The following is a 112,332-nucleotide window of genomic DNA, read 5'->3' on the forward strand; positions in this document are numbered from 1 at the left end:
CGGTTGTTCACAGCTTGTACGTAGTTCGCAAACATTGGCACCAGTGCGCCGCCTTCTGTGCTTAGGATTTGCTGCATTTCGCCGTACTGATCACGACGTTTGTCGCTATCAAGTTCAGCGCGAGCTGTGATCAACAGTTCTTGGAAGCGTGCGTTTTCCCACTTGGTGTCGTTCCAAGGTGCGCCAGCCTCGTAAGCGGATGAGAACATCCAATCTTCGGTCGCGCGACCGGACCAGTAACATGCACAGAATGGTTTCTTCAGCCAAACGTTGGACCAGTAACCGTCAGCAGGTTCCTGCACCACGTTAATATTGATGCCGCCAGCAGCTGCAGACGCTTGGAACAACTGTGCGGCGTCAACCGCACCTTCAAACGCTGCGTTGGATGCAGACAAATCAACGCTAAGGCTATCAAGCCCAGCTTGCTGCAGGTGGAATTTTGCTTTGTCTGGATCGTAAGCCAACTGCTCCATATCAGCGTTGTAATACTGGTTTGCTGGACCAATTGGGCTGTCGTTACCAACCTGACCGTGACCAAGAAGGATCTTGTCGACCATTTCCTGACGGTTGATGCCGTACTTCAGCGCCTGACGCACGTGCACATCATCAAATGGCGCGGTGTTCGTGTGCATTGGGAACGTATAGTGCTGGTTGCCAGTCACTTCTTGTACGCGCACAGCTGGGTTCGCGTTCAGCAGAGCTTCGCCCTTAAAGTCGATCCGGTTGATCGCATCTACCTGACCAGTCAGCAGTGCGTTCATACGTGCAGTGTTGTCGTTGATCGCGATGTATTCGATTTCATCGAAGAAACCAGCGCTGTCACCTTTGTAGTGGTTTTCATAACGCTTGCCGACAAAACGTACGCCGGGATCAAATGCGACGACTTCGTAGAGCCCCGTACCGATACCTTTTGCAATCGCCTCTTCGATCTGACCTGCAGGGTAGATCAACAGGTGATAGTCAGACATCAAATATGGGAAATCCGCGTTGCCAGAGGCAAGCGTGAACTGAACCTGATGCTCAGTGATTTTCTTCATCTCGGTGATCGCAGACACGATTGGCTGCGCGCCAGATTTCGAACCTTCGGCCACGTGTAGCTGAAGGGATTCAATCACGTCGTCAGCGCCAAAAGATTTGCCGTTGTGGAATGTCACGCCCTGACGCAGGTTGAATGTCCAGACTTTGGCGTCTGGGCTTGCTTCCCAGCTTTCTGCCAATTCGCCTTTGAGCGAACCGTCAGCACCGTTTTCGGTCAGACAGTCAAAGACAGCGCCCATACCGGCACCGATCATAAACATATCGGCGTGTGTACGCCCGTCCCAGCTATCGGATGTGTTTGCACCGTTTAGGCCAGCGGTGAATTTACCGCCACGTGTTTGCGCGCGCAGCGGCATACCGGACAGACCCAATACGCCAGCGGCAACACCCGTTTTCAACAGACCGCGTCTACTAATTCCATTCATTGATCGTACTCCCAGTTATCTTATTCGAGCGATATTTTGCCCGCTTATCCCATCTTAAAATGAGTGATTCGTGTTACATCTTATCAACTGCTGCATCGCCGACGTTATCAACTCCGCGTTCTTTCAACAGATTAGTTAGCCAATCCGGATCCATTTCGGGCACGGAGCTCAGCAATAGATCTGTGTAGGCGTGATGTGGCGGCGTAAACATGTCCACCTTCGGCCCCTGCTCTACCACGCGACCATCCTTCATCACGACGACCTCATCCGCAATTGCGCGCACAGTCGCGAGGTCATGTGTGATGAACATATAAGAAAGTGACAAGTCATCCTGCAATTTCGCCAACAAACGCAGGATGCCTTCGGCAACGAGTTGATCCAACGCCGATGTGACCTCATCACAGATGATGAACTTTGGCTCGGCCGCTAAGGCACGCGCGATTCCAACCCGTTGTTTTTGACCACCCGACAGTTCTGATGGCAGGCGGTTATAGTATTCTGATGGCTCTAGCTCGATCTGTTCAAGTAACTGATCAACGCGTTTGCGTTTCGCAGCACCCGTCAGCCCCAGATAAAACTGGACCGGGCGCGCAATGATCTGACCGATCGACATACGCGGGTTTAGCGCGGTGTCAGCCATCTGATAGATCATCTGCACCTGACGCAACTGGTCCTTACTACGCTTTTTGTAACTCGCTGGCAGGGCCTCTCCGTCTAGCAAAATCTGCCCTGACTTCGGTGGCAACAACCCAGTGATGCACCGTGCAGTCGTGGATTTACCTGACCCAGATTCACCAACCACAGCGACGGTGCGGCCTTCGTGCATGTCAAAGCTAACGTCGTGCAGAACAGGAGTCGTCCCATATGCGGCATCGACATTCTGCACACTGACAACAGGCACAGCGCCAGTCGCAATTGCAGGTTTGGCGGGGCGTTCAAAGCTGCGCACAGCCCAAAGCGATTTCGTGTATTCTTGCGTTGGCGCGTCGAGCATGGTGCGAGTATCGGCGGTTTCGACCTCATCACCCTTGAGCAGCACCTTAATCCGGTCAGCCATTTGCGCCACAACGGCCAGATCATGCGTGATATAGATCGCAGCGGTGCCAAACTGATCTACGATATCGCGGATCGCCGATAACACTTCGATCTGGGTGGTCACATCCAGCGCAGTTGTGGGTTCGTCGAAAACGATCAGATCAGGACGGCATGACATCGCCATCGCGGTCATCGCGCGCTGCAACTGCCCACCAGACACCTGATGCGGATAACGAAAACCAATCTCGTCCGGGTTTGGCAACCGCAGCTTGCGGTACAACTCCATCCCGTCTGCTTCGCTTTCGGCGCGGCTCATCACGCCATGTTGCGAAGGGCCTTCGACATGCTGGTCGATCAGACGGTGTGCGGGGTTAAAGCTGGCGGCGGCGGACTGCGCAACATAGGCAATCCGCTTACCTAGCAATTCACGTTTGACCGCAGCAGAGGCCGTCAGCAAATCAATCCCGTCGAATTCAATCGTACCGTCGCTAATCCGAACGCCGTCTCGGGTATAACCCATCGCGGCCAGACCCAGCGTGGATTTCCCCGCACCGGATTCACCGATCAGACCGAGGACCTCTCCACGAGCTAGCGTTAGATCGACACCATTGATGATCGGGTTCCACGTTTCGTCACTGCGGCCTTCGATCTTGACGCCGCGCATTTTCAATAGCGGTTCGGTCATTCTTTTAGCCCCGATGATTTATGCAGCATCCAGTCGACAACAAAGTTCACAGCGACTGTAAGCAGCGCAATCGCACCCGCCGCCAACAATGGCGCAGTCGCAGCCATTGGCGCAAATTGTGCGTAGTTCACAAAACCACTTAGATCGCGAACCATCGTGCCCCAGTCGGCCAATGGCGGCTGGATACCCACACCAAGGAACGACAGCGCGGCAATGGTCAAAAACACAAAGCAAAAGCGCAAGCCAAATTCAGCAAGAAGAGGTGCAGTCGCGTTAGGCAGAATTTCTTTGAAAATGATGTAGCCAAAGCCCTCGCCGCGCAGCTTTGCAGCCTCGATATAGTCCATCACAACGATATTTTGCCCAACTGCACGCGAAAGGCGGAAAACACGCGTACTGTCGATTACCGCGATGATAATCACCATGAATACCGTGAGAGGGATACCCAGACGCGGCGCCCAAACGCTTGCGATTGTCATCAACAACAACGCAAAGATCAGTGAGGGGATCGCCATCAGCACATCGACCATGCGCGATAGCACTTGATCCAACCAACCGCCGAATGTCGCGGCCAAGAACCCGAACGTGCCGCCCAAGAAGAACGCCAGAAGCGTCGTCGCAAAAGCAATCCCAACAGTGTTCTGCGCACCGTAAATCAAGCGGCTCAGAATATCGCGACCAATCTGGTCTGTGCCCAATGGGAAATCAGGGTTACCACCCAACGCAGGGTCCCCACCTGGGGTGATGTTGGCGGCTACGCCCGGAATGATTTGTTCTTGGCCATATGGTGCCAGCAGGCCCGCAAAGATTGCCAAGATCGCGTATATCAAAATGATCATGACGCCAAAGGCCGCGGTCAAAGGCATGGCGCGGAACATCTTGCGGCTCCACGCGGTGCCGACCCGACGGCCAGCAAGGCGGAACAGCCATGCAGCGATCGCAAAGATAATGAAACCTTCGATGCCTATGCGCAGAAAGAAGAATTTGTTGGCGATGGCAGTGTCACTGCTGCGGCCCTGAAAATAGGCCCAGATCAGCCAGCCAACGACCAACACCGCCAAAATATAGCCATAGGCGACACCAAACGGCATATCGCGAAACTTGGGCGCATTCCCTGTCGCGGCCTGCCCGGCAAAACGAAACACCCACGCCAAAGCGCCCATGCCAATCAACACTGCTGCGATCCATAGTATCATTTCGGATGCCTCAGACGTGGATTGGACAGGATCGACATAATGTCTGCCGTCAGGTTCAGCAAAATATAAGCGGCGGCAAAGATCAGGCAGCAGGCCTGAACAACTGGGATATCGCGGGTCTTAACGCTATCAACGAACAGCTGACCGATACCGGGGTAAACAAACACCACCTCGACCACGACAACGCCGGTGATCAGATAGGCCAAGTTCAATGCGACCACGTTGATAATCGGCGCGAGCGCATTCGGCAGCGCATGTTTGACAATCACCCGCATCGGCGACAGGCCCTTAAGGCGCGCCATTTCGATATATGGGCTAGCCAGCAGGTTGATGATCGCCGCGCGCGTCATACGCATCATGTGCGCCGTCACAACAAGGGTCAGCACCAGCGCGGGCAACATGGATTTGTTCAGCCGTTCGCTAAACGCCATCCCGTCATAGATATTCGACAAAGACGGAAAGATTGGGTTCAGCACCGCAAGAAACAGGATCAAGACATAGGCCAGAAAGAATTCAGGGCTAGAGATCGACGTAAGCGTGAAAATGTTAGCAGCACGATCAAACACCGAATTGCGATAAAGCGCGGCCAGAATACCCAACGTCACTGACAACGGGACGGCAATGACCGCGGTTACCGCCGCAAGGAACATCGTATTGGCGAAACGTGGCCCGATCTGTTGCGCTACGGTTTTTACGCCAGATGTTGTTCCACTAAAGCTGGCGGCATTTGCGCTAGCAAAACTCGCACCAAAATCACCCTGAACAACACCACCGAGCCAATCAAAATACCGCGTAATCATCGGCTGATCTAAACCAAGATCACGGCGAATAGCTGCGACAGATTCTTCGGTGGCGCCTTGCCCTAAAATCGCTTGCGCGAAATCGCCGGGCAGCATGTTCACTGCGACAAAGATCACCACTGATACGATAAGCAAAGTAAGCAAGCCCAGCGCAAGACGCTGCATGATAATCTTTAGGACATTGTCCAAAATAACGTGTTCCCAGTTAGTTAGACGTAACAGTAACGGCTAGAATTGGGCTGTAAACCCTAAAGACCCAAGAAGTCCCGCTGAGTGCTGAACACATCCATGCTGCGGACGAGCTCTGCGCTGATACCTGGTTCGGACAATGCGTGACCCGCACGACCCACCATGGTCAACCGGGAATTCTGCCATAGTTTCGATAACTTATGCGCAGATGTCGGTGGACAAATCATGTCGTAACGACCCTGCACAATGACCCCCGGAATATGCGCAATTTTCGCCATCTGATCGGGGTGCAAAATTTGTTGGTTTTCCGCCAAAAATCCGCCGTTGACGAAATAATGGTTCTCTAGTCGTGCAAACGCCCGAGCATATTCAGCTGGCGCTTCGCCAGTCGCGCCATCACTATCAATCGCAGCCAACGCATTTTCCCAAGCCGCCCAAGCACGGGCATGTTTGACTTCTTCAGAACGATCACCACCAAATAGACGACGGTGATATGCGGCAATAAGATCGTCGTGTTCATCTTCGGGGATCAAAGATGTGAAGCGGTCCCATAGATCTGGCCAGAACTTGCCAGCCCCGCCGCCATAGAACCAGTCTAGCTCTGGCTGTGTCATCAAGAAAACACCACGCAGGGCCAAACCCAAGACATGGTCAGGATGCGCTTGGGCATAAATCAAAGATAGCGTCGCGCCCCAGCTTCCGCCGAAAACCACCCATGATTCAATTTCAAGAACATCTCGGATTTGCTCAATATCAGCAACCAGATGCCACGTCGTGTTGGCAATGACACTTGCATGCGGGCGTGAACGACCACAGCCGCGCTGATCGAACAACACAATGCGGTAAATCTCTGGATCAAAATAGCGACGCATTGCTGGGCTACAGCCGCCGCCTGGACCACCGTGAAGCACGACAACAGGTATACCATTCGGGTTGCCGCATTGTTCAACATAGATCTGATGCCCGTCACCCACGTCCAGCATCCGCCGATCAAATGGGTCGATGGGTGGGTAAAGATATGCGTATGCGCTCTTTTGTCCTACGACTTTGTCCATAATCATCCTATATCGCGTCTAATAAGCACTGACCATCCGGAGCAAGCGCATGTCTGCCACTAACACCGTCGACCCATCTGAAATCGCCAAGTTCGAAGCCATGGCAGCAGAATGGTGGGACCTGAACGGAAAGTTCAAGCCATTACATATGATGAATCCGGTGCGACTGGACTATATCACGCGCCAAATCGCCGCTGAATTCGGGCGTGATCTAACTGAACCAAAGCCATTCGAAGGCTTGCGCATTCTGGATATCGGCTGTGGTGGTGGGTTACTTTGCGAACCGATGGCACGGTTGGGCGCAACTGTCGTAGGCGCTGACGCAGCTGCGGGAAACATTCCGGTCGCTATGGTGCACGCCGAACAATCTGGGCTGGATATCGATTATCGTCACGTGACCGCCGAAGCGTTGGCAGATGCCGGTGAACAATTTGATGCAGTACTAAATATGGAAGTGGTCGAACATGTTGCAGATCCGCTTGGCTATCTAACCGCCTGTCAACAACTGCTCAAACCCGGCGGTATCCACATCTGTTCAACCATCAATCGAAACCCAAAATCGTTTGCTATGGCGATTGTCGGGGCAGAGTGGGTCATGCGTTGGCTACCCAAAGGCACCCACGAATGGGCGAAATTCATTACACCTGATGAGCTTTTCACGCTGATTGAAAAGGCCGGGATGACACCTGTTGATCGCAAGGGTTTTGTGTTTAATTTTGCGAAATTCACTTGGTCGATCTCTGACCGAGATTTGTCAGTGAACTATGTCACGGCAGCGACAAAGCCTGTGGCATAACGCTAGGCTATTCTAGCTCGCTTAGCTTTAGCCGTAATTCACGCAAAACTGGCAGCGCTATGCGTACCTTGTCTGCGCCGACTTCCTTCACGACCTCGGCGATCACGGGGGCAATCGCGGCTAGCGCTGCGTCGCGGGCCGCTTGGCCTGCCGGGCTAATTGATACCATCTTGCGGCGGGCGTCGTCCCAATCAGGACGAATGTGGACCCAACCGGCGCGCTCGAGCTTATTGACGGTATTCGTCATGGCACCGCGCGTCAGATGGAACGTCTTTGCCAATTGCGCAGGGGTTCTCTCCATCCCGGCATGACCAAGCTGGTTCAAAACCGAAAAATGCGACAGCTCCATCCCTTTGGGCAGCACACGTGCAACACTTGCCCGCGCCAATTGGTCGACAACAAGAATCTCACTAAACAGTGAAACAGCAAGATTGTTCGTTGTTTCGGACATTAAGGGCCTTCGAAAGCGCGATCCTGTGAAAGGGCCGCAATACGTTTCCGGCTTTCTGCCACTTCTGCTAGGTCAATATCAACCATTGCGATGCCGGGTGCTGAGCCTGAATCCGCCAAGACCTCTCCCCAAGGCGAAATCGCGAGCGAATGACCATAGGTTCTGCGCGGCTTTCCGTTTGATGATGCGTGTTCACCGGTTTGTGCAGCTGCTAAGACATATGACCCTGTTTCAATCGCGCGTGCACGCAGCAAAGATTCCCAATGAACAGCCCCCGTCACGGGAGAAAAGGCCGAAGGCACTAGGATAATTTCAGCCCCGCCTTGGGCCAACGCACGGTAAAGATATGGGAACCGCACATCAAAACAGATGCTAAGCCCAAGTTTTCCAAACGGCGTTTCAGCGACCACCGCCCGCGACCCAGGCCGATAACCAGCAGATTCATTATATGTCTCTGTTTCGGAGACGGCGACGTCGAACATGTGAATCTTGTCGTAATGGGCTACGATTTCGCCGTTAGGATCAATTAGGAACGATCGGTTTGTAAATCGCCCATCCGGATCATCAGTTTTCAACGCCAAAGACCCGATGGATAGCCACACGCCATTATCTTTTGCCGCCGCGCGAAGCCCGGCGAGCGTTATGTCGTCTTCTTGATGCTGCAATACATTCTGCTGATGCTTGCGATTTTGCGAAACGCAGTTTGTGACTTCCGGGGTCAACACAAATCCCGCGCCCAGCGCAGCGGCGCGTGCGATCTGATCAACCGTTCCGGGCAGGTTCGATTCCGGAGAATCGCTGACGTTGAGTTGTAAGAGTGCAGCCTTCATCAGGCCAACATAGCATCCAACTTACCACTTCGATCAAGTCCCATCAGATCATCACAGCCACCTATATGATTTCCTTCGATAAAAATCTGCGGAACCGTGCTACCGCCATTCGCACGCTGGATCATTTCCGCACGGCGATCAGGTTGAACCAAAATATCGACCTCAGAAAAGCTAACGCCTTTGGCCTTCAGCAGCCGTTTGGCCATGTGGCAAAATCCGCAGGTGGATTTTGTGTAGATCTCAACAGTTTTCATCGTTTCTTCCTTAGATTAGTTACCCTGCATCTAAGCGTCTTTGACCACCCGTGCCAGTGTAACAATTGACACATGTGTGGCACCCCCGGTCTTTGCAGCCTCTGCGCTGGCGGCCAAGGTTGCGCCTGACGTCATCACATCGTCCACAAGCAATACTGACTTTCCTGCGATTACATTTATCCGCTTTGGGTTTGGAACAATCGCCCCAGCAAGCGCGGCAAATCGCGCGTCACGGCTATGCCCTTCAAGCGGTTTTGTCTTTTTCGACCGTAACAAAGCATCAGCACAAACAGGCACACCCAATTCCCGGCCTAAGGCATGCGCCAGCAAAGCGGCCTGATTGTAACGGCGCTGAACGCGACGCACCCAATGGAGCGGTACCGGTACTAAAACTGTATCATCAAGCAAAAGCGGGCGAGCCATCCGCGCAAGCCATATCGCGGCGGGTCGCGCCAAATCTGTACGATCCCCGTGCTTGAAACCCAGCACCAACTTGCGACCAATCCCTGTGTATATCAGCCCTGCCCGCCCATGATCCCATGGCCGGGCGATGGTCATACAGTCATCACATTGTTCGACTGTGCCTGTATCTTCGCCCGGGAGCGGCGCGCCACAGGTGTCGCAAATCAGCCCCCCAATAAACTTTGTTTCGCGCCAACAAGCACCGCAAAGGCCGAATTCAGATTCTGTCTGCGCATCACATGCAACACATTGTGCAGGGTAGATTGCTCTGATCACGCTTTGCATTCGCATGTTTGCACCCTAGATGGGGGGCATGGAAAATATGCCCGTACTTGTTGACCGCCTCGCCCTGCAACGTAATCGCGCCCGCGCTGAAGCGGATGCGCTGTTTCTGCACGAAACATTAGCCGCTGAGCTGCAAGAAAGACTGAACGAGGTTAACAGAACCTTTACGTCAGTTGCCGTGGTGACGGGATTTCCGGATTTTTGGGCGCAAGCGTTTCCTGACGCAACAATTGTCGCTGACGATGATATGCTCGCGCTTGAACCTGAAGCGCACGATCTGGTGCTGCATGTTATGGCGCTGCACTGGGCAAACGATCCGGTTGGGCAACTTGTTCAATGCCGGCACGCGCTCAAACCCGATGGTCTGTTGTTGTGTGGTTTCTTGGGTGGTCAAACCCTTCATGAATTGCGTGCATCTTTGGCAGAAGCAGAAGCGATCGTCGCTGGCGGGCTATCGCCGCGCATTGCGCCTATGGGCGAAATACGTGATCTTGGCGCGCTACTTCAGCGGGCGGGCTTTGCGTTACCGGTTGCAGACGCGACGCCGTTGACCGCAAGTTATGCCAACGCGTTCCATTTAATGCATGACCTTCGCAAAATGGGCGAAGCCAATGCGCTTGATGCGCGGATCAAGCACATGACGCGTCGCAACGTGATGACCGAAACCGCAAGTATTTATGCTGAACACTTTGGCAATGACGATGGCCGGGTTGATGCGACCTTTGAACTGATCACGCTAACCGGCTGGTCACCCGGCGAAGGGCAACAACAACCACTACGTCCCGGCAGCGCGACGACCCGACTTGCCGATGCGTTAGGCGCGACAGAAACGCCCTTAGATCAATCCAAAGATTGACCTCGGACGTAAACTATTTAACTCCGTTCTAAACATTCGTTCCAAAAGGCCACGCAAATGTCTGATAAATCGCAGCCTGCAACCTGCCCTGCCCATGCTCCAGCTGATCACCCAAAGATCAAACCAGCAAAGGTTGGGATCCTTCTAGCGAACCTTGGAACACCTGACTCGACTGATTATTGGCCGATGCGGCGCTACCTTAGCGAATTCCTGTCCGACAAGCGGGTGGTCGATTATCCGTCCTGGAAATGGCAGCCAATCCTCCAGCTGATCATTTTAACCAGCCGGCCGTTTAAATCAGGTGCTGCGTATAAATCCATCTGGAACAATGAAGCAAACGAAAGCCCGCTGCTGACGATCACTAAACAGCAGACCTCTGCCATCAAGGCAAAAATGCAGGAACGCTATGGCGACAACGTTATGGTCGATTTCTGTATGCGTTACGGCAACCCTTCGACCAAATCCAAGGTCCGTGAGATGACCGAGGCAGGCTGCACCAAAATCCTGTTCTTCCCGCTCTACCCTCACTATGCGGGCGCAACGTCAGCTACGGCGAACGATCAGTTCTTTCGCGCATTGATGGATGAAAAGTGGCAGCCAATCGCGCGGGTGGTCGAACCTTACTTTGAAGACCCTGCATATATTGATGCGCTCGCGCAATCTGTTGAAAAGGCCTATGCCGATGCGGACAAAAAGCCAGAAAAGCTAATCTGTTCCTATCACGGTGTTCCTGAACGCTATCTGCACGAAGGCGACCCCTATCACTGCCAGTGCCAGAAAACGACACGCCTGTTGAAGGAACGGCTGGGTTGGGACGACACGCAAATCGTCACAACATTCCAATCCAAATTTGGCCCAGAGGAATGGCTAAAGCCGTACACGGTCGAAGAAGTCGCCCGCCTCGCGAGCGAAGAAGGGGCCAAAAACATCGCCGTTTGTGCGCCCGCATTCTCGGCTGATTGCATCGAAACGCTTGAAGAGATCAACGAAGAGATCAAAGAGAGCTTTGAACATGCAGGCGGCGAAGACTTTACCTATGTACCCTGCCTAAATGACAGCCCAGCACATATCGACGCATTGTCAGGCGTAATCGAACGCAATTTGCAGGGTTGGCTGGAATAGAATCGTTCACGCCAATTTTTGCCAAATTCGACGAACACCACGATTTTTGTAGCGCAAATGGATACAAAAGCTATCCAATTGGATAAATTGTTTTCTTAAGCTGTTGACGATAAGCGATTTTTTGCTTGTTGGCCGTATTACGACCACATTTATACGGCAGTTATTGACTTGTATTTTTTAGGACAGCGCCTGTTTTTTGGCGCGCGTATTTGGTGAGACATGACAACAACGGCGCCATCAAAGCAAACGACGAACACTTCGCAAAAGGGCGAGGCGCTCCCGAACGGGACCCCGCTATTAGGCGATCAGTTCACGATCAAAAGACGCCTCGGGAATGGCGGCTTTGGCATTACCTACCTTGCACAAGACAATTACTTAGAACGCAGCGTAGTTATCAAAGAATGCTACCCAGAGGTATTCTGTCGCCGTGACGGCAAAAACGTCTTTGTCCGCTCTGATGGGCATTACGAAAAATATCGTTCGATCGTTTCTATGTTCATGCGCGAAGCACGCACAATCGCAAAAATGCGGCACCCTAATGTGGTCGGCGTTCACCGGATTTTTGAAGACAACGAAACCGCATACATGGTTCTTGACCTGATCGACGGGCGCGACCTGTTAGACATCATCAAAGATGAAGAGCAGGAACTGAAGCCCAAGCAGATCAAGAACATTCTGATCAAGCTTTTGGATGCTGTTGACCTAGTACACCGCCAGGATCTGCTTCACCGCGATATTTCACCCGACAATATCCTGTTGGATAAATGGGGTAGCCCGGTTCTGATCGACTTTGGCGCCGCCCGCGAAGAAGCAAGCCGCGAAACACGTGAATTGTCTGCGGTACTCGTGGTGAAAGACGGATACTCGCCCCAAGAATTCTACTTTGCTGGTGGCAAACAAGGGCCCAGCAGCGACCTATACGCGCTTGGTGCATCATTCTATCACCTGATTTCAGGCGAGGCCCCACCGAACAGCCAAACCCGCATGGCAGAGTTCGCAGGCCAGAATCCAGACCCTTGCAAACCGCTTGCCGGGCGCTTTGATGAATATGAACCAGCCTTCCTTGAGGCGATCGATAAGGCAATGGCCATCTTGCCCAAAGACCGGATTCAGTCCGCACGCGAATGGTCTGACATTATCGACGGGGACAAACGGAATCGGATTAAACCGCTACTGCTGAAACCAAGTGATAACCTTGGGCAGACGTTGACCCGGTTGGTCTCTGAAACCAACGAATATGTGCTGAACTCTCAGCCGCGTGAAAACAAGGCTAAGGAGCGCCCTGTCGAAGCGCCGAAAAAGCAAATTCCGGCATGGGTGCGCGAGTTTAACGAAGAAACATCCAAATCAATCGAGCGCAGCAAATCGCCGATCAGAAGGCGGACAAGCGAAGTACCAAGGTACATTTCGCCGAAACCGACGCGCGAGCCAAACAGATCGTGGATCTTTGGTTGGCTCACCCGTCGCTTTAGTTCGTAACTTAAATCAGCAGGACCTGCGTGCCCACTTTGGCATAGCCGAACAGTTCTGCGATTTGTTCGTTGTACAGACCAATACATCCATTTGAAGAACGGCGGCCAATCTTGCGCGTGTCGTGGGTTCCGTGAATCCGGTAGTACTGCCAAGACAGGTAAAGTGCGTGTGAACCCAATGGGTTATCGGGACCGGGGCCAATGAACTCGGGCCATTCTGGGTTGCGAATACGCATAGCTGGCGTCGGTGCCCAGCTGGGACCTTCGACCTTGCGCGTCACCTCTGTGCGGCCTGTGCGCGTCAGGTCATCTGTCAGCGGCACACTGGTCGGAAACAGTTTGTAAATCGCTTGATCCTCGGACCAATAGTGCAGCGCACGCGACTGAATATCGACCAAGATAGCGCCGTTATTCAGGTTGCTGAAATACGGCTGCCAATCAAGTGATCGGAAGCTAGAAATATTGCGCTGAACACGACTTGAAATATCGCTTTCCATCTCAGTCGAGTTCGCAGTCTGCGCAGCGGCGCCAGTACCAATCATAGCAGCCGTCGCGGCCAAAAATCCGCGGCGTGACAGGTCATTCTTCATTGCAGTCTCCGGTCCAGTCTGAACATCTTTCAGATTTGCAATCTAATGTGTCTGGTCTGTCACTGCAATTCAAACAAATGTCAGAATGACATATCTATCGCGATGCGGGTTTGAAGTGTCGTTCTGATGTCGATAAAGATAGAAAACACAAACGAATTAGGTGACCGATGTACCGACGTGAAATGATCTTGGGGCTTGCCGCTACTGCATTGGCCGCATGTGAACCGCAGCGCCAACTTGGCCCCGACGGATTGCCGGTCGCTTCAGTTTACCGGATTACGGATAACGACAAAGCGGCTGTCCAGTTCCGGATGCTCGACAGTGTGAATGCACTCCGTAGCAAAGCCGGCGTTGCACCTGTTCAATTAAACGCACAATTGAACGCTGCCGCAGCAACGCATGCCCGTGACATGTCGATCCAAAACCGGCCTTGGTTATTCGGATCAGATGGTTCTAGCCCGCTAGACCGCGCCCGGCGCGCAGGTTTCCCTGGCCGCCTGCTAGGTGAAAACATTTCGGAATCTTACGAAACCGAATTGCAGACGCTTGCCGCATGGATGAGCCAACCCGACACGCGCGCCGTGATCCTTGATCCGAACGCGCGCTCTATGGGTTTTGCCTGGTATCAAGAACCAGCAGGAAAACTGTGGTGGTGCATGAATATGGGTAGCGACCCAATGGTATCGCAACCCATCGCTTCGGTCGCCTTTTAAGCGTAGATCGTCACCAAAGTTCCAGTGTTGACCATGGCGTATACGTCGTCCATTTCCTTGTTCGAAATGGCGATGCAGCCCCATGTCCAATCAGCTTTGCCAACCCACGGATCAGGTGTGCCGTGGATAAAAATGTCGCCGCCCGGATCAAGGCCCTGGCTACGCGCATTCGCAACGTCATTCGCATTAGGATACGAGATACCCAACGATAGGTGATATTTGCTGTTAGGGTTACGACGATCGATCAAATACGCACCTTCTGGCGTACGTCCGTCACCTTCGTGAACTTTGTGCCCTTCTGGAGTAAAACCCAGCTGGAATTGGTATTCATTCAACAGCTTGTTGTGATGCAGCAACTGCATCCTACGCTGACCTTTAAATACCTGAATACGGGTCACTTCCGGCCCTGTGTAAACTTGTGGTGCTGCCGCACAGCCAGCCAACCCAGCTGCCGCACCGACCATCATAGATCGTCTTGAAATCATATCACTGCCTACTTGTACCGGTCTTCGCCGTTTTTAAGCAATTTAACCCTACATTGTGGCAAAAGGTAGGAAATTCTAGCAGTTTACCCTCATTTTCGTGTGAATGGGGCGACGACCTCTACGTGGGGGGACCAGCGGAACTGATCGACTGTTTGCACCCAAGGCATGCTAAACCCAACATCTGTCAGCATATTTGCATCGCGGGCAAATGTGATCGGGTTACACGACACCATCGCAATTGTTTTGATCTCGGAACGGGCCAATGCCTCGATTTGGGCTTCAGCACCGGCACGCGGGGGATCAATCACGGCAGCATCAAAGTGGCGCAGCTCGTCTGGTTCTAACGGACGGCGGAATAGATCGCGCGTTTCAGTTGTCACTTTGCGCAGCTGATGACCTTCGCGCCAACCACGATCAAGCGCGTTCAGCATTTCAGCCTCGCCCTCAACGGAGTGAACCTCGGCTCGTTTAGCGATGGGCAATGTGAACGTGCCGCATCCTGCAAATAGATCAACGACGCGGTTCGCCTTGGCCGTAATTTCTTCGACGGCTTGCAGCAGCGTGGTTTCACCGTGCTTTGTTGCCTGCAAAAACGCGCCCGGAGGAGGCGTCACCTTTGTGCCGCCAAAATCTTGCGTTGGAGGATTGATGGTAACGACGGGTTCGTCGTTCCAGACCAGACGCGACAAACCGTGCTGGTTTGCAAATGCCGCCAATTCTACACGCAACTGCGGTGTCAGTTCTTTGTCTGTGGCAACAAATACATCCGGACCAAGTGCGGCATCGGTTACGGTCAGGTCGATTTCGCCTTTGCGCGAACATGCCAAGACGGTCAACGCCTCTAGCGCGGGCTGAATGGCCAACAACGCTGGTGTAAGTAGTTGGCAGTCAGGCACAGCGACCAACGTGTGGGACGCGCGACCGTGAAACCCGACCATCGCGCCCTTTTTGGTACGGCGCCCAGAAAGCTTTGCACGACGACGAGACCGCGCTGGCGAAGTCGCCACTGCGCGAAAATCAGGGGCGAGCCCGTGCGCCTGCACCGCCTTTTGAACGATGCCCAGCTTCCAGTCGGCGACGAATTCATCTGTGGCGTGTTGCATCGCGCATCCACCGCAAGATTTGTAATGCCGACAAGATGCCGCAACGCGGTCGGTCGACGGTGTAACGATCCGCACTGTGCCGTCTTGGGCAACTTCAACTTCTTCACCGGGAAGAACACGGGGTAGCAAAGACCGCCCATCAGATGCGCGCCCCATGCCAAGGTGAGTCAGGCTTTCAATCGTTAACATTATTCCGCCGCATCTTTCGCATCTATGAAACCACCAGACTGCCTATTCCAGTAACGGGCATAAAGCCCACCTTTGGCCAGCAAGTCGTCGTGCGTTCCTTGTTCAACAACGCGGCCCGCGTCAAGCACGATGATGCGATCCATTTGCGCCAAAGTAGACAAGCGATGGGCAATGGCGATCACTGTCTTTCCGTCCATAATAGAATCTAATGCACCTTGAATCGATGCTTCCACTTCGGAATCGAGAGCACTTGTAGCCTCATCCAGCACCAAAATCGGGGCGTCTTTTAGAATGGCACGGGCTATCGCGATCCGTTGCCGTTGGCCACCAGACAGCTTTACCCCACGTTCACCCAGATGCGCGTCATAGCCTTTGCGCCCCTTGTGATCGACCAACTGAAGAATAAAATCATGCGCCTCTGCCTGTTTGGCTGCTGCTTCGATTTCGTCTTGGGTCGCGTCTGGTTTGCCATAGCGAATGTTATCAATCGCTGACCGGTTAAACATTGCGGTTTCCTGGGTGACCATCGCGATCTGGCGACGCAGGCTTTCTTGGGTGACGTCCCGGATATCTTGGCCGTCAATCGAAACAACGCCTTCTTCGGTGTCGTAAAGACGCAGTAGCAAAGCCACCAATGTCGATTTCCCAGCGCCAGACGCGCCAACCAAACCCAGCTTTTCGCCCGGTTCAACGGAGAGGTTCACACCATCTAGCCCACCGGGACCGCCACCATACCGAAAACTGACGTCTTGCAAGGCAATCGCACCTTGATCCGCATTCAGCTCCGCAGCGTCAGAAGCATCGGTCAAAGAATGCGCAGGGCTAAGGGTATGCATCGCATCTTCAAGCTCGCCCACGTTGGCGTACATGCCCATCAACGTAAAGCTGACCCAGCCCGTCATTTGCGACAGCCGCAAGGAAATCGCACCTGCTGCTGCAATGTCACCCGCCGTTGCTGAACCCAAACTCCAGAAATAGAGCGTCGCGCCGACCAAAATGATTGGAAGTAACCCGCCCAGCGCCATTAGCCAGAACCGAAACGCCGCAGACAACCAGCCATAATTTATCGCCCTATCGCGATAGTTTTCCATGGATTCGATCGCGGCACGGTCTTCGAAATCATCGTGGGCGAACAGCTTTACGGTCTTAATATTCGTGATGGTATCAACCACCTGCCCTGTGACCATCGCACGTGTTGCAGCACGTGCCTTTGCGCGTTTACGGATACGAGGCATGAAGTATTTAATCATACCGATATAGGCGACCACCCATAGCGTCAGCAGCGCAGCAGACCGCAGATCCATCGTCAGCAACAAAATGATCGACCCAACAAGCGAAGCTAACGCAAAGGCCACAGTGTGGATCATATCGACCACCAAATCTGTTGCCGCTCTGGCCGCTTGCATCTGCTTTTGCGCAATACGGCCAGCAAAATCATCGTCAAAGAATGTAACCGACTGCCCAATCGAATGCCGATGCAATCGCGACAAGATGAGGTTGCTTAAAGACGGTGCAATGACCACGTTTTGAAGAAGCCCAGACACACCTAGGAAAATCGGGCGTACGACTACGAAAAATAGGGTTACGCCAAGCAACAACATCATGTTTTGCGAGAAATAAGAACCAGCATCGGACGCTAGCGCCGCGTCGATAACCCACCCCAGCATCAGGGCGGTGGCGACTTCTAGTGTTCCCGCCAAAGCAGACACTATTCCAGCCAAAAATACTACTTTTATGCTGCCTTGCACGCACCATTTTAGGAACGCCAACAAGGTCTGCGGGGGCGGCCCATCGGCGCGTTCGAACGGGTCGATCCAGTTCTCTGGTTTCATTCTATGTCCTGCTCAAATTATCCTAGAAACCCACCAGATTGACGGGCCCAGAACCGCATGTATTGCCCATTCGCTGCTAACAAATCGTGGTGACTGCCGTCCTCGATGATACGGCCCTGGTCCATAACGATTATGCGATCCATCTGCGCGATGGTCGAAAGTCGGTGAGCGATGGCAATAACCGTTTTACCTTGCATCATCCCGTAAAGGGTCTGCTGGATCGCGGCTTCGACCTCACTATCTAGCGCGCTTGTCGCTTCGTCCAGTAACAAGATCGGCGCGTCTTTCAGAATAACCCGCGCGAGCGCGATACGCTGCCGTTGACCACCCGAAAGCTTAACACCGCGTTCACCAACGCGTGCATCATAACCCTTGTTACCTTCAGCGTCCTCAAGCCCCTGAATGAATTCGTGGGCTTCGGCCTTTTGCGCGGCAGCGATCATCTGCTCTCCGGTGGCATCTGGACGTCCATACAAGATGTTTTCACGTACCGATCGATGCAACAGCGATGAATCCTGCTGTACCATACCGATAACGCGCCGCAGGCTTTCTTGGCTAACAGACGCAATATCCTGTCCGTCAATGACAATCCGCCCCTCTTCCGCGTCGTAAAAGCGCAGCAATAACTTAACCAGCGTCGACTTGCCCGCACCCGATTGCCCAACAAGGCCCACCTTTTCACCCGGTGCAATCGTCAGATTGATATTATCTAAACCGCCGCTTTCTTTGCCATAGTGATGGGACAGGCCGGAAACCTCGACCTTGCCTGCACCCATTTTAAGTGCGCCCGCGGCATCGTCGTCCAACAGCCGAATAGGCTGCGCGATGGTTTTCATCCCTTCAGCAACGACACCCAGTTCACGGAAAAAGTTGCTGATTGCCCACATGATCCAGCCGGACATCGCATTCAGACGCAGCGCCAACGACGTCGCAACAGCAACAACCCCAACCGAGGCAACGCCCTGCATCCACAGATAGATCGCCCAACCAACGACCCCAACGATGAGCAGACCGTTCAAGATCATCAATGCCACGTCCATAATCGTGTACAGGCGCATCTCTGCTTGGAAGGTACTGCGCGCCTTTTCAATTGCGTCTTTGGCATAGGCAACTTCGCGGTCGTGATGCGCGAACATCTTGACCGAGTGAATGTTGGTATAGCTATCGACAACGCGTCCGGTAATCGCACTGCGCGCGTTTGATGAAGCCTCTGACGCGGGGCCAATCCGTTTCACGACCCAGCGCAGAAGAAACGCGTAGGGTATGAACCAAAGCGCAAGCGGCAAAATAAGCCACGCGTCAGCCTGCCCGAGCAAAATGGCAGCACCGATAACATAGGCAATCGCAAATGTTATCGCGTCGAATAACTGAAACACGACCTCGCCCGCAGCTGGGGGTGTTTGCATGATCCGGTTGGCAATACGGCCGGCAAAGTCATCCTCGAACCATCCGACGGATTGCCGCAGCACGTGCTTATGTGCTCGCCATCGCACCAATGTCCCAAAGTTGGGTAGGATCGTGTTATTTAGCAGTAAAACTTGGAAAATATGGATGGCCGGTCGCAATGTTAATATGAACACCGCAACCAGGATGAGCTCTAGCCCGCTTTGCATCCAGACCTGTTCTGGGGTGCCGCCCGACAAGATGTCGACAAGCCGGCCAAGATAACCAAGCAACCAAATCTCGACCGCAGCAATGACCACAGACGCGATTGCCGTAATGGCAAAAACGCCAATGAATGGCTCTGCGTATTGCCGCAAAAATGGATAGAGCCGCGTGGGCGGCGCATCGGTCTCTTGATAGGTGGTATAAGGATCGACCAGACCTTCGAAATAACGAAACATGGACCTGCCTTTCGGATACGCGAAAGACATAGCAAGGTTTCAATCAGAGGAAAACCAGCACCGAAAAACCGACCAGCGCCACAGCCATAATCCGCATAAATATGCGCCAAGCGGCCTGATTGGTCAGAAGATAGGCAAGCAAGCTGCCCGCAGTCGCCCAAAACAAACAAACCCCAAGGTTCAAACCCGAAAACGTTAAGCCAAGCGTCACCGCTTGATCCGTCGGCGATGCGCCAGCGACATATGCGGTTGCGCTCAGTGCCACGGCCCAAACCTTTGGATTTACCCATTGAAACAAAACAGCCTCAAGGAATGTAAACGGTCGATCCCCACCCTGGTTTTTCGCCGGATCAGCGCGCCATAGGTTGAAAGCCATCCATAGTATCCACGCACTGGCGGCTATTTTTAGGACGATCTCAAGCGTTGGGTGCGCCTTAAGCAGTGCGCCAATACCGAACCCTGTAACGCCAGCGGTAATCCCAACGCCCAGCGCCACACCCAGAATATGCGGGACGGTGCGCCGAAACCCAAAGCGCGCGCCAGATGCTGTCAGCAAAATGACATTCGGGCCCGGTGAAAACAGACCAAAGAACACAAACCCAAACAGCGGAAGTAAGTCAGTCAAGTAAGTCAGCCTTTGTCAGTGTAAAACCCGATGCAATCCACCGCGCCTCTGCGTCTTTCAACGCCATGCCAAGGGCAGGGCCTTGGAGCTTTGGCATTAAATCAGCAGCCTTAAGGGGGAACACTTGCGCCGCGCCGTTTTTTGCTTTTTGTGCTAAGTTAGAGTCTATTTCTTGACCAAGGCTTGCCGCCCTAACAGCCATATTATCCAACGCGGCCTGCGCGCCAAACCAATACCCAAGTTCACTGGGATCAAGATCGCTGCGCATCTGTTTTAGCCGCTTGCTTTCATCTTTCGACAACCGCAGGCCGCCGGTATCACCACCCAAAATCGCCAATCGGCGGATTGGGTCAGGCGACATTCCCGCCTGCCCTTCGACATGCACCAAAACGGCAAGCATCCCCGCATTCGCACCGGGAAGCACCTGCGCCAATGCACCCGTCGAAGCCATAGAAGCAACTGATGGCGCGGGGTCAGGTGCGGCTAACAATTTCAACAGCTCGCTTGTGACCCGTTCAGCTGAAAGCGTTTGTAAACCTTCAATATTTTCGGCGCAGGCCGCCAGCGCATCAGGGTCGGGTCCTTCATCTGTTGCACCATACCACGCGTGGAACCGGAAATACCGCAAGATACGTAGGTAATCCTCTTTGATCCGCTGATCGGCATCTTCGATAAACCGGATCCGGCGGGCGTAGAGGTCAGGCAAACCGCCTAGTGGATCGGCGACAACACCGTCAGGGCCGACATACAGAGCGTTCATCGTGAAATCGCGACGCCTTGCGTCATCAACCATATTGTCAGCGAAAGCCACGGTCGCCCGACGCCCATCCGTCGCAACATCCCGGCGAAAGGTTGTCACCTCAAAAGGGACACTTTCAGCAAGAATAGTGACTGTTCCATGCTCGATTCCAGTTGGAATTACGCTGAGCCCGGCAGCCTTGGCCAAGGTCGTTACAACATTCGGATGCGCGTCTGTCGACAGGTCCAAATCGGCGACGGGCGCACCCAAAAGCGCGTTACGCACGCAGCCACCCACGAACCAAGCCTGATAGCCAGCGTCGGTCAGCAAGCCACAGACTTGTTGGGCCGCTTTATCGTCTAGCCAAGGTGCATCAATTCTTGTCATGACAACCGATCAGCAAAGCCACGCAAAATGCGGGCTGTAGCGCCCCAGACGTAATACGGGCCGTATGGAACCGCATAATATTCACGCCTTTGACCTCGCCAATAACGGCCTTCAATCCGATAATTCGCGGGATTGGCCAGATGTGACAGTGGAATTTCAAAAACTTCGCTGACTTCGCCCTCTTCAGGAACAGGATCGTAGTCTGCAGTCAGCACGCCAACGATGGGCGTCATCTGATAGCCCGTCACCGTTTGATGCGTTGGTAAAGCCCCAAGAACATCGACAATACCATATGGCAGGCCAATTTCTTCGTGTGCTTCGCGTAGCGCTGCATCGGTTAGCGTTGCATCGGTTGGGTCTTGTTTGCCGCCGGGAAACGCAATCTGGCCCGGATGATGCTTTAGCCTTGCAGACCGTTTAGTCAGAATTACACTCTCTAACACAGGGTGAATTGCCAATAAAACCGCCGCAGGGGTCTGCGTCAGTTTTGCCGGCATAATAGATTTGTTCAGGTCAAAGTCAGACGACGCACTGCCCGAATTGGACAGCGCGTCAACAATACGTGTGCGTAGATCAGGCACCGCCATCCTTGGCCTCAAAACCCAGTGTGGCTGGATCAAAAACATAATGCGCACCGCAGAACTGGCAGTCAGCGGTCACTGTGCCTTCTTCAGTCGTCATCGTCGCGATGTCTTTGGCCGAATAGATGGACAGGCTTTGACGAACACGGTCATCCGAACATGTACAGCCAAACGCAACAGGCTGTGCATCGAAGACGCGTGGCTGTTCTTCGTGGAACAAACGCACCAATAGATCGGTTGGTGTCACTGTCGGCCCGATCAGTTCGATCTCGTCCACAGTATCCAGCAACGCGTTTGCGCGGTTCCAGTTCTCACCTTCATTTTCGTCCAGAATATCGGCCGCATCCAGCAAACCTTCCTCGCCTGACCCGCCTTCGCCGGACACAGAGGGGGATGCTTTTGGCATATGCTGTAGCATTACACCGCCCGCGCGCCAGTGCGCTGCTTCGCCGGGCAACTGCGACTGGCCATGCGTCAGAGAGAACCGAGTTGGCAGTTGCTCTGATTGTGCGAAATATGTCTCAGCGCATTTTGAAAGCGACCCACCAGCAATGGGTGTAATCCCCTGATAGGGTGTCATACCTTCGCCTTGGTCGATCAAGATTGCGAAATAGCCGTTACCGATCTGTGAAAATGGTTCTGCATTATGATCCAGACGTTCGTCATCATAGGATGCATACGCACGGATGCGCGCAGGCTTACCATCCGCAGTCGGCGCATAGTAATCAGTCGCGATCAGGCGCGCAGCACCCGAACCACGAACCTGCAAAGATAGCTTCCAGCGTAATTTCATCGTCTGACCGATCAAGGCGGTCAGCAGGGACATCTCAGCGACAAGCGCTTCGATCGACGCTGGATAGTCATGCTGCGAAAGCACTTGTTCCAGCACGCCATCAAGCCGCGCCACCCGCCCACGGATGTCGGATGCATCAAGTTGAAAAGGCAGGACGGTATCGTCCCAAGCGATTTTGGCGCTGAGGCTCATAGGGTTTCCTTACATGTCAGGAATTGGCATACCGCGCCTATATAGTCAGGACAAGCCACGGTCCAAGGGGTAAGTGATGATCAAACGCTATGGAAACAGCCCAAAACCGGGTCAAAACTATGTTTTGCGCTCCGGAGCCTATGCGATTTTGCCGCGCGAAGGGCAATTGCTGCTAACTTACCAAGGCGATCCACACTTTGAATTTCAGCTTCCCGGTGGCGGTATCGACCCCGGAGAAAGCCCCATTCAGGCGCTACACCGCGAAGTATTCGAAGAAACTGGCTGGCGCATTGGCAAACCCATGCGCCTAGGCGTTTTCCGTCGGTTCACCTACATGCCCGAATACGGGATTAACGCCGAAAAGATCTGCCACATTTATCTAGCCCGCCCCGTACGGCCCCATGGCCCCCCATCAGAGGCAGGCCATGAAGCCGTGTGGATGAACCCACGCGACGCCGTTCAAGAAATCGCAAACGATGGCGATGCCGCGTTTATCGCTGGTTTAATCGATTAGCGGGCGGCCTTCGATTAGGTGGCCATATAGCGTTGTCAGAACACTGACGCCGACCATTAAAGTCACCCATTGAACAAAGATGTCCACAACCATGCCAAGGATTGGGCTAAGACCGTATAGACCTTGTGTTGCGACACCCGCAATCGCGCTGGCAAAGGCAATGATAAAGACGATACCGAAAATCGTGCTACTCATTTCTGAGGTGGCACGCCATGCATCACCCATACTGATTGGCTTTCCTACCGCGACTGCTGGCAACGCCACCCCAATCCGAAACCAGACATAAGATACCACGGCAACCATAACGATGCCGAAGATCGCGATTCCAATGAACAAAGAACCCTCACCTGCAGCCGCAAACTGCATCATGAACGCCGATGACACCATGCCTACAGCGAAAGCGACCAGTGCAATCAAAAGACCATAAAGAAGGCTGCGTCCCACATATGGCCAGATTGGACGGCCAGACACGGCAGGAAGCATGCCGCTGTATTCTTCAAGCAAGATAAACCGATGCCATGATACAGCGACCCACGCAGCCACAAATACGATAAACACCAACACGACTAATGCGAACAGAAGAATGCCACCTCCGCCTTGCCCCATAAAATGCTCTGGTGGCACTTCACCTGTCATAACACGAAGCAGCTGACCATTATTCCCCACCAACGCAGCGCCCGCGCCAACTATTACAAGGATTAATATCAGATAGGGCCCAACCGACACCCGAAGTGCCTGCCCCAAATTGCCGAAAATCATAGCAAACGCATGCCGTATTATTTGAAAAGCCATCAACAAATTCCCTTTTTTGGCGAATGGGGACTTCGTTACATGCGGCAAAGCATGCGTCAACGGTGCAATCCTTGCTCTATCGGCGGAAAACCGTTATCGCGCGAAGCTAATTACATCTGACATAAAGGCCCCTCGTATGACTGCCCCTAAAAAAGTTGTTCTCGCCTATTCCGGTGGCCTCGATACATCGATCATTCTGAAGTGGCTTCAGACGGAATACGGGTGCGAGGTTGTTACCTTTACTGCTGATCTTGGCCAAGGCGAAGAGCTGGAACCAGCCCGCGCTAAGGCTGAAATGATGGGCGCAAGCGCCATCTACATCGAAGATCTGCGCGAAGAATTCGTTCGTGACTTTGTGTTCCCGATGTTCCGCGCAAACGCCGTTTACGAAGGCGTTTACCTGCTGGGTACATCCATTGCCCGCCCACTGATTTCCAAGCGTTTGGTTGAAATCGCCGCTGCCGAAGGTGCAGACGCGGTTGCCCACGGCGCGACAGGTAAGGGCAACGATCAGGTTCGTTTCGAACTGGCGGCTTACGCGCTGAACCCAGATATCCAAGTGATCGCACCTTGGCGCGAATGGGATCTGTCCAGCCGGACCAAACTGCTTGAGTTCGCTGAAAAGAACCAAATCCCAGTTGCCAAAGACAAACGCGGCGAAGCGCCGTTCAGTGTTGACGCAAACCTGCTGCACACGTCTTCCGAAGGCAAAGTGCTGGAAGATCCGGCCGAAGAAGCACCAGAATACGTCTATCAGCGCACAGTGAACCCAGAAGACGCGCCCGATACACCAGAAATGGTCGAAATCACTTTTGAAAAAGGTGACGCGGTTGCGATCAACGGCGAAGCAATGTCGCCTGCGACTATCCTGACCAAGCTGAACGAACTTGGTGGCAAGCACGGCGTCGGTCGCCTTGACCTCGTTGAAAACCGTTTCGTCGGTATGAAGTCACGCGGCATCTACGAAACGCCTGGCGGCACTGTCCTTCTCGAAGCCCACCGTGGGATCGAACAGATCACGTTGGATTCCGGTGCAGGTCACCTCAAGGACAGCATCATGCCCCGCTACGCAGAGCTGATCTACAACGGCTTCTGGTTCTCACCAGAGCGTGAAATGCTGCAAGCCTTGATCGACAAATCCCAAGAGCACGTCAGCGGTACCGTTCGCGTGAAACTTTACAAAGGTTCTGCGACAACCGTTGCGCGCTGGTCCGATCATTCCCTGTATTCAGAGGCCCACGTGACCTTTGAAGAAGACGCAGGCGCATATGATCAAACAGACGCCCAAGGCTTTATCCAGCTGAACGCGTTGCGCTTGAAACTGCTTGCAGCACGGGATCGCCGCACAAAATGACGCTTGATGAAATCACGGCCCTGCTGCAACGCGGGGTCGATCATGCGCCTTTGAAGGGCAGCCTAAAATTTGACTGCGGGGACGACGGTGTTGTTGTTCTCGAAGACAAAACAGCCAACAACACTGATCGCGCGGCTGATTGCACGATCAAAATCACGCTGCCCAACATGGCGAAACTTGTCAAAGGCAAGCTGAACCCAATGACTGGCGTGATGACCGGCAAGCTTAAGGTCTCAGGCGATGCGCGTATCGCAATGAAACTAGGCGAGTTGCTGAAGTCATAGCTTTCGCGCCGCAAGCCTTTCGTAATACGGTAAGGCTTGCGCGCATAATTCAGCCGCCTCACCCTCTAGTTCTGGTAGCGGCCCTTCGGCCCCGGCAAACCCCGTGCTTTGATGCACAGCGTTGTACCAATGCGCCGCCCATACGCCATCTTCGGCGCGAGGCCCCGCTCTCCAGTTCAGCATTGCGGGTTCAAATGGCAGGTCAATTGCTTCGCACAGCTTGCGCAACATCTTTTCCGGGTTCGTACGGATGTCGGCGCTATCGATGACATGTCCGCCAATTTTGTCGAACAAGGCTGCCTGGTGCGCGTACCCAATATCGTCGAAAGTCATCTCGGAACGTTTCTCACCGTAGGACGCAATAACACGCGCCGGATGCCGGATCAGATGTACGTTCACACAGTCATTCGTCCAATCCAAAGGCATCCCGTCAATCATATGATGCGGCATGTGCTTCATATAAAAATGTGCCTTTTGAGCGGGAATAGAGTCTATGCAACGCGCCGCTACCTTTTCTGGATCCGCCTCATGCGCCGCCAAGATTTCGTCGCGCATCGGATGATCCAAACCAGTCGCTGCCAGATAGGGCGCATAGAAAGGTTCATCCCAAACGGCAAACTCCGCGCGGTTTCCAAAGCTATACATCATCGCCGTCGAAAGATTTCGAGGGCCGGACCACATTGCTATTCTCATGATCGATCAACCAATTCCTTGTAAAGCTCGCGCAAGCGCACCGTCATTGGGCCAAGTTCACCCGTACCAATGGTACGACCATCAATGCTGCTGACTGGGGTTTGTGCACCGAACGTCCCCGTCAAAAACGCCTCGTCGGCGGAATAGGTATCGACCAGACTAAAATTGCGTTCAAATACGGGGATATCGTTCGCGCGACATAGGTCGATCACCTTTTGCCGGGTGATGCCGTTCATGCAATAATCGCCCGTGCTTGTCCAAACAGCGCCCTTTTTCACAATGAAAAAGTTACAGGCGTTCGTCGTATTCACAAAACCATGCAAGTCGAGCATCAGCGCCTCGTCCGCGCCGGCCTTTTGGGCTGCGATGCAAGCTAGGATGCAATTCAGTTTGGAATGGCTGTTCAATTTGGGGTCTTGCGTCATTGGCAAACCGCGCAAATGTGGAACCGTCGAAAGCGTGATTGGACGCGGGATCTTTGGCTTTGAATGCTCCATGATTATCACGAACGTAGGGCCGGTTTGCGACAGGCTTGGGTGTTGGAATGGACGCACCTTTGTGCCGCGTGTGATCATCAGACGCGCATGGGCGTCTGTGGTCATACCATTCGCATTTTGTGTCTCTAACAAGGCTAAAATGACGCCTTTTCTGTCCAAACCGATATCCAGATCAACCGCTTTTGCGGCTTCGAACAAGCGGTCCATATGCTCGTCTAGAAACGCCCATTTTCCATCGTACAGACGTAGCCCTTCCCACACACCGTCGCCCAACATGAAACCACTATCGTATACGCTAACCGTGGCCTGCGCCTTGGGCACGATTTGCCCATTCAGATAGATTAGGATGTCTTCGTTCCGGGCATCTTCTTCGGCTTGGTGGGTGGTCACTTCGGTCATAGCGGGCTCCTTTGTTTGGACGCTAGGACAGGCCGCCAAATGTTCCAAGCGATAAACACCGCGTGAGATCACGTCGCCGTGCATTGCACCAAAACCGCCAACAAAACAGGATAGAGCAAAGAGGAGACGCCCATGTTCAGAGCAATGATTGCCGCTGTTTTAATTGCACCAACCGCGCAAGTGGTTGCCGCAGAAGATATTCAAACCGCCACAGTAGCTGGGGGCTGTTTTTGGTGCGTCGAAAGCGACTTTGAAAAGGTCAACGGCGTGATCGGTGCGGTGTCCGGCTATACCGGTGGGACCACCGCAAACCCGACCTATGAAACCATCAAAGGATCAGGGCACTATGAGGCGGTCCAAATCACGTATGACGCGGACGTTGTCAGCTATGATCAGTTGCTGCATTTGTTTTTTCGATCAGTCGACCCAACTGATGCGGGCGGTCAATTCTGCGACCGAGGTGAAAGCTATCGCACGGCAATTTTCGTGTCTAACACTGCCCAAAATGCATCAGCTGAGGCTGCCAAGGCTGCTGCCCAACGCGATTTGGGACAACGAGTTGTTACCCCAATTCTACAAGCTGCCCGGTTCTACGAAGCCGAAGCCGTCCACCAAGATTATTACAAAGGTAGCTCAATTGTTTTGACCCGGCGTGGCCCAAAACGCCAAAGCGAAGCGTATGCGTTTTACCGCGATGCATGCGGGCGTGATCAACGTGTGTCAGAGCTATGGGGCGATGCTGCGCCGTTTGTGCACTAGGACTGGAAAGCAAGAACCTCGGAAAGATCCGGGATTACGTCGGCAGTGCCGTGACGGGTGACCATTAGCGCGCTTGCTTTGGTCGCCTGCTCAATTGATTGTTCCATCGTCATTCCACGATCAAGCCCAGCAAGCACATAACCAGTGAACGTGTCGCCCGCCCCGGTCGTATCCACGGGTTCAACCTTTATCGCGTCAAAATGCTGCTTGCCGCTTGTACCATACCAGTCTGCGCCATCTGCACCCAATGTCACGATGACATCACGCACGGGCAGGTCGTCGGGCGACTGACCGGTTGCCTCGCGCAGTTGCTCGGCCTCGACAGCGTTCAGGATCAGAAAATCAAGATAAGGCAAAACCGCCATCACGCGATCCGCATCAAAGGGAGCCGCGGCATAGGCGACGTTCAAGCCCATCTGCTTACCCATGCTTGCTGCGGTGCGTTGTAGGTTTGTTTCGTTCTGCAGAACCAACCAATCGCCAGTTTGTGCCTCAGCCATTGCCGTTTGCAAAACAGTCTGCGGAATTTCCACGTTCGCGCCCGGATGAAGCACGATCGCGTTTTCGCCATGCGGATCGACCATAATGATCGCTTGCGCAGTATCAGTTTCTAACACAGCGATATTTCGTGTATCCACACCATATTCAAGTAGCCGATCAGCCGCCCATTCACCGTCTTTTCCGACGGCACCAATATGGTTTACACGCGCGGCAGCACGGGCGGCGGCGACCGACATGTTGGCCCCTTTGCCGCCCAAAAAGATCTCTCGGCCCGTGGAAGAAAGCGTCTCGCCCGGCTCCAAAATGTGTGGAACAGAGAAAACGATATCTACGTTGATTGAGCCAAGATTCCAAATTGCCATTAATCGATCCTACATGCCGCGATAACTGCCATGTTCAAGATGTCGTTTACCGTCGACACTGTCGAGCAGATTTGAACAGGCTTACCGACACCTGACAAAATCGGCCCGATTACCGTTGCGCCAGCCATCTCTTGCATCAGCTTAACAGAAATCGACGCCGAGTGTCGCGCCGGTACGACCAACACGTTAGCCGGACCTGTCAGCCGTGAAAACGGATAGTTTTCTTGCGCTTGGACATTCAACGCGACGTCGACCGTCATTTCGCCTTCGTATTCGAAATCGACGTTGCGCCCGTCAAGAACACTTGCCGCCACATGCATTTTTTCGGCTCGTTCTGAAACAGGATAGCCAAAAGTCGAAAACGAAACGAAAGCCACACGTGGATCAAGGCCAAGGTCGCGGGCAACGGATGCACCACGCTCTGCGATATCGCCCAAGTCTTGCTCGTCTGGCCATTCATGCACCAACGTATCGGTGATCAAGACGATCCGGCCTTTATGCAGCACTGCCGTGACGCCAACCGCCCCATCATGCGGCTGTGCGTCAAAAACGTGGTTGATCAGTTCAAGCACATGCGCAGATTTCCGCGTCGCGCCCGTGATCATCCCGTCGGCATGCCCATGAGCAACCATCAAAGATGCGAACACATGGCGGTCGCGCGCCGCCAAACGGTGGATATCTTGTCTATCAAACCCTTTGCGCTGAAGGCGATGGTTCAAGAATTCTTTGTAAGTTTCAAGATGTTCGGTGTTCGCTGCGTTCACCACGGTCAGTTCAGCCACTGCATCGCCCAACCCTTCGGCGGTCAGCTTTTCTGCGACGTCGCTTGCGCGTCCAACAACCAGCGCTTTGCCAAGCCCAGAACGCTGATACAGAACAGCGGCCCGCAAAACGCGTGGGTCATCACCTTCGGCAAATACCACAGTTGACTGGTTTGACCGCGCACGTGCGTTCAGGCTGCGCAAGATCGAAGCTGTAGGATCCATCCGCCCCATCAAGGTGGCCTCGTAAGCATCCATATCGACAATCGGACGCCGCGCGACACCCGTCCGCATACCTGCACGCGCAACGGCGGTTGGAATACGGTGGATTAAACGTGGATCGAAAGGCGTTGGAATGATGTAGTCACGCCCAAAAGTCAGCTTTTTGCCATATGCCATTGCCACTTCGTCAGGAACGTCTTCGCGGGCAAGTGCAGCAAGCGCTTCAGCGCAGGCGATTTTCATTTCATCGTTGATCGCACGGGCATGAATATCAAGCGCACCACGGAACAGGTAAGGAAATCCAAGGACGTTGTTCACCTGGTTCGGGTAATCCGAACGGCCAGTCGCAACGATGGCATCCTCGCGGACGGCATGCGCGTCTTCTGGTGTAATTTCTGGATCAGGGTTTGCCATCGCGAAGATTACGGGGTTTGGTGCCATGCTGGCGACCATATCTTGGGTAACGGCGCCCTTGGCGCTAACCCCAAGAAACACATCACAGCCCTTCATCGCGTCATCTAGGCTACGAGCATCAGTGTTCGCGGCATGTGCCGACTTCCACTGGTTCATCCCTTCAGTCCGGCCCTGGTAAATCACGCCTTTGGTATCGCACATAATGCAGTTATCGTGCTGGGCACCCATCGCCTTGAGCAGCTCAAGACATGCGATGCCGGCGGCACCTGCCCCATTCAGCACGATTTTAACGTCTTCGATCTTTTTACCCGACAAATGCAGCGCGTTCAAAAGACCGGCCGCACAAATCACCGCCGTCCCGTGCTGATCATCGTGGAAAACGGGGATATCCATTTCCTCTTTGAGGCGCTGTTCGATGATAAAACATTCAGGCGCTTTGATATCTTCAAGGTTAATTCCACCAAACGTCGGCCCCATTAGCCGCACCGCATTGCAAAACGCATCGGGGTCTTCGGTATCAAGTTCGATGTCGATCGAGTTCACATCGGCGAACCGTTTAAATAGAACGGATTTACCTTCCATCACTGGCTTACTGCCCAGTGCGCCAAGGTTACCAAGGCCCAAAACAGCAGTACCGTTTGAAATCACGGCAACCAAATTGCCCTTGTTTGTATAGTCATACGCAGTCGAAGGGTCAGCGGCGATTTCCTCGCAGGGGATGGCGACACCGGGGGAATACGCCAGCGAAAGATCGCGTTGCGTCGTCATTGGCACAGTCGCCTGAATTTCCCATTTGCCCGGGTTTGGCTGCATGTGGAATTGCAGCGCGTCTTCGCGGGTCATCTTCGTTTTGGCCATTATCGTCCCCCTCGTTGGTCCGACAGTCATAGCTGTTTACCGATTGGAGCCGCAACGGGTTGATTTCGGGGTTTCGTCGCTAACATTGGCTAGGTAATGTCGGCCCGATGATCCGGGGGCATGAATGAGCACGAAGAAATCCACTGTCACGCCAATGATGGCACAGTTTCTAGAAATCAAAGCGGCGTACCCTGATGCGCTGCTGTTTTACCGTATGGGTGATTTCTACGAGATGTTCTTTGATGACGCCATTGCAGCAGCCGAAGCATTGGACATCGCGTTAACAAAGCGTGGTAAACACGATGATCAAGATATCCCCATGTGCGGCGTACCCCACCATGCAGCCGAAGGATATTTTCTGACGCTAATCCGCAAGGGGTTTCGTGTCGCAGTTTGCGAACAAATGGAAAGCCCCGCCGAAGCGAAAAAGCGCGGATATAAGGCGGTGGTCAAACGCGAGGTCGTGCGCCTTGTGACCCCCGGTACGCTGACAGAAGATTCCTTGCTTGATGCCCGTCGCCACAACTTTCTTGCTGCATATGCCGTGATCCGTGATGAGGCCGCCCTTGCATGGGTCGATATTTCAACCGGCGCGTTTCATGTGATGCCATGTAGCGGTGTGAATTTGGGCCCCGAACTTGCCCGCCTGACCCCACGCGAGGTGATCGTCGCAGATGGATCAGAGGCGGATTGGGCTGGAATAGTGTCTGATAATGGCGCGACCCTGACAACTTTGGGTGCCGCTGCCTTTGACAGCACGGCAGGTGAAAAGCGTCTGTGCGCCCTGTACAAAGTCGGGTCGCTAGATGCCTTTGGTGGTTTTTCACGGGTCGAGATTTCAGCCATGTCTGCCGTGGCCGAATACCTCGACATCACGCAAAAAGGTAACTTGCCCCTGCTGCGCCCCCCCGTTCAGGAAGGCCAGTCCGCAGCGATGCAAATCGACGCTGCGACCCGTCGTTCACTGGAACTGACCCACGCAATGAATGGCGGTAAGCAAGGGTCGCTTTTGCATTGCATTGACCGCACCATCACTGCTGGTGGTGCACGGATGCTGGAACGGCGGTTATCATCGCCATCGTGTACCCTGCCCGTCATTCATGCGCGTCAGGACTGTGTTGAGCATCTGGTAAACAACACGCGACTGACCGAAGATATCCGTGATCAGCTACGTGGCGTTCATGACCTTGATCGCGCGCTTTCGCGTTTGGCGCTGGACCGTGGCGGCCCACGCGATATGGCAGCCATTCGCAACACGCTCGGTCAAGCCCAAGCACTTGCGGAATGCGTCACCGGTGATCTGCCATCGCTTTTGGCTGATGCAGCAAAAGACCTAACCGGGCATGATGAACTGCTCGCGCTTCTCGATGATGCGCTGGTCGCTGAACCCCCACTGTTATCCCGCGATGGCGGGTTTATCGCACCGGGTTATGACGAAGAACTGGATGAAGTACGCAAACTGCGCGACGAAGGCCGTTCAGTTATCGCAGCAATGCAAGCCGAGTTCATCGAACTATCAGGTATTCCGTCGCTTAAGATTAAGCACAACAACGTGCTGGGCTATTTCATCGAAACAACGGCAACCCACGCCGACAAGATGATGGCCGCGCCACTGAATGAAAACTTCATTCACCGCCAGACGACCGCAAATCAGGTGCGCTTTACGACCGTCGAACTGTCCGAGATTGAAACACGCATTCTGAATGCTGGCGGTCGAGCGCTTGAGATTGAAAAAAGGCTCTATTCCAGCCTAACTCAGTCAATTGTTGCGCTCTCTGGACAACTAGGTGCATTGGCACGGGCGCTTGCAGAATTCGATTTGGCGACGTCACTTGCACATCTGTCTGTGGCTGAAAACTGGACCCGTCCGTTGGTGGACGACAGTCGCGCGTTTGAAATAGCCGGTGGCCGCCACCCGGTGGTCGAGGCCGCACTTCAAAAGGCTGGTGAGCCATTCATTGCCAACGATTGCGGGCTAACTGGCGCGCCTATTTGGTTGCTGACCGGTCCGAACATGGCTGGTAAATCGACCTTCCTTCGCCAAAACGCGTTGCTGGCAATCTTGGCGCAGATGGGCGGTTACGTTCCGGCTGCAAAGGCGCATATCGGCATCGTCAGCCAAATATTCAGCCGCGTTGGTGCATCCGACGATCTGGCCCGCGGCCGATCAACGTTTATGGTTGAAATGGTCGAAACTGCCGCGATCCTAAACCAAGCGGACGACCGTGCGCTGGTGATTTTGGATGAAATCGGACGCGGAACGGCGACCTATGACGGCTTGTCCATCGCGTGGGCCACCCTAGAGCACCTACATGACGTAAACCGCTGTCGTGCCCTGTTCGCCACCCACTACCACGAAATGTCGGCGCTTTCGAACAAGCTCGTCGGTGTGGAAAACGCCACGGTGACCGTCAAGGAATGGGAAGGCGACGTGATTTTCCTTCACGAGGTCAAACGCGGGACTGCGGACCGCAGCTATGGGGTACAGGTCGCACGACTCGCCGGCCTGCCTCCCGTTGTGGTCGAACGCGCCAAGGTCGTGTTGGAGGCGTTGGAAAAGGGCGAACGCGAGGGCGGAAGTGCACAAAAGGCTATCATCGACGATTTGCCACTGTTTTCCGCGACACCAGCACCTAGTCCCCAAAAACCGAAGGATTCTGAAGTCGAAACGCGGTTGAAAAGCATCCTGCCGGATGAGCTTACCCCGAAAGAGGCGCTTTCGCTGATTTACCAACTGCGTGATTTGATCTGATGAACAGCGCCCGGTTTGCAAGTGTGGGCGCGGTTTTACTAGCCGCCTGCCTATGGGGAACGACCGGGACAGTTCAAACCCTATTGCCTAGCAACCGCGAGCCGCTTGCCGTGGGTGCATTGCGGTTGGCATTCGGCGCATTGTTTTTGCTGGGGTTGGCTTTCTCAAAGCGTGAAAGCCGCAACGCATTTCACAAACTGCCACTACGCGCGCTGTTGACCGCTGGTGTTGCTATCGGTTGCTACAATCTTTTGTTCTTCTACGCCGTTTCCGTGGCGGGCGTCGGCATAGGAACGGCCGTAACGATTGGCAGTGCGCCACTTTGGACCACGCTTTGGGAAATCGTCGTGGGCCGTCAGTTGCCGGACAGGATACGCATTCTTGGCCAATGCTTGTCCATCATCGGCGTTGGGATGTTGGGATTGGTTGGGGCAAGCTCTGATGGGTCGATGTTTGGCATCATACTCGCGCTAGGTGCCGGGGCTTGTTACGCGTGCTATTCGCTTGCGACTAGCCGTATGACGCAACATGCACCCACGACAACAATTGCTGCCGCTACCTTTTGCATTGCGACGCTGGTCACACTTCCCGCGCTTATTTTCGTGCCCCTAAGTTGGCTGGCAGATCCAACAGCGTGGTTTGGGCTGGTTTTCTTGGGCTTTGTCGCCACTGGATTGGCCTATGCGCTTTATACATGGGGGCTAATGCGCATAGCTGCGTCTACAGCCGTGACCCTAGCGTTAGCCGAACCTGTTACCGCGTGGCTTCTTGCCACGTTCCTAATCGGAGAAGAAGTAACAGTTCAAAGCACTATTGGCGCGCTGCTTGTACTACTTGGCCTGATTGTCGTTACCTGCATCCCGACTGCTTCACGTGAAACATAGATTACCAGCTACCGCTTGCACCGCCGCCGCTTGAACGGCCTCCGCCCCCTGAGCGAGAAGACGAGCTGCTAGACCGTGTTTTCCGTGGGATTGTGCTTATCACTGAATATTCTGCTTTACAGTGATGGCATGAATAATCTGTTTCCCGTTGGCCTGAGGACGAATAGGTGGCGGGCTGAATAATGCGGCTTTGGCCTTCTACAGTTCTGAACCCACATTCGCGGCACGCTCCATACGAACTGAACCAGAACTTATAGGATTCTATAGTAATGTGATCGCAAGTTGGGCAAAACCAAACGTCGTGGTCGACGCTATTCAGACGTTCTTCGGTTATTTGGCCGGCACTGAGTTCTTCATCCTCGGTTTCTTCTAGAAACATCCGCATCTGAGAGCCATCTACGGGGCACTGGCGCGGTCGATAGCGTCGCCAACGACGTATTGCCTTTCCACCCAATGGAATTGCTGGAACGAGAAGCAGCCAAATCCATCCGCCTATCCATTGTAGCGTTCGCTTAACGGCCCCATAGGCACGCCCAAACCAAGAGCTATTCTGTTCTCCGGGATATCGACCAGTTACCTGCAAAATCGTTTCTGTAACGCCAGCCTCTATGCCGCGCCCATAGTTATCCTGTCTAAAATGAGGAACGATTGTCTCATCAATAACGGTCTTCATGGTGGGATCTAGGTTTTGTTCGTAACCTGCCCCGACCTCTATTCGTAAAACGCGATCATCTTTAGAGACAAGCAACAACAAGCCGTCGTTACGCTGTGCGTTCCCGATACCCCATGCGTTAAATAGTCCTGTCGCAAACGGTTCGATTTTTCCACCGTGCCCATAATCCGTCATCGATTGGATTGTAAGAACGGTAAATTCGATCCCCTCAGTGGCAAACAAACTGAGTAGTTTCGAACGTACTCTGTCTTCTTGCTCAGGGCTCAGCAGATCAGCGTAATCGTTAACAAATTGATCTTGGCTCGCCGGGTAGCTTTGCGCAGCAGCCTGCACAGAAGAAAAAAGCAGGACCAACAGTCCTGCTTTTATTAGCTTAGCGATCATGCCGGTGTCGAAGACACGCCCACTTGGGCTGCGCGCAACAAGCGATCATGAAGCATAAATCCTTCGGCAGCGACCTGAATAATCTCACCAGCTTTGGTGCCGGGCACTGGGGCCTCAAACATCGCCTGGTGCAGCTTTGGATCGAATTTATCGCCAACTTCTGGAACGATTGGATCAATGCCGTGTTTCTTAAACACGCTGATCAGTTCGCGCATCGTTAGCTCAACGCCTTCTAGCAAAGCGGCGTTTGCTTCTTTGTCTGAATCTTCGACTGACTGCAGTGCGCGGCGCATGTTGTCGTAAACTGGCAGCATGTCGCGGGCTAGTTTTGAACCACCATAGTTTTCAGCCTCGCGACGGTCGCGATCTGAACGCTTGCGCATGTTTTCAGCATCAGCCAAGGCGCGCATGAACTTGTCTTTAAGTTCATCCCGCTCTGCACGTAGCGCCTCGATCTCTTCAAAGCCAGCTTCAGCAGCGAGATCCATTTCATCGCCTTCAGCAGCGAGTTCATCAAGGCTTTGCAGTTGGTCTTCGTTGTCAGCCATCAATTTTTCCCTTTAGGAGCGGTCAGCAATCAATTTGCCCACCAGCTGTGCAGTATAGTTCACGATTGGTACGATCCGCCCATAGTTCAGACGTGTCGGCCCAATGACGCCCACGGCGCCAATTATCTTACGGTCGGCGTTCATATAAGGAGAAACCACCAGAGAGGAACCCGAAAGTGAGAACAATTTGTTCTCAGACCCAATAAAAATGCGCACACCGTCGCCTTCTTCGGCCAAATCGAGGAATTGTGCGATGTCACGCTTGCGTTCTAGGTCATCAAACAGCGTTCGAATACGCGCCAAATCAATTTCGTTTTCGCCATCAGTCAGCAGATTTCCCCGCCCACGAACGATCAAACGCTCGGTGGATTCGCCTTCGTTTTCCCAAAGCGCGTACCCGTTTTCGACAAGATCAGCGGCAAGGCTGTCGATCTCTTGGCGACGCGCTGCAATCTCTCGCGATATGACTTTGCCCAGTTCGGAAAGCGTATGCCCTTCGGCAATTGCATTCAGGAAATTTGCAGCCTCGCGCATGGATGACGGCGTTTGTCCTGCGGGCGGCGTAAAGATACGGTTTTCAACGTGGCCATCAGCAAACACCAAGACAACAAGCGCCCGTTCCCGCGAGAGGCTGACGAAATCAATGTGCTTGATCGGCGCTTCATGTTTCGGCGTCAAAACAAGGCTTGCGCCTTGCGTCACGCCAGATAGCGCCTGACCGACCTGATCCAAAACAGACGCAACATCCCGATCATTATCGCCAAGGGTGCGATCAATGGTTTGGCGATCTTTACCATCTAGGTCACCGACCTCTAGCAGACCGTCGACAAACATACGCAGCCCCAACTGCGTTGGAATACGCCCTGCACTCACATGGGGGCTATCCAGCAATCCAAGGTATTCAAGATCCTGCATCACGTTGCGGATAGTCGCAGCGCTGACCTGTTCCGAAAAGTCGCGCGTCAAAGTCCGAGACCCAACCGGCGCGCCGCTTTCCAGATAGCCTTCGACGACACGACGAAAAACTTCGCGCGAACGATCGTTCATATCTGAAATATTAGGCGTCTGATCAGGCATTTGGTTCTCGAATAAAGGCTGGGCAATTAAAACGAAGTATGCCCGGGCGTCAATCGGGGTTGGATTTCATATGTGGGCAGCGTATCTGAGCGTTACAATCAAAAGGAGTGACCCCATGCGCCCATCAGGCCGTCAAACGAACGAAATGCGTGAAGTTTCCATTGAAACCGATGTGACCATGCATGCGGAAGGGTCCTGCCTTATCAAATGCGGTAACACTCACGTCTTGTGCACAGCGACAATCGATGAACGCGTTCCCCCATTCTTGAAAAACTCTGGCCTTGGCTGGGTGACTGCCGAATATGGTATGCTGCCACGTGCAACAAACACACGAATGCGTCGTGAGTCCAAGAACGGTCAGTCTGGCCGTACCCAAGAAATTCAACGGCTTATCGGTCGTTCACTACGCGCTGGCGTTGATCGTGTTGCTCTGGGAGAACGTCAGATCGTTGTTGATTGCGATGTTATCCAAGCTGACGGCGGAACACGCTGTGCGTCAATTACAGGTGGTTGGGTTGCTCTGAAACTGGCCGTTCAAAAACTGATGAAAGCTGGTGATGTCATATCTGATCCGCTAGTCGATCCAGTTGCTGCGATTTCTTGCGGTATTTACGCTGGCCAAGAGGTTCTTGATCTGGATTACCCCGAAGACAGCGAAGCCGGCGTCGATGGCAACTTTGTCATGACTGGCGGAAAATTGATCGAAGTACAGATGTCTGCCGAAGGTTCGACATACAGCCGTCCACAAATGGACGCGCTTTTAGATCTTGCTGAAAAAGGCGTGTCGGAACTGACAGCAGCACAATTGGCGGCGGTAAGCTAATGCGCAAGTTTGATGGCAAAGAACTGGTCATCGCGACCCACAACAAAGGTAAGCTCGCCGAAATGGTCGAGCTTCTCTCGCCGTTTGGCGTGACTTTGACGTCAAACGATGACCACGGTCTGCCAGAGCCTGAAGAAACCGAAACTACCTTTGTTGGTAACGCGCGCATCAAAGCACATGCCGCTGCAAAGGCGACCGGCCTTCCGGCGCTTGCCGATGACAGCGGGATCGAAATTGACGGGCTGAATGGAGCCCCCGGTGTATATACTGCGGACTGGGCCGAAACACCCAATGGGCGCGATTTCAAAATGGCAATGGAGCGGAGTTGGGCAGAGTTAGAGTCTGTTTCTGCCCCATACCCACGTACCGCGCGGTTCTGCTGTACGCTTGTTTTAGCCTGGCCAGATGGCCATGATGAGGTCTTTCCTGGGGTAATGCCAGGACAGGTGGTTTGGCCCATGCGTGGCGATCAAGGCCACGGGTACGACCCTATTTTCCAACCGGACGGTTATGACATCACGTTTGGTGAAATGGACAGCCAAGAAAAAAACAAGATCAGCCACCGGGCTGATGCTTTCCAAAAACTCGTCGCAGGTTGCTTTGCCTGAGGATTGGGAATACGGGGGCTTTGGCCTATATATCCATTGGCCGTTCTGTCAGGCTAAATGCCCCTATTGTGATTTCAACAGTCATGTCGTTTCCAAGATTGATCAGAAGGCTTGGCAAACTGCATACCTAAGCGAAATCGAACGCGTCGGTGCCGAAACCCAAGGGCGCATTTTGCGTTCCGTTTTTTTTGGTGGCGGCACACCTAGCATGATGGACCCAGATTTGGTTGACGCGATCCTGACAAAGGTACGCGCGACGTGGTCCATGGCCAACGATATTGAAATTACGCTTGAGGCGAACCCAACTTCAGTCGAGGCTGGACGCTTTGTCGGATACCGTCAGGCTGGCGTTAACCGTGTTTCGATGGGAATTCAGGCCCTAAATGACAAAGATCTGCGTGCCCTAGGGCGCCTTCACACCGCTCAGGAGGCTCTGACGGCCTTCAGCACGGCCAGAGAGACGTTCGATCGGGTCAGTTTTGACCTAATTTATGCCCGTCAGGGGCAAACTTTGACGGATTGGCGCGACGAATTAACCCAAGCATTGGGTTTGGCGATTGATCACCTATCGCTATATCAACTGACAATCGAAGACGGCACTGCATTTGGCGACCGATATGCCGCCGGAAAACTTCGCGGATTGCCGGATGATGATGTTGCCGCTGATATGTACGCCCTAACCCAAGATGTTTGCGGTGCTGCAAATTTTGAAGGCTACGAAGTTTCCAACCACGCGCGGCCCGGATGTGAAAGCATTCACAATAAAATCTATTGGAGCTACGGCGACTACGCAGGAATTGGTCCTGGCGCGCACGGTCGACTAACCTTGGGCGGAACACGTTTCGCGACCGAAGCACCATCAGCACCGATGAATTGGCTATCGCAAGTTAATCGAACGGGGAATGGCGATTCCGAACGTGCCGCGCTGTCATCGGAAGATCAGCAGTCAGAAATGCTGTTGATGGGCATGCGATTACGCGAAGGTGTTGATCTGAAACGCGTTTCTGCAGCCAATACTGACTTATTTCAAAATAAAATCAATAATTTGCGTGAAATAGGAATGGTTGATGTGGCCGAGGGCAGACTTCTGCTAACGCCAGAAGGCCGCCCTGTTCTTAATGCCGTATTACGCGAGCTATTGGGCGCTTAGCCGCCCGACAATGCGCGCAAAAGATCGTCCAATTCGTCCAACGACTTATAACCAATCGTCATTTTACCGCCGTCGTCACCTTCTTTATGATCGATTGTGACTTTCATCCGAAGTGTCGCTGTCAGCTCTTTTTCAATTTGAACTGTATCGGCGTCCTTCTGAGACTTTCCCGAAGACTTGGGCTTTGTCTTTAAAGTCGGCCCCTGCTTGGCAAGTTTCTCGGTTTCGCGAACAGAAAGATTGCGGTGGATAACTTCGCGGGCAATTTCAACGGCCCGTTCATGCCCAACCAATGCACGCGCGTGACCTGCAGAAATTTGGCCCTGAACGAGATAGTCCAACACCTCGTCTGGTAGGTTCAACAAACGCAAAAAGTTCGCGATATGGCTACGGCTTTTGCCAAGGGCAGTCGCGAGCTGTTCCTGCGTATGGCCGAAACGGTCCATAAGCTGACGATAGCCAGCCGCTTCATCAACGGCATTCAGGTCTGCGCGCTGAATATTCTCGATAATTGCGACTTCAAGAACTTCAGTGTCGGTGTATTCACGCAGAAGAACGGGAATTTCGTGCAGTTTGGCGATTTGAGCGGCACGCCAGCGGCGCTCACCAGCAACTATTTCGTAGGTATCATCGCCTTTTGGCGATTTACGAACGATCAAAGGCTGAATAATGCCCTTTTCAGCGATCGAGGATGCCAAATCATTAAGCGCGTCTTCACCAAAGGTACGACGGGGTTGATCAGGGTTAGGAACGATATGCTCGACCGGAACCAACAAATCTGGGCGGCGCGGCGTATCGATGGAAGAATCCTCAGGTGCCACATCCGACATTAAAGCCGACAAACCACGGCCCAAACCACGAGATTTTTTTGCGTTACTTGCCATGCTCTAAGCCCTTTTTTTCTTAGCTTTATTAATGACTTCTTTTGCTAATGCGCGATATGCAATCGCACCCTTCGACGCACTATCGTATTCGATTACCGGCAACGCAAATGATGGTGCCTCACTTAGGCGTACATTGCGTGGAATTACCGTTTTAAACACCATATCGCCCATGTTCTCTCTCGCGTCATCTTCGACCTGAATCGATAGGTTGTTACGGCGATCATACATCGTCAAAACGATTCCTTCGATCCGAAGATCCGGATTCGCAGTTTGGCGAACATCACGGACAGTCAAAATAAGCTGCGAAAGGCCCTCAAGCGCGAAAAACTCACTTTGTAGTGGTACTAGGATCGAATGAGCGGCAACCATTGCGTTGACGGTCAAGATATTGAGTGATGGAGGGCAATCAATCAATATATAGTCGTACTGAGAAACAGATTTACCTGCTTCCTGCAGCACATAACGCAGCAAAAAGCTGCGTTTGTCATTATCAATCAGCTCTAGATCTGCCGAACTCAGATCAGTCGTCGCAGGAATGATCGACAAGTTCTTTACAGAGGTCGGCAACGCCGCTTCTTCGAGGCTCGCGTCGCCCGAAAGAAGGTCATATGTTGTGATATCGCGCTGGTCTTGCTCTATACCCAGCCCAGTTGAGGCGTTTCCTTGCGGATCAAGGTCGATCAACAACACCTTTTTTTTCTGTTCGGCCAATGCAGCGCCCAGATTGATCGTTGTGGTCGTTTTACCAACCCCACCCTTTTGGTTCGCAATAGCGATAATTTTGCAGTCATTCGCCGACACGGGATATCCCTTTTACGATAAGAATTTGACCCCCAAGATCGGTTAAACTGGTGAACTCTTCAAGGTCAAAGCGCCAGTTCTGGCGTGCATCGGCGATTTCTTCCCCAGCTTTTTTGCCTTTGTGAAGAATAGCCTGTCCATCCAAATTTATATGTCTTTCAATCAATGGCAGCAACGTAGATAGGGTACTAAGTGCACGGGCTGACACAACATCTGCCCCTTGTGCCGCAGCATTTTCTATTCGTTCTGCAAGCACAGTAACGCGAAGGTTCAACTCTCGTGCGGCAGTTCTTAGGAATGTAGCCTTACGCTGATCGCTTTCGATAAGAACAAATGAAGCATCTGGCTGCTGAGTTTTCGCGATAATAGCCATTATGATACCAGGAAAGCCCCCACCGCTACCGATATCGACCCATTTTTTGTATGATTCTGGTGTAAATCGGTAAATTTGGGCCGAATCTACGATATGTCTTTCCCACAGTTCCGGGATTGTCGCCGGAGAGATTAAATTTATCTTTGGCGTCCACTTGCGAACTAAATCTGCGAACTGCTGCAACTCTTCAAATGTTTCACGTGAAACATTGACCCCGCCAACTTCGATACTCATTCCTTAACTTCCTGTATCTGCTTGTTGGGTCCGCTTGATCATGCTTACGATCAACATAAGCGCGGCTGGTGTCATACCTTCAATACGCCCAGCTTGAGCAATAGTAACAGGTCGCGCTGCTTTCAGTTTACCAGCTAGCTCGTTAGAGAGCCCGCTAACCAGTGAATAATCGAAGTTTTCTGGTATAACCTGCATTTCATCGCGCTCTAAGGCCGCAATATCGCGTTCTTGCCGCGCTACATAGTGTGCATAAAGGGCATCTTTTTTGATTTGATTCTTAATATCTGGTTCAATCACGCCAATTTCCGGTGCAAGCACCGTTAGATGCGTAAAATCAAAGTCTGTCAGCGCTAAGGCATCAAGAGCAGAACGCCGCGGACCATCCGCATTCAAATTCACACCCTGGCCCGCTATTTCTCGGGCTGAAAGGGAAATATCAGATAAAGATGCCTGAGCTTTCTGAATCTTATCCATTTTTTCAGAGAATGCTGCCCAGCGTTCTTCTCCAACGCAACCGAGTGAATGTCCCAAAGCTGTTAAGCGTTGATCGGCGTTGTCCGCACGCAATGACAAACGAAACTCTGCCCGCGATGTAAACATCCGATAAGGCTCAGATACGCCGCGCGTGATAAGATCATCAATCATGACGCCGATATATGATTGCCGTCGGCTAAAGGTAATGGGATCGCGGCCTTGCGCCTGTGCGGCTGCGTTCAGCCCAGCGACCAATCCTTGGGCTGCGGCCTCTTCATAGCCTGTCGTTCCGTTGATTTGGCCAGCTAAATAAAGACCTGCAACATCACGCAGTTCTAAAGTCGGTTTAAGCGAACGCGGGTCAACATAGTCATATTCGATCGCATATCCAGGCTGCAGAATCGTAGTATTTTCAAGGCCATAGATAGAATGAACGTATGCTTCTTGAACATCTTCAGGCAGTGATGTCGAAATGCCATTGGGGTAAACGGTATGATCGTTGATCCCTTCCGGCTCTAAGAATATCTGATGCGAAGTCTTATCCGCGAACCGGACAACTTTATCTTCTATTGATGGGCAATAACGCGGCCCAACACCATCAATATGTCCGCCATACATCGCAGAACGATCTAAGTTAGCGCGGATAATCTCATGGGTTTTCTCATTCGTATGCGTAATGCCGCAGTCGATCTGCTTCGCAAAAACGCCCGACGACATAAACGAAAACATTGTCGGGTCTTCGTCTGTTGGCTGTGCTTCTAGCAAATCCCACCGAATTGTTCGTCCGTCTAGCCGTGGGGGCGTACCCGTTTTTAATCGTCCTAGCGGTAGTTGGAAACTATCCAGACGCTCTGCCATTTTTACAGAAGGTTTATCACCCATCCGCCCACCGGGTCGCGACACGTCACCGATGTGAATAACACCCCTTAAGAAGGTGCCGGTTGTCAGAATTACGTTAGCAGCAGTCAAACGCGTATCGTCGCCCATGACAACGCCACCGACTCGATCACCCTGCATGATAAGATCAGTTGCTTCACCTTCGATAATCTGAAGGTTTTCTACCAGATCTAGCTCTGCCTGCATTGTCGTGCGGTATATTTCGCGGTCCGCTTGTGCACGCGGTCCCTGTACAGCTGGTCCCTTTTTACGATTTAACAACCGAAATTGAATACCGGCCCGGTCTGCAACACGTGCCATAACGCCATCTAATGCGTCAATTTCTCGGACTAGGTGCCCTTTTCCAAGCCCGCCAATGGCCGGATTGCAGGACATCACCCCAATTGACTGCTTTGTCAGCGTGATAAGCGCAGTGCGCGCACCCATCCTTGCAGATGCATGTGCGGCTTCAGCGCCTGCGTGACCACCGCCAATAACAATTACGTCGAAGTCATGATGTTTCACGTGAAACACTCCTATTTCCCGATGCAAAAGCTGGAAAAAATTTCATCAAGGACTTGTTCTACATCAACTCGGCCAACAAGGCTATCCACTGCGCGAATAGCGGAACGAAGTTCCTCGGCAGTAAGGTCAGTCATCCCGTGCTGCACATCAAGATCCGCCTCAGCCGCATCCAGATAGCATATCGCATTTACCATCGCGATCCGATGCCGTTCGCGCATCGCAATCCCAACAGAACCCACGCGTTCCTTCAGCATATCCGCAATTTTTTCAACGAGCGCATCAACACCGTCACCAGTTTTACCCGAAATAGCTAGGCCTTCACCACGGTCTAGATCAGCCTTTGCGCGAACTATAATATCATTTCGATCAACATCACGTGGTTCAGGGTCACCAGGCAACAACATATGGACCCGTATATCTGCTTGTGCTGCTCGTTCTTTGGCACGCTGGACACCTATGCCTTCAACCACATCATCTGTGTCACGTAATCCTGCCGTATCCAGCATGGTTACAGCTAGACCATCAAGATCAAGTCGAACTTCGATTACGTCACGGGTCGTGCCGGCAATTTCTGATGTAATTGCTACTTCTCTGCCAGCAAGCCGATTAAGCAGTGTTGATTTTCCCACGTTCGGCGCGCCAATAATCGCGACTTCGAAACCGTCCCGCAGGCGTTCGGCGATACGCACTCCTTCTGCTTCCCGCCGCATCTGCGCTTTGACTTCGCCGATCAATTCTAAAACTTCTGGTGCGACATCGACTGGTACTTCTTCGTCCGCAAAATCGATTGTTGCCTCTAGCAGTGCCGCCGCCCGGATCAGCTTTTTCCGCCACCCTTCTGCCAGATCACCCAACGCACCAGAGAAAACTCTGACCGCTTGCTTTCTCTGACCTTCAGTTTCAGCATCAATCAAATCGGCTAGGCCTTCGACCTGCGCCAAATCTAATCGGCCGTTATCAAGCGCGCGGCGTGTAAATTCCCCTGGTTCTGCTTGACGAAGCTCAGGATCGTTTCCAAGCGCGGTTAGCACTGCACTAACGACGGCCGGGCTACCGTGCAAATGAAGCTCAACAACCTCTTCGCCTGTGAAACTTTTGCCGTCTTCAAACCTCAGGACCAAAGCTTCGTCCAACAATTGCCCGTCAGGATCGGAAAGCACACGAACACCGCGGCTGACAGGTACATTCCCCATCAGCCTTTCAGCAGCTCTCACCGCGTCTGAACCTGACAAACGGACCACAGCCACACCGGCCCGGCCCTTTGCAGTTGCTAATGCAAAAATCGTATCCATAAATTAACCCATTGTATTATAACAATAAGTTACGTGTTCATTGAATCGAAGAAATCCGCGTTGGTTTTCGTCTGCTTCAGTTTCCCAATCAAGAACTCGATCGCATCTGTCGTACCCATCGGGTTGAGAATCCGACGTAGGACGTAAGTCTTCGCCAAATCGCCTTTATCGACCAACAGCTCTTCTTTCCGTGTACCGGATTTCAGAATATCCATCGCAGGGAACACGCGCTTATCAGCAACTTTGCGATCCAGAACGATCTCAGAGTTACCGGTACCTTTGAATTCTTCAAAGATAACTTCGTCCATACGCGAACCTGTATCGATCAACGCGGTTGCGATGATTGTCAGAGAGCCGCCTTCTTCGATGTTGCGCGCAGCACCAAAGAAACGTTTTGGACGCTGCAATGCATTCGCATCCACACCACCGGTTAGAACTTTACCGGACGATGGAACGGTTGTGTTAAATGCGCGGCCGAGGCGTGTGATCGAATCCAGCAAGATCACGACGTCGCGCTTATGTTCAACAAGACGTTTTGCTTTTTCGATAACCATCTCAGACACAGCAACGTGACGTGTCGCGGGTTCGTCGAATGTCGAAGAAACAACCTCGCCTTTCACCGAACGTTGCATGTCGGTTACTTCTTCGGGACGTTCGTCAATCAGCAGAACGATCAGATAGCATTCTGGGTGGTTCTTTTCGATCGAGTTGGCGATGTTTTGCAACAGAACCGTTTTACCAGTCCGCGGCGGCGCGACGATCAGTGAACGCTGCCCCTTACCGATTGGCGCTACAAGATCGATAATTCGTGCTGAACGATCTTTGATCGTTGGATCTTCGACTTCCATCTTGAGCCGTTCTTCGGGGTACAGCGGCGTCAAGTTGTCGAACGCAACCTTGTGCTTGGCCTTCTCTGGCTCTTCAAAGTTGATTTGTTCAACCGAAGTCAGCGCAAAGTAACGCTCTGTGTCGTTCGGCTCTTTCATCACACCTTCGACGGTATCGCCAGTCCGCAATGAATGCTGACGGATCATGTCTGGTGAAACGTAAATATCATCTGGGCCCGGAAGGTAGTTTGCCTCGGGTGAACGCAAGAAGCCAAAGCCATCTTGCAGGACTTCCAAAACGCCATCACCGCCGATGATCCATTCTTCGTCTGCCCGCTCTTTCAGAATGGCGAACATCATATCGCCTTTCCGCATTGTCGAAGCGTTTTCGATTTCGAGCTCTTCAGCCAGCGACAACAGATCTTTTGGGCTTTGTGCCTTGAGATCAGCAAGGTTCAGACGGTGTTGGGACATCATAAAATCCATCACCAGCCCAATGGCCGGTGTCTTTGCATATAGAAATGGAAAACCACTTTCCCGGACGGGAAGCTGCGACACTCATAAGCAAACATGCACCGCGAGTCAACGACGCCCTAAAACGGCCGTACAATGACCGCTACGACGATTATCACCATCAGAACTGTCGGAACCTCGTTAGCGAGCCTGTAGACCCGCCCAGAGCGCGTGTTGGTCCCCGCAGCGAACTCTTTCCGGCGTTTACTTAGCCAGCCGTGAAAACCGCTCATTAAGATCACAGATACGATCTTTGCCCATGCCCAGACCGATCCCCAATCGAATGCCCCCATGGCGAGCATGGTCAATCCTGCGATCCAGGTTACGGCCATAGCGGGATTAATAATCACACGAAGCAGTTTTTCTTCCATTACCTGGAATGTCTGATCAAGCTCTGATCCGACCACTGCCCGTTCAGCATGATAAACAAACAGACGGGGTAAGTAGAACATACCGGCCATCCACGAGATGACAGCCATAATATGGATCGCTTTGATCCAATCGTAATAACCGCTCAGAAATTCCAGCATGTGTTTCACTCTCTTCCGTCAGTTACCTCTTAATAAATATATATATAAAGAAAAGATGATGATGATGATAGTAAGCCCAATTTCTGTGGTTTGTTTTTTCATCCGCAGACTTATCCCAAGGCAGGACGAAGAAAAAAAATAGTTAAACGCTTGATGATTTCTTGTGATTATTTTATAAAAACAATTACTTACATATAGGAATATTTCTGCCAACAGTACCTGATGTGACATTGACTCTGCACTTTCGCGCGATTCCTCCACAGGGCCTAGTTATCCTTTCCCACCGTGGAAAAATCGGCATAACAGCGGGCATAAGTTTCGACTTTCGCACAGGTTCAGAAATCCTCTGACTCATCCCACAGGTCGCCCGCAGGCTGACACACGGTTTTTCCAAAAGGTTATCCACATGACCGATACGATCATCTTGGCCTCTGGCTCTGAAATTCGCGCAACATTGCTCAAAAACGCGGGGGTCAACTTTACAGTTTCTAAGGCTCGTATTGACGAAGATGCGATCCGCCAGTCTCTCGAGGCTGAAGATGCTGCGCCTCGGGATATTGCCGACACTTTGGCCGAACTCAAAGCACAAAGGGTTGCCGCAAAACATCCAGATGCGCTTGTCATTGGCTGTGATCAGGTTTTGGGGCTTGGGCGCACTATATATAGTAAGCCAGAAACACCCGAGCAGGCGCTTTCACAGTTACAGTCTTTGCGCGGTCAAAAGCATCAGTTGTTGTCAGCAGCTGTGATATACGGCGAAGGCAAACCGCTATGGCGTCATGTTGGCGTTGTGCGGCTGCAAATGCGTGACGCGAGCGACACATATTTAACTGATTATGTTGATCGCAACTGGGAAAGCATTCGTCACTCTGTCGGAGCCTATAAGCTTGAGGAAGAAGGTGTGCGACTTTTCACGCGCATCGAGGGGGATTATTTCAACGTGCTGGGACTGCCGCTATTAGAGCTACTATCTTATCTGACATTGCGTGGGACACTTCCGTCATGACCCAATCACCAAAAGCTTGTGTCATTGGTAACCCTATCTCTCATTCTTTGTCGCCAAAACTGCACGGTTATTGGCTCAAGCGTTATGGGTTGCCAGGTGAATACACTGCCCTACAGGTCACAGAAGGTGATCTGGAAGAAACACTACGGTCTTTGCCTAATCAGGGCTTCGTAGGAGTGAACGTCACGCTTCCGCATAAGGTAGAAGTACTGCAATACGCGGATCAAATTACAGATCGTGCGACCTTGATTGGTGCGGCGAATACGCTGACATTCAAAGAAGACGGACGTATTTTTGCGGACAACACCGATGGCTATGGTTTCATTTCCAATCTTCGCCAAGGCGCCCCGGATTGGGATCCTAAATCTGGGCCAGCCGTAATCTTTGGTGCTGGTGGTGCTGCGCGCGCTGTTATCGTGGCATTGGCAGACGCTGGTGTGCCGGAAATTATCCTTACCAACCGGACCCGTGCCAAAGCAGAAGCTTTGCGCGCTGATTTCGGTGCGCGTATTCGTGTGGTCGATTGGGTTCAGGCTGGCAGTGTTCTTGAGGAAGCGAATGTCGTGATCAATACGACTTCGCTTGGGATGAAAGGTGCTGCTGAGTTCAAAGTCTCGCTTGATGCGCTGCGCCCTGAAACTGTCGTCACAGATATTGTGTATAACCCGCTGCGTACGCCGTTCTTAAAGGCGGCCGAACAGGTTGGTTGTACGACGGTTGATGGTTTGGGAATGCTGCTTCATCAGGGTGTACCTGGGTTTGAACGTTGGTTTGGTAAACGCCCAGAAGTCGACGAAGAAACGCGTCAGGCAGTGCTCGCATGACAATTCTGCTTGGATTGACCGGATCGATTGGGATGGGAAAATCCACGACGGCGCAGATGTTCCGCGATGAAGGTGTTCCGGTCTGGGATGCCGACGCAACGGTTCACGAATTATATGCAATTGGTGGATTGGCTGTAGCGCCGATCTCAGCGGTCTTTCCAAATGCAGTCGTAGAGAATTCAGTTTCCCGAGATGTGTTGAAAGAGCTGATCGCCGCTGATCCATCAGTCATCGCGCAGCTTGAGAAAATCGTGCATCCGCTTGTTGCTGACAGTCGCCAGAAATTCTTGGCGGATCATAAGGAACAGCTTGTGGTATTTGACATACCGCTGCTTTTTGAAACTGGCGCGGACGAATGGTTAGATGCTGTCTTGGTTGTAACCGCCCCTACCGATGTACAAAAATCGCGGGTGATGGACCGTCCGGGCATGACCGAACAACAATTTCAAACCATCCTTTCCCGCCAAACGCCCGATGCAGAAAAACGTGAACGTGCTGACCATATTATTGAAACGCTGACGCTGGACGATACCCGCACTGCTGTGCGAAACCTGATTGTGGAACTTAAGGGGCAATCTGATGCGCGAAATCGTACTTGATACGGAAACCACCGGGTTTGAACCCAACGAAGGCGACCGGATTGTAGAAATTGGTGCGATTGAACTGATTGGCCATATGCCAACGGGCCGTACATATCATCAGTACATCAACCCAGAACGTTCAATGCCAGCCGAGGCGTTCGGCGTTCACGGTATTGGCCCAGATTTGTTGCAACCGCCCCAAGATCCAAAGCCGGGCCAAGAAACGCTGCGTGATAAGCCAGTGTTCAAAGATATCGCTCAGGACTTCGTTGATTTTGTCGGCGATTCAAAAATGGTCATCCACAACGCTGCATTTGATATGAAGTTTTTGAATGCGGAACTGGGTTGGCTTGGTCGCCCGTTGCTGCCTATGGATCAATCACTTGATACGTTGGCAATTGCACGCCGCAAGTTTCCCGGTTCGCCGGCGTCATTGGATGCGCTTTGCCGTCGGTTTGGCATCGACAACTCTTCACGGACGTTGCACGGCGCGTTGTTGGATAGTGAAATCCTTGCCGAAGTGTATCTAGAACTGATCGGTGGACGGCAGCCGGATTTCGCGCTCGCATCGGACACGCGTTCAAAATCGAATAGCAATGCGTCAGAAGATTGGCGCCCATCGGCGCGGCCCCAGCCGTTGCCATCGCGGCTAACTGCGGAAGAAACCGCCGCCCATAATGCCTTTATCGACAAATTGGGCGACGATGCTTTGTGGAAAAAGCTTAGTTAGCTTTTGCTTTTTCTGCCTCAGCGCGGCGTGCCAGTTCGGTACGGTACAGCGCAAGGAAATCGATAGTTTCTAGGTTCAACGCAGGGAATCCACCGTCGCGTGTGATGTCGCTCACGATGCGGCGCAAGAATGGGAACGTAATGCGTGGACATTCGATCAGCAGATATGGGTGCATCTGCTCTTCTGGGACACCTTCGACGTGGAAAACGCCAGCGTATTCAATTTCCAAAACGAACAGTGGTTCGCCTTTTTCTTTGGTTTTGCTGGTGATGTTCAGCTTTGTGATGACTTCGTACTGGTTGTCTGCGGTACGCTTGCGCGCATCAAGGTTTACCTGAACCTGGATTTCTGGCTGCGCGTCACCGGAAACACCTTTTTGTGCAAGGATGTTTTCAAAAGACATGTCACGGATGTACTGCGCCATGACGCGGCTGTTGACTTGTGCTGGCTGTGCCGCTGCGGCACCGTTCTCAGGGGTATCAGACATTATAAACTGCTCCGGTTAAATTCTGTTGGCGTTTTCCTAGCAGTCAATGTCGTAAGGCTCAATGGCGGGTCCAACCTGACGGTGGATGTGTTGGTTTTTTATCCCCAGTTACATCTTGAAATTCACCATCAATGACTTGGTCATTGGGTTGATGCGGTCGCTGCTGCGCAGGGCCAGCGGTAAAGCTGGCGACTTTCACTTTTGAGCGCCCCCAAACATATGCCGCTTGGCGAACCTGCGGGACCAAAAGCGAAAGACCGACAATATCTGTGAAGAAACCAGGCGTCAGCAACAGCGCACCAGCGAACAAAATCATCGCACCGTTCGCCAATGGTTCGGTGGGGTCTTGAAGTTCAGAAAAAGACTGCTGCAGTTTTCCAAGTTCACGCAAACCCTGTTGCCGCACCAAATATGACCCGGCAATCGCTGTCACGAGGACAATCAGAAGGGTCCACCAAACACCGATAATTCCTCCTACTTGGATAAATAGTGTGATTTCGATCATTGGGACCGCGATGAATGCAAGCAATAGCCACATAGAGGGCGCCTTTCTTAACTTGTTCCGGGCAAGGTGGACTTGGCCCTATACAGCCCCTACATAGGGTTGGAATGGGTATGTTTCCATGCCCCACCCTAATTGAGGTCCGAATGAACTCTGTTATTGAACTTTTGGTATTGGCTGGCATTGCCGTCTTTTTGATCCTGCGCTTGCGGGGGGTTTTGGGCACGCGCGAAGGTTTTGAAAAACCTGTCGTACGCCCGTCACAAGATGATCGGCGTGGAAAAAGGCCTGATCTAGAGCTTGTGAAAGACGGTCCTGATCTGGATATCACCGATCACGTCACAGAAGGTAGCGCCGCAGCGACAGCGCTTGCCGCGATGAAGCGCGTTGATCCAACGTTTAATGTTTCGGAATTCTTGGGCGGCGCACGTGCCGCCTATGAAATGATCCTGATGGCGTTTGAAAAAGGCGATCTGGACGAAATCAAACCGTTTATCTCTGATGACGTTTACGAAGCTTTTGCTTTCGTTGTCGAAGATCGCAAACGCAAGGGGCTGACTGTTGACGCTACATTCATCGGTGTCAGCGACATGACCTTAGCTGCGGCCGAATTCGATTCATCAAACAACGAAGCAGATATTTCTGTCCGCTTTAAGTCCGAGATGACTTCGGTCGTCCGCGATAACGGTGGTGACATCGTCGAAGGCAGCGACAAAGAAGTGAAACGCCAGAAAGATACTTGGACATTCTCGCGTCGGATGGATGCCGGTGATCCAAACTGGAAACTGGTTGCGACTGGCGAATAAGGTGCAGGCAAGGCGATGGCCGGACTGACATATAGGCAATTGTCCTTTGACGATTTGAACGATTGGGCGGCTGATGATCATCAGGCCGCCCTTGATGTTTTTCTGAACACCAGCGCGCATCTAACCAATGATAACTGGGGCGATATGGCGAATGCCGCGCAATCACCCCGTCAGTTTTTTGAAACCTACTTTCAACCCGTTTTGATCGAAGACGGTGCACCGATGGTGTTCACCGGCTATTTCGAACCCCAGCTTGCTGGATCGCGCACAAAGTCTGAAGCATTTTCCATTCCCATCTATGCCTTGCCCGACGACCCGACCAAATACACACGTCGGCAGATTGACGAAGACCAACCTCTTGCAGGTCGCGGTTTGGAAATTGCTTGGCTTTCTGACCCCGTCGATTTGTTCTTTCTGCAGGTCCAAGGATCGGGCCGCATTCAGCTACCCGATGGTACGATGATGCGCGTTGGCTTCGCAGGTAAGAATGGTCGGGAATATACATCCATCGGAAAGGTTCTTATTGCGCGGCGCGAACTGGCTGAAAGCGATGTGACCCCGGAATCCATCCGTGAATGGGTTGCCCAAAACGGGACGAAGGGTCAGGCGCTTTTGTGGGAAAACGAAAGCTATGTATTCTTCAAAGAAATAACCGAGGTTCCCGCAGATCACGGCCCTTTGGGCGCACTAGGTGCTTCGATTACTGCCGGTAGATCAATCGCCGTTGATCCAGAACTCACGCCGCTTGGTGCGCCGGTTTGGATTGAAAAAGCTGGGACGCACCATCTTATGACTGCCCAAGATACGGGATCAGCGATCAAAGGTGCTCAACGTGCCGACATATTCTTTGGCACTGGTAATGAGGCTGGGCGTCTGGCTGGTCAGGTGAATGATGGCGGACGTATGGTTGTCTTGTTGCCAAATGATATGGCGAAGCGAATTTGCGGAAAGACAACCTGATGCGGCGGCCAAGAAACCTTTCTGAAGAAGAACGTGCGCTGTGGGATAAAGTTGTCGAACGGGCAAAACCGCTTGATCCGAAATCGCACGCTGCTGAAAAGGCACCGATCAAGCCCAAACCAAAACCCCGTGACGTTGGCGGTACACCGATGCCAAACTTTAAGGTTGGGCAAAAAGCAAATGCGCACCGCCCCCATGATATTTTGCCCAGCATCGCAGAACGGCTAAGCCGTGCACCTGTGCATATGGACCACAAGTCGTTCGGCAAAATGAAGCGTGGTAAACTGGTGCCAGAGGCGCGGATCGACCTGCATGGAATGACTATGAGCGAGGCGCATCCAGAGCTGGTCGCGTTTATCCTTGGGTCGCACTCGATCGGGCGTCGGTTGGTTTTGGTCATCACAGGTAAAGGCAAAGACCGCGATGATGGCGGCCCCATCCCAACTCGGCAGGGCGTTTTACGACACCAGGTCCCACAATGGCTTGCGCTTCCACCGCTAAACCACGCGATCCTTCAAGTGACGCCAGCGCATTTGAAGCATGGCGGCCACGGCGCGTATTATGTGTATTTACGCCGAAGCCGATAGACGGGTTTGCGCCTGTTTGATTGCAGGAACCATTGCAAGTGATGCGATCACGAAAGTTGCTGAGTAAAACAAAAGCTGCGTATCGAATTCAATGCCGAGATCAATCAACCAACCAGATAGTCCCGGGCCAATCGCGGAACCAAGTACCATCAAAGCAACTGCCGCTGATTTGATGGATCCAATGTGTGCGGTGCCGAAATATGTGCTCCATACTGAACCAGGTAACGTTGATTGACCGCCGCCAGCTAATCCCATCAGGATCACACCTAGCGCAGACCACGCGATCGTGGGGGCGAAGGCGTGAACGATGAACGCGAATGAATAAGGCAGCAGGTAGATCGGCAATAACCGCCCTACCCCGAATTTATCCACGGCCCAGCCAAACAGGAATGTGGATCCCATGAATGTGAATGTCCCCAGTGGAAACACGGCCACGAATTTCAGGTGCTCCCATCCTTTGATTTCAGCAAAGTGCACCTGATGAAACCAGAACGCAGTGGCGAGCATGGGGAACAATGCCATTGCGGGGGCCAGCGTCCAGAATAGCGGATGGCGCAATGCCTCGGCGCGGGTCCAATGTTTGCCGTCCATCCCAACGGCGGTGTCGGACTTTGCCGATGACTGTGGAGTGCGTTCGAGTTTGAGCAAGCGCCACAAGAGTGGGATCATAAGTAGAATGAATATCGCGAAGCCGAACCAAATCGTCCGCCATTCCGCATGAGACTTTAGCCAAACGCTTGATAACGGTAGCGCTGCTTCGGCAAAGATAAACCCAAGAGTTGAAACAGCGAGGGCGCGACCGCGTGTGGCGATGAACCAGCGTGAAATCGCGACGACTGAAATTGTGCTGCTCATACCTTGGCCGAACAGGCGCAGGCAAAAGACGACAAAAACCAGCCCAAGCACATTTGTATTGAACGCCATGCCAAGGCAGGACAGCGCCAACAATGTCAGAACGACAACACCCAAGCTGCGGACGCGGAACCTGTCTGTCAAACCGCCTGCGTAGATCATGACTCCAGCAGATGCCATTGTGGCGACCATGTAGATCAGCCCCCAATCGCCGTTTGAAAGCCCGTATTCATCGCGGATTTCGCCCGCAAAGACGGCGATCAGAAAGGTCTGTCCAAAGCTGGATAATGCAGAAAGAAGCGCGCCAACCGCAAGGAATGGCGCGTTTTCGCGAATAAAACGGAAATAAGAGGCGAATGAATTCATACGCCTTTGGTGATCCTGCACCGCCCAAAAGGAAAGCCCTAATGCAGCGGTGCAGCTAAATCACAACACATAGCGGCTGACGTCCAGAGAACGGGACAATTCGCCAAGGTGCTTTTCAACGAATGCGGCATCTACGGTGATAGCTTCACCACCGCGATCAGGCGCGTTGAAAGACAGGTCTTCGAATACGCGTTCCATCACGGTGTACAGCCGGCGTGCCCCGATGTTTTCTACGGATTCATTGACCTCCGCCGCGATTTTCGCCAGTGCTTTGATCCCTTCTTGGTCAAAGGTCACAGCGACTTCTTCAGTTTTCATCAAGGCTGTGTATTGCAGCGTCAATGCGTTGTCGGTTTCCGTCAGGATGCGGACAAAGTCGTCTTCGGTCAGGGCTTGCAGTTCAACGCGGATCGGCAAACGGCCCTGCAATTCAGGCAGCAAGTCTGATGGCTTGGCGACATGGAATGCACCAGAGGCGATAAACAGGATGTGGTCTGTTTTGATTGGGCCGTGTTTTGTTGAAACGGTTGTACCTTCAATCAATGGCAGTAGATCGCGCTGAACACCTTCGCGGGAAACATCAGCACCACGTGCGTCAGAGCGTGCGCAGACTTTGTCGATCTCGTCCAAGAAGACGATGCCATTTTGCTCGACTGCTTCTAGCGCGGCTTTGGTCACTGTCTCATCATCAAGCAGTTTGTCGGCTTCGTCGGCGATTAGCGCGTCATAGCTTTCTGCGACGGTCATCTTCTTCTTAACCGTGCGCCCGCCGCCCATTTTGCCGAACAATTCGCCAATGTTCATCATGCCGCCCATGCCGCCGGGCTGGCCGGGTATTTCAAAACCACCCAACGGGTTGGATGTGTCTGCCAGCTCCAGCTCGATCACGGTGTTGTCCAGTTCGCCAGCCTTCAGCTTGCGGCGGAACATTTCGCGGGTTCCATCGCGGGCATCGGTGCCAGCAACAGCTGTGATAACGCGGTCTTCGGCGGCTTGTTGTGCTTTGGCTTTGACGTCTTCGCGCATGTGCTCACGCGTGTCCAAGATTGCAGTATCAACCAGATCACGGATGATCTGTTCAACGTCACGGCCGACGTAGCCGACTTCGGTGAACTTTGTTGCTTCGACCTTGATAAATGGCGCACGGGCAAGTTTCGCCAAGCGGCGGCTGATTTCGGTTTTACCAACACCAGTGGGCCCGATCATCAAAATGTTCTTTGGGTAAACTTCATCGCGTAGATCGTCGCCCAATTGCTTACGGCGCCAGCGGTTACGCAGGGCCACAGCCACGGCGCGTTTTGCGTCGTTCTGTCCAATGATAAATCGATCAAGTTCCGATACGATTTCGCGGGGAGTGAGGTCAGTCATGTAAATCCTTACACATGGGATGGAGGCAAGCGGTGCAATGGAAAACCTGTCGGCAGCAGACGCAAGGTCCGCGCACGAATTTTTTCCCAGAAAGCACCCAAAAACAGCATGATTGCGCCAAGTAGCAGAACCGTCAGGGCGACGCCATCGCCATCCAGAACTGTGATCGCAACGGTCACGATATAGCCAATTGCCGTAATCAAAAATGACCGCCGGTCGATGATGATCGCAATAACAGCGAAGATACCAAGCACAACAAATAGTCCAAAGTTTGCGGCCGACGTCCCTTGGTTCAAGAGCGTCAGGCCTATGGTGTTAATCAAAGCAGGCGCAGCAACGACATGCAGCCAAAACCCGTTGGTTGAACGTCGAGTGACGCGATGTGGGTCGCTCATATCGAAAAGCATGGCGACGGCGAAAACGATAAGTCCAAGAACCAGCGTGATCCACGCAAATGGTCCGCCAGCAGATAGCAGGAACAGGTCTTTGAATTCATTGATCTCACCACCCTTGCTGGCGGTGAACACCATTGCGACAACGAAAAACCCGATAGCCAAGATTGCCATCGCGAAAGGCACGCGAAAGCGCCACCAATAGATAAGCAGTGAAATCAAACCGAGAAAAAGCGGAAGTGGAATGCTTTCAAAATTGCCCTGACCAACCATAAACGGTTCGGCGAAATAGCTTAGAAAACCAAAGGTTGCGTTGGCGATGAACATAATCGCAAGCGTTGATGCCGGACCGATCATGCGGCGGCGTCGAATAAAGTATTCTGACAATAGCCAGATCGCGACAGCGCCAGCTAACGTAATGCCGATCGCATACCGTTTAAGGTCAACAATTTCATCGCCTAGGGCGAGCGTAGCAACGGAATACCAACCGATACCAAGAATAAATAATCCGATGATTATGAAGACTTCGTTGAAACCACGAAACAGTTCGAACGGTTCATCGCCTGGGGATAGATCAGACCCGGATGTTTTCCGCTGTTGCGCAAGCTGCGCCAGATCAGCGGCTTGTCGTTCGGACAATAGGCCGCTGTTGATCGCAGCGCGTAGGTCATCTGTGTCAATCATCGGCATTCCTTTGCGTTCGTCACACCTAAGTGTTGTGGCATGCAACTCCAAGGGTGACACCTTCCTTTTGCCGTAAATTGCAGCGCTTCACAAACGCGTGGGGATGATTGTTTGAAAACCAATGCGCTGTACGATTGGCAGCAACAGAAACAGGAGGTTTCCGATGGATAGACGTTCTTTTATCGCGGCGTTGCTAAGTACAGCAGCATTGCCAGCATTTGCAGGTGGCCATGGCCGTTTAGGTACATGGGGTGGCATCAATGGCCATACGGTGACAGGTACCGCCGAAATCGCGGGAAGCGAGATCAACTTGCTTGATGATTTTGTGTTTGATGGTGCCCCTGACCCTAAGGTCGCGCTGGGCAAAGACGGGGTTTATGACCCCGCCACCATTATGGGACCGCTTGCCAGTGATGCCGGTGCATCCCAATATATGGCTCCAGAGGGTATCGATACGTCGGCCTATAACGAGGTCTGGATTTGGTGCGAGGAATTCAACGTCGGTCTTGCCGTTGCACCAATCACTTAACCGATGCTTTCGACTGTCAATTTGCCGTTGGTATAAACACAAATATCAGCGGCAATTGCCATCGCCTTACGCGCAACTGCTTCGGCGTCCATGTCGCTGTCCATCATGGCGCGACCAGCAGCCAGCGCAAAATTTCCGCCGGACCCGATTGCTGCGATATCATGTTCAGGTTCCAGAACATCGCCTGCCCCCGTAATCACAAACAGGTCTTTGCCATCGGTGACGATCAGCATCGCTTCTAGCTTTTGCAGGTATTTGTCTGTGCGCCAGTCCTTGGCAAGATCAACACTTGCGCGAGCCAGCTGACCGGGAGTTGCTTCTAGCTTTTTCTCAAGCCGTTCAAGCAGTGTAAACGCGTCGGCGGTCGAACCCGCAAAACCAGCGATTACATCTTGGCCGCCGGGTGACAGACGACGCACTTTTCGTGCTGTGCCTTTGATCACAGTCTGGCCAAGGCTAACCTGCCCATCGCCAGCAATTACAACTTTACCATCCTTGCGCACACCGATGATCGTTGTGCCGTGCCAGCCTGGGAATTCTTCTTTACTCATCATCTGCTCCTTGCGGGTTGGACACTATATGGCGGCGTGAGCGCGGGCAAACAACCCCGATGGCTTGCCGCCCGCCCAACACAACGCTAGCTTCCGCCGCATGAGCGATGCGAATACAGTCACATTCTATCTGAATGCCCAAATGCGCCGCAAAGCCGAACGGGGCAATCACAATTTCATTCGCCGTGTTTGCAGCGTTCTAGAGGCCGCAGGATTGAATGTCGCTTATGACATCAACGATGAGCTTGGCCGTTTGCAGGCGCTTTCGCGTCCGGGCCGTAGTCTGTTTTTAATGGATGATCCTGTCGACGACCGTGGGCTGACATTTCGTAAGACGTATATTTTCCCATTTTGGCACATTGAAAAGCAAAGCAAGCGTTGGGAATGGCCCGTTGCGCAAAGCCAGTTCGAGCCGAGCAAAAAGGACGCTGTCAAAGCAAAGAAGTTCCATCAGCGCTGGCGTAACAAGTTATTCGCCGGTGACACGCGCCAAGATGGCTTTGTCTTTATGCCATTGCAGGGCCGACTAACGGTGCGCCGTTCGTTTCAGCATTGCAGCCCGATCGAGATGATCGAAGCAACCCTGCAATACGAACCACAGCGAGAAATCATCGCGACGCTTCACCCTTCAGAGGACTACACCGACGTAGAACTAGCAGAGCTAAAGGCGCTGATCGACGCATATGATCAATTGACCGTTCGGCATCGCGGCACTGACGAATTCTTGCATAATTGCGATTACATCGTGACGCAGAATTCCAGTCTTGGGTTTCACGGATATTTCTTAGAAAAACCTGTGATCCTGTTTGGAAAAACTGATTTCCATCACATCGGGTTGAATGTGCAAACAATGGGCGTTGCCGAAGCATTTGCTGCGCGCACAGATCACAATCCAGACTACGCTGCCTATCTATTTTGGTTTCTGCAACAACAGGCGATCAACGCAGGGCGACCAGAAACAGAAGAAACCATACGCAAAGTTTTGCAGGGGCACGGGTGGCCCGTCTGAAATGAAAAAGGGCGCCACAATGGGCGCCCATAATTCATAATGTCAGACTGCTTAGATCGACTCGTCGATCCAGCCCTGCAAAGCAGCTTTTGGTGCAGCACCTGTTTTGTTCGAAACGACTTCGCCGCCTTTGAACATGAACAGTGCTGGGATGCCGCGAACGCCAAGCTGTGAAGGCGAATTCGGGTTTTCGTCAACGTTTACTTTGACGATTTTTACTTTGCCATCATACTCGGCAGATAGCTCCTCAAGAGCTGGGCCGATTTGTTTACATGGTCCACACCATTCAGCCCAGAAGTCTACGACAACAGGAATATCTGACTGGCGTACTTCGGCGTCAAAGGTTGCGTCTGTTACTGCTACGGTTGCCATTGGGTCACTCCTTGGCGAATGTCATTGGACGCTGAACCTATGTACCCATCGTGGATTGGTCAAGGGATCGAAAGGCCGTTCAGGGTTTCGTGAAGCAGTTCTTTGGGCAGTTGCATCAATGTCCCCGTGGCCGTCCATAAAATGCCGACACAAACATCGCGATCTGGATAAATTTGGCGCAAGGCAGCATCGTAGGCTGCCATCTGCCGCAAAATTCCCAACGGCGTTTGGGTGGCATGATCAGGCACGATTTGGTTCGATTTATAATCAATCGCCAGAACGCTGTCTTCGCGGATGATCAATCGGTCAATCGTGCCATGAATACGGCCGATACCATCGATGTCGGCGGTGACATCAATTTCGGTCAAGGCGGCTGGATCCCAAAGTTGGGCTAGATCAGGTTGATCCAAAAGCCGGACAACTTCGTCCACAAGTTCGGGATCGTTGTGTTTCAATACACGCTGGCCAAGCGCTTTGCGCTCTTTTGGGTCGGCTTGCGGTAGGTATTCTAACAGACTGTGGATCGCTGTCCCGCGTTCCATTGCGTCTTCGATATCCACCCGCGCCGGATCACCGGGCATGATTTTCGCGCCATCAAACTCTGACGGAGACAACGTTTTGCGAATGGTTAGCTTTGGCACTGGGCCAAAGGTTGGTGCCTCAACTTTCGTTTCTGCGATTGGTTCGGGCTGCAGCAATTCGCCTGCGTCCCAATCAAGGTGCGCCACGCGCCGCGCTTCCATGTCGTCGATTTGTATTTCGGTATCGCCGCGGGCCGCCATGCCGTCTGCAACGATGTTATACCAACTGTCGTCACCGTCCCCCACATCACCAGCGGCCCCGACGATCAGCCACTTTTCCGCACGCGTCATCGCAACATAAAGAAGACGCATCCGTTCGCGGGTTTGCTTGGCGACGAAATCATCTCGGATTTCCTGCATTGCAGAACCCGAAGCCTGCGCTGCAGTTTTCCAGATCACGTGATCACGGACCGGTAGCAATTCGTCTTTCACGTCAACACGGCGTTTTGCAGTGTCTGGCAAAATAACAATCGGCGCTTCAAGCCCCTTGGACCCGTGCACAGTCATCACCCTGATCCGGTCACCTTGGGCATCCATCTGGCGTTTAACTTCTAGATCATCAGTTTCCATCCACGTCAGGAAACCGGTCAGACTAGGCACCCCTGTGCTTTCGTAGGCGAGTGCTTGGGAAAGCAGCGCATCAATGCCATCTTCTGCCTCTGGCCCCAACCGCGCCAAAAGTTTGCGCCGCCCATCGTGACGCGTCAGGATACGTTCAATCAGGTCATAGGGGCGTAAAAAGTCAGCTTCTTTGCGTAAATCACGCAGGATAGCCAAAGTCTGGGAATGGTCTGAATCCCGTAAGGCAGGCCATAGATATCCTTTTTCTGGGCGGTGGTGTGCCAGTGTGAAGAGATCCTGTTCTGACCAGCCAAATAATGGGGACCGCAAGGCGGAAGCCAACGAAAGATCATCCTCTGGCAAGGCAAGAAAGTTCAAAAGCGCCGCAAGGTCTTTGACCGCCAGTTCTGCACCAACGCGTAGACGGTCAGCACCCGCGATCTTTAGACCTGCCGCCTTACACGCGCGGATCACTTCAGAGAACAGTTCCGAACGTCGCTGCACTAGGATCAAAAAGTCGCCTTCGGTGATCGGACGACGGTGATACTCGCCCGAATGCCCGATTTCCTCTGGCAAGGTTTCGTGCGTGATCATGCGTTTGATCTGTTCCGCCACACGGTTTGCCATCAGCACAGTGTGGTCCGTTTCGCTGGGCAGATCGATGGGGTCGAACCAGTTGCGGGGTTCATCAACCACCGATTTTTCGACGACAGGCCATAAATCAACGCGCCCCGGCATGTTCTCTTTGAATGCTATGTGGGTGAGCGTGTCGTCCATCCCGGCGGCGCGGTCACCCGTAAACGTGGCATCCACGACGGACAGGATCGCTTGCGAAGACCGGAACGAATGGTCTAGCGATGTGACCTCGAACGGCTTTTCAACGGCGTGGTGGGCATCGCGGAAATGGACCTTCATTTCGTCAAAGGCGGCAGGATCAGCGCCTTGGAATGAATAGATCGACTGCTTTTTATCGCCCACAACAAACACAGTGCGTTCGCGGTCTGGATGTGCGCCCTCGCCACTCGCGAATTCTTGGGTCAGTTGTTCGATCACGGCCCACTGGGTGGGGCTTGTGTCTTGGGCTTCATCAACCAATACGTGGTCAATGCCGCCGTCCAAACGGAACAATACCCATTGCGCCACGTCCCGATCAGTTAGCAGTGCCTTGGCTTTGCGGATCAGATCGTCAAAATCCAACGCACCCATCATCAACTTGCGCTGTTCATAGGCCGGCACAAAAACGGCGCCGAACCGATAGATCGCAAGCGTACGGTGCAACGCATTTAGCGCCAGCCGATCTTCGCGAGCGTCTTGAACGCCCAGCATGATGGGTTCCAGATCGTCCATCAGTTCGGCATGGGCTTCGCGGGTGCCTTTGGTCGGAAAACTACCGACCTTCGCCCCAAACGGGGATTTGGCCGATGCCCCGAAAAGAAACACGCTTTCTAATAATTCTAGGTCTTGCAGAGTCCCGGGTGCGGTTGTGCAGACTTTATCAAGTGTTGCTGCAGCCTTGGCTTCGGTCGAACTGCCTTTGGCGCAAATCTTGGCCAGTGCGTGGATCGTATCAAGGCTTGATTGGCTTAGGACCTGTGAAACAAGCACATCAGCCGAAAGCGCCGGATCAATCCCAAGTGTTTCACATAGCGCTTCACGTGGGATGCCGTTTGCAAAGGCATCACGTTTGTTCGCGACTTCGGCCGTCAGTTTGGATAGCTCCGCGCCGGTGAAGTATCCCAAAACCTGTTCGACAGCGGGTGCATCTGGACCGGCGATCAGTTCATCCATGACCTCGGCGCGTAGCAGCTCTGCGGCGCGGTCTTCCATTTCGCGGAACTGCGGGCTGACTTGCGCCTCGAGCGGAAAACGCCGCAGGACACCTGCACAAAACGAGTGGATGGTTTGGATTTTTAAACCGCCGGGCGTTTCGATGGCGCGTGCAAAAAGCGTCCTTGCTTCGCGCAGTTGTTGGTCATCGATCACACGATCCACACCAAGCGATTGAAGGTCAGCACGCAGCGCGTCGTCCTCCATCATCGCCCAAGTACCAAGCCGCTTGAACAGGCGGTTCTGCATCTCGGCTGCGGCGGCTTTGGTGTAGGTTAGGCAAAGGATGTTTTGCGGGGACACCTTTTCCAACAATAGCCGCGCTACGCGGTCGGTCAGCACGCGGGTTTTGCCAGATCCGGCGTTGGCAGAAAGCCAAGTGGATGTGCGTGGATCAGCGGCGTCGACCTGCCGTTGGGATGCTGCGTCGCGGATCATGTCAGCACCTCTGGTTTTGGATCGTCACTGGTGTCCCATTCCCCGAACCGAGACAGGTGATCATAGGGGCTGTAATCGGTCTTTGAGAATAGCGCGATCCGCGCGGTATAGCCGCGATCAACACGTTGCCAATTTTCAAAAAGCGTCTCTAACTCGGCCCAAACCTGATCTGGCGGGTTCTTTTCAAGTGGCGCGTTGCTGTTTTTCATCGTCGTGTTTACGCCGATGAATGTGGCAGCTTGAACGGGTTTCTGTCCAAGGTCATTGAACGCACCGCGTTCGACCATCGCAGCCTCTAGCAACAGTTGCTTGTCAAAGTTTTCTTGCTGTTTTTCGCTGGGAACAACGCCGGTTTTATAGTCGTAGATCAGCGCCTGACCGTCAGGGGTGATGTCGATCCGGTCGGCAAGGCAGGTCAGTTTTACACCTACGTTTGGAACTACGATTTCACCGTTCTTTTCGATCACACGCTGATCGGACAGGGCTTGGCGTTTGACCTCATCTGCTAGGAACGGATCGGCTGATTTTTCCATCCGGGCGATCCACTGGGCGCGGATGGTGGGCCATGGGCAGTGTTCAAGGAAACATTCGTTGGCGATTTGCATCAGTGCTTCGCGATCATCGGGTGCAAAGCCGCCAGCGATGAATTTTTCCAAGACTTCGTGCACGATTGTACCGCGCAAAGGTGCATCAGCTGTTGGTGCCAACGGATCAAGCGGGTCGAGGCGCAGCACCTTGCGTGCGTAAATCGCGAATGGATCGCGGATCAGCGTCTTGATTTGTGTGACGGACAATTGCTTGGGACGCGCATCAACTGGTGGGCAAGGTGATGGACGTGGCGCAGGATCGTTCCGGTGATCGGCGCTTGATAGCTGGGCGGCCATGTCAGCCCAGTTGCGGCCACGTTCCAGCATCGCGTCCAGCGCGACAACGCCGTTTTGTTCGGGCAATCCACGTAGCAGGTTGGTAAGCCGGTTCACCCAACGCGAAGGTACGGTTTCCGCGTCAGAGGACCGTTTAGCGCGCGTGATCCAGACCTCTTTGCCGGCAATTGCTTGTTGATAATCGTGCGCGGAAAGACCGATGCGCCGTTCGGGCAAAAGCAATCCGGCCTTGGCCCGCATGACGCGGTTTAGCCAAGGGTCTGGTGCTGGTGCCTCGGGCCAAACCCCATCGTTCATCCCGCCAAGGATCGTCAGGTCAACGCCTTGAACACGGGCCTCTAGCGTACCCCAGATCAGGATTTGTGGGTGGCCTTTGTCACGTTCGCGCACGACGCCTTCGGACAGGATCGCGCCGAAAAGCGCGGCGTAATCCTTGGTATCCATTTCGCCAGCAAAGTCGGCGTTCTCGGCAATCGTATCGCAGGTTTTGCGTGCCTCGCGGCCTGCTGCTTCTTTCCACAGCTCGCCTGCGTCTGTTCCTGATGGCCCGGCGCACAGCTTTTCGGCCAGTCGGAGATGCGTCTGCAAATGGTCGGACAAAGGTATGGTAAGCGGATCGGCATAGCCAAATACCGTTTCGGAAAGCCAATTCGCCCATTCATCGCGCCCTTCAGCACGGGACGCCCAGTCACGTAGCGTATCAGGCGTTGGGAATGGCGGCCCGTTGCGGCGCAGATAGATCTCAAGTTCGCGGGAATGACGCAAATGCGGGCCGCGCTCAGAATCTGTCGAGTTGCACAGCGGATGCTTCAGCAACACGAGCAACATTTCCCCGGTCAGCGGTTTGCCCAGCATGTCAGCAACATGGCGCAGCATCCGGCCCGGAGGCGACAACTGCAACGGAACACCGGCACTGTCGTCCGGTTTAATATCCCAACGGTCCAGCGCGGCGGTAACCTGCCGCGTTAGCATCCGATCGGGAGAAATAAGCGCGGCAGTGATCCCGTCTTGGACAGCTTGGCGCAGGCGTAACGCGATGGTTTCGGCTTCGGCGCGGGGGGATACGGCCTCGACTAATGTCAGCCCTTCGGTTGCAGCGGACAGGTCGCCCAGCTTTGGTCCTTCTTCCAGCCATTGGCTGGTGACGGGTGCAGGGCGTAGCGACAGTGATACCAATTTGTTTCGCGCTGGATGAATGGGCTGCAAATCACACCAAGACTTTACGTCATTGGGGCCAAATTCCATGAGGTCCATGAGACGACGGAACCGAAATTGCGGATGATCCTCGGCGGTCATTTCATCGTCCATCGCTTGCCAAACGGGATCGGGAAGATCGAAATCGTAACCGGGAAGGACAATCGCACCTTGGGGTAGTTTTGCGACCGCTTGCATAAACATCGCGGTCGCGCCGCGTGAACCGGTTGAACCGGCGACGATGATTGGATGGGTTGGTGGCGTTTCCGCCCAGCGCTGTGACAGCGTTTCGATGACAAGCCGTTGGCGCGCTTCTTTGTCGGGGGTGTCGTTGGTCGCACCAAAAAACGGTGTGATAATGTTGAGGAACTTGAGCGCCCGCTGCCAATGGCCAGATTGATCGGACACATCTAGGCTGGCAATGGTTTCTGGGCTTACGCCCTCGCCCTGCATTTCGTCCATCAGTTTCGCAAGGCTATCTGACAGATCATAAAGCGCGGCACGCGGCGCAAGGTCGGGTTCTTGTTCTAGCAATTTCGATACGAATTGTAGAAGCTCAAACCGCCGACGCAAAGGTGCAATAGCAGGCGGAACGATCAGCGATACCGGGTCATTCGCAAGGTCAGTTACCAGTTTGATCCGTGGCAATAGGCGCGCTGGGCCAGCATCGAATACTTCGCGGATGCGGCGCTGCATACGTGTTGTGTTGACGTATATTTCGGTACGCGCCCAGTCTTCCGGAGTCATGTTCTGACCACGAGCGGTTAGGCCATCCACCAGTGACTGTGCGAAATCGACGCCCAGTGCGCTGCCGAAAATGCGAGGGCTGTCTGATGGTTCAAACATTCAACATCGCCTCGGCAATTGGGATGCTGGATGGCTGTCCGACATCACACCAAGCCCCATCGTATTTTACACCGTAAAGCCCGCCACGCGTGGCAATATCATTCCATGCGACGTTCAGCGAAAATGCGGTTTCTTGTATGTGGTCGAGCGTTTCGGGCCGGATGATCTGCACGCCGGTATAGATCACGTCAGGCCCACGGTGCAGGCGATCATCGCTATCGACAAGAAAATCGCCTTTGCCCAGATGCCCATGTACGTTTGGCTTTTCGATCACCAGAAGCAGTGCTTCCATTTCATCGCGCCATGCTGACAAAACCGTCTCAATCGGGTTGGGCCCCCGCCACACTGCATCGGTATTCATGGTGATCGTCGGACCAGACCCAAGTAGCGCCCGTGCCTGCCGTAGCCCACCTCCGGTTTCTAGCAATGCGTCGGTTTCATCAGAAATTGCGATGTCTTGCCCAGCCAGATGGCTGCGCATTTGGTCCGCATGATAGTGCACGTTCACAACCTTTTGCCCGACGTTTGCGATGTCAGTGAATGACAGCGCATGGTCGATCAACGGTTTGCCCGCCACTTGAACAAGAGGTTTTGGCCGATCCTTGGTCAGTGCGCCCATGCGGGTTCCAAGCCCGGCGGCAAACAATAGAATGGGCGTGGTCATGCGCGAAGCCTTGCAAGTGTTTCTGTGTCCGGTGCTGGTAGCGTATCGCGCACCGCCTGTTCCAGCATTTTCAGTTCTGGATGGCGTAGATCGGCCATTAGATTGGCCCATACCCGTGGGATCAAATCAATGTATCGCTTTTTACCCATGACGAGGGAAAGCCGTGCAAACACCCCCAATATTCGCAAGTTGCGCTGGGCACCAAGGCAGGCCAACTGCGCGGGGAACTCGCTGCCCGCACCTGTCTTTGCCATGTAATACGTTGTTATTTCTTGCGCTAATGCTGGGTCTATTTCCCGTCGTACGTCCCGCAACAGTGATGCGAGGTCGTAACCTGCTGGCGCGATAAATGCGTCTTGGTAATCTAGCAAACCAACGCGGTTCAGCCCTTGTTGTTCGGGTCGCCAAATCAGATTTTCAGCGTGGTAATCGCGGAGCGCGAGCGTGTTCGCATTTGGTGCGAGTGTGATCAGCGCGCGGTGCACTTCGTTAGTGAGGTCCGGTGTAGGGGCGTTGGCGTAGAATTCACCTGTGATCTCGACCATTTGAGCGCCGATTTCGGGTGTCATTTGGTTCAGGTCTGAAGGCGCTGGGTAATTGGCGAGATGGACCAAAACGTCGGTGGCCGCGCGATAAAGCGTCAAGTTGTCGGAAGGGTTCTGAGTTAACCACCTTGCAAAGTCGTCTTGGCCTAGGTCGGACAAGATCATGATACCAGCTGACACGTCATGCGCTAAGATTTCAGGAGGTGCTAACCCCGCATTTTGGAGCAGACTAGTGATGCTGGCAAAGGCGTGGGTTGTTTCACCATTTTCAGGTGGCGCATCCATCAAAATCACATTTGACGTGCCATCGGTCAGGCGTTCGTACCGCCGGGCAGACGCATCACCAGCAAGTGCATGTCGGTCCCAAGCAGCCCAATCAGACGAGGCGATAAAGTTATCAATGATAGTTTTGCGTTCCATCACAAAACCGCCTTTAGCCGGTCGTGCCATTCCGGTGTTGTCGTGATTTGAACGCTGTGTTCTGTATCTCCTGCCGCGAACGCCAGTCTAAGAGCGTTCTTTGGGGCATCAGTACCGAGCCGATCAGGCCATTCGATCAGGCAGATGGCGGTTGTGAATGCTTCGTCTAGCCCGAGTTCGAATACTTCGTCAGGGTGTGTCAGCCGGTAAAGGTCACAGTGCCAGATGTCGCCTTCTGGGTCTTCGTATGTTTGGACAAGGGTGAAGGTTGGGGATGGAACGTCCTCCATACGGCCAAGCCGGGCGCGGATTAATGCGCGGGCAAAGGCGGATTTACCTGCGCCGATGGACCCTTCCAGCAAAAGCGTATCGCCGGGGGCCAGCAACAGCGCGATGCGGCTGGCCAGTTCAACGGTGTCAGTTTCGTTCGGCAGGGCGATTGTGATCGGCATATTGTTCATGCCGAAACACTATTGCTTGGGTCGCTACCTGCAAGGTCAAATCAGCGTTTGCGAACGCGGATCGCTGGATCGTGCATGGTTAGTTTTTGGATAACGGGGTGCATTTTCGCTGCGGTTGTAAATCGCACTAGCGTCTTACCCCCGGCGATTGGGTTCGCGTGGCATGACAGCTGGCGACCGTCATCAAGTAGCGTACTATCGGACCACGCTTCGCGCGGGCCGATTTGATGCGTAAATTTCTGGATCTTTGACCAGATCGGGGTAGCCGTACACCGTTGTTGCCAGACCTTTGTTTCGGTCTGAAGCGCGCGTTGCTCGTGGTACAAAGCCGGATTTGTTTGCCACAGATCAGCATAGGCTTGGTTCGAGATAACGAGGGTTCCAGCGCTAGAGAATACAGCGATAGCGTCTGGAATGGTGTCCAGCACAGCCTGACTGGTTTCGATGTCAGCGCGAAACCTGCGGGTTAATGATACTTCGGCGCTGATATCTTCGAACATAAACGCGAATGCGCCATCAGGATGGGGGCGCCCGGTAACGCGGTATGTCTGCCCATCTGGTAAGGCCCATGTTTCGCTGTAGGTCCCTTTTTTGGCTTCCGCTTCGAGTGCGCTGAACTGATCGCGCCAAGAAGTGTAGTTTTTGGGTTCTGGTAACATGCGGGATTCCCGCAGTTTATCCAACACTGCCTCGAGCGTGGGTCGGCTGCTCAGAAAATCGAACTTTAGGCCAGTCAGATCCAGCACAGCAGGATTGAATGTCGTCAGTTGACGCTGTTTGTCGAAAATTGCGAGGCCGATAGATAGTTCGGCAAAGGTGCGGCCAAGCGTTTGTTTAAAGCTCCGTCGTTCTTGTTCGGCGCGGACTATACCGTTGGCGTCAGTTGCAAAATGCATAAAGCCGTTTGCGTAGGGCACGCTTGTCACGTCGAACCAGTGATCGGCGGCTTGATCAAGCGACTGAACTGAAAGGCGGCGCAGCGACGTTCCTTTTGCGCTAGGGATTTCGTGCAGTTCAGGAAAGATCGAAACGCTGGGCCAAATTGCCAGATTGTTCCCATCCGGCGATTGCATTTGGTCAACGAATTCTAAGTAGGTTTGATTGGCCCATAGTAGCTTTCCGTCGTTTGCTTCTTGCCAGATGAGTTGCGGCGTATTTTGTGTAAGGTCGCGCATCATAGCGAGCTCTGAAAGGCGTACGTCCTGCGCTATGGTCGTAGACTGGCCAATCTGTTCGGAACCCTGGGTCCCGTTCATGGCTATTCGTAATCGCCCGTCTGTTTCGCTGATTTCTATCCAGAGCGAGGTCGTTTCCACACCATCGATCCGCGTCTTTGTTGTGGGTGGATTTTCCAATGCGCCGCGCAATTTGGGAAAATGAGGCCCCAATACCTGCATCAGTGCGTCGAATTCTGAGAGGTTGTCGTCGCGATCTTCAATTAATGCCAATGCTTGAGGTGTCGCATCAACCAACTCGTTGCCCTGAAACAAAAAGACGGGCAGCAAATTATGCTGCTTTGATTTTTGGTCGTTTGCGGCGCGCAAGGTGGCGACATCGCGTCGCGATTTGTAAACGACCCCAAGACAGGTTGCGCAGCTAACACCAATGACCGCGAGGTCCAGTAGACTCAATAGCATCTGTGAGCGTCCTCAGTAAAACCGAGGTTGAGCATCCGCTCCTAAGGTTAATGTCGAGTTAAGTATGCCGCCTGACTCAGATTTCTGCGCTGTGCTGTTGGTTTTCACCCAGCGGTTCGCTGACGCGGTCACCGCTATTTGGCAGGATATCGCGGTTCCAGACCACATCGATGACGGCACCGCCTTCGCCCAACCCAGCGCGACGGCTATTGGCAAAAGTTAGCTCTGCACCGGATCGTTCGAGGAGTGTTTTTGCGATGAATAGGCCCAGCCCCATGCCTTTATAGCCGGGGCGCCCGCCTGTGTCGTCCGATTGCCGCCGTTCGCGCACATAGGGATCACCAATGCGTCCGATTACAGAACCAGGAAACCCCGGTCCATCGTCTGAAATGCGGACCTTGATATCGCTGTCGCTCCAGGAAAGTTCGACGCAGACTTCGGTCTGTGCGAAATCAACGGCGTTTTGTATCAGGTTGCGTAACCCGTGGACGATCTCGGGTCGGCGCGCGATTGTAGGTTGAGTTTGATCGGCGTCTTCGGCTGCGGAAAGGCGGAACACGACTGACTTGCCGCGATCCATGTGGGGTTCCGCGGCTTCACGGACGATTGCTTCTAACGGGGCGTGGCGCAAATGCAGGTCATCCTTGCCTGCCCTACCCATGGAATGCAGAATATCGCGGCATCTGTCGGCCTGTTGACGGATCAGGCTTGCGTCTTCGAACAGGTCTGGTTGATCGCCGAGTTCTTCCATCAATTCGCTGCTGACCAGTTTGATCGTGGCAAGCGGGGTTCCCAGTTCATGCGCAGCAGCGGCGACCACCCCACCAAGATCAGTCAGTTTTTGTTCGCGGGCTAAGGCCAATTGCGTGGCGACCAATGCTTCGCGCATGGCATGCATCTCGGTTGTGACTTGGCGGGCGTAGGTGGACAGAAACACAATCCCGATCACAAGCGATGCCCAGAACCCAAATTGAAAGATAGTGGGCAGTACTAGCGTCGTGCCATCAGCCATGATGATAGGAAGGTGAAACTGGCTGACTGTTGTGATCAGCCCAATCGCCGTGACGCCGACAAAGATCGTGCTTGCGCGATGCAGGACAGTTGCCGCGATTGTAACAGGCGCAAGGACAAGCATCGCAAACGGGTTGTTGAGCCCGCCCGTGATAAACAGCAGCAGCGTCAGCTGGATCAGGTCAAACACAAGCCACAGTGATGCTTCGCGTTCAGAAAGGCGCTTGTTTTCTGGGTAGGCAAAGCTGGCAATAAGGTTTGCAACAACGGATACCCCGACCAACGCGAACGCAAGACCAAGTTCGATGTGAAGCCGATAGATCAAAGAGGCGACCAAAAATGCGCCCGCCTGCCCTGCAATAGCGAACCACCGAAGCGTGGTCAGCGTCCGCAATCGCACCCAATTGCTGCGTTGCTGTTCTTGAAACATGTTGAATTCTGAAACAGACATGTGATCGGTTATCCACTGCGGCAAGGTAGACCATTGATACGCAGGCATTCATAGGGGATCAATGCGGCCGATTGAGAAGGGACAGAAGATGTCAAAAGCGATAGCGATCATTTCCGGGGTGACAGTGGTTGCCGTTGTCGGTGGTATGTTTGCCGTTACTCAGCTTGCTTCCCCACCTGATTGTGGCGTTGCTGCGGGTGATGACATCGGTGGGCCGTTCACTTTGCTAAGCGAAACTGGCGCGACCGTGACCGACGTTGATATCATTACCGAGCCAACGCTGGTTTATTTTGGCTACACGTTTTGCCCCGATGTTTGCCCGCTGGATAGCGCGCGCAATGCGGCAGCCATTGATATTCTCGCCGATCAAGGCGTCAGCGCCACGCCAGTATTCATTTCGATTGATCCAGCGCGGGACACTGTCGACGTCGTCCGTGATTACGCCGACAACTTTCATCCAAAGATGATCGGGCTAACTGGTACAGAAGAACAAGTCGCGGCGGCGTCAAAGGCCTACCGGACGTTTTATAAGAAGGAACATGGCGATCCTGAATATTATCTCGTTCAGCATTCGACATCGACTTATCTGATGCTGCCCGATACGGGTTTCGCGACATATTTTGGTCGGGCCGACAGCCCCGAACATGTTGCGAATGTCACTGCTTGTTTTGCAGCAGGTTGACGATTGCCAGCATAAACTTACACTTTGTCGGCGAACATGCGAGGAATGAACTAAGATGACCGAGCCGTTGGACCTAGGCGACGACAAGAGCCTGCTTCTTGTTGACGATGATGAAGCGTTTTTGCGGCGGCTTGCAAAGGCAATGGAAAAACGCGGGTTCGCGGTAGAGACAGCGGAATCTGTTGCGGCTGGTAAGGCAATTGCGACAGCACGCCCCCCGGCCTATGCGGTTGTCGATCTGCGGTTAGAAGACGGTAATGGTTTGGACGTCGTGGAAACGCTTCGTGCGAAACGGCCAGAAAGCCGGATCGTCGTTTTGACGGGCTATGGCGCGATTGCGACTGCTGTTGCCGCGGTAAAGATTGGCGCGACCGATTACTTGGCCAAACCTGCGGATGCGACTGATGTCACAAATGCGTTGCTTGCCCGCAATGATACATTGCCCCCGCCCCCGGAAAACCCAATGAGCGCAGATCGTGTACGTTGGGAACATATTCAGCGGGTTTATGAGCTGTGTGATCGCAACGTGTCAGAAACGGCGCGGCGTTTGTCGATGCATCGTCGGACTTTGCAACGTATCTTGGCAAAGCGTAGCCCGCGCTAGATCATCTTAAGCAACCAAGATTTCAGCGTTTTGACTCTGTTGGACAGGACGCCGGGATAGTGCGTGATGTAATAGCCTAAGCCCTCTGGCTGCGTTTGCGACAGCGGAACGAGACGGCCAGCTTCGATGTCGTCTGCCACCAACGCGCTAGAGGCGACAGTAATACCGCCGCCCGATCTGACGGCAGATAGCGCCATGCCAAGCGTCGTGACATTGAACGTCTTTTGGCTTTCTGAGACCATTCCGGCCTCGGTCACCCATCTACGGGCTTCTTGGTGATCATCTTCGAAAAACCATGGGACATCTGTTGACGGTAGTGTGTCGGGATCGACGACACCCGGCGCCGCAACAACCGTGTAATCGGCCGCCAACAAATGTGTGGTTTCTAATCCGGCCCAGTTTCCGTCACCGTATCGAATACCCAAGTCAAACCCATCGCGGCGCAGATCAACGAGCTTATTGCTGGGGACAATGGACAGCGCAATTTCAGGGTACTTTGCCCAGAATTGCGATATGCGCGGCATGAGCCAGTTTTCTGCGAAATTGTGCGTCACGGTGATAGAAAGTGGACGCGTTTCTGCATCGCCACGAACCGATTTCACGCCTGATATGATTTGGCCGAACCCGTCAGAAAGGGTGCCCGCCAAACGTGCGCCTGCTTCGGTTAAGGCGACGCCGCGCCCTTGCCGGACAAGCAAGGCAGTACCCAATTCGGCCTCAATCGCACGAACGTGTTGCGCGATTGCAGCATGTGTCACGTTCAATTCGCGTGCAGCCTTTGAAAACGACCCAGCGCGTGCGGCGCATTCAAATGCGCGCAGCGCAGAAAGTGATGGGACTTCACGCCAATCCATATGAAAGCTCAACTAACATAATGAAAATCTTACAGAGTCGCTTAGGCTAAGCAATCCTTTTATTTGTTGATCATTAACACAAGGAAAGGAAAAGCCATGCTTACAATATTTGCAGACAGTTTTTTGACGGCAACGCTGAATAAACGTTGGAAAGCACCAGATCACTGGATGCACGACGGGCGACCGCTGAAAGGATATGAAATCGAACGGAAAGAGGCAGCGCGTCGTATGGGTTCTACAGGTGGTGGATCAAAGTGATAGGCCTACCAGAAATAGAGGAGATGCCTTAAAAAGAAGGCGTCTCCTGCGATATTATGATGCATCCCAAAAGAAAGTTCGCTAGCTACCCTTGGTCTGGACCGTCGTGTACATTACATCAGCGTTGACTGGGGCGAACGGTCATTTGATCAGATCGAGAAGGATAGCGATCATGAAGAGTATTAGTGTTGCAGCGACGTTGGCTGCACTCGCAACTTCTGCATTTGCTGAGGGCGATGTAGCGGCAGGCGAAGAGCAATTTAACCGCCAGTGCGTCGCATGCCACGTCGTTCGGAACGATGAAGGTGAAGTTCTAGCTGGTCGCACTGCGCGGACTGGTCCAAACTTGTTTGGGATCGAGGGTCGTGCGCTTGGGTCTGTTGATGGATTCCGTTACGGCGATGCGATCGTGACCCTTGGTGAAGCCGGAACAACGTGGTCAGAAGAAACATTTGTTGCTTACGTTCAAAACCCAACGGGTTATCTGCGCGAGGCGCTTGATAATAATCGTGCACGCGGCAAGATGGCGTATCAAGTGCGCGACGAGCAGCAGGCCGCAGACATCTATGCCTATTTGGTTGCGGTTAGTGCCGAGTAGATAAGCAATGTTAATGGGCGCTTGCTGGAATGCGGGCGGTCCATGACTTCTTTGAACACAGCAATCATCCCCTCTTGAACCCGCCTGCAAACGGTGAAACCATTGGGGATGGAACATCACATCAAATCTTGGGCCGAAGTTGCCCCCCGTTTGGTCGCTGTCGCCGCAGGGCGTGCGCATGCTGATCTAGTCATTCGTGGCGGTAAATTGGTGAATGTCCAATCCCGCGAAATTCTAGATGGCTGGCAGGTTGCTGTGGCCGATGGGCGCTTTGCCTATGTTGGGCCAGACGCCAGCCATTGCATTGGTCCGGATACGGAAATCATCGAGTCTGAGGGCCGATATTTGATCCCCGGTCTTTGTGACGGTCACATGCATATCGAAAGCGGGATGCTAACCCCTGCCGAATTTGCAGCAGCAGTTATTCCGCATGGCACAACGACCATGTTCACCGATCCGCATGAGATCGCGAACGTGCTTGGTTTGCGCGGTGTTCGTATGATGCATGACGAAGCATTGATGCAGCCAGTGAATATCTACACGCAGATGCCGTCTTGTGCGCCCTCTGCCCCCGGTCTGGAAACCACAGGGTTTGAGATTTCTGCCGATGATGTGGCCGAGGCCATGTCGTGGCCCGGCATTATTGGTCTGGGTGAGATGATGAATTTCCCCGGTGTGATCAACGGCGATCCGCAGATGTTGGCAGAGATGGCAGCAACTATGAATGCGGGCAAAACGGTAGGCGGCCACTATGCCAGCCCTGACAAGGGCAATGCATTTGCCGCCTATGTTGCGGGCGGTGCGGCCGATGATCACGAAGGCACAGCCGAGGCTGACGCGATCGCACGTGTCCGTTTGGGCATGAAGTCGATGATGCGTCTTGGCTCTGCTTGGTATGATGTCGAAAGCCAGATTACAGCGATCACTGAAAAGGGGCTTGATCCGCGCAACTTTATTCTTTGCACGGATGACTGCCATTCGGGGACGTTGGTGAACGATGGTCATATGAACCGTGTTGTCCGTCACGCGATTGATTGCGGATGTGATCCGTTGATTGCGCTGCAAATGGCGACGATCAACACAGCCACTCATTTCGGGTTAGAGCGTGAGTTGGGATCGATCGCGCCCGGTCGGCGGGCTGATGTGATTTTGACGTCTGATTTGAAAACCTTGCCAATCGAGCATGTGATTGCCCGTGGTCAGACCGTCGCGATGGATGGCAAGATTACCGTGGATTGCCCGCATTACGATTGGCCCGCTGATGCACGCCAAACCGTGAATATGGGCAAGGCGCTGGGCGATGCTGATTTCGCGATCCACGCGCCTGAGGGTGCGAATAGCGTTAAGGTGAAGGTGATCGGCGTTGTCGAAAATCAAGCCCCGACCGAAGCGCTGACTGCTGAACTTCCTGTCGTTGATGGATTGGTCGAAGGCGAAGGTGATACCTATCAGATTGCGCTGGTTGAGCGGCATCAGGGTACGGGCAAAGTCGTGAATGGCTTTGTTTCGGGCTTTGGATACACCGGAAAAATTGCGATGGCCTCGACCGTGGCGCACGACAGCCACCACATGATCGTTGTGGGTACAGACCGTGAAAACATGGCCGCCGCTGCAAACCGTTTGGGTGAAGTCGGCGGAGGCGTGACTGTTTGGAAAGACGGCAAAGAACTGGCGTTGGTGGAATTGCCTATCGCCGGATTGATGTCAGATAGCCCCGCAGTTGACGTTGCCTCAAAAGCCGACGAAATGGTCGCCGCAATGGAGGCGTGCGGTTGCACCCTAAATAATGCCTATATGCAGCATTCGCTTTTGGCGCTTGTTGTCATCCCCTCGTTGCGGATCTCTGATCTGGGATTGGTGGATGTAGAGAAATTTGAGTTAACAGAACTGTTTGAGGACGACCTATGAATGATGAACAACAGGTCATTATCTGGACACCCGATGTGCCCGGACATGAAGCGTTTACCGACGCAAAAGCCGCAGTAAAGCGGCTACAAGAGATTTATGAAACTGCGGTTTCGTTTCTATCAAAAAGCTTTCAAGACGCATTGGAACACGGCCAGCCCGAGGCGCGCGTGCGTGCGTTTTATCCAGAAATTCGTCTGACAACGACAACCCACGCAAAGATGGATAGCCGTCTGTCATTTGGTCATGTGGCTGAACCGGGTACATATTCGACAACAGTTACACGCCCTGATCTATTTGCTGCATACTTAGAGCAGCAAATCCAACTGCTGCTAAACAGCCACGGCGTGCCTGTGGTTATCGGTGCATCCGACACAGTGATGCCTGTGCATTTTGCTGCGGCCAATGATCCAAAGCTGACTGTTCCCCATGATGGGTCGATGGATTTTAACCTGCGTGACAATTTCGATGTGCCTGACCTTAGCACGACCCACGATGCGATCGTGAACGGTGAAGGTTTTTCATATCCTGACGGTGCACGTCCACTTGCGCCGTTTACAGCGCAGCGGATTGATTATTCATTGGCGCGTCTTTCGCACTATACCGCGACCGCTGCTGAGCATTTCCAAAACCACATCTTATTCACGAACTACCAGTTCTACGTCGAAGAGTTCGAAAGCTTTGCGCGCCAGATGCTGGCGGACCCGGACAGTGGCTATACAAGCTTTGTAAGCACCGGGAATGTTGAGATCACGGAATCAGATGCACCCCTGCCCGTTCCTGCAAAGCTTCCTCAGATGCCGACCTATCACTTAAAGCGGGCAAACGGCAGCGGGATCACTTTGGTGAACATCGGTGTCGGGCCTTCGAACGCTAAAACGGCCACCGACCACATTGCGGTTCTGCGCCCACATGCGTGGTTGATGGTTGGTCACTGCGCTGGGCTACGCAATTCGCAACGTTTGGGCGATTTCGTTCTGGCGCACGCGTACCTACGTGAAGATCACGTGCTGGACGATGATCTTCCTGTTTGGGTGCCGATTCCTGCGCTGGCCGAAATTCAGATTGCGCTTGAAACAGCTGTGGCCGACGTGACCAAGCTTGAAGGTTATGAGCTAAAGCGGATCATGCGGACGGGTACTGTCGCGACCATCGATAACCGGAACTGGGAATTGCGTGATCAATCTGGGCCGGTTCAGCGGTTATCCCAATCGCGTGCGGTTGCACTAGATATGGAAAGCGCGACGATTGCCGCGAATGGTTTCCGATTCCGTGTACCCTATGGGACCTTGCTATGCGTCAGTGATAAACCGCTTCATGGCGAGCTGAAGTTGCCCGGAATGGCGTCAGAATTCTATAAAACACAGGTCGCTGCGCACCTTATGATCGGAATCCGTGCCATGGAAAGATTGCGTGAAATGCCCCTTGAACGCATCCACAGCCGCAAATTGCGCAGCTTTGAGGAGACTGCATTCCTATAAAACGCTAAAAAACGCGCGAAAAGTCGCTATTTTCACTGAAAATCGAACACTAATCGTTGTGGTGTCCTACAACATAACGTTAAATGCGCGGGTAGAGGCCCTATAGTTCGGGCAAATAAGGGAGACCAGAAAATGGCGACTAAACCACTAACTAAAGCGCAACTCGTTGCTGCACTTGCCGATGAAACTGGCATGGATAAAAAAGCAGCAGGCGCTGCACTGGACGCCGTGACTGGCATCATCACCAAAGAAGTAGCTGGCGGCGGCGCTGTTACTCTTCCAGGTGTTGGCAAAATCTATTGCCGTGAACGCCCAGAGCGTATGGTTCGCAACCCTGCCACAGGTGAGCAAATCAAAAAAGAAGCCGACAAGGTTGTCAAAATGACAATCGCAAAAGCGCTGAAAGACAGCGTGAACGGCTAAGTCATTTGGCCTTGTGCCGGATGAAAAGTTAGGAAAGGGTCGCCTTAATTGGCGGCCCTTTTTCGTTGAGGAACTATGGATATCAAAGCAATTCTCATGGGGCTCGCCTTTGCGGCGATGTGGTCTTCTGCGTTTACTTCCGCACGCGTCATTGTCGAATATGCACCGCCGTTGACGGCGCTGGCGCTACGGTTTTTCGTGTCAGGCTTGCTGGGTGTTTTGATCGCATTTGCTTTGGGGCAATCTGCGCGGCTTAGCCGCCGCCAATGGACTGGCGTGCTTGTCTTTGGGTTATGTCAAAACGCGCTATATCTGGGTTTGAATTTCGTCGCGATGCAGACAGTGCCTGCATCACTGGCCGCCATTATCGCGTCAACAATGCCGTTGCTAGTCGCGCTTGTTGGTTGGATTGTCTTCGGCACCAAGGTGAAACCGCTTGGCCTAATGGGTTTGATCGCCGGTGTGATTGGCGTTGCGTTGATCATGGGCGCAAGGCTGCAAGGCGGCGTTGACCCGTTTGGCTTGATCCTGTGTGTGGTTGGTGTCGTGTCACTGACTATCGCAACACTGGCTGTTTTAGGGGCATCTTCGGGTGGCAACGTATTGATGATTGTTGGCCTGCAAATGCTGGTTGGCGCGACGATCCTTTCTGTTCCGGCGGTTGCCTTCGAAGAATGGGTCGTCACGTGGAATTGGCAATTGGTCGTGGCCTTCGTCTATACAACGTTAGTCCCCGGCCTAGCCGCGACATGGGTCTGGTTCACATTGGTCGGGCGTATCGGCGCGGTAAAAGCATCGACCTTCCACTTCCTGAACCCGTTTTTAGGCGTGGCTATCGCGGCCGCCCTGTTGGGCGAAACCATTGGTTGGCTGGACGTCATCGGCGTCGCGATTATTGCAGGCGGTATTTTAGCGGTGCAGTTGTCAAAGCAATAGATGCTTAGCCGATTTTGCCGCGGACGCCGCCGGTTTGGCCGCGGTCTAGCAATAGGTGGTCAAGGATTACGCATGCCATCATCGCCTCGCCGACTGGAACAGCGCGGATGCCGACACATGGGTCGTGGCGGCCTTTGGTGATGACTTCCATCGGTGATCCATCCATGCGGATTGATTTGCGCGGCGATAGGATGGACGAGGTCGGTTTTACAGCAAAGCGCACGACGATATCTTGCCCTGTGCTGATACCGCCAAGGATACCACCCGCGTGGTTTGAGCTATATTCAGGGCCGTTTGGCCCCATGAAGATTTCGTCTGCATTTTCGCGACCAGTAAGCGCGGCTGCGGCCATTCCTTCACCAATTTCGACGCCTTTAACAGCGTTGATCGACATCATCGCAGCTGACAAATCAGTGTCTAACTTAGCATAAACAGGTGCGCCGATGCCTGCGGGGACGCCACGTGCCACGACTTCGATAATCGCACCGACAGAGTTGTGATCGTCTTTGCGTAGCCACGCCAGATAGTCGTTCCATTCGGCTGCGGCATCTGCGTCTGGGCAGAAGAAATCGTTTTGATCAATTTGATACCAATCGACCTTGGATCGGTTGATCTGTTTAGCACCCATTTGGGTCATGTAGCCTTTGATCTGCACATTGGGCGCAATTGTTTTGATCGCTTCGCGCGCAACCCCGCCAGCCGCAACGCGGGCAGCAGTTTCGCGAGCAGAAGACCGGCCACCACCGCGATAATCACGGATGCCGTATTTCTGGTGATAGGTGATGTCAGCGTGACCGGGACGGAAGGTGTTGGCGATGTCGCCGTAGTCTTTCGAACGCTGGTCGGTGTTGCGGATCATGAGCTGAATTGGCGTGCCAGTTGATTTGCCTTCGAACACGCCAGATAGGATTTCGACCGCGTCGGGTTCGTTCCGCTGGGTCGTGTTTTTGTTGAGACCTGGGCGGCGTTTATCCAGCCATTGCTGAAGCATTGCCGCGTCAATTGGAACGCCGGGGGGGCATCCATCGACCGTTGCACCCAATGCGGGCCCGTGGCTTTCGCCCCAAGTTGTGAACCGAAATAGATGACCGAAACTGTTGATCGACATATGCGCGCCTCTTTGATTGCAACCCGGTTACAGGAAGGCCCGCGTTTGTTCAATCTTGGTCAGCGTCGCCGCTGAATTTTGAGAAATTGTAAAACTGTGCCAATCTCAACCCTAGGAATAATGGGGAGCTAAAAATGACAACTGATACGCATGGCGGCCACGGTATGTCGCTAACCATGAAGATCATGATCGCGATGGGCGCAGGGATCGTGGTTGGTGTAATCTTTAACCAAATCAACATTGACGTCATCAATAGTCAGATCGTGGCGGGCCTGTTTGGCATGGTCGGCAAGATGTTTGTGAATGCCCTAAAAATGCTGGTGGTCCCGCTGGTTTTCTTTTCGCTTTTGGGTGGGGTGACGGGCATCGGTGACGTCCGTGTTCTGGGGCGCGTCGGTACAAAGTCGTTCTTTTTGTATCTTGCCACGACCGCACTTGCGATCACTTTGGCGATTGTTTTGGCGTCAATTATTGGCCCCGGCAAGGGCTTTGATATGCAGGGTATCGACACCAATGGCGTGACTGGAAGAGAGGCACCTACCGTTTGGGAGGTCTTTGCCAATATCGTACCGACGAACCCGATTGCGGCCTTTGCCAATGGCGAGATGCTTCAGGTAATTTTTTATACCGTTGTTCTGGGTATTGCTGTTCTGATGCTTGGCGCAAAGTCCGAAGGGTTCATTGCCGCATGCGACTACATGAATGACCTAATGATGAAGGTGGTCGCGATTGTTATGCACTTTGCGCCGTATGGTGTGTTCTGTCTGATCGCCAAGACATTCGCAGAACAAGGCATCGGGCTTTTCCTGCCCGTTATGGCCTATGTCATCACGCTGGTTGCTGCACTGTTCATTCACCTGTTCATCACGCTACCAACGATGCTGAAAGTGTTAGCCGGGCTGAACCCGTTAACGTTTATGCGCAAGATGCGTCCGGCGCAGATTTTTGCGTTTTCAACCGCGAGCTCGAACGCGACTATCCCAGTGACCTACCGTTCCGTTACCGAACGTGTGGGGGTGGATAAATCTATCGCGTCGTTTTGTATCCCGTTTGGCGCAACGATCAATATGGACGGCACCGCGATCATGCAGGGTGTCGCGACCGTGTTCTTGGCAAATGTCTATGCCATTGATCTGGGCCTAGGTGGTTACCTGACCGTGATCGGCATGGCGGTTTTAGCATCTATCGGTACAGCAGGCGTGCCCGGTGTTGGGTTGGTTATGCTGACGATGGTGCTTAGCCAAGTTGGCCTGCCTATCGAAGGTATTGCGATCATCCTAGGTGTCGATCGTCTGATGGATATGATCCGCACTGCCGTGAATATCACTGGCGATGCGGTGGTCACGTCTATCGTTGCCAAAGGTGAAGGCAAAATCGACCTTGATGTCTTTAACGACCCAGATGCGGGTATCGTTGATGACGATGAAGTTGAAATGCCACATGGCCACGCGGCCTGATTGATAATCATTTTAGGACAAGGGCCGCAGCAAAATCTGCGGCCCTTTTCATTTGCCCCGCCAGCGCGTATTCAACACGTACCTCGGGGGGCCAGAAATGGCTGAGATGCGCAAGCGGACCCGTTGAACCTGAACCGGTTAAGACCGGCGGAGGGAAGGTATGGCAATCGCGCTATCCCCCAATCCGCCCGTCGCATTTGGAGGATACGATGCAAAAACCGATCTATCTGCCAGTTGTCGCGGGACTTGCCCTTTGTGCCACAGGCGCAATGGCCGAGACCCCGGTACTGCAAGTTTTGACATACGATAGCTTTGTCAGCGAATGGGGCCCCGGCCCCGCAATCGAAGCAGCGTTCGAAGCCGAGTGTGCCTGCGATCTGGAATTTGTCGGCAGCAGCGATGGTGCTGCCTTGCTGGCCCGTCTTCAGTTAGAAGGCCCACGTACCGAATTTGATGTGGTGTTGGGATTGGATACCAACCTGACCGCAGCCGCCCGTGAAACTGGCCTGTTTGCACCGCACGGTGTGACCGCTGATCTGGATTTGCCGATTGCGTGGACTGATCCTGATTTCTTGCCATTTGACTGGGGCTATTTTGCCTTTGTTGGGAATGCGGATGATACCGCAGCGACGTCGATCCGTGATCTGGCTGACAGTGACCTAAAGATCGTTATCCAAGACCCGCGTTCATCAACGCCCGGCTTGGGTCTGCTGATGTGGGTCAAAGATGCCTACCCGGACGAAGCGGCTGATTTGTGGGCGGCACTATCTGACAACATTGTCACGGTCACCCCGGGTTGGTCCGAAGCCTATGGCATGTTCCTAGATGGCGAAGCTGATGCGGTTCTGTCTTACACAACGTCGCCTGCATACCACTTGATCGCCGAAGAAGACGCCAGCAAAGTTGCTTGGTCGTTTGACGAAGGTCACTACATGCAGGTCGAGGTCGCTGGCAAAGTCGCTGGCACTGATCAGTCAGACTTGGCGGACCAATTCATGGCATTCATCGTTTCTGAAGGGTTCCAATCTGTCATTCCGACAACGAACTGGATGTACCCGGCTGTGACCCCAGAAGCAGGATTGCCCGAAGGGTTTGAAACGCTGATGACCCCCACGGCTTCATTGTTGAAATCACCCGAGGATGCAGCAGCGATCCGGGATGAAGCATTGGAAGAATGGCGCAACGCGCTTTCACAATAAGTCCACGCTGGCCCGGCGCCCTATCTGGGGCGCTGGTACTGGTGTTGACGCTTGGGACGCTTGCAGCGGTTGCGCTGCGGGCGGACTGGGCAAGCGGGCTTAGCCCTGCTGATTGGGCGGCGATCCGGTTTACGGTGACCCAAGCCTTTGTATCCGCATTTATTAGCGTTCTATGCGCCATCCCGGTTGCGCGCGCCCTAGCGCGGCGACGGTTTCGCGGTCGTCAGGCGTTAATCACGCTGTTGGGCGCACCGTTCTTGTTGCCCGTTATCGTCGCGATCGTCGGGTTGCTTGCCGTCTTCGGTCGTGGAGGCATTGTGAACGTCTTTCTAGGGGTTCTAGGTTTCGACCCCATATCCATTTACGGATTTCATGGCGTCGTTCTTGCGCATGTTTTCTTTAATCTGCCGCTCGCCGTGCGGTTCATCTTGCAGGGCTGGCTTGCGATCCCGGCGGAACGGTTCCGCCTAGCCGCGAGTCTGGGTGCACCAGTGGGCCGCTTGCTCGAGATACCAATGCTGGGGGCAATCGTCCCAAGCACGTTCTTGGTGATCTTCTTAATTTGCCTGACCAGCTTTGCGGTCGCGCTAACGCTAGGTGGTGGTCCGAAAAGCACCACAGTTGAATTGGCGATTTATCAGGCGTTGCGTTTTGATTTCGACCTCGGGCGTGCGGCGTTGTTGGCGTGCATCCAATTTGGGCTGTGCGTTGTCGCTGCGGTCTTTGCGTGGCGCGTCACTGGTACCGATGCGATGGGCGCAGGTTTTGACCGCGTGGTTGCGCGTTGGGATTTGAACCGCCCTCTGTTGGACTATGTCGTTATCGGTGCCGCAGCTTTGCTCTTGTTGGTTCCATTGGGGATGGTCGTTCTTCGCGGGTTACCCGGGCTGATGTTGATGCCGGGTACGGTTTGGATCGCTGCCCTACGATCTATCCTTGTTGCAATTGGCTCGGCGACTTTGTGTTGTGCGATGTCTGTCGCGCTCGGCCTTTGGGGTGGACGCGCTGTCGCAGTGATCGGGGTGCTGCCCTTGGCCGCGTCGGGGTTGGTTGTGGGGACGGGGGCGTTCCTGATCGTCTATCCATTTGTTAGCCCCAGCGATGTTGCCTTGATTGTAACGATGCTGGTGAATGCGACGCTCGCCCTGCCCTTTGTGTTACGCGCAATTGGCCCTGCGATTGCAGCGGTCCAAGAAGATTTCGGGCGCTTGGGGGCATCTGTCGGCCTGTCTGGTTGGTCGTGGCTACGTATCGTTGTCTTACCGCGCATTCGCCGCCCGTTGGGTTTCGGTGCCGGTCTATCAGCGGCTTTGTCGATGGGTGATTTAGGCGTAATCACATTGTTCGCGGGCAAGTCCGAAGAAACCCTGCCCCTCGCGATGTATCGTTTGATGGGGGCATATCGCGTGGACGCAGCTGCGGGTGCTGCACTTCTATTGCTGGCGTTAAGCCTGCTGATATTTTGGATTTGTGACCAAGGAGGCCGCAGCGATGCTGATTTGTGACGGGCTAGAACTGCGGCAGGATGACTTTGAATTACGCGCGGATTTACAGTTCGCAGTTGGCAAAGTCACAGGGCTGATTGGCCCATCGGGGGCAGGCAAGTCGACGTTTCTTTCTGCGATTGCTGGATTCTTTGAACCAGCGGCTGGTCGGGTTTTTTGGGACGATATGGAATTGACGCGACTGTCCCCTTCTGATCGGCCTGTCAGTATGTTGTTTCAGGATAACAACCTGTTTCCCCACCTAACCGTCGCGCAAAATGTTGGGTTGGGGCTGCGCCCTAGTCTGCGGTTGTCATCGACGGAGGCGGGTCGAGTCGAAGACGTCTTGGAAAGTGTTGGACTGGCTGGTCTTGGTGCGCGCAAGCCAGCGGCGCTATCTGGTGGTCAGCAAAGCCGCGCGGCGCTTGCCCGTGTGTTACTGGCTGATCGGCCTGTTGTCTTATTGGATGAACCCTTTGCGGCGCTTGGTCCGCGTTTGAAAGATGAGATGCTGGATTTGGTGAAAACGACGCTGGCAGATCAGGGCCGCACCGTGATTATGGTGACCCACGATCCGAACGACGCGAAACGCATCGCCGATGTGGTCGCGATTGTTGCGGATGGAAGCGTTTCAATACCTGTTGCGACTAACGTTTTGTTTGATGATCCGCCCCCGGCATTGGTTGCATATCTTGGATAACATGGGTGAACTAGAGTTCACCTTTGGTCACGAAAAAGGCCCGCCAATTTGGCGGGCCTTTTCTAATTCGGTGACTGGCTTGATCAGTCTTTGTGCTTGTGTGGTGCCCACAGACGTTTGTTTGTGAGGTACAGCAGTACTGACAGCATGATCAGCAGGATTACACCGGACAGGCCAGCTTGCTTACGCGCCATCATCTTAGGCTCGGCTGTCCACATCAGGAATGCGGCAACGTCTTGTGCTTCGTGGTGAATGTCGGCTGAGTGTCCGTCAGCGTATTCAACGTCATCGCCCCAAAGTGGTGGCGCCATGCCGATCCAGCTACCTGGAACCATATGGTGACCGTGGTCATCAATACACTCTTCAGGGAAACCGCCCGCAGCGAACGCAACGTTGTAGTAGCCGTCAAAGTCTTCTGGCGCACATTCAGGTGCGTCATGGTAGCCAGCAAGGATAGACGCGACATATTCAGCGCCACCCATACCTTTGACCAGTTGGTTGATCCCGGAACCCAGAGGGCCGTGGAAACCAGCACGTGATTTTGCCATCAAAGAAAGATCAGGTGCGCCAGCGCCAGTGACCGCAGGGAATTTATCCGCTGGTGTCGCTGCACGGTAGTCTTCGATGGATTCATCATAGACTTCGTAGAATTCAGCGTAGGCACGCATCTGATCTTCGGGCAGCGCAGGGCCACCTTCGTCATGCAGTGTGCGGAATGCGACGAATTCTAGACCGTGACATGCAGAACAGATTTCAGTGTAGACCTGAAGACCGCGCTGAAGCTGCATTTGATCATAGCTACCGAATGGGCCCTCGAACGAAAACGCAAAGTCTTCGATCTCGGTTTCTACTTCGGCGGCGATTACTTGCCCTGTTGTCAGGGCAAGAAGTGTTGCAGCAGTAAGTGTGAGTTTACGGAACATATTCATTGGTCCTTTCTCACTCGGCCGATTTCGCAGAGGCAGACGCCCCAGCTTTCGGCGCGTAGTGCGCGTTAAAGTCGTCTTCGATGGTTGCAGGCTGTGGTAGCGGTTTCTCGATCACGCCAAGAAGTGGCAGAAGAACGAGGAAGTAACCGAACCAGTAAGTCGCTGCGATCAACGAGATGTATGGGTAGATGCCGTCAGTTGGCATTGCGCCGACCCACATCAGAACCAAGAAGTCGAATGCCAGCAGTGCAAACCACCATTTGAACATTGGGCGGTAACGGCCCGAACGAACCGATGATGTATCCAGCCAAGGTGCCAGTGCCATCACAGCGATCGCGCCGAACATGGCCAGAACACCAAAGAATTTCGCGTCGATGATGCCGAAGCTGACAAAGTTGACAAGTTGCACCAGCCACACGTCCGCAGTGAACGCACGCAGGATCGCGTAGAATGGCAGGAAGTACCATTCTGGAACGATGTGCGACGGTGTCGCCAGCGGGTTCGCAGGGATGTAGTTATCCGGGTGGCCAAGGTAGTTTGGCATAAAGCCAACGATCGCCATGAATACTGCCAGAACAACAGCCAGCGCGAACAGGTCTTTGATCACGAAGTATGGCCAGAATGGTAGCGTATCTTTTGCTGCATCTTCTTTGCTTGTGCGGCGAACTTCAACACCAGTTGGGTTGTTGTTGCCTGTAGTGTGGAATGCCCAAACGTGAACAATTGTCAGGCCCAGCAGAACAAATGGCAGCAGGTAGTGCAGCGAGAAGAAGCGGTTCAGCGCAGGCTGACCAACGGCAGATGCACCAAGAAGCCATGTCTGGATTGATTCACCGATGAATGGGATCGCACCGAACAGGCCAGTAATAACCGCTGTACCGTGGAACGACATTTGGCCCCAAGGCAAAACGTAGCCCATAAACGCGGTGCCCATCATCATCAGGTACATCAACATACCGATGATCCAAGTGACCTCGCGTGGTGCTTTGTAAGAACCGTAGTACAGGCCGCGGAAGATGTGCAGGTAAACAGCAACAAAGAACAGTGAAGCGCCGTTTGCGTGGAAGTAGCGGATCATATGACCGCCGTTTACGTCACGCATAATGTGTTCAACCGAAGCGAACGCCAGATCAACGTGAGGCGTATAGTGCATCACCAGAACGATACCGGTGGCGATTTGCAGAACTAGCGTAAACGCCAGAACGATGCCCCAGATCCACATCCAGTTCAGGTTCTTTGGCGTCGGAAGCATCAGAGTGTCATAGACAAGGCCAACGATGGGCAGGCGCGTGTGCAGCCACTTTTCGATGCCAGTCTTGGGTTCGTAATGGTCGTGGGGGATACCAGACATGGTGCGCGCTCCTTAACCGAGTTGAATTGTTGTTTCGTCTACGAAAGACGCAACAGGGATGGGAAGGTTGCGCGGTGCAGGACCTTTGCGGATACGACCGGCAGTGTCGTAGTGTGAACCGTGGCATGGGCAGAACCAGCCGCCAAAGTCACCTGCTTCGCCCAAAGGCACACAGCCAAGGTGCGTACAAACGCCCATTTGAACCAACCAAGTACCATCTTCGGACAGTGCGCGGTTTTCGTCGGTCGCATCTGCATCTGCAACAAGGTTCGCGTTTTCTGCGCCTCGGTCAGGCAGATCGGCAACATCAACTGCGCGTGCTGCTGCGATTTCATCTTCAGTGCGTGACCGAATGAAAACGGGTTTACCTTGCCACAGCACAGTCAACTGCGTGCCTGGCGCTACAGCGCTAATATCGACGCGGATCGACGCAAGCGCCAAAACGTCAGCTGAAGGGTTCATTTGGTTGACCAGTGGCCACACCGCTGCACCTGTAGCAACAACACCAGCCCCGGCGGTTGCGTAGTATATAAAGTCGCGGCGTGTGCCCTGATGATCGTCTGCATGTGACACGGCTTGCATCTCCGATTCTTTGGTTGGGCCGATCGCCCACGGGAAAGACGGACGGATGTTTCCATCAGTCCATTCTGGCGCTGTTTAGCCATGAAAACATGATCCGTCCAGCGGACAATAGGGCGCAGGGTTCATTGAAGTCGTTATTGTTGTGAAACAACCAAGACTTCGTAAACGAGAATCGCGGATTCGGTGGCCACCTTTGCCATTGGGTTTTAGTGCGATCTAACAGCAAATTGATCGCAGTTTTGCGTGATATGATCGGTTTTCCGCCGATTTTCTTAAGTTATCGGACAACTTTGTGACGAGTTAGACACATTTCAATTCGAAAATTTTAAGTTCGCCTTAATGGTACCTTGTTAGTGTGAGATGACAAACATACGGGAACGCTCAACTCCGTCCGTCTAGGGCGGTCACTCACCACTCACGTTCTAGGAAATACTAATGTCACGTGCGATTGCACTTTCTGCCCTGCTATTTGTGGCCCCTTTTGCCGCCTCAGCTGAGATAGAACTTAGCTTTTATGGGGGTGCGCAATCTGCGCCTGCGTCCGACGTTTCGGTGCGCGATCCTCAGATCGGCAACGATGATTTTTCTATTGCGTGGGAAGGTAAGTCTTCTTCGGCGCCGATCTACTATGGCATTCGCGCCACGCGTTGGCAGAATGATGAATTCGGTTATGGCCTCGATTTCGCACATAACAAAGTTTACCCCAAAGAAGGTGAATTGCCTGCAGGTTACGATGTGCTTGAGTTCACAGACGGTCTGAACACTTTGACAGTGAATGCCTATCGCCGTTGGAGTCATGCATTCGGTGATGTGACACCCTATGTTGGCGGTGGTCTTGGCCTCGCCATCCCACATGTCGAAGTCACCAATGGTACGTCAGAGACATTTGGCTATCAGGTCACTGGCCCTGCCGCGACTTGGATTGCTGGTGCGACTTACCCCATTAACGACCAGTGGTCGGTCTTTGGTGAATACAAAGGTACGTATTCTACAAATAAAGCTGATCTTGATACTGGTGGCACGGTTGAAACAGACGTGTTCACCAATGCGGTGAATATGGGTGTTAGCTTTAACTTTTGATTAGACTGGCGCGGTAGCAACCATGCTGTCGCGCTGACTAAACGCTGCGTGCCAATCGGCCAGTGCTTTGTTACCGGTTCGCCAGCCGCGCGCATCATGACGTAAATCCACATATGATAGTGCGCAGGCCACAGCGATTTGCCCGATGTTGAGTGGACCGTTTAGATGGCTCATCCACTTGTTATTCACTGCAATGATACCGCGATTGGCCTTTGCCCACTGCGCTTCGATCCAATCTGATGACCGTTCGTTTTCTGGGCGTAGACGCACCTCATAGGCCATAGCAACCGCTGCCTCCATGATGGCGTCTGCTGTCGCCTCTAGTGTCAGGATTTCCCAAATTCGGGTTTCGGGATACAATGATCCGCCAGCGTGATCGTTCAGAAAACGGGTAATGACGCGGCTATCATAGATCGCAGGCCCGTCATCGCGTAAGAGCGCCGGGATTTTTCCGATAGGGTTTGCTGCAACGATGGTCGGGTCAGATGAAAGGGCGGTTGTGCTAATCGGGACTTCGGTGATTTGGTCGGTTAGCCCAAGTTCGCGGACAACAACGCGCGCCTTACGAACAAATGGCGAAGCACCTGACATCAATAGTTGCATAGCTAACCCCCTTGTTAATTCAGGGGAACAAGACCTGATCCTGGCCGTCTTGCCAAGGCGAATATTTTGTCATGATGCTGGAAAAACGGTCCGACATCAGGAAATCATCAAGCCATTGGGTAAGTGGCCCCAGATCCTGTGCATCAAACCAAGCGCGATCTGTATTGGCGAATTGGCGGACAAATGGCAAAATTGCCATATCAGCGAGGGTCCGTTTGTCGCCCATAAGGAACGGATGCTTTGTCAGCCGATCATTCAACACCCTTAGAAACGCCATCGCCTTTTCGCGTTGTTCAGATTCGTCCAACTCGGGATAGCGCACTGCGTATTTCGTGTGATCTAGTGCCTTCTTAAACGGCCCTTCACAGGTCGCGATCAAATCGAACCCTTCGGCGGGCATATCAAGCCATCCTTCGGGGTCGCATTGGCCCAAGGCCCACATCATAATGTCGCGGCTTTCGTCGATCACGCGGTCAGGTAGCTGCAACACCGGTACGGTGCCCTTTGCAGAGGCTTCCAAAAACGGGGTTGGTTTGTTGCGCAAAACGATCTCGCGCAGTTCGACCGCCTGCCCGCTTGACTGGATCGCAAGGCGTGCGCGCATCGCATAGGGGCACCGCCGAAATGACCAGAGGATTGGAAGGCTTTGCATCAGCGTTACGCGGTCAGCTGAACACCATCGCGTCCAGTGATCTGTGTTGTAACGATCTGGCTTTCGGGTTGGTCCGTTTCGAACTTCACTTCGGTGAACTGTTCCGTCCGACCCATCCGGGGGTTTTCCATCAAGATGTGATGCATCGCGCCGATCTGTGCGTTCAAATGCAAATCAACTTGCACCTGACCTGCTGCCCGTAGACGCGCGGCGCGATCTTTGATCAGTTTTCCGTTGACCTGCGTTGGGATTTTGGCGGCCGGTGTCCCTTCCCGCTTGGAATAAGGAAAGACGTGCAGCCAAGTCAGGTCGCAATCTTTCACCAAATTCAGCGAGTTTTCGAAATGTGCTTCGGTCTCTGTCGGGAAGCCCGCGATGATATCGGCGCCAAAGGTCATATCAGGCCGAAGCTTTCGCGCATCTTCACAGAACTGAATGGCGTCGTCGCGCAGGTGGCGGCGTTTCATCCGTTTTAGGATCATGTCATCGCCATGCTGCAACGACAGGTGTAGATGCGGCATCAGGCGGGGTTCGGTCGCGATCGCTTGCATCAGGTTTTCATCAACTTCGATGCTGTCGATCGAACTGATCCGCAGGCGGCGCAGGTCAGGCACGAGTTTCAGAATACGCATGACAAGATCGCCCAACTTGGGCGCTGCAGGTAAATCTGCGCCCCAGCTGGTCAGGTCAACACCCGTTAGAACGACTTCATTATATCCACGATCGACAAGCCGTTTGATTTGATCAACGACGACGCCAGCAGGCACCGACCGGGAATTGCCGCGACCATATGGAATGATGCAGAAGGTACACCGGTGGTCACAACCGTTTTGCACCTGAACATAGGCGCGGCTACGTGTGCCAAAGCCGTCAATCAAGTGGCCCGCCGTTTCAGTGACCGACATGATGTCGTCGACCTGTACTGGCTCTGTTTGCCCAATCAGATTGGGCGCCATGTTGGCCCAAGTCGCCGGGTTCATCTTTTCGGTATTGCCGATAACGACATCGACCTCGGACATCTTAGCGAATGTGTCGGGTTCGGTCTGCGCGGCGCAGCCCGTCACAATTAGTTTTGCACCGGGATTTTCGCGGCGCAATTTGCGAATGTCTTGGCGGGCTTTGCGCACGGCCTCGGCCGTGACGGCGCAGGTATTCACGATCACCGCGTTTTCGACCCCTGCCGAAGTCGCGAGCTCTTTCATCGCCTCAGCCTCGTAAGCATTTAGCCGGCAACCGTGGTTTGAGAATTTAGGTGCTTTGATATCCATTACAGCCGCCATTGCCCGTCAAAGACATGTGCCGTCGGACCCGTCATCCATACACCGTCATCGCGCCATTCGATATTCAACGTGCCGCCGTCCAGATCAATGCGCACGGATCGCCCAGTGATCCCACGACGCGCAGCCGCCACGGCTGTCGCACAAGAGGACGATCCAGATGCCATCGTAACCCCTACACCGCGTTCCCAGACCCGCATGCGCAGGTGATCCGGCCCTGCAAGGCTCGCGAACTGCACGTTCGTGCGCTCTGGGTATAGCGGATGGTGTTCAATCTCAGCGCCACACGCGGCTAGATCAATCGCTTCAGCATCGTCCACAAAGAACGTGCAGTGCGGGTTACCCATACCAGTTGCGGTGGGTTCTCCGTCAATCGGTAGATGCAGCGTGTCGACGTCACGTGCCAAAGGAACCTCATCCCAGTTCAACTGAGGTTGCCCCATATTTACAGAGGTCAGGCCATTTCCAGCGTCTTTGGCGTAAAGGGCGCCGCGGTCTGTCGTCAGTGTCAGCGAATCGCGTCCCGTTTCATCCATCAAAAACCGCGCAATACAGCGTGTCGCGTTCCCGCAAGCACCCGCTGTCGATCCATCGCTGTTCCAAAACGTCAAATGCACGCCCGAATCCGGCGAATTGGACAGAACAGCAAGCTGATCAAAACCCACTCCACGGTGCCGATCAGCGATTGCGATGGCTAACGTTGCGTCAATTTGCGGGGTGATTCCCCGTTCGTCGACGACAACAAAGTCGTTTCCAAGGCCATGCATCTTCATGAAAGGCAGATATGATTGAGTTTTTGCGGTCATAGCGGCCATATAGTGGAGTCTTTTATACTATTCTAGTCGAGATGACATTTGGGGGTTGACCCTAGCGTGCCACCTTTCTAATTAGCGCCCAGTGGGCCGTTAGCTCAGTTGGTAGAGCAACTGACTTTTAATCAGTAGGTCGATGGTTCGAACCCATCACGGCTCACCACTTTATCCTTATGAAGAATGACAGATAACCCTTCTTTTTTGACACGCATTTTTCCTTTTGTGGGAGCTAACTCTGCTTCGACGCCAGAACGCGGCGTCAGAGTTGAGCCGAATCTTCCCCATAACCCGAACTGCTGTATGTCTTGCTTAGTTGCTGAAAACGGCACGGCGAGAGTCCGATATGTGCCTTCATCGGATTCGATGCTCTTTGATACCGATACCTGCGGAAGCTGTGGCGAATTTAATGACGTTTGCGACCCCATACTTATCGAATCCTACCGCACCGCTGGGATGCAATTCTCACAACTTAGCTCCCTCCATTATACAAACATCCAACGGACAAAATTGTACGTCTTCGTTACCGCCGTGAAATGTCCCCAACAGACCATAGGTATGTTGGGGAACAGTTTACCTTGGAGGACGCGCTAGAACGCAGCCAAACCCAACTGATGTCAGGCAAGAAAGCAACTTTCAGCATTTTCTGCAAATTTTCAGGCGCTGGGTCGCCTAACATGCGCTTTTGAAGTTCTCGGAAACACGCCCCTAGCGAAAACGCCGTTGAGGCCGTTCACAGCGAAATCAAATGCCGCGATGCAGCTTTCCCAAAGCGGACTTCCAGCGCTAAATCTTGTCAGCCAAGCGCCGCGCAAGTGCTGATGATACACCAAGAGGCACACCATCAATGACCTGCACAAGCGCACGGTTGCCATTATTAATCGCAGCGCGCAGCGCGCAGCGCGCAGCACGCCGTTAGTCGCCAATCGGGACATTTGAGTTTTCATATTCACTATCCCCTGCCCGATCCTTTGCGTCCCGTGCCAAACGCGGGATCATAGCCGATGATGCTTCCGCTTAGGAATAGTGTGAAGGATAAGACCACCCAAATCAGGGCGGTTCCGTTGAACTGTTCGTACATCGCAAAACGTATCAGTTCGACCGCATGGGTGAACGGGTTCAGGGCGCAGATGTCGCGTAGCAGTGGTGAACTTTCCGCCATTTTCCAAAGCGGGTAAAGCGCGCTCGACATAAAGAACATTGGGAAGATGACGAAGTTCATGACGCCTGCAAAATTTTCAAGCTGTTTGATGGTAGAGGAAATTAATAGCCCGAGTGCACCCAACATGAGCCCGCTGAGAATGAGAGTTGGAAAAACGTAAACATAGCCCATCGCCGGAAGGGTGATCCCGAACATCGCTGCGATGGCGAGGAATGCGTAGACCTGTAAAATGGACACTGCGACTCCGGCCATAAGTTTGCTAAATAATAGCCACCAACGAGGAAGCGGGCTGGTCAGGAGTAGCCGCATTGACCCCATTTCGCGGTCGTAAACGAGGCTAAGCGATGACTGCATCCCGTTAAAAAGCTGGATCATGCCGCAAAGGCCGGGCACGATGTATACCTCGTATGTGATGTAGGTTTGGTAGGGGGGAATGATCGATAACCCCAATGCCGCGCGGAAACCTGCGGCGAAGACCATCAGCCAAACAAGTGGCCTAACCAGTGCTGCCAAAAACCTTGACCGCTGGTTCACAAAGCGCATCGCCTCGCGCAGGGTGATGGCCCATAGTGAAACAAGATACGGCATCATAGGCTTGGCTCTGGTGTGATGTCGGTCATGTGCATGAATGCATCGATCAAGGTGCCATCTTTGGCGATTTTACGGGCATTGTCGTGGGCAAGGATGCGCCCCTTGTGCAGAACCACCACGTCGTCATTGTCTTGAATTTCGTCAACAAGATGCGTCGCCCAGAACACCAAGAGCCCGTCATCTGCGAGGTCATGCACATGTTGGGTGATTGCTTGCCGCGTTGCGGTGTCTAAGCCGACGGTGGCCTCATCCAGTAGCAATACCTCTGGTTCATGGATAAGGGCGCGGGCGATTTCCATGCGGCGACGGTGACCGCCGTTTAGGCTGCGCGCCTTTTCTTTGGCCCGTTCACGCATCGACAGACGATCAAGCGCGGCGTCGATGTTGCGCTGGGCCGCACGTCCCGAAAGGCCCTGCAACGCGGCAAAATACCTTAAGTTTTGGACAACTGACATATCCAAATCGAGCGTCTGTTGTTGAAACACGACGCCGATCTTGGCCAGTGCGGCACGGGGTTCACGCGCGAGGTCATGTCCGGCGACGCTTATGGTTCCCTGTTTTGTCACAAATAGCCGTGTTAAAAGGGAAAATAGCGTTGATTTGCCCGCGCCATTCGGCCCCAATAGCGCACAAAATCGGCCTTTTTCTAGCTCAAAACTAACGTCATCCAACGCCGTTTTTGAACCGTAGCTGTAGGTCACATTTTGTACGCTTAGGGTGCTCATAGGTTACTGGATCACAATCTCGACGCGTTGACCATCGCCTGTCGATCCGGGTTGGCGCAATTCATAGCGGCCCGGTTTAATTGCGATGAATTCGATTTCTACTGTGCCTGCCTCGTCAAATTCGATGCTGTCGACACCCAGTGGGCGAATTTCGATCCCATTGATAACGATCTCATTGATCCAGATCGCGCGAAAGAAACCCGCACCTTCAAGGGCAAGTTCGCCTGTTCCGTCTGCCTCAATCTCGATTTCATAGGCGGTGCCGGATTTGAGCATCAGCGGGGCATCCGCGATTGGCTGCCCAACGGAAAGGGTTAGCGGTTCGAGGTCTTCTTTGTTGTTGTTGGACAATAGCCCGGCAAAGCCCAAATCATGTGCAACAAGGGGTGTTGCCAAAGTGAGCGCGGCAAGGATGGATAAAATCTTCATTTGAGTGTCTCCTTCGTTTTCAATGTTGCTGGTTGACCATCTAGGGTCAGAATTTGGGTGGCTAATCTGGCTGCCTCTGTCGTGTCGTGCGTAACGAATATTGTCGCTGGTTGCGTTTTGCTGATCAGACGTTCCGTCAGGGTTAGCATTTCATCGGCTGTTTTTTCGTCCAGTGATACGAATGGTTCGTCCATAATCAGTAAATCCGGGTTCCCGGTAAAACCGCGTGCAAGCGATAGCCGACGCTGCTGGCCGAGCGATAGCTGGCCTGGGAATAGCTCGGCTTTGTCTGCCAACCCGACTTCGGCTAGGGCCTCGCGTACGGCGCTCTCGCTCAGTTCTGGATGTATCAATTGGATGTTGTCAAAGACTGAACGCCACAAAAGCAGCGTCGGTTCTTGAAAGACGATTGCCATGTTCTTAGGCCTGCTGACGGTGCCTTCGAACTTGGGGTCAATCCCGGCAATCAGCCGCAATAGGGTCGATTTACCGATGCCTGAAGGCCCCAAGATGGCAACTGTTTGTCCCTTTTCGACGTTGAACTGAATATCCTGTAGAACGGGAACATCGCCATAGGATTTGGACCGCACATCGACGCTAATCATGCTGTCCTCCAGCGCCGAACGCGCTTTTCCCATGGCTGTAAGATCAGCCATTCGACAAGCAACATGACTGTGATGAATGACAGCGCATAGACCAGCACCAGCCGCACATCGAACAGTTGGAAATAGAGGTGGATCTGAAATCCAATACCGTTTGAGCGCCCCAAGAATTCGACCACTAGAACAATCTTCCAGATGACCGCGATGCCCGAACGCGCTGCACCCGCGATGAACGGGGCAAGCTGCGGTAAGATCACATGTTGCAGGACGCTTTGTTTGCGCACGCGGAACACTTGCGCCATCGCCTTTAGGTTTGGATCAAGTGACCGCGCACCTTCGCGAATGATCGTTGTGACATTTGGGATTTTATTCAGGGTCACGGCGATAATTGCAGCGGTTTCGTTCAACCCGATCCACAGATAGCACAGCACGATCAGCACTAAGGCCGGCAGGTTAAGAAACACAACCAGCCAAGGGTCTAGCCAGCGATCCACGCGTGGAAATAGGCCCATCACCAACCCCAAGGCCAAGCCAAGGCTCATCGCGAGTGTAAAGGCCCAGATCACGCGGATCAGGGTTCTGCTAAGGTGGAACAGCAATTCACCAGATTTCAGTTCAGCCCAAAGTGGGCTGAACAGTTCTTGGGGCATTGGCAGCACCATAGGGTCGGCAGCGATCCAAGCGACCAAGAACCAAAACCCCAAAAGGCCCAAAAGCGAAAAGGCGCGAACGGACATTACTGGATCGCGGCAAACAGACCATCTGGTAATGTTGTCGCCTCTCCAACAAGCCGCTCACCGCCAAGCTCTGCCATCAAATGGAGCATCTTATCTGCGCTTGATGGGTCTACTGGGCCGGGCTTTGGGATACCTGCGCGGAAATCGGTGCGTAAGGCCTCGAACTGGGCATCGTTATTCGCGTTCATCATCGGGCGGATCGCATCCCATGCGGAATCGTCACTGGCAAGAAGGTCTTTTGCATCACGCGACGCACCGTATAGCGCGGCAGCAATGCCGGGATTTTCAGCGATAAAGCTTTCTTTCATCACGTAGCCCAGCAGTGGAACCTCTGGATCAAGGCCAAGCGCGACTGATGCTTCCTTGACCGAAATCAACTGACGCATTCCGGCCGATTTCATCTTGGCTAGGAAATGCCAAAAGTTGATCGCCCCGTCGGTTTCACCCGAAAGACCGCTTTGGAATATCAAAGGGGGTGCGCCAAAGACCTGTTCGGTTTCTGTAGCAAGGTCCATGCCGTATTCTTGCTGCGCATATGCGCGAAGAATTAGCCAGCTTTTGTCGACTGGACCACCCGCGATACCAATGCTGCCACCTGCAAGATCCGCCAAAGTTTCGGCGGTGCTGTCGGCGGGCACCACAAGGCCCCCGACCGCTTTAGAATAAGGGATAAAGACATAGTCTTTGCCCGCAGCGCGTTGCCGAGCGACCCAGATCCAGTCGGCAACCGCGACGTCGGCTTCGCCGCCTTCTAACGCGACGCGGGTCGCGCCGTTGTCGGCGTAGGGTTGGACATCAAGAGTAAAACCGTTCGCGGAGTCGAAACCATTGCGGGTAATCGTGTCGAGTTCCCAATTCACAGTACCAATCTTAAGAACAGCAGCACGAATAACGGGCAGGTCGGATTGGGCCGTTGCGACCACAGGCGCGCACAATAGGGCCGACAGGGTAAGTGCCGAGAAAACGCGGCGCCGCATATTTGAAATCATTTAGTTTTCCTCCCCAGGATATTTATTCAGGCGTCACGGCGACGCCCCAAGGCTGCTGTCCGACCTGTATCGATTTGACTGCTTTTTGCCGGGCCACGTCAATCACGGTCACATCATTTGAATTGCCGTTTGTGGTGATCAGAAATTCTTGGCCAGGCGTAAATTCCATCTGCCAGACGCGTTGACCAACAAGGATGTAATCAACGACGTCAAGGCTTTCGACATCAATCACAGCGACCCGGTTTGCAGGGCCAAGGGCAACGAACAGCCACTTGTTGTCGGCCGTGACTTTCATGCCAACAGGCTGAAGCCACTCTGGCTGCACACCGGCCACCTCAAATCCGATTTTGGTAGTCAATTCAGGGCCGTTTGCGGCAAGCGGATCAATCACACTGACCGTGCCGCCGATTTCAGAACTGACAAACAGCTTCGTCCCGTCATCCGTATAAACGGCATAGCGTGGGCGTTGATCGACAAGGATATTATGTTTGATCTGATAGTCAGACGTATCAATGAAATGCGCCATATTAGTCGTTTCAGACGTGTTAATCACAAACGCCGCATCGGGGCTGATCGCCATGCCTTCGGGTTCGACACCCACCGGGATTTCAGCAACAACTGTACGGCTTTGCGTGTCGACGACGGTGACCAGATTGTCGTCTTCGTTGGCGATATACAGCAGCTCTCCGGTTGGATGAATTGTGAACAGTTCGGGGTCTGGGCCAGATGGTAGCGTCCAGACTTCTTCGTAGGTTTCAGTATCAAAAACGCGGATCGTATCGTCGTCGGAGGCGCAGACGTATAGGTACTTGCCATCAGGGCTAACGCCAATTCCGCGCGGGCGGTTGCCACCGGGGAATTCTGCGATCGCTTCCCAGCTATCGCTGTCGATGACCGTGATCGTATTGCCGCGTTCGTTGCTGACGAAAACCTTGTTGGCTGCGGCTGGGGCAGCGAACCCTAGGGTGGCGACACAAATACTTGCAATAAACTGGATCGGTCGTTGCATGGGTTTTTCCTTATTCAGCAAAGGCATTGCAGGCACTTTCAGGTTGGTCCAATCCAAGCGTGTCGAGCGTCGAAACCTGATGCAGATAACCATCTTGGGGTGAAACGCTTACGGTGATTTTGCTATCTGTCAGCAGGACTGGCTGGCGCAACTGGCCATTCCACGGACGGAAATTGACCTTCCTGCCCTTGAATGCGGCCAGTTCAAATTCGTCGCTTAGGATGTAGTCGCGCAGCGCGGCCGGATCGGCGGCGTTGATCCGAATGACAGCTTCGCCGATGACGCGCAGGGATAGCCAGACTTCGTAGTCGGCTTCTTGAACGAACCGACCAGAGGCCTCTTCGAACCGGCGTTGAAATTGGGTCGCGCCCCATGCTTCGTGTGCGGCGTGCATTGTTACGGGGCGCAATCCACCAGAGCCCATGACCGGGCGGGGCGTCCAAAGGTGAAACGGCAGATAAAGCGCGAAAAGATCAGAGTTGTCTGCGGCGATGACAACGTCGTGGTCTTCTGCGTTCTGGGTAAAGATCGGAATCTGGCGTTGGACCAGTACGTGACCAGTGTCGGTCCTGCGTGATCCACCAGTGTCTTCAAATTCGCGTTCTTCAACGATTTGTGCACCAAATTTGTTGGCCGCGCGACGGTAGGCATCACCCAATGTGCGGTCAGCTGGGTTTGATCCTTGAATGAGGAAGATCTCGCGCCACTGCTTCCACATGGCGAATTGCACGACCGCGTCAGCAAGCATCATTTCACTGGGCGCGACATGTAGCAGGTTTGCGCGGCACTGATCGTCACGGACCGACATATCTCGGGTCGTTGCGTTGATCACCAATACATCGGGGCCTGCGCGGTCTGTGATCTTTAGCAGATCTTCGGCGTTGGCCATAACCACGAGCAACGTTGTTCCGTTCGCAAGCAGTTCTTCTAATAAGGCGTCAATTTCTTCGGGGGTGGTCGCGACGTAATTTGTGTTGAACGTCATGCCCATGAAATTGCCAGTGGTTTGGTTGTCTTCGTCAGCTAAAGCGCCCCCGGCAAAGCCCAGATCATCGGGGATCAGATCGTAGCGGGAAATCGGCAAAAGCTGGGGGTAGTCGACGCGCAGAACAGCGGCATTGATATCTAGGGCGTAGGCACCAAAGGCAGTACAAAACAGGCACGCAAACGCTGCAACCAAGCGTGCAATTACCATCATCCTAGATGACCTCCCCCTTTGAATTTAACCAAGAAATTGGCTCAATTCGTTCCCTTTTCGAATGCTGCAACGATTCAACTTGGAAAAAAACCGATACTTTAGGCTTATTGTCAGCTTCACATAAGCTCCGCTACGGTCAAGGTAATTCAGCACGAGCCACGTTTGCTGTGATGTTAATTTGCCATTTTCCAATACACGAGCCAGTCAATGAAAATACACCGAAGAACTCTTATCCTGCTTGCCGCCTGTCTACCGATGGCGGCCCACGCACATGGTCCAACCCGCCAGAAAGTGACCCTTTCCGCTGAGGTAAGCGCCACACCAGAAGAGGTTTGGGCCGTCGTTGGCAACTTTCAGGACATGAGTTGGCACCCAGCGGTTTATTCCAGTACCGGAACTGGGGGTAACGAAATAGACGCCACGCGCTTGCTGGTGTTGGGCGAAGAAGGTGGTCCGACGATTGACGAAATCTTGTACAAATACTCTGACGAAAAGATGAGCTATTCGTACCGGATCACTGAGGTATCCGTCGACGTGTTACCAGTTACAAATTATTCCTCTCACATAACGGTTACGGAGACGGAGGGTGGTGGGTCACTGGTTGAATGGCGCGGCGCGTTTTACCGTGGTTACCCGAACAATGACCCGCCACCCGAACTAAACGACGAAGCTGCAGTCGCTGCTGTATCAGGGGTTTATCAGTCTGGTTTGGACGCGCTTGTTGCCCGATTTGGTAGCTAATAGGACAATTTTCCTGTCGATGTTTTTTGCCCTCGCTGTGACGCAGGTCGCAGCGGGGGATTTGGCTTTTGTGACCAATCAAAACGACAGCACGCTTAGTGTTATTGATCTAGATGATCACCGCGAAGTCAGACGTATCGATGTGGATGGTTCACCGGCCGGTGTCGCCGTTGATCCTGCGGGCAGTTTTTTCGTGACGGTGAGTGCTGACAGCAAGGCGATTCGCAAATTTGACAGTAATACATTGGAATTGCTGAACGAAGTGTCCCTTGATGGTGGACCAATAGGCGTCGCCATTCACCCAGATGGTAGGACCATTTATGTGACCGACTGGTTCAATGCCCGTATTTGGGTGCTAAGCGCAGTTGATCTAGCCGTCATCAATACGCTGGAAACTGGCGCAGCCCCTGCCGGGGTTGCTGTGACGCCAGATGGCGCTTGGCTTGTCTCTGCAGATAAAGAGGCCAGTCAGGTTTCGATATTTGATCTGCGGACGAATACGGTTGCCTACCGGGTTCCGGTCGGCGTGCGGCCCTTTGGGGTTACGGTGGGTCCGCGGGGGCGGTTGTTCACGGCTGATGTCGGGTCAAATTCGGTAACGGTTGTTGATCCGGTTGCAGGTAAGGTCGTGGGATCCATCCCAGTCGGTGAACGCCCCTATGCGGTGACATTCGCCCAAGGTGCTGGTTTTGTGACCAACCAATATGCCGACAGTGTCAGCGTGTTTGACCTGAATGACCTGACAGTAAAGGCAACAATTGACGTTGGTGAATATCCCGAAGGGATCGACACAACGACTGACGATAATCAAGTGATTGTCGCAAATTGGTTTTCGAATACAGTCAGCGTCATTGATGTGCACAGCCTAAGTGTTGTCGCGGAAATCGATACGGGCGATGGCCCAAGAGCCTTTGGTCGCTTTATCGTTGAGGGGGGCGAAGAATAGGTGCGCAGTTTACGTGCTAGACTGGCAATTGGCGCAGCGATCATTGGTCTGGTCGCGGTACTGTCGAGCGCACTGACTATTCGCGGGATGGCCTTAATGTCCGCGCAGGTGCAAGTCGCGGTGACGGCCGAAAAGCGGATACAGCGATTGTCAGATCTTGCGACCCAAGTCGGTTCACTGATCGTCATTCTTTACGAAGCGGCGCAATCCGGCGTCGATGCGGATACAAGGAATGCGCGGTTAGAAGGGCTGACCGCAGGTATACGTCGGAACTTTGCGGCCATTCGTGCGGACCTTGATCAAAACGTCGGGGATGTTGCCCAATCTGATCTGGACGAACAGTCACGTCGCGCGACCCGCAGTATTGGCGTTGCGCGGATGGAAGCTTTGTTCGAGGGCACATTAGAACAATTTGACGAAGCCTCTGAAATAACAGCACCTGATCAACGCGCGGCGCAATTGCAGGGGCTGATCAACGCGTTTTCGATTGGATTTGATCCGCTGTTAAACGCGGCTGTGACCGAAGACCGCCGCGCGCGTGAAGCCGCAATCGCGCAAGTTGACGCTTTGCGTGACCGCCTTACGCGGGCAGCCTTTGCTGTTGGCGTTTTGGCACTGCTGCTTGTAGCTGGGTTTTACTATTTCTTGGTTCGCCCGCAGTTGTCGCGTTTAGATCAACTGCGCGTTGCTTCCCGGTCCATCGGGAATGAAAACTTCAAAGTCAGCCTGCCGGATGAACAAGGCGACGAAATCGGCCTTTTGTTCAAAGCGACCAACGAAATGGCGGCGTCATTGGCTGCGCGCAAATCCGCGGTCGAAAGCGAATGGGGACAGCTTAACCAAACCATCGCGGACCGGACAGAGGCGCTACGTCACGCCAACGAAGCACTGGCCAAGACAGACGAAGACCGGCGCAGGTTTTTTGCTGATGTCAGTCACGAATTGCGCACACCGCTGACAGTCATCTTGATGGAGGCGGAGCTGGCCCTGAAATCCGGCGCGCCACAAGATGGTCCATATGGGGTGATCCACGGTCGTGCACGGCGATTGAACCAACGTATCGATGATTTGCTACGTATCGCCCGATCTGATGGCGGGCTGCTGAGCCTTGAGCGCGCGACATTTGACTTATACCGCGCAGCACAAGCTGCCGTCGCCGATATGCAAAGCCTTGCTGATAATGCGGGGGTAACGATCACGCTAGGTGGCGTTTTTGGGACCAACGTCGAAGGCGACGAAAACTGGACGCGGCAAGTGGTGACTGGGCTAATCGAAAACGCGTTACGTCATGCTAAAGATGGCGGTTCTATCGCTTTAAACATCAACGCCACGGCAAGAGAAGCAAACCTGCGGGTGATCGACAACGGGCCTGGAATATCTGAGGAGGATTTGAAAGTCGTGACGAACCGATTTGCACAGGCCTCTACTGGGAAGGCAGCGTCGAACGGCTTTGGAATTGGCCTGTCACTGGCGCATTGGGTGATGACCGAACAAAAAGGCAAACTGACGATCCAAAGCCCGGTTCCAGCGGCTTTCAAGATCGGTCCGAATGCCGGGACAATGGTGACGGTTTCGCTTTTGCGAGCAAGCGGTTAGCGTGATGTGATGGCTGATACGACGATCCTTATTGTTGATGACGACCCCGAGATCACAGATGCGCTGGCGCGTGGTCTGCAGATGCACGGATATGCCACGCTGGCCGAAAGCACGGTCGAGGCGGCGGCTAAGCGGTTTCCAGACGGACAGGTGGCTGCCGCAATCATCGATGTGATGATCGGACGCGATAGCGGCATTGATTTGGTGCGAGCCCTTAGGGCGGCCGGACATGCGAAGCCGATACTGATGCTATCCGCGCTAACGGAAGTCACCGATAGGATGGCCGGGTTAGAGGCGGGGGCCGATGATTATGTCGTAAAGCCATTCGCGTTTGACGAACTCGTAGCCCGACTGCAGGTTCAATTGCAGCGCTCGGTCACTGCGCATTGTGTGCTTGATCCGGCGTCGCGCACAGTGCGTGGCCAAACCCGCGAGGCGATTCTGACTGAAAGAGAATTTGACTTATTGGCGATGCTTCATGACAAGGCGGGTACCGTCATTTCGCGCGGCGAAATCTTTGATACGCTGTGGGCGAATGAAGGGTCTTCATCCGAAAATGTCGTTGATGTTTACATCGGATATTTGCGCAAAAAACTGGCGCCGATGGATGATTTTTACTTTAGGATCAATACAATAAGAAACCGTGGTTTCGTTTTTCAGCACCTCGATTAAGTGCCCGTTCTTATTTTTTCTTAGAACATAAGATTTGACCGAAATGCCCAGCAGGGCGCACATTTATCAGACATAGAGGAGGAACTATTATGGCTTGGACGAAACCAGTGATCCGCGAAATCGAATGCGGCATGGAAATCAACATGTACGGTCCTGAGAACGACGAACGCAACAACGACGACCTGTTCTAAACATATAAGCGCGGAGCACTCACATGGTATTTCGCGCTTGTATTCTAGGGGCAGCTGCCGGTGGTGGCCTGCCCCAATGGAATTGCGGTTGCGAAAACTGCAATTTGGCACGCAGCGGTAAAATACCCTCACAATCACAGTCTTCGGTAGCGGTCAGCGCGAATGGTTTTGACTGGGCAATCCTGAATGCGTCTCCCGACATTCGTGATCAAATGGCGCGTACGCCTGCACTACATCCCACAGATTTGCGCGTCAGCCCGTTGAAATCCGTTCTTTTGACAAATGGTGACATTGATCACGTTGCGGGACTGCTCATCCTGCGTGAACAGCAACCGTTCAACCTGTTCGCAACCCAAGACATTCACGATGTTATCGACGCGAACCCGATTTTTGGCGCCCTAAAGCCTGATCTCGTAATTCGCCGCACCATCGCGCTGGGCACACCATTTGAGCTTGTGACCGGGGTTCAGGCCACTCTTTTCTCTGTGCCAGGTAAGGTACCTCTCTATCTCGAGGGTGATCACGTACAGACAGACCTTGAAGGCGAACAAACGGTTGGCGTTCACCTGAAAACGGACCAGCGAAATGTATTCTATATTCCCGGTTGTTCGACCCTAAAACCGGACCTACGTGAGCGACTATCAGGTGCCGATATGGTCATGTTTGACGGTACGCTGTGGCAAGATGATGAAATGGTCACTGGCGGGTTAAGCCAAAAGACGGGCAACCGCATGGGACATATGTCGATGTCTGGCCCTGATGGGTCAATGGCTGCCTTTGCCGATCTTGAGGTAGGTAAAAAGGTCTATGTCCATATGAACAATACGAACCCTGTTTTGCGCCCCTCATCCGACCAACATGCCACCGCCGAAGCATCTGGTTGGACTATTGCCGAAGACGGGATGGAGTTTGAATTATGACCCCAAGCAAAGAACAGTTCGAAGCACGGTTGCGCCAGATTGGTGCAGAACGGTATCACGACAAACACCCGTTTCATCACCTTCTGCACTCAGGAGGATGCACGCCCGGTCAAGTTCGTGCATGGGTCATTAACCGGTTCTATTATCAGTCGCGTATCCCCATGAAAGACGCCGCATTCATGAGCAGGGTCGATGATCCTGCTCTGCGTCGCGCATGGCGTTCCCGGATCGAGGATCACGATGGGACCGCTGAAAACGAGGGCGGTATTGAGCGGTGGCTGCGGCTTGCCGATGCTGTCGGGCTTGACCGTGATTATGTTGCCAGCGCCGAAGGCGTCATGCCCGCGACCAAATTTGCGGTCGACGCTTATGTGCGATTTGTTCGGGATGAAACACTGCTAGAGGCCGTTGCGGCGTCACTCACGGAATTGTTCGCACCAAAGATTCACGCCCAGCGAATTGAAGGCTTGCTTGCCAATTATGCCTTCGCGGATGATTCTAGTCTGGCCTATTTCAAGAACCGATTGAAAGAAGCCCCCAAAGACGTGGCCTTTGGTCTGGCTTGGGTGTTGGACAAAGCTGACACACAAGAAAAACAAGACGCGGCGGCGAAGGCATTGATCTTTAAAACCGATGTGCTGTGGTCGCAGCTAGATGCATTGCATGCCGCATATGTTGATCCTGCAAGAATTCCGCCGGGTGCATGGCAACCCGGTACGTTTCTTGCGCAAAACGTGGCGGCCGCATCATGACCGACGGGCTGTCCCCAGATGTAATTCCCGTAATCCCGCGTGGCGTGCGGTTGCACTGGGATCATGTCCGCGAAAAATGGGTCTTGCTTGCGCCAGAACGGGCGGTCGCGCTGGATCCGATTGGTCATGCAATCATGACGGAAATTGATGGTGCGCGTAGTTTTGGTGCAATTACGACCGCTCTGTCAGAAAAATATGGTGCACCGCATGAACAGGTCGCGGCGGATGCGGGTGAATTTCTGCGCGGTCTGATGAACCGCCGTATTTTGGAGGTCGCATAATGGACGGTTCAGAAGTCCGGGACTGGCGTGCAGAGGGCAAGGCGAACGGTATTCCTGCGCCAATCGCCATGCTGGCTGAACTGACACATCGCTGTCCGCTATCATGTCCGTATTGTTCCAACCCTGTCGAATTGGCGCAAAAGTCGCTTGAACTTGATACATCTGACTGGGTTCGGGTGTTTCAGCAAGCCGCAGAACTGGGCGTGCTTCAGCTTCATCTTTCAGGGGGTGAACCCGCAGCTCGTCGTGATCTGGTTGATCTTGTAAAGGCCGCGCGTGATGCGGGGCTTTATACGAACCTGATTACGTCTGGGATTGGGCTGACGGAACGGCGCTTGCAGGAATTGGATATGGCTGGCCTCGATCATATTCAGCTTTCGCTGCAGGGCACGGATGCTGACATGGCGGACCGCATTGGCGGCTACAAAGGTGGCTTTCAACGCAAGATGCAGGTCGCCGAATGGATCAAGGATATCGGCTTTCCCCTGACGTTGAACGCCGTCGTCCACCGCCAGAACCTTCACCAGCTTCCGCGCGCGATTGAGATGGCTTTGGAAATGAATGCAAGGCGTATTGAGGTCGCCATTGTCCAGTTCCACGGTTGGGCAATGTCAAACCGTGATGCGTTGATGCCGACAAAGGAACAGGCAGAGGAGGCCAGCCGCGTCGTGGCCGAAGCCCGTGATCGGCTAAATGGCCAACTGGTGCTAGATTACGTTCCTGCTGATTATCACGCTGATTACCCCAAGCGCTGCATGGGTGGCTGGGGCACAACGGGCCTAAATGTCGCCCCCGACGGAGAGGTGCTTCCGTGTCACGCAGCCCAAACCATCAAATCGCTGAAGTTTGATAATGTACGCACCAAAAGCCTGTCCGAGATTTGGTATCGTGGGTCAGCATTCAACGCCTATCGCGGTGATGATTGGATGCAGGAACCGTGCCGTTCTTGCGACCGCAAAAAACTGGATTTTGGCGGATGTCGTTGTCAGGCGATGGCATTGGCAGGCGATCCAAATGCGACCGATCCAGTCTGCGTGAAATCACCGCTACATGCAGAACTTCAAAAGCGCGCCGTCGCGTTCTCGCATCATGATAACGCCGAATTGACCTATCGTCAGCAGCCACCAGCTTAATTGAGGGCGGCAATATATGATCCAATATGCTATGGTCATGCAGACCAGCGTTTGGGTAATGAGCATAGTGCGTATTCGTGAAAGACTGATCAAATGCCTTCTAATGGCACTTCTGGCAGCCGTTCCCTTTGGTGCGCGCGCGGATAATACGCACCCTACGCGGGGTGAATTTCTAGCGCTTGCAAAGCAAGGCTGGGTCTTTGATCTTCACTCATCCCGCCATCGCCGCGACCCAGATTTTCCACCTGTCCAGTTCAACAGCAGCGAAGTCGCCATGGGCGAAATCTGCGTCATTGGCGAACCGGCAAACCGGCTATCAGAACGTGTCATTTCGAGCTTTGTCGGCCTGCTAGGTGATATCTACGGGCGTCGGTTGTCGGTCACTTACGCGAACCGCAGTATTTCAAGCTGCCCAACGCGCCCCCGTGTCTATGTCAGGCTGTATTCTGGCCGTCCGCCGTCTGCCTTGTTTAATGCTGATTTGCGACAGATGGACCGGGATTTCGATATTCGCTTTCCGCCACAGTGGCGCGAACCCGTCTATTCCCCAGCGCAAGCAAACGGCTTTTTCGGGCATGAGGGCGCAATCGCGCATTTGTTAGTCCGGCAGGCACCACATACGAACCTAACCCCGTTGCAGCGGGATTTTTATACATCTATTTTGACCGAAGAATTGTTTCAGGTGGTCAGTTTTGGGGCGGATATTCTTAAGTTTGATCGCGACGCCCCATTCAGATCCAAGCTGCAGGAACATCCCGTCAATTTGCGACGTGTGTCGTGGCAATCTGACCAGTTCATGACCGGGTTGCTATCGAGCAATCCGAACGGTTTGTGTGGGTTTGATGTTTTTATGCTGCACGCGCTTGCTGGATCAGGGCTAGAAACTGTGAATTCGGCAGAGCTGATTATGTTTATCGAGACGAATTTCGATGTGCTGAAAGCCGCTGCTGAAAAGACGGTCGCTAATCCAGCTTATGAAATGCTGCTTGATAACAGCTGTTTGGCGTTGCCCGACTGATCTACTACCTTTGTGTAACTAGATTTGGTGCGTTTTCCCGGTCAGGGTTTGGCCATTAATCTGGGGGGACTGGCCGTGCTTGATGGTAAGTCACGCGAGTGTTTTGAACAAATTTCGGCGCTTAAAGAATGGCTTGAAACGGGGCTGATCGGTAGCGACCAGTTAATTGAACGACTGCTGATTGGCGTTCTGACAGGGGGGCATCTTCTGATTGAAGGGCCGCCGGGGTTGGCGAAAACCCGTGCAGTAAAACTGCTGTCGCGTGCTCTTGGTGGATCGTTTGCACGGGTACAATGTACGCCTGATTTGTTGCCAGCGGATTTGACTGGCACGGATGTGTTCAACCCCGAAACGGGTAAGTTTGCGTTCGCGCAGGGCCCCGTATTTCACAACCTTGTGCTGGTCGATGAAATCAACCGGGCACCGCCCAAAACACAGTCTGCCCTGCTAGAGGCAATGGCCGAAACCCAAGTCACCAGCGGCGGCACAACCCACACCTTGCCGGAACCGTTTTTTGTTGTCGCCACCCAGAATTCCATCGAACACGAAGGCACGTTTCCCCTGCCAGAGGCGCAGCTAGATCGTTTCTTGCTTCACATCGTTCTGACACAACCCAATCTAGAGACCGAGCGGCGCATTCTGGATTTGGTCGAAAATGAACGGGTTAAGGGCGACGCAACCCCGCCGGAATTGGGGCTAGATGTTGTGCAGGTCGCCCGCCGTGATGTGGACAACGTGTTTCTGTCGCCTGCCTTGCGGGATTACATTGTCAGGCTGGTCGTGGCGACCCGAGTTGCCCCGTTTGATACGCAGATTGAACATTCTGTGTCCCCGAGAGGTTCAATTGCGCTGGCGGCATCGGCGCGTGCGCGTGCCTATCTAAACGGACGCGATCACGCGATCCCCGAAGATGTCGAAGCGGTACTGCCCGATGCGCTTGCTCATCGGATGGTTCTGAATTGGGCGACCGCCGCCGAAGGCGTGACACCTAGGGCCGTCGTCGCTGACATCATGCAACAAACCCAAGCGTTATGACGGATGTGTCGTGCACGCAGGTGACAGCACAGGCGTTAATTGCCTTGCAAGGTGCCGTCGTGGAAAACGCGCGTCGCGAGGCGCCAACAAGCGGCCTGCCCGGTGGGTTTCCAATCAAAAAGCGTGGCCAAGGTCAGGTGAACGCCGATAGCCGCCTCTACATTCATGGCGATGAATTGCGGTACATCGACAAAGGTGCGACCGCCCGGACTGGCGATCTGCATGTGCGGACCTTTCACGAAGAACGCGACAGGGTGACCTTTTTGGTGGCTGATTTCCGTCCATCGATGCTGTGGGGCATGCGTCGCGCGTTTCGTTCGGTTGCCGCAGCCGAGGCGCTTGCATGGATTGGTTGGCAAGCTGTTGCAGCTGGTGGGCGGGTCGGTCTGCTGGCAATCACGACGGGTGAACCCATCATCGTGCGGACGCGTTCGGGTACCCGTGGGATGCTGTCGGTGATCGGCGGGCTGGTCCGCGCCCATGAATTTGCGACCTCTGTCGTTGGCCCCGATCAGTTTACTGATCCACCGCTAGATATGGCCGTCGAAGGTCTACATCGGATCGTACCCAAAGGTGCGTCAATCATCATCGCAAGCGCTTTTGATCAACGCGGCGACAATTTCGATGGCACCATGAAACGGCTAGCCCAGCATCGGGCACCGTCATTTGTCATGGTCGAAGACAGCGGGCTACAATCACTACCGCCGGGGCATTACCCAATTCGGTCGCCAGACGGATACCGCCGTTCAATCAAACTGCGACAAACACCGCCGCGCGATCATGCGTTACCAGAAATTCCGGGTTGCGCGGTTATGCATCTGGATACCAGCCTGCCAACGCGGCAAGCCATGACGCAGGCAGGAGTATCGTGAATGGCAGAGGGCATCACCACAGTTGATGCGATGTTGTCGGGTTTGCACGACATCCGATTGCCAGAGGTCGCGCCCGGCGGGATAATTTCAGAGATATTGGTCGCCGTTGCTTTTGGGCTGTTGTTGGCATATTTGACGTCATTGGTACTGGGGTATTTTCTGCGTGGCCCAGCAAAAGACGTTGGTTCTTTGACCGACCAGATCGCGGCATTAGCTGGCTTGCCTCACGATGACCGTGCAGTTGCGCTATTGCACTTGATCCAGATTCACGCACCTGCCGCCGTACCTACTGAACTGTATGCTCGCGCAGGTATCCCACCGATCGACGAGCTTGAAGCCATGCTTCTTAAGAGCGAGACGCAGAATGCTTGAGTTCGCAAACCCATGGTTTTTCGTACTGCTGCCGCTGCCGGTCATTGTCTATTTTTTGGCACCGCCGCAGACACCCAGTGGTGCCGTGCTGGTCGTGCCCGAAGGTATCGAACGCCGAATGCTAAGTGGCGGCGCAGGTGGTCAAAACCCGCTCCGTCATATTGATATGCTGACGCCTATTTGCATTTGGATTCTGTTAGTCGTTGCCTTGGCCGGGCCGCGTGTCGTTGCCCCACATCAAGCCTTACCAATGTCGGGGCGTGATCTGATCCTAGCATTAGATTTGTCGGGGTCGATGGTGCGCGATGACTTTGCGCTGGATGGGCAAACTGCGACGCGACTTGAGGTCGTCAAAGCCGTCGGGGCAGACTTTGCGCGCGCACGGGCAGGTGACCGCGTGGGGTTGGTCGTGTTTGGGTCCGACGCATATGTTGCGGCAGCGCCTTCGTTTGATACAGATGCTGTCGCCCAGAAAATCGAAGACATGGTGATCGGCATTTCTGGGCGGGCAACCAATATCGGTGACGGCATTGGGATTGCGCTAAAACGGCTAGAGGCGTCAGACGCAGACACCAAAGTCATCATTCTTTTGTCGGACGGAGCGAATAACGCAGGTGCCGCGATGCCACGTGATGTTGCTGCGCTGGCGGCCGATATGGGGGTGCGTATCCACACGATTGGGCTGGGACCGATTGCGTTAGAGGAAGCACCCGATCAGCGTGGGGTGGTCGATGTGCGGACGTTGGATGCCATTGCCAAGATCAGCGGCGGCCAGATGTTCCGGGTCCGCACGACAGATGATCTGCGTACCGCGGCGTCTGGATTAGATGCGTTAGAACCAACAGCCCGTGCGGGTCTATCGGCGCAGACCTACCGCGCGTTTTGGATTTGGCCAGCACTATTGGCGGGCCTTCTGGGGATCGGACTTGGGGTGCGGTCAAAAGAATGAGCGTTATCGCCGATATCACCTTTCTGCGTCCCTTTTGGTTCGCTGCGATTCCCGTGCTCGCAACGCTTATGATTTGGCGTTATCGCCGATCCGGTCAGCCGGGTGATTGGCAGGCCAGCATCCAGCCGCATCTGCTGGCCGCAATGACCGCGATGGGGCGGATCGAACCTGCAGGCAGCCGGTTTTTTGCCGCTGTCCCATTTGTCATTGCGATGTTTGTTACGGTGGCGCTGACAGGGCCATCCATTGAGAAACGCGGCGCGCAGACCTTCCGCAATTTGGATGGGGTTGTGTTTGTTATCGATGTGTCGGGATCAATGGTGCGCGACGAAAGCTGGCCATCGGTCGTAAATATGGCGCATGCGGGCCTGAGCGCCTTGGGCAGTAAACCCGCTGCGTTGATTGTCTATGGTGGGGATAGCTATCTGGCGTCGCCATTGACCGCCGACCACAGGCAGTTGGCGCAAAGCATTTCGCTGATCGACGAAGATTTTATGCCCGATCAGGGCAACAGGCCGCAGCTTGCTTTGGAACGTGCAGCCGATGTTTTGCAGAATGCGTCGGTGCTGTCGGGTGACGTTATTCTGCTGACGGACGGAGAGGGGCTTAACGACGACGCGATTGCCGCTGCTATGCGGATAACAGAGTTGGG

The 112,332-nt window shown here is 53.5% G+C and carries 115 protein-coding genes, 1 tRNA gene and 1 riboswitch (2 of these 117 running past the window's edge); of the genes, 52 read left to right on the forward strand and 64 right to left on the reverse strand.

Annotated elements, in window-relative coordinates; translation table 11 throughout:
• The 5 genes from ACHUEV_RS08870 to pip form a co-directional block, all read right to left on the reverse strand.
• Positions 1–1,463, reverse strand: the 5' portion of a protein-coding gene (locus ACHUEV_RS08870; protein WP_394179013.1) for an ABC transporter substrate-binding protein. 79 nt of this gene lie to the left of the window's left edge; the window shows 1,463 of its 1,542 coding nt (coding positions 1–1,463); its start codon is at positions 1,461–1,463; its stop codon lies beyond the left edge, outside the window.
• Positions 1,464–1,536: 73 nt separating this feature from the next.
• A complete protein-coding gene (locus ACHUEV_RS08875) occupies positions 1,537–3,183 on the reverse strand; it encodes an ABC transporter ATP-binding protein (protein WP_394179015.1) in 1,647 nt (548 codons plus the stop codon).
• Positions 3,180–4,379, reverse strand: a complete 1,200-nt coding sequence (locus tag ACHUEV_RS08880; RefSeq protein WP_394179017.1) for an ABC transporter permease — start codon at positions 4,377–4,379, stop codon at positions 3,180–3,182. Before ACHUEV_RS08880 ends, ACHUEV_RS08875 begins: the two co-directional genes overlap by 4 nt.
• A complete protein-coding gene (locus tag ACHUEV_RS08885; RefSeq protein WP_394179019.1) occupies positions 4,376–5,368 on the reverse strand; it encodes an ABC transporter permease in 993 nt (330 codons plus the stop codon). Before ACHUEV_RS08885 ends, ACHUEV_RS08880 begins: the two co-directional genes overlap by 4 nt.
• 59 nt (positions 5,369–5,427) lie before the next feature.
• Positions 5,428–6,423, reverse strand: coding sequence for a prolyl aminopeptidase (gene pip, locus ACHUEV_RS08890; RefSeq protein ID WP_394179021.1), 996 nt, complete (start codon positions 6,421–6,423; stop codon positions 5,428–5,430).
• Positions 6,424–6,472: 49 nt separating this feature from the next.
• Between pip and ubiG the strand changes: the two genes are divergently transcribed.
• A complete protein-coding gene (gene ubiG, locus ACHUEV_RS08895; protein ID WP_394179023.1) occupies positions 6,473–7,219 on the forward strand; it encodes a bifunctional 2-polyprenyl-6-hydroxyphenol methylase/3-demethylubiquinol 3-O-methyltransferase UbiG in 747 nt (248 codons plus the stop codon).
• Between the two features lie 7 nt (positions 7,220–7,226).
• Here the strand turns inward: ubiG and ACHUEV_RS08900 are convergent, their stop codons facing one another.
• From ACHUEV_RS08900 to ACHUEV_RS08915, 4 genes are read right to left on the reverse strand one after another with little or no spacing between them, the layout of a single operon-like run.
• Positions 7,227–7,670, reverse strand: coding sequence for a MarR family winged helix-turn-helix transcriptional regulator (locus ACHUEV_RS08900; protein ID WP_106358678.1), 444 nt, complete (start codon positions 7,668–7,670; stop codon positions 7,227–7,229).
• A complete protein-coding gene (locus ACHUEV_RS08905) occupies positions 7,670–8,500 on the reverse strand; it encodes a carbon-nitrogen hydrolase family protein (protein WP_394179025.1) in 831 nt (276 codons plus the stop codon). The genes ACHUEV_RS08900 and ACHUEV_RS08905 overlap by 1 nt, the downstream gene beginning before the upstream one ends.
• Positions 8,500–8,754 (reverse strand): glutaredoxin 3, encoded by a 255-nt coding sequence (gene grxC, locus ACHUEV_RS08910; RefSeq protein ID WP_394179027.1) that lies wholly within the window; start codon positions 8,752–8,754, stop codon positions 8,500–8,502. The genes ACHUEV_RS08905 and grxC overlap by 1 nt, the downstream gene beginning before the upstream one ends.
• A 30-nt stretch (positions 8,755–8,784) precedes the next feature.
• Positions 8,785–9,507 carry a double zinc ribbon domain-containing protein gene (locus tag ACHUEV_RS08915; RefSeq protein WP_394179029.1) on the reverse strand — a complete coding sequence of 241 codons (723 nt, stop codon included), beginning with the start codon at positions 9,505–9,507 and terminating at the stop codon, positions 8,785–8,787.
• A gap of 22 nt (positions 9,508–9,529) precedes the next feature.
• Between ACHUEV_RS08915 and ACHUEV_RS08920 the strand changes: the two genes are divergently transcribed.
• From ACHUEV_RS08920 to ACHUEV_RS08930, 3 genes are all read left to right on the forward strand, one after another.
• Positions 9,530–10,357, forward strand: coding sequence for a methyltransferase domain-containing protein (locus ACHUEV_RS08920; RefSeq protein WP_394179031.1), 828 nt, complete (start codon positions 9,530–9,532; stop codon positions 10,355–10,357).
• 57 nt (positions 10,358–10,414) lie between these two features.
• The gene (gene hemH, locus ACHUEV_RS08925; RefSeq protein ID WP_394179033.1) at positions 10,415–11,479 is read left to right on the forward strand and encodes a ferrochelatase; all 1,065 of its coding nucleotides are present in this window, start codon (positions 10,415–10,417) and stop codon (positions 11,477–11,479) included.
• Positions 11,480–11,698: 219 nt separating this feature from the next.
• Positions 11,699–12,958 carry a serine/threonine protein kinase gene (locus tag ACHUEV_RS08930; RefSeq protein ID WP_394179035.1) on the forward strand — a complete coding sequence of 420 codons (1,260 nt, stop codon included), beginning with the start codon at positions 11,699–11,701 and terminating at the stop codon, positions 12,956–12,958.
• A gap of 1 nt (position 12,959) precedes the next feature.
• Here the strand turns inward: ACHUEV_RS08930 and ACHUEV_RS08935 are convergent, their stop codons facing one another.
• On the reverse strand, positions 12,960–13,541 hold the full coding sequence (locus ACHUEV_RS08935; protein WP_394179037.1) for a L,D-transpeptidase: 582 nt from the start codon (positions 13,539–13,541) through the stop codon (positions 12,960–12,962).
• 167 nt (positions 13,542–13,708) lie between these two features.
• On the opposite strand from ACHUEV_RS08935, the gene dalA reads away from it, so the two are divergent.
• Entirely contained in the window at positions 13,709–14,254 is a 546-nt protein-coding gene (gene dalA / locus ACHUEV_RS08940) for a divisome-associated lipoprotein DalA (protein WP_394179039.1), read from the forward strand.
• Here dalA and ACHUEV_RS08945 read toward each other — a convergent pair.
• The 8 genes from ACHUEV_RS08945 to hslO all read right to left on the reverse strand — a co-directional run bounded on the left by ACHUEV_RS08945 (position 14,251) and on the right by hslO (position 23,024).
• Positions 14,251–14,739 (reverse strand): L,D-transpeptidase family protein, encoded by a 489-nt coding sequence (locus ACHUEV_RS08945; protein ID WP_394179041.1) that lies wholly within the window; start codon positions 14,737–14,739, stop codon positions 14,251–14,253. The genes dalA and ACHUEV_RS08945 overlap by 4 nt on opposite strands.
• A gap of 89 nt (positions 14,740–14,828) precedes the next feature.
• A complete protein-coding gene (locus ACHUEV_RS08950; RefSeq protein WP_394179043.1) occupies positions 14,829–16,031 on the reverse strand; it encodes a class I SAM-dependent RNA methyltransferase in 1,203 nt (400 codons plus the stop codon).
• Positions 16,031–17,863 (reverse strand): ABC transporter ATP-binding protein, encoded by a 1,833-nt coding sequence (locus ACHUEV_RS08955; protein ID WP_394179045.1) that lies wholly within the window; start codon positions 17,861–17,863, stop codon positions 16,031–16,033. Before ACHUEV_RS08955 ends, ACHUEV_RS08950 begins: the two co-directional genes overlap by 1 nt.
• A 17-nt stretch (positions 17,864–17,880) precedes the next feature.
• The gene (locus ACHUEV_RS08960) at positions 17,881–19,707 is read right to left on the reverse strand and encodes an ABC transporter ATP-binding protein (RefSeq protein WP_394179047.1); all 1,827 of its coding nucleotides are present in this window, start codon (positions 19,705–19,707) and stop codon (positions 17,881–17,883) included.
• A gap of 43 nt (positions 19,708–19,750) precedes the next feature.
• A complete protein-coding gene (locus ACHUEV_RS08965; RefSeq protein WP_394179049.1) occupies positions 19,751–20,332 on the reverse strand; it encodes a LysE family translocator in 582 nt (193 codons plus the stop codon).
• Positions 20,325–21,458 (reverse strand): CCA tRNA nucleotidyltransferase, encoded by a 1,134-nt coding sequence (locus tag ACHUEV_RS08970; RefSeq protein WP_394179051.1) that lies wholly within the window; start codon positions 21,456–21,458, stop codon positions 20,325–20,327. The genes ACHUEV_RS08965 and ACHUEV_RS08970 overlap by 8 nt, the downstream gene beginning before the upstream one ends.
• On the reverse strand, positions 21,455–22,039 hold the full coding sequence (locus ACHUEV_RS08975; protein WP_394179053.1) for a CoA pyrophosphatase: 585 nt from the start codon (positions 22,037–22,039) through the stop codon (positions 21,455–21,457). Before ACHUEV_RS08975 ends, ACHUEV_RS08970 begins: the two co-directional genes overlap by 4 nt.
• Complete coding sequence (gene hslO, locus ACHUEV_RS08980) at positions 22,032–23,024, reverse strand: Hsp33 family molecular chaperone HslO (protein ID WP_394179055.1); 993 nt, start codon at positions 23,022–23,024, stop codon at positions 22,032–22,034. The genes ACHUEV_RS08975 and hslO overlap by 8 nt, the downstream gene beginning before the upstream one ends.
• A gap of 76 nt (positions 23,025–23,100) precedes the next feature.
• On the opposite strand from hslO, the gene ACHUEV_RS08985 reads away from it, so the two are divergent.
• The gene (locus ACHUEV_RS08985) at positions 23,101–23,538 is read left to right on the forward strand and encodes an NUDIX hydrolase (protein ID WP_394179057.1); all 438 of its coding nucleotides are present in this window, start codon (positions 23,101–23,103) and stop codon (positions 23,536–23,538) included.
• On the opposite strand, the gene ACHUEV_RS08990 is transcribed toward ACHUEV_RS08985, so the two are convergent.
• The gene (locus ACHUEV_RS08990) at positions 23,527–24,330 is read right to left on the reverse strand and encodes a hypothetical protein (RefSeq protein WP_394179059.1); all 804 of its coding nucleotides are present in this window, start codon (positions 24,328–24,330) and stop codon (positions 23,527–23,529) included. The genes ACHUEV_RS08985 and ACHUEV_RS08990 overlap by 12 nt on opposite strands.
• A 136-nt stretch (positions 24,331–24,466) precedes the next feature.
• On the opposite strand from ACHUEV_RS08990, the gene ACHUEV_RS08995 reads away from it, so the two are divergent.
• Together ACHUEV_RS08995 and ACHUEV_RS09000 are read left to right on the forward strand one after the other, a co-directional pair.
• The gene (locus ACHUEV_RS08995; RefSeq protein ID WP_106358696.1) at positions 24,467–25,684 is read left to right on the forward strand and encodes an argininosuccinate synthase; all 1,218 of its coding nucleotides are present in this window, start codon (positions 24,467–24,469) and stop codon (positions 25,682–25,684) included.
• Positions 25,681–25,968 (forward strand): SCP2 sterol-binding domain-containing protein, encoded by a 288-nt coding sequence (locus tag ACHUEV_RS09000; protein ID WP_106358697.1) that lies wholly within the window; start codon positions 25,681–25,683, stop codon positions 25,966–25,968. Before ACHUEV_RS08995 ends, ACHUEV_RS09000 begins: the two co-directional genes overlap by 4 nt.
• On the opposite strand, the gene ACHUEV_RS09005 is transcribed toward ACHUEV_RS09000, so the two are convergent.
• Positions 25,963–26,661 carry a sulfotransferase-like domain-containing protein gene (locus tag ACHUEV_RS09005; RefSeq protein WP_394179062.1) on the reverse strand — a complete coding sequence of 233 codons (699 nt, stop codon included), beginning with the start codon at positions 26,659–26,661 and terminating at the stop codon, positions 25,963–25,965. The two genes, ACHUEV_RS09000 and ACHUEV_RS09005, sit on opposite strands and share 6 nt — an antisense overlap.
• The gene (locus ACHUEV_RS09010) at positions 26,658–27,557 is read right to left on the reverse strand and encodes a D-amino acid aminotransferase (protein WP_394179063.1); all 900 of its coding nucleotides are present in this window, start codon (positions 27,555–27,557) and stop codon (positions 26,658–26,660) included. Before ACHUEV_RS09010 ends, ACHUEV_RS09005 begins: the two co-directional genes overlap by 4 nt.
• A 132-nt stretch (positions 27,558–27,689) precedes the next feature.
• Here ACHUEV_RS09010 and msrA point away from each other — a divergent pair, with 132 nt between their 5' ends.
• On the forward strand, positions 27,690–28,316 hold the full coding sequence (gene msrA / locus ACHUEV_RS09015) for a peptide-methionine (S)-S-oxide reductase MsrA (protein ID WP_394179064.1): 627 nt from the start codon (positions 27,690–27,692) through the stop codon (positions 28,314–28,316).
• Here the strand turns inward: msrA and ACHUEV_RS09020 are convergent.
• Both ACHUEV_RS09020 and ACHUEV_RS09025 read right to left on the reverse strand, forming a co-directional pair.
• Positions 28,313–29,179, reverse strand: coding sequence for a ribokinase (locus ACHUEV_RS09020; RefSeq protein ID WP_394179066.1), 867 nt, complete (start codon positions 29,177–29,179; stop codon positions 28,313–28,315). The genes msrA and ACHUEV_RS09020 overlap by 4 nt on opposite strands.
• Positions 29,179–31,434, reverse strand: a complete 2,256-nt coding sequence (locus ACHUEV_RS09025; RefSeq protein WP_106358702.1) for an NADP-dependent malic enzyme — start codon at positions 31,432–31,434, stop codon at positions 29,179–29,181. The genes ACHUEV_RS09020 and ACHUEV_RS09025 overlap by 1 nt, the downstream gene beginning before the upstream one ends.
• A 124-nt stretch (positions 31,435–31,558) precedes the next feature.
• Between ACHUEV_RS09025 and mutS the strand changes: the two genes are divergently transcribed.
• Together mutS and ACHUEV_RS09035 are read left to right on the forward strand one after the other, a co-directional pair.
• Positions 31,559–34,186 (forward strand): DNA mismatch repair protein MutS, encoded by a 2,628-nt coding sequence (mutS, locus tag ACHUEV_RS09030; RefSeq protein WP_394179068.1) that lies wholly within the window; start codon positions 31,559–31,561, stop codon positions 34,184–34,186.
• Positions 34,186–35,070, forward strand: a complete 885-nt coding sequence (locus ACHUEV_RS09035) for a DMT family transporter (protein WP_394179070.1) — start codon at positions 34,186–34,188, stop codon at positions 35,068–35,070. Before mutS ends, ACHUEV_RS09035 begins: the two co-directional genes overlap by 1 nt.
• Position 35,071: 1 nt before the next feature.
• Here ACHUEV_RS09035 and ACHUEV_RS09040 read toward each other — a convergent pair whose 3' ends face one another.
• The 3 genes from ACHUEV_RS09040 to hrcA are packed head-to-tail and all read right to left on the reverse strand — an operon-like array spanning position 35,072 to position 37,752.
• Complete coding sequence (locus ACHUEV_RS09040; RefSeq protein WP_394179072.1) at positions 35,072–36,127, reverse strand: TPM domain-containing protein; 1,056 nt, start codon at positions 36,125–36,127, stop codon at positions 35,072–35,074.
• A complete protein-coding gene (locus ACHUEV_RS09045) occupies positions 36,124–36,675 on the reverse strand; it encodes a nucleotide exchange factor GrpE (RefSeq protein ID WP_394179074.1) in 552 nt (183 codons plus the stop codon). The genes ACHUEV_RS09040 and ACHUEV_RS09045 overlap by 4 nt, the downstream gene beginning before the upstream one ends.
• Positions 36,676–36,687: 12 nt before the next feature.
• A complete protein-coding gene (gene hrcA, locus ACHUEV_RS09050) occupies positions 36,688–37,752 on the reverse strand; it encodes a heat-inducible transcriptional repressor HrcA (protein WP_394179076.1) in 1,065 nt (354 codons plus the stop codon).
• Positions 37,753–37,867: 115 nt separating this feature from the next.
• On the opposite strand from hrcA, the gene rph reads away from it, so the two are divergent.
• Genes rph through hemW form a run of 3 tightly spaced genes read left to right on the forward strand, consistent with a single transcriptional unit; the run spans position 37,868 to position 40,333 of the window.
• A complete protein-coding gene (gene rph, locus ACHUEV_RS09055; protein ID WP_394179077.1) occupies positions 37,868–38,575 on the forward strand; it encodes a ribonuclease PH in 708 nt (235 codons plus the stop codon).
• Positions 38,575–39,183: an RdgB/HAM1 family non-canonical purine NTP pyrophosphatase gene (gene rdgB / locus ACHUEV_RS09060; RefSeq protein ID WP_106358708.1), complete on the forward strand. Its 609-nt coding sequence runs from the start codon at positions 38,575–38,577 to the stop codon at positions 39,181–39,183. Before rph ends, rdgB begins: the two co-directional genes overlap by 1 nt.
• On the forward strand, positions 39,146–40,333 hold the full coding sequence (gene hemW / locus ACHUEV_RS09065) for a radical SAM family heme chaperone HemW (RefSeq protein WP_394179080.1): 1,188 nt from the start codon (positions 39,146–39,148) through the stop codon (positions 40,331–40,333). Before rdgB ends, hemW begins: the two co-directional genes overlap by 38 nt.
• Here hemW and ACHUEV_RS09070 read toward each other — a convergent pair.
• The 7 genes from ACHUEV_RS09070 to hemJ form a co-directional block, all read right to left on the reverse strand.
• Positions 40,330–41,217 carry a ParB/RepB/Spo0J family partition protein gene (locus tag ACHUEV_RS09070; RefSeq protein ID WP_394179082.1) on the reverse strand — a complete coding sequence of 296 codons (888 nt, stop codon included), beginning with the start codon at positions 41,215–41,217 and terminating at the stop codon, positions 40,330–40,332. The two genes, hemW and ACHUEV_RS09070, sit on opposite strands and share 4 nt — an antisense overlap.
• A 3-nt stretch (positions 41,218–41,220) precedes the next feature.
• Positions 41,221–42,018: a ParA family protein gene (locus ACHUEV_RS09075; RefSeq protein ID WP_394179084.1), complete on the reverse strand. Its 798-nt coding sequence runs from the start codon at positions 42,016–42,018 to the stop codon at positions 41,221–41,223.
• Positions 42,005–42,625, reverse strand: a complete 621-nt coding sequence (rsmG, locus tag ACHUEV_RS09080; protein ID WP_394179086.1) for a 16S rRNA (guanine(527)-N(7))-methyltransferase RsmG — start codon at positions 42,623–42,625, stop codon at positions 42,005–42,007. The genes ACHUEV_RS09075 and rsmG overlap by 14 nt, the downstream gene beginning before the upstream one ends.
• Before the next feature lie 3 nt (positions 42,626–42,628).
• Positions 42,629–44,500: a tRNA uridine-5-carboxymethylaminomethyl(34) synthesis enzyme MnmG gene (gene mnmG, locus ACHUEV_RS09085; RefSeq protein ID WP_394179088.1), complete on the reverse strand. Its 1,872-nt coding sequence runs from the start codon at positions 44,498–44,500 to the stop codon at positions 42,629–42,631.
• 11 nt (positions 44,501–44,511) lie between these two features.
• The gene (gene mnmE / locus ACHUEV_RS09090) at positions 44,512–45,792 is read right to left on the reverse strand and encodes a tRNA uridine-5-carboxymethylaminomethyl(34) synthesis GTPase MnmE (RefSeq protein ID WP_394179090.1); all 1,281 of its coding nucleotides are present in this window, start codon (positions 45,790–45,792) and stop codon (positions 44,512–44,514) included.
• A 29-nt stretch (positions 45,793–45,821) separates the two neighbouring features.
• Positions 45,822–47,093: a transcription termination factor Rho gene (rho, locus tag ACHUEV_RS09095; RefSeq protein WP_394179092.1), complete on the reverse strand. Its 1,272-nt coding sequence runs from the start codon at positions 47,091–47,093 to the stop codon at positions 45,822–45,824.
• 119 nt (positions 47,094–47,212) lie between these two features.
• On the reverse strand, positions 47,213–47,662 hold the full coding sequence (gene hemJ / locus ACHUEV_RS09100) for a protoporphyrinogen oxidase HemJ (protein WP_394179094.1): 450 nt from the start codon (positions 47,660–47,662) through the stop codon (positions 47,213–47,215).
• 406 nt (positions 47,663–48,068) lie between these two features.
• Between hemJ and ACHUEV_RS09105 the strand changes: the two genes are divergently transcribed.
• Genes ACHUEV_RS09105 through dnaQ form a run of 4 tightly spaced genes read left to right on the forward strand, consistent with a single transcriptional unit; the run spans position 48,069 to position 50,803 of the window.
• Entirely contained in the window at positions 48,069–48,668 is a 600-nt protein-coding gene (locus ACHUEV_RS09105; protein ID WP_394179096.1) for a Maf family protein, read from the forward strand.
• A complete protein-coding gene (locus ACHUEV_RS09110; protein ID WP_394179097.1) occupies positions 48,665–49,492 on the forward strand; it encodes a shikimate dehydrogenase in 828 nt (275 codons plus the stop codon). Before ACHUEV_RS09105 ends, ACHUEV_RS09110 begins: the two co-directional genes overlap by 4 nt.
• Positions 49,489–50,091: a dephospho-CoA kinase gene (gene coaE / locus ACHUEV_RS09115; RefSeq protein ID WP_394179099.1), complete on the forward strand. Its 603-nt coding sequence runs from the start codon at positions 49,489–49,491 to the stop codon at positions 50,089–50,091. The genes ACHUEV_RS09110 and coaE overlap by 4 nt, the downstream gene beginning before the upstream one ends.
• Complete coding sequence (dnaQ, locus tag ACHUEV_RS09120; RefSeq protein ID WP_394179101.1) at positions 50,072–50,803, forward strand: DNA polymerase III subunit epsilon; 732 nt, start codon at positions 50,072–50,074, stop codon at positions 50,801–50,803. The genes coaE and dnaQ overlap by 20 nt, the downstream gene beginning before the upstream one ends.
• Here dnaQ and secB read toward each other — a convergent pair.
• The gene (gene secB / locus ACHUEV_RS09125; protein WP_394179103.1) at positions 50,796–51,290 is read right to left on the reverse strand and encodes a protein-export chaperone SecB; all 495 of its coding nucleotides are present in this window, start codon (positions 51,288–51,290) and stop codon (positions 50,796–50,798) included. The two genes, dnaQ and secB, sit on opposite strands and share 8 nt — an antisense overlap.
• Positions 51,291–51,348: 58 nt before the next feature.
• Positions 51,349–51,828, reverse strand: coding sequence for an FxsA family protein (locus ACHUEV_RS09130; protein ID WP_394179105.1), 480 nt, complete (start codon positions 51,826–51,828; stop codon positions 51,349–51,351).
• Positions 51,829–51,938: 110 nt separating this feature from the next.
• Between ACHUEV_RS09130 and ACHUEV_RS09135 the strand changes: the two genes are divergently transcribed.
• From ACHUEV_RS09135 to ACHUEV_RS09145, 3 genes are read left to right on the forward strand one after another with little or no spacing between them, the layout of a single operon-like run.
• Complete coding sequence (locus ACHUEV_RS09135) at positions 51,939–52,598, forward strand: Tim44/TimA family putative adaptor protein (protein ID WP_394179107.1); 660 nt, start codon at positions 51,939–51,941, stop codon at positions 52,596–52,598.
• Positions 52,599–52,613: 15 nt separating this feature from the next.
• Entirely contained in the window at positions 52,614–53,558 is a 945-nt protein-coding gene (gene mltA / locus ACHUEV_RS09140) for a murein transglycosylase A (protein WP_394179109.1), read from the forward strand.
• The gene (locus ACHUEV_RS09145; protein ID WP_394179111.1) at positions 53,558–54,145 is read left to right on the forward strand and encodes a Smr/MutS family protein; all 588 of its coding nucleotides are present in this window, start codon (positions 53,558–53,560) and stop codon (positions 54,143–54,145) included. Before mltA ends, ACHUEV_RS09145 begins: the two co-directional genes overlap by 1 nt.
• Here ACHUEV_RS09145 and ACHUEV_RS09150 read toward each other — a convergent pair.
• Genes ACHUEV_RS09150 through ACHUEV_RS09160 form a run of 3 tightly spaced genes read right to left on the reverse strand, consistent with a single transcriptional unit; the run spans position 54,128 to position 57,807 of the window.
• Positions 54,128–55,363: an MFS transporter gene (locus ACHUEV_RS09150; protein ID WP_394179113.1), complete on the reverse strand. Its 1,236-nt coding sequence runs from the start codon at positions 55,361–55,363 to the stop codon at positions 54,128–54,130. The genes ACHUEV_RS09145 and ACHUEV_RS09150 overlap by 18 nt on opposite strands.
• Positions 55,364–55,423: 60 nt before the next feature.
• Positions 55,424–56,731, reverse strand: coding sequence for an ATP-dependent protease ATPase subunit HslU (gene hslU, locus ACHUEV_RS09155; protein WP_394179115.1), 1,308 nt, complete (start codon positions 56,729–56,731; stop codon positions 55,424–55,426).
• Between the two features lie 8 nt (positions 56,732–56,739).
• On the reverse strand, positions 56,740–57,807 hold the full coding sequence (locus ACHUEV_RS09160) for a V-type ATP synthase subunit I domain-containing protein (RefSeq protein WP_394179117.1): 1,068 nt from the start codon (positions 57,805–57,807) through the stop codon (positions 56,740–56,742).
• Between the two features lie 163 nt (positions 57,808–57,970).
• Between ACHUEV_RS09160 and ACHUEV_RS09165 the strand changes: the two genes are divergently transcribed.
• Positions 57,971–58,336: a DM13 domain-containing protein gene (locus tag ACHUEV_RS09165; RefSeq protein WP_394179119.1), complete on the forward strand. Its 366-nt coding sequence runs from the start codon at positions 57,971–57,973 to the stop codon at positions 58,334–58,336.
• On the opposite strand, the gene hslV is transcribed toward ACHUEV_RS09165, so the two are convergent.
• Positions 58,333–58,887: an ATP-dependent protease subunit HslV gene (gene hslV, locus ACHUEV_RS09170; RefSeq protein WP_106358728.1), complete on the reverse strand. Its 555-nt coding sequence runs from the start codon at positions 58,885–58,887 to the stop codon at positions 58,333–58,335. The two genes, ACHUEV_RS09165 and hslV, sit on opposite strands and share 4 nt — an antisense overlap.
• A 100-nt stretch (positions 58,888–58,987) precedes the next feature.
• Between hslV and ACHUEV_RS09175 the strand changes: the two genes are divergently transcribed.
• Positions 58,988–59,896, forward strand: coding sequence for a capsular polysaccharide export protein, LipB/KpsS family (locus ACHUEV_RS09175; RefSeq protein ID WP_394179121.1), 909 nt, complete (start codon positions 58,988–58,990; stop codon positions 59,894–59,896).
• Positions 59,897–59,947: 51 nt separating this feature from the next.
• Here ACHUEV_RS09175 and trxA read toward each other — a convergent pair whose 3' ends face one another.
• From trxA to regB, 8 genes are all read right to left on the reverse strand, one after another.
• A complete protein-coding gene (gene trxA, locus ACHUEV_RS09180) occupies positions 59,948–60,268 on the reverse strand; it encodes a thioredoxin (protein ID WP_106358729.1) in 321 nt (106 codons plus the stop codon).
• Positions 60,269–60,327: 59 nt separating this feature from the next.
• On the reverse strand, positions 60,328–63,675 hold the full coding sequence (gene addA, locus ACHUEV_RS09185; RefSeq protein WP_394179124.1) for a double-strand break repair helicase AddA: 3,348 nt from the start codon (positions 63,673–63,675) through the stop codon (positions 60,328–60,330).
• Entirely contained in the window at positions 63,672–66,599 is a 2,928-nt protein-coding gene (addB, locus tag ACHUEV_RS09190; RefSeq protein ID WP_394179126.1) for a double-strand break repair protein AddB, read from the reverse strand. Before addB ends, addA begins: the two co-directional genes overlap by 4 nt.
• On the reverse strand, positions 66,592–67,263 hold the full coding sequence (locus ACHUEV_RS09195) for a nucleotidyltransferase family protein (RefSeq protein WP_394179128.1): 672 nt from the start codon (positions 67,261–67,263) through the stop codon (positions 66,592–66,594). Before ACHUEV_RS09195 ends, addB begins: the two co-directional genes overlap by 8 nt.
• On the reverse strand, positions 67,260–68,228 hold the full coding sequence (locus ACHUEV_RS09200) for an aminoglycoside phosphotransferase family protein (protein WP_394179130.1): 969 nt from the start codon (positions 68,226–68,228) through the stop codon (positions 67,260–67,262). The genes ACHUEV_RS09195 and ACHUEV_RS09200 overlap by 4 nt, the downstream gene beginning before the upstream one ends.
• Positions 68,228–68,680: a tRNA (adenosine(37)-N6)-threonylcarbamoyltransferase complex ATPase subunit type 1 TsaE gene (gene tsaE, locus ACHUEV_RS09205; protein WP_394179266.1), complete on the reverse strand. Its 453-nt coding sequence runs from the start codon at positions 68,678–68,680 to the stop codon at positions 68,228–68,230. Before tsaE ends, ACHUEV_RS09200 begins: the two co-directional genes overlap by 1 nt.
• Before the next feature lie 50 nt (positions 68,681–68,730).
• Positions 68,731–70,326, reverse strand: coding sequence for a PAS-domain containing protein (locus ACHUEV_RS09210; protein ID WP_394179132.1), 1,596 nt, complete (start codon positions 70,324–70,326; stop codon positions 68,731–68,733).
• A gap of 76 nt (positions 70,327–70,402) precedes the next feature.
• On the reverse strand, positions 70,403–71,788 hold the full coding sequence (gene regB, locus ACHUEV_RS09215; RefSeq protein WP_394179134.1) for a sensor histidine kinase RegB: 1,386 nt from the start codon (positions 71,786–71,788) through the stop codon (positions 70,403–70,405).
• A gap of 88 nt (positions 71,789–71,876) precedes the next feature.
• Between regB and ACHUEV_RS09220 the strand changes: the two genes are divergently transcribed.
• Both ACHUEV_RS09220 and ACHUEV_RS09225 read left to right on the forward strand, forming a co-directional pair.
• On the forward strand, positions 71,877–72,470 hold the full coding sequence (locus ACHUEV_RS09220) for an SCO family protein (RefSeq protein WP_394179136.1): 594 nt from the start codon (positions 71,877–71,879) through the stop codon (positions 72,468–72,470).
• Positions 72,471–72,525: 55 nt separating this feature from the next.
• Positions 72,526–73,074 (forward strand): ActR/PrrA/RegA family redox response regulator transcription factor, encoded by a 549-nt coding sequence (locus ACHUEV_RS09225; RefSeq protein WP_394179138.1) that lies wholly within the window; start codon positions 72,526–72,528, stop codon positions 73,072–73,074.
• Here the strand turns inward: ACHUEV_RS09225 and ACHUEV_RS09230 are convergent.
• Entirely contained in the window at positions 73,071–73,928 is an 858-nt protein-coding gene (locus ACHUEV_RS09230) for a LysR substrate-binding domain-containing protein (protein WP_394179140.1), read from the reverse strand. The genes ACHUEV_RS09225 and ACHUEV_RS09230 overlap by 4 nt on opposite strands.
• A 96-nt stretch (positions 73,929–74,024) precedes the next feature.
• Here ACHUEV_RS09230 and ACHUEV_RS09235 point away from each other — a divergent pair, with 96 nt between their 5' ends.
• The 6 genes from ACHUEV_RS09235 (at position 74,025) to ACHUEV_RS09260 (ending at position 79,529) form a co-directional block, all read left to right on the forward strand.
• Positions 74,025–74,186, forward strand: coding sequence for a hypothetical protein (locus ACHUEV_RS09235; protein ID WP_394179142.1), 162 nt, complete (start codon positions 74,025–74,027; stop codon positions 74,184–74,186).
• A gap of 172 nt (positions 74,187–74,358) precedes the next feature.
• On the forward strand, positions 74,359–74,784 hold the full coding sequence (locus ACHUEV_RS09240) for a c-type cytochrome (RefSeq protein ID WP_394179144.1): 426 nt from the start codon (positions 74,359–74,361) through the stop codon (positions 74,782–74,784).
• Between the two features lie 108 nt (positions 74,785–74,892).
• A complete protein-coding gene (ade, locus tag ACHUEV_RS09245; RefSeq protein WP_394179146.1) occupies positions 74,893–76,692 on the forward strand; it encodes an adenine deaminase in 1,800 nt (599 codons plus the stop codon).
• Positions 76,689–78,170: an AMP nucleosidase gene (locus ACHUEV_RS09250; RefSeq protein WP_394179148.1), complete on the forward strand. Its 1,482-nt coding sequence runs from the start codon at positions 76,689–76,691 to the stop codon at positions 78,168–78,170. Before ade ends, ACHUEV_RS09250 begins: the two co-directional genes overlap by 4 nt.
• A 132-nt stretch (positions 78,171–78,302) precedes the next feature.
• Positions 78,303–78,593, forward strand: a complete 291-nt coding sequence (locus ACHUEV_RS09255) for an HU family DNA-binding protein (RefSeq protein WP_106358742.1) — start codon at positions 78,303–78,305, stop codon at positions 78,591–78,593.
• Positions 78,594–78,668: 75 nt separating this feature from the next.
• A complete protein-coding gene (locus ACHUEV_RS09260; protein WP_394179151.1) occupies positions 78,669–79,529 on the forward strand; it encodes a DMT family transporter in 861 nt (286 codons plus the stop codon).
• Between the two features lie 4 nt (positions 79,530–79,533).
• Here ACHUEV_RS09260 and aroC read toward each other — a convergent pair whose 3' ends face one another.
• Positions 79,534–80,637, reverse strand: coding sequence for a chorismate synthase (aroC, locus tag ACHUEV_RS09265; RefSeq protein ID WP_394179153.1), 1,104 nt, complete (start codon positions 80,635–80,637; stop codon positions 79,534–79,536).
• A 134-nt stretch (positions 80,638–80,771) separates the two neighbouring features.
• Here aroC and ACHUEV_RS09270 point away from each other — a divergent pair, with 134 nt between their 5' ends.
• The 4 genes from ACHUEV_RS09270 (at position 80,772) to ACHUEV_RS09285 (ending at position 85,477) form a co-directional block, all read left to right on the forward strand.
• Complete coding sequence (locus ACHUEV_RS09270) at positions 80,772–82,094, forward strand: dicarboxylate/amino acid:cation symporter (RefSeq protein WP_394179155.1); 1,323 nt, start codon at positions 80,772–80,774, stop codon at positions 82,092–82,094.
• Between the two features lie 74 nt (positions 82,095–82,168).
• Positions 82,169–82,267: riboswitch (TPP riboswitch) on the forward strand.
• Positions 82,268–82,303: 36 nt separating this feature from the next.
• Positions 82,304–83,293, forward strand: coding sequence for a thiamine ABC transporter substrate binding subunit (gene thiB / locus ACHUEV_RS09275; RefSeq protein WP_394179157.1), 990 nt, complete (start codon positions 82,304–82,306; stop codon positions 83,291–83,293).
• Positions 83,269–84,798 (forward strand): ABC transporter permease family protein, encoded by a 1,530-nt coding sequence (locus tag ACHUEV_RS09280; protein ID WP_394179158.1) that lies wholly within the window; start codon positions 83,269–83,271, stop codon positions 84,796–84,798. The genes thiB and ACHUEV_RS09280 overlap by 25 nt, the downstream gene beginning before the upstream one ends.
• Complete coding sequence (locus tag ACHUEV_RS09285) at positions 84,785–85,477, forward strand: thiamine ABC transporter ATP-binding protein (protein WP_394179160.1); 693 nt, start codon at positions 84,785–84,787, stop codon at positions 85,475–85,477. The genes ACHUEV_RS09280 and ACHUEV_RS09285 overlap by 14 nt, the downstream gene beginning before the upstream one ends.
• Positions 85,478–85,560: 83 nt before the next feature.
• On the opposite strand, the gene ACHUEV_RS09290 is transcribed toward ACHUEV_RS09285, so the two are convergent.
• Genes ACHUEV_RS09290 through petA form a run of 3 tightly spaced genes read right to left on the reverse strand, consistent with a single transcriptional unit; the run spans position 85,561 to position 88,330 of the window.
• Complete coding sequence (locus ACHUEV_RS09290) at positions 85,561–86,406, reverse strand: cytochrome c1 (RefSeq protein WP_394179162.1); 846 nt, start codon at positions 86,404–86,406, stop codon at positions 85,561–85,563.
• A gap of 10 nt (positions 86,407–86,416) precedes the next feature.
• The gene (petB, locus tag ACHUEV_RS09295; protein ID WP_106358751.1) at positions 86,417–87,757 is read right to left on the reverse strand and encodes a cytochrome b; all 1,341 of its coding nucleotides are present in this window, start codon (positions 87,755–87,757) and stop codon (positions 86,417–86,419) included.
• A gap of 12 nt (positions 87,758–87,769) precedes the next feature.
• Positions 87,770–88,330, reverse strand: coding sequence for a ubiquinol-cytochrome c reductase iron-sulfur subunit (gene petA / locus ACHUEV_RS09300; RefSeq protein ID WP_394179165.1), 561 nt, complete (start codon positions 88,328–88,330; stop codon positions 87,770–87,772).
• Between the two features lie 444 nt (positions 88,331–88,774).
• On the opposite strand from petA, the gene ACHUEV_RS09305 reads away from it, so the two are divergent.
• The gene (locus ACHUEV_RS09305; RefSeq protein ID WP_394179167.1) at positions 88,775–89,419 is read left to right on the forward strand and encodes an outer membrane protein; all 645 of its coding nucleotides are present in this window, start codon (positions 88,775–88,777) and stop codon (positions 89,417–89,419) included.
• Here ACHUEV_RS09305 and ACHUEV_RS09310 read toward each other — a convergent pair whose 3' ends face one another.
• The 4 genes from ACHUEV_RS09310 to dapF are packed head-to-tail and all read right to left on the reverse strand — an operon-like array spanning position 89,420 to position 92,757.
• Positions 89,420–90,022, reverse strand: coding sequence for a glutathione S-transferase (locus ACHUEV_RS09310; RefSeq protein WP_394179169.1), 603 nt, complete (start codon positions 90,020–90,022; stop codon positions 89,420–89,422).
• 19 nt (positions 90,023–90,041) lie between these two features.
• Positions 90,042–90,674 carry a glutathione S-transferase gene (locus ACHUEV_RS09315; RefSeq protein ID WP_394179171.1) on the reverse strand — a complete coding sequence of 211 codons (633 nt, stop codon included), beginning with the start codon at positions 90,672–90,674 and terminating at the stop codon, positions 90,042–90,044.
• A gap of 5 nt (positions 90,675–90,679) precedes the next feature.
• On the reverse strand, positions 90,680–91,954 hold the full coding sequence (gene mtaB / locus ACHUEV_RS09320; protein WP_394179172.1) for a tRNA (N(6)-L-threonylcarbamoyladenosine(37)-C(2))-methylthiotransferase MtaB: 1,275 nt from the start codon (positions 91,952–91,954) through the stop codon (positions 90,680–90,682).
• Positions 91,942–92,757: a diaminopimelate epimerase gene (gene dapF, locus ACHUEV_RS09325; protein ID WP_394179174.1), complete on the reverse strand. Its 816-nt coding sequence runs from the start codon at positions 92,755–92,757 to the stop codon at positions 91,942–91,944. The genes mtaB and dapF overlap by 13 nt, the downstream gene beginning before the upstream one ends.
• 93 nt (positions 92,758–92,850) lie before the next feature.
• Here dapF and ACHUEV_RS09330 point away from each other — a divergent pair.
• Positions 92,851–92,926 (forward strand) — tRNA-Lys (locus ACHUEV_RS09330).
• Positions 92,927–93,712: 786 nt separating this feature from the next.
• On the opposite strand, the gene ACHUEV_RS09335 is transcribed toward ACHUEV_RS09330, so the two are convergent.
• From ACHUEV_RS09335 to ACHUEV_RS09370, 8 genes are read right to left on the reverse strand one after another with little or no spacing between them, the layout of a single operon-like run.
• Positions 93,713–94,513 carry an ABC transporter permease gene (locus ACHUEV_RS09335; protein ID WP_394179176.1) on the reverse strand — a complete coding sequence of 267 codons (801 nt, stop codon included), beginning with the start codon at positions 94,511–94,513 and terminating at the stop codon, positions 93,713–93,715.
• Positions 94,510–95,238, reverse strand: coding sequence for an ABC transporter ATP-binding protein (locus ACHUEV_RS09340; RefSeq protein WP_394179178.1), 729 nt, complete (start codon positions 95,236–95,238; stop codon positions 94,510–94,512). Before ACHUEV_RS09340 ends, ACHUEV_RS09335 begins: the two co-directional genes overlap by 4 nt.
• 3 nt (positions 95,239–95,241) lie before the next feature.
• Entirely contained in the window at positions 95,242–95,667 is a 426-nt protein-coding gene (locus ACHUEV_RS09345) for a cupredoxin domain-containing protein (RefSeq protein WP_394179180.1), read from the reverse strand.
• On the reverse strand, positions 95,664–96,272 hold the full coding sequence (locus tag ACHUEV_RS09350) for an ABC transporter ATP-binding protein (protein ID WP_394179182.1): 609 nt from the start codon (positions 96,270–96,272) through the stop codon (positions 95,664–95,666). The genes ACHUEV_RS09345 and ACHUEV_RS09350 overlap by 4 nt, the downstream gene beginning before the upstream one ends.
• Positions 96,269–97,006, reverse strand: a complete 738-nt coding sequence (locus ACHUEV_RS09355) for an ABC transporter permease (protein WP_394179184.1) — start codon at positions 97,004–97,006, stop codon at positions 96,269–96,271. Before ACHUEV_RS09355 ends, ACHUEV_RS09350 begins: the two co-directional genes overlap by 4 nt.
• Positions 97,006–97,983, reverse strand: a complete 978-nt coding sequence (locus ACHUEV_RS09360; RefSeq protein ID WP_394179186.1) for an ABC transporter substrate-binding protein — start codon at positions 97,981–97,983, stop codon at positions 97,006–97,008. The genes ACHUEV_RS09355 and ACHUEV_RS09360 overlap by 1 nt, the downstream gene beginning before the upstream one ends.
• A gap of 34 nt (positions 97,984–98,017) precedes the next feature.
• Positions 98,018–99,004: a YVTN family beta-propeller repeat protein gene (locus ACHUEV_RS09365; protein WP_394179188.1), complete on the reverse strand. Its 987-nt coding sequence runs from the start codon at positions 99,002–99,004 to the stop codon at positions 98,018–98,020.
• Between the two features lie 10 nt (positions 99,005–99,014).
• Positions 99,015–100,202: an ABC transporter substrate-binding protein gene (locus ACHUEV_RS09370; protein WP_394179190.1), complete on the reverse strand. Its 1,188-nt coding sequence runs from the start codon at positions 100,200–100,202 to the stop codon at positions 99,015–99,017.
• 207 nt (positions 100,203–100,409) lie between these two features.
• Between ACHUEV_RS09370 and ACHUEV_RS09375 the strand changes: the two genes are divergently transcribed.
• The 15 genes from ACHUEV_RS09375 to ACHUEV_RS09445 all read left to right on the forward strand — a co-directional run.
• The gene (locus tag ACHUEV_RS09375; RefSeq protein WP_394179192.1) at positions 100,410–100,943 is read left to right on the forward strand and encodes an SRPBCC family protein; all 534 of its coding nucleotides are present in this window, start codon (positions 100,410–100,412) and stop codon (positions 100,941–100,943) included.
• A 19-nt stretch (positions 100,944–100,962) separates the two neighbouring features.
• Entirely contained in the window at positions 100,963–101,889 is a 927-nt protein-coding gene (locus tag ACHUEV_RS09380; RefSeq protein WP_394179194.1) for a YVTN family beta-propeller repeat protein, read from the forward strand.
• Entirely contained in the window at positions 101,890–103,485 is a 1,596-nt protein-coding gene (locus ACHUEV_RS09385; protein ID WP_394179196.1) for an ATP-binding protein, read from the forward strand.
• A gap of 9 nt (positions 103,486–103,494) precedes the next feature.
• A complete protein-coding gene (locus ACHUEV_RS09390; protein ID WP_394179198.1) occupies positions 103,495–104,157 on the forward strand; it encodes a response regulator transcription factor in 663 nt (220 codons plus the stop codon).
• An 89-nt stretch (positions 104,158–104,246) separates the two neighbouring features.
• Positions 104,247–104,348, forward strand: coding sequence for a pyrroloquinoline quinone precursor peptide PqqA (gene pqqA / locus ACHUEV_RS09395; protein WP_106357700.1), 102 nt, complete (start codon positions 104,247–104,249; stop codon positions 104,346–104,348).
• Positions 104,349–104,371: 23 nt separating this feature from the next.
• Positions 104,372–105,268, forward strand: coding sequence for a pyrroloquinoline quinone biosynthesis protein PqqB (gene pqqB / locus ACHUEV_RS09400; RefSeq protein ID WP_394179201.1), 897 nt, complete (start codon positions 104,372–104,374; stop codon positions 105,266–105,268).
• The gene (pqqC, locus tag ACHUEV_RS09405; RefSeq protein WP_394179203.1) at positions 105,265–106,020 is read left to right on the forward strand and encodes a pyrroloquinoline-quinone synthase PqqC; all 756 of its coding nucleotides are present in this window, start codon (positions 105,265–105,267) and stop codon (positions 106,018–106,020) included. The genes pqqB and pqqC overlap by 4 nt, the downstream gene beginning before the upstream one ends.
• A complete protein-coding gene (gene pqqD / locus ACHUEV_RS09410) occupies positions 106,017–106,301 on the forward strand; it encodes a pyrroloquinoline quinone biosynthesis peptide chaperone PqqD (RefSeq protein WP_394179205.1) in 285 nt (94 codons plus the stop codon). Before pqqC ends, pqqD begins: the two co-directional genes overlap by 4 nt.
• The gene (gene pqqE, locus ACHUEV_RS09415) at positions 106,301–107,434 is read left to right on the forward strand and encodes a pyrroloquinoline quinone biosynthesis protein PqqE (protein WP_394179207.1); all 1,134 of its coding nucleotides are present in this window, start codon (positions 106,301–106,303) and stop codon (positions 107,432–107,434) included. Before pqqD ends, pqqE begins: the two co-directional genes overlap by 1 nt.
• 103 nt (positions 107,435–107,537) lie before the next feature.
• Positions 107,538–108,452 (forward strand): hypothetical protein, encoded by a 915-nt coding sequence (locus ACHUEV_RS09420; protein ID WP_394179209.1) that lies wholly within the window; start codon positions 107,538–107,540, stop codon positions 108,450–108,452.
• Between the two features lie 54 nt (positions 108,453–108,506).
• The gene (locus ACHUEV_RS09425) at positions 108,507–109,487 is read left to right on the forward strand and encodes an AAA family ATPase (RefSeq protein ID WP_394179268.1); all 981 of its coding nucleotides are present in this window, start codon (positions 108,507–108,509) and stop codon (positions 109,485–109,487) included.
• Between the two features lie 59 nt (positions 109,488–109,546).
• Positions 109,547–110,359, forward strand: coding sequence for a DUF58 domain-containing protein (locus ACHUEV_RS09430; RefSeq protein WP_394179211.1), 813 nt, complete (start codon positions 109,547–109,549; stop codon positions 110,357–110,359).
• Positions 110,360–110,731 carry a hypothetical protein gene (locus ACHUEV_RS09435; RefSeq protein ID WP_394179213.1) on the forward strand — a complete coding sequence of 124 codons (372 nt, stop codon included), beginning with the start codon at positions 110,360–110,362 and terminating at the stop codon, positions 110,729–110,731.
• Positions 110,724–111,680: a VWA domain-containing protein gene (locus ACHUEV_RS09440; RefSeq protein ID WP_394179215.1), complete on the forward strand. Its 957-nt coding sequence runs from the start codon at positions 110,724–110,726 to the stop codon at positions 111,678–111,680. The genes ACHUEV_RS09435 and ACHUEV_RS09440 overlap by 8 nt, the downstream gene beginning before the upstream one ends.
• A protein-coding gene (locus ACHUEV_RS09445; protein ID WP_394179217.1) for a vWA domain-containing protein crosses the window boundary here: on the forward strand, positions 111,677–112,332 show its 5' portion. It continues 271 nt past the right edge of the window; 656 of the gene's 927 nt are visible here — the first part of the coding sequence; its start codon is at positions 111,677–111,679; its stop codon lies beyond the right edge, outside the window. Before ACHUEV_RS09440 ends, ACHUEV_RS09445 begins: the two co-directional genes overlap by 4 nt.

Origin of the sequence: Yoonia maritima, assembly GCF_043641945.1 — a bacterium.
Classification (GTDB): Bacteria; Pseudomonadota; Alphaproteobacteria; order Rhodobacterales; family Rhodobacteraceae; genus Yoonia; species Yoonia maritima_B.

Coding starts and splice junctions, on each gene's coding strand:
- ACHUEV_RS09230 (WP_394179140.1), bottom strand. CDS start 73,928: ATGGATTGGCGTGAAGTCCCATCACTTTCTGCGCTGCGCGCATTTGAA.
- addA (WP_394179124.1), bottom strand. CDS start 63,675: ATGATCCGCGACGCAGCATCCCAACGGCAGGTCGACGCCGCTGATCCA.
- mltA (WP_394179109.1), top strand. CDS start 52,614: ATGGCCGGACTGACATATAGGCAATTGTCCTTTGACGATTTGAACGAT.
- ACHUEV_RS09435 (WP_394179213.1), top strand. CDS start 110,360: ATGGCAGAGGGCATCACCACAGTTGATGCGATGTTGTCGGGTTTGCAC.
- ACHUEV_RS09365 (WP_394179188.1), bottom strand. CDS start 99,004: ATGCAACGACCGATCCAGTTTATTGCAAGTATTTGTGTCGCCACCCTA.
- ACHUEV_RS08905 (WP_394179025.1), bottom strand. CDS start 8,500: ATGAAGGCTGCACTCTTACAACTCAACGTCAGCGATTCTCCGGAATCG.
- ACHUEV_RS09380 (WP_394179194.1), top strand. CDS start 100,963: ATGTTTTTTGCCCTCGCTGTGACGCAGGTCGCAGCGGGGGATTTGGCT.
- hslU (WP_394179115.1), bottom strand. CDS start 56,731: ATGACTGACCTCACTCCCCGCGAAATCGTATCGGAACTTGATCGATTT.
- ACHUEV_RS09070 (WP_394179082.1), bottom strand. CDS start 41,217: ATGGCAAGTAACGCAAAAAAATCTCGTGGTTTGGGCCGTGGTTTGTCG.
- ACHUEV_RS08955 (WP_394179045.1), bottom strand. CDS start 17,863: ATGAAACCAGAGAACTGGATCGACCCGTTCGAACGCGCCGATGGGCCG.
- pqqE (WP_394179207.1), top strand. CDS start 106,301: ATGGACGGTTCAGAAGTCCGGGACTGGCGTGCAGAGGGCAAGGCGAAC.
- ubiG (WP_394179023.1), top strand. CDS start 6,473: ATGTCTGCCACTAACACCGTCGACCCATCTGAAATCGCCAAGTTCGAA.
- dalA (WP_394179039.1), top strand. CDS start 13,709: ATGTACCGACGTGAAATGATCTTGGGGCTTGCCGCTACTGCATTGGCC.
- ACHUEV_RS08995 (WP_106358696.1), top strand. CDS start 24,467: ATGACTGCCCCTAAAAAAGTTGTTCTCGCCTATTCCGGTGGCCTCGAT.
- thiB (WP_394179157.1), top strand. CDS start 82,304: ATGCAAAAACCGATCTATCTGCCAGTTGTCGCGGGACTTGCCCTTTGT.
- hemH (WP_394179033.1), top strand. CDS start 10,415: ATGTCTGATAAATCGCAGCCTGCAACCTGCCCTGCCCATGCTCCAGCT.
- rph (WP_394179077.1), top strand. CDS start 37,868: ATGCGCCCATCAGGCCGTCAAACGAACGAAATGCGTGAAGTTTCCATT.
- hslV (WP_106358728.1), bottom strand. CDS start 58,887: ATGAGTAAAGAAGAATTCCCAGGCTGGCACGGCACAACGATCATCGGT.
- ACHUEV_RS09290 (WP_394179162.1), bottom strand. CDS start 86,406: ATGAATATGTTCCGTAAACTCACACTTACTGCTGCAACACTTCTTGCC.
- ACHUEV_RS09240 (WP_394179144.1), top strand. CDS start 74,359: ATGAAGAGTATTAGTGTTGCAGCGACGTTGGCTGCACTCGCAACTTCT.
- tsaE (WP_394179266.1), bottom strand. CDS start 68,680: ATGCCGATCACAATCGCCCTGCCGAACGAAACTGACACCGTTGAACTG.
- ACHUEV_RS09020 (WP_394179066.1), bottom strand. CDS start 29,179: ATGGCAATTTGGAATCTTGGCTCAATCAACGTAGATATCGTTTTCTCT.
- hrcA (WP_394179076.1), bottom strand. CDS start 37,752: ATGCCTGATCAGACGCCTAATATTTCAGATATGAACGATCGTTCGCGC.
- ACHUEV_RS09360 (WP_394179186.1), bottom strand. CDS start 97,983: ATGCGGCGCCGCGTTTTCTCGGCACTTACCCTGTCGGCCCTATTGTGC.
- ACHUEV_RS09150 (WP_394179113.1), bottom strand. CDS start 55,363: ATGAATTCATTCGCCTCTTATTTCCGTTTTATTCGCGAAAACGCGCCA.
- ACHUEV_RS09260 (WP_394179151.1), top strand. CDS start 78,669: ATGGATATCAAAGCAATTCTCATGGGGCTCGCCTTTGCGGCGATGTGG.
- ACHUEV_RS09220 (WP_394179136.1), top strand. CDS start 71,877: ATGTCAAAAGCGATAGCGATCATTTCCGGGGTGACAGTGGTTGCCGTT.
- ACHUEV_RS08990 (WP_394179059.1), bottom strand. CDS start 24,330: ATGGCTTTTCAAATAATACGGCATGCGTTTGCTATGATTTTCGGCAAT.
- ACHUEV_RS09375 (WP_394179192.1), top strand. CDS start 100,410: ATGAAAATACACCGAAGAACTCTTATCCTGCTTGCCGCCTGTCTACCG.
- ACHUEV_RS09255 (WP_106358742.1), top strand. CDS start 78,303: ATGGCGACTAAACCACTAACTAAAGCGCAACTCGTTGCTGCACTTGCC.
- ACHUEV_RS08880 (WP_394179017.1), bottom strand. CDS start 4,379: ATGATACTATGGATCGCAGCAGTGTTGATTGGCATGGGCGCTTTGGCG.
- hemJ (WP_394179094.1), bottom strand. CDS start 47,662: ATGCTGGAATTTCTGAGCGGTTATTACGATTGGATCAAAGCGATCCAT.
- ACHUEV_RS09285 (WP_394179160.1), top strand. CDS start 84,785: ATGCTGATTTGTGACGGGCTAGAACTGCGGCAGGATGACTTTGAATTA.
- ACHUEV_RS09390 (WP_394179198.1), top strand. CDS start 103,495: ATGGCTGATACGACGATCCTTATTGTTGATGACGACCCCGAGATCACA.
- addB (WP_394179126.1), bottom strand. CDS start 66,599: ATGTTTGAACCATCAGACAGCCCTCGCATTTTCGGCAGCGCACTGGGC.
- ACHUEV_RS09235 (WP_394179142.1), top strand. CDS start 74,025: ATGCTTACAATATTTGCAGACAGTTTTTTGACGGCAACGCTGAATAAA.
- pip (WP_394179021.1), bottom strand. CDS start 6,423: ATGGACAAAGTCGTAGGACAAAAGAGCGCATACGCATATCTTTACCCA.
- ACHUEV_RS09145 (WP_394179111.1), top strand. CDS start 53,558: ATGCGGCGGCCAAGAAACCTTTCTGAAGAAGAACGTGCGCTGTGGGAT.
- ACHUEV_RS08985 (WP_394179057.1), top strand. CDS start 23,101: ATGATCAAACGCTATGGAAACAGCCCAAAACCGGGTCAAAACTATGTT.
- ACHUEV_RS09210 (WP_394179132.1), bottom strand. CDS start 70,326: ATGCTATTGAGTCTACTGGACCTCGCGGTCATTGGTGTTAGCTGCGCA.
- ACHUEV_RS09440 (WP_394179215.1), top strand. CDS start 110,724: ATGCTTGAGTTCGCAAACCCATGGTTTTTCGTACTGCTGCCGCTGCCG.
- ACHUEV_RS09225 (WP_394179138.1), top strand. CDS start 72,526: ATGACCGAGCCGTTGGACCTAGGCGACGACAAGAGCCTGCTTCTTGTT.
- hslO (WP_394179055.1), bottom strand. CDS start 23,024: ATGAGCCTCAGCGCCAAAATCGCTTGGGACGATACCGTCCTGCCTTTT.
- ACHUEV_RS09005 (WP_394179062.1), bottom strand. CDS start 26,661: ATGAGAATAGCAATGTGGTCCGGCCCTCGAAATCTTTCGACGGCGATG.
- ACHUEV_RS09130 (WP_394179105.1), bottom strand. CDS start 51,828: ATGTGGCTATTGCTTGCATTCATCGCGGTCCCAATGATCGAAATCACA.
- msrA (WP_394179064.1), top strand. CDS start 27,690: ATGTTCAGAGCAATGATTGCCGCTGTTTTAATTGCACCAACCGCGCAA.
- ACHUEV_RS09280 (WP_394179158.1), top strand. CDS start 83,269: ATGGCGCAACGCGCTTTCACAATAAGTCCACGCTGGCCCGGCGCCCTA.
- regB (WP_394179134.1), bottom strand. CDS start 71,788: ATGTCTGTTTCAGAATTCAACATGTTTCAAGAACAGCAACGCAGCAAT.
- ACHUEV_RS09200 (WP_394179130.1), bottom strand. CDS start 68,228: ATGGAACGCAAAACTATCATTGATAACTTTATCGCCTCGTCTGATTGG.
- ACHUEV_RS09175 (WP_394179121.1), top strand. CDS start 58,988: ATGAGCGATGCGAATACAGTCACATTCTATCTGAATGCCCAAATGCGC.
- pqqD (WP_394179205.1), top strand. CDS start 106,017: ATGACCGACGGGCTGTCCCCAGATGTAATTCCCGTAATCCCGCGTGGC.
- ACHUEV_RS09035 (WP_394179070.1), top strand. CDS start 34,186: ATGAACAGCGCCCGGTTTGCAAGTGTGGGCGCGGTTTTACTAGCCGCC.
- pqqB (WP_394179201.1), top strand. CDS start 104,372: ATGGTATTTCGCGCTTGTATTCTAGGGGCAGCTGCCGGTGGTGGCCTG.
- ACHUEV_RS08920 (WP_394179031.1), top strand. CDS start 9,530: ATGGAAAATATGCCCGTACTTGTTGACCGCCTCGCCCTGCAACGTAAT.
- ACHUEV_RS09350 (WP_394179182.1), bottom strand. CDS start 96,272: ATGATTAGCGTCGATGTGCGGTCCAAATCCTATGGCGATGTTCCCGTT.
- aroC (WP_394179153.1), bottom strand. CDS start 80,637: ATGTCGATCAACAGTTTCGGTCATCTATTTCGGTTCACAACTTGGGGC.
- dnaQ (WP_394179101.1), top strand. CDS start 50,072: ATGCGCGAAATCGTACTTGATACGGAAACCACCGGGTTTGAACCCAAC.
- hemW (WP_394179080.1), top strand. CDS start 39,146: ATGCTTTCCAAAAACTCGTCGCAGGTTGCTTTGCCTGAGGATTGGGAA.
- secB (WP_394179103.1), bottom strand. CDS start 51,290: ATGTCTGATACCCCTGAGAACGGTGCCGCAGCGGCACAGCCAGCACAA.
- ACHUEV_RS09110 (WP_394179097.1), top strand. CDS start 48,665: ATGACCCAATCACCAAAAGCTTGTGTCATTGGTAACCCTATCTCTCAT.
- ACHUEV_RS09345 (WP_394179180.1), bottom strand. CDS start 95,667: ATGAAGATTTTATCCATCCTTGCCGCGCTCACTTTGGCAACACCCCTT.
- ACHUEV_RS09420 (WP_394179209.1), top strand. CDS start 107,538: ATGGCACTTCTGGCAGCCGTTCCCTTTGGTGCGCGCGCGGATAATACG.
- ACHUEV_RS09250 (WP_394179148.1), top strand. CDS start 76,689: ATGAATGATGAACAACAGGTCATTATCTGGACACCCGATGTGCCCGGA.
- ACHUEV_RS09355 (WP_394179184.1), bottom strand. CDS start 97,006: ATGTCCGTTCGCGCCTTTTCGCTTTTGGGCCTTTTGGGGTTTTGGTTC.
- dapF (WP_394179174.1), bottom strand. CDS start 92,757: ATGACCGCAAAAACTCAATCATATCTGCCTTTCATGAAGATGCATGGC.
- ACHUEV_RS09040 (WP_394179072.1), bottom strand. CDS start 36,127: ATGATCGCTAAGCTAATAAAAGCAGGACTGTTGGTCCTGCTTTTTTCT.
- ACHUEV_RS08935 (WP_394179037.1), bottom strand. CDS start 13,541: ATGAAGAATGACCTGTCACGCCGCGGATTTTTGGCCGCGACGGCTGCT.
- ACHUEV_RS09270 (WP_394179155.1), top strand. CDS start 80,772: ATGACAACTGATACGCATGGCGGCCACGGTATGTCGCTAACCATGAAG.
- ACHUEV_RS09160 (WP_394179117.1), bottom strand. CDS start 57,807: ATGATTGACACAGATGACCTACGCGCTGCGATCAACAGCGGCCTATTG.
- grxC (WP_394179027.1), bottom strand. CDS start 8,754: ATGAAAACTGTTGAGATCTACACAAAATCCACCTGCGGATTTTGCCAC.
- ACHUEV_RS09165 (WP_394179119.1), top strand. CDS start 57,971: ATGGATAGACGTTCTTTTATCGCGGCGTTGCTAAGTACAGCAGCATTG.
- ACHUEV_RS08960 (WP_394179047.1), bottom strand. CDS start 19,707: ATGTTTCGTTATTTCGAAGGTCTGGTCGATCCTTATACCACCTATCAA.
- pqqA (WP_106357700.1), top strand. CDS start 104,247: ATGGCTTGGACGAAACCAGTGATCCGCGAAATCGAATGCGGCATGGAA.
- trxA (WP_106358729.1), bottom strand. CDS start 60,268: ATGGCAACCGTAGCAGTAACAGACGCAACCTTTGACGCCGAAGTACGC.
- ACHUEV_RS08930 (WP_394179035.1), top strand. CDS start 11,699: ATGACAACAACGGCGCCATCAAAGCAAACGACGAACACTTCGCAAAAG.
- mutS (WP_394179068.1), top strand. CDS start 31,559: ATGAGCACGAAGAAATCCACTGTCACGCCAATGATGGCACAGTTTCTA.
- petB (WP_106358751.1), bottom strand. CDS start 87,757: ATGTCTGGTATCCCCCACGACCATTACGAACCCAAGACTGGCATCGAA.
- ACHUEV_RS09195 (WP_394179128.1), bottom strand. CDS start 67,263: ATGACCACGCCCATTCTATTGTTTGCCGCCGGGCTTGGAACCCGCATG.
- ACHUEV_RS09010 (WP_394179063.1), bottom strand. CDS start 27,557: ATGACCGAAGTGACCACCCACCAAGCCGAAGAAGATGCCCGGAACGAA.
- ACHUEV_RS09135 (WP_394179107.1), top strand. CDS start 51,939: ATGAACTCTGTTATTGAACTTTTGGTATTGGCTGGCATTGCCGTCTTT.
- ACHUEV_RS08950 (WP_394179043.1), bottom strand. CDS start 16,031: ATGTTAACGATTGAAAGCCTGACTCACCTTGGCATGGGGCGCGCATCT.
- ACHUEV_RS09025 (WP_106358702.1), bottom strand. CDS start 31,434: ATGGCCAAAACGAAGATGACCCGCGAAGACGCGCTGCAATTCCACATG.
- ACHUEV_RS09310 (WP_394179169.1), bottom strand. CDS start 90,022: ATGCAACTATTGATGTCAGGTGCTTCGCCATTTGTTCGTAAGGCGCGC.
- ACHUEV_RS09370 (WP_394179190.1), bottom strand. CDS start 100,202: ATGATGGTAATTGCACGCTTGGTTGCAGCGTTTGCGTGCCTGTTTTGT.
- rdgB (WP_106358708.1), top strand. CDS start 38,575: ATGCGCAAGTTTGATGGCAAAGAACTGGTCATCGCGACCCACAACAAA.
- rho (WP_394179092.1), bottom strand. CDS start 47,093: ATGTCCCAACACCGTCTGAACCTTGCTGATCTCAAGGCACAAAGCCCA.
- ACHUEV_RS09000 (WP_106358697.1), top strand. CDS start 25,681: ATGACGCTTGATGAAATCACGGCCCTGCTGCAACGCGGGGTCGATCAT.
- ade (WP_394179146.1), top strand. CDS start 74,893: ATGGAACATCACATCAAATCTTGGGCCGAAGTTGCCCCCCGTTTGGTC.
- mtaB (WP_394179172.1), bottom strand. CDS start 91,954: ATGGCGGCTGTAATGGATATCAAAGCACCTAAATTCTCAAACCACGGT.
- ACHUEV_RS09335 (WP_394179176.1), bottom strand. CDS start 94,513: ATGATGCCGTATCTTGTTTCACTATGGGCCATCACCCTGCGCGAGGCG.
- ACHUEV_RS09315 (WP_394179171.1), bottom strand. CDS start 90,674: ATGCAAAGCCTTCCAATCCTCTGGTCATTTCGGCGGTGCCCCTATGCG.
- ACHUEV_RS08970 (WP_394179051.1), bottom strand. CDS start 21,458: ATGACAAGAATTGATGCACCTTGGCTAGACGATAAAGCGGCCCAACAA.
- rsmG (WP_394179086.1), bottom strand. CDS start 42,625: ATGAGTATCGAAGTTGGCGGGGTCAATGTTTCACGTGAAACATTTGAA.
- ACHUEV_RS09305 (WP_394179167.1), top strand. CDS start 88,775: ATGTCACGTGCGATTGCACTTTCTGCCCTGCTATTTGTGGCCCCTTTT.
- coaE (WP_394179099.1), top strand. CDS start 49,489: ATGACAATTCTGCTTGGATTGACCGGATCGATTGGGATGGGAAAATCC.
- ACHUEV_RS08945 (WP_394179041.1), bottom strand. CDS start 14,739: ATGATTTCAAGACGATCTATGATGGTCGGTGCGGCAGCTGGGTTGGCT.
- ACHUEV_RS09105 (WP_394179096.1), top strand. CDS start 48,069: ATGACCGATACGATCATCTTGGCCTCTGGCTCTGAAATTCGCGCAACA.
- ACHUEV_RS08875 (WP_394179015.1), bottom strand. CDS start 3,183: ATGACCGAACCGCTATTGAAAATGCGCGGCGTCAAGATCGAAGGCCGC.
- pqqC (WP_394179203.1), top strand. CDS start 105,265: ATGACCCCAAGCAAAGAACAGTTCGAAGCACGGTTGCGCCAGATTGGT.
- ACHUEV_RS08900 (WP_106358678.1), bottom strand. CDS start 7,670: ATGTCCGAAACAACGAACAATCTTGCTGTTTCACTGTTTAGTGAGATT.
- ACHUEV_RS08915 (WP_394179029.1), bottom strand. CDS start 9,507: ATGCGAATGCAAAGCGTGATCAGAGCAATCTACCCTGCACAATGTGTT.
- ACHUEV_RS09340 (WP_394179178.1), bottom strand. CDS start 95,238: ATGAGCACCCTAAGCGTACAAAATGTGACCTACAGCTACGGTTCAAAA.
- mnmE (WP_394179090.1), bottom strand. CDS start 45,792: ATGGATACGATTTTTGCATTAGCAACTGCAAAGGGCCGGGCCGGTGTG.
- ACHUEV_RS09045 (WP_394179074.1), bottom strand. CDS start 36,675: ATGGCTGACAACGAAGACCAACTGCAAAGCCTTGATGAACTCGCTGCT.